Origin of the sequence: Photobacterium frigidiphilum (assembly GCF_003025615.1) — a bacterium.
GTDB lineage: Bacteria > Pseudomonadota > Gammaproteobacteria > Enterobacterales > Vibrionaceae > Photobacterium > Photobacterium frigidiphilum.
This window is the reverse complement of sequence record NZ_PYMJ01000011.1, coordinates 1-115,343: the sequence shown is the minus strand read 5'-3', so window position 1 is coordinate 115,343 and position 115,343 is coordinate 1. Positions and strand designations below refer to the sequence as shown.

The window sequence follows — 115,343 nt, the reverse complement described above, 5'->3', positions numbered from 1 at the left end:
TTAAGAACATGGGGATATTTGCAGGTTTATTGATTTTAGCTGGGCATAATTTGCCAAAGTTAGCTGAAAAGTAGTGACTTGATAGTACATGTTTGATGAGCGGTAACTCATCAAACATGTACTGAGTTATTTGTTATGTAGTTGTAAATTTATGTCGTTGCCATTTTATGTAGGAATGTAGGCACAGCCGCTTTCGTTTTTTTTGATACTTGCTGCATTAAAGTAAATGAAGGCTGAGGTATATGAAATTGATCTTGCATATCTTCAAGCATTTGTAGCCACAGCTTAGCCGTCATTTCTGAGTCGGCTAATGCTCGGTGAAATACGCCATCGTGATCAATGTTTTTATAGGCAACTAAGCTGCCCAATTTATGATTTGGTGCATTCTGATATAAACGACGCGCAATAAGCATAGAACAGGCGAATTCTCCACCATAGCTTCGATTAATGGTGTCTAGTTCAGCATCTAGAAATCGTTTGTCAAATGATGCATTGTGAGCAACAAGATTATAATCGCCGATAAAATCGGTAAATTGATCCATTACTTCATCGCAGGGGGCTGCAGTGCGAAGCATATTGTTAGTGATACCAGTATAACTTTCGATAAAGCTGCTCACTCTAAAACCCGGATTCATTAACTTTTGAAAGCGATCAACTACTTCGCCATTTTCCATTAATACGGCACCGATCTCAATTGCACGGTCACCTTGGGTTGGTGATAAACCCGTGGTTTCGAAATCGAGAACGATAACGGTGTTTGCATTATCAGAGTGTTGAATCGAACCAGTTTTCACTATTATTGCCTATTGTTGTACGTCATTTTATCGCCCATTGTAGCCTTGATAGCATGTTTATAAAATAACCTGTTTGGCTACGTATTTAAAATACAGCTAGGCGCGTCACGCATTTTGACCTTTTCGTGGTTTTAGCCAAATTCTCCTTTTAATTAAACGCATTAATGTACTGTATACTTGGCTATACAAATTTAGTGCTTAGTGAGGAACGATGAACGTTTATAAGATAAATAACGCGCATTCAAGTTTACTTCAAACTTATGTGAAAGAGTTAACCGTCGCTTCTAAGCATGGGCCGATACTCGACCTAGCATGTGGAAGTGGTCGAAATGGTTTGTATCTTGCTCGTTTAGGTCTTCCTGTTATTTTTGCTGATCAAGATAAAGAAAAGTTACAGACAATTGAACGTATCATTAAGGAAGAAAAGCTGACGTCAACAACATGGTTGGTTGATCTTGAGTCTGGTGACGATCACCTAATCGACAATCAATACGGCGCTATTATTGTGTTCCGTTATTTGCACCGTCCTCTATTTAATTCACTTAAACGTAGCGTTAAGCCTTCTGGCGTTGTGATTTATGAAACATTTAATGAAGCTCAACGACAATTTGGTCGCCCACAAAATCCAGATTTTTTATTACAAGAAAACGAATTAATTGATACTTTTAGTCATTGGCATATTTTGCATCAGTTTGAAGGTGAAATAGGGGATCCTATTTGTTCAATTTCTCAAGTTGTCGTTCAGCGTAACGATTGATTTCAACGAAGAACCACTAGGTCTATAGTAAACGCCTTGCCTAGAGCCCAACAAATTCTCGCTGAAACGAGCATCTAGAGGTGGCTTGGGTATAAAAGCCATTAACATTCGAATGTTAGTGGCTTCTACTTTTATCGCTACTTACCTGCGATTTTAGCCGTGAGTACGCCTTGCATCGCATAGATATTGGTTTTGCCGTTAAACTCAAGGGAGATGGGTTCTGATTGCCCTGAAACCCATACTTTTAATTCTGCATCTAAATCGAAGTGACCAGTAGACTCGACGGTATACATGGTGATCGCTTTGTAAGGAATCGAGCGATATTCAACTTTCTTCCCGGTTAAGCCTTGTTTGTCGATAAGCAATAAACGCTGGTCGGTTAACACAATCATATCGCGAATTAATTTGTATGCGATCTCTATGTGTTCGTTAGGTCCCAAAATGGTAGAAAGCTCTTCTGTTGCATCTGCGATGCTCATTTCACCAGCATTACCTAAAATAGCGTCAAATAGTCCCATTACGTGATCCTTTATCTTTCGTTATTGTTATTAATAGCATGATAAACACACTATAAAACGATTTATATCAGCATTCTGAAGCCATTGCCTCATTTCTGTCATGACAGTAAATCATTAAAGGAGTAGGTTAATGTCATTATTTTGTGAAAGGCATTTTTGATGCCTTAAATGTGTAGAAGATGAATAATTTGAATAAATCGGTATGGGTTGTATCACCACTTCTTATCAAGAAATGTTTGATGGCGTTGTTTTTGGCTGGATTGTCATTTGTTAGCTTTATCTTGTTGTTTAGCACACTAAGTAAGGCTGCTAATGCACCTCTTACTTTTAGCCCTATAGACGTGCTGTATGGGTTAGCATTTTCGTTAGGGTTTGGGCTTGGTTTATCGAATACAACGGCAATTGTACTCGCTTGTTTTATTTTATTGATTCCATCTGCAGCATTTTTTACTCTTGGTTGGAAAGTGGTCAAGAAAGGTTGAGGTAAACACAATAGCGGTATTAATATAGCGATAAAATCTACAGGCGAGTTTCAACAACTCGCCTAGTGAATCACTGATTTCTGGCTTCAAAAACCGCGTTTTTTCCAAAATTGACCTTCGTCTCGAGCATAAAGATTAAAGGTCTTTTCCGCGATAATTTTACCTTTCATCTCTATCGTCATACGCCAGTCACCTAACTTGTTGTCTATTGGTGCCCAGATAGTGTCGCCTAGATAAAAATCCCAATCATTGTTCCGAACATACAATTCACCATCAAAAGGTTCAAGCACATCACCAGAACCATCGGTGATGTCTGGGTGATAGATACAATAGCGAATCTTTTCACCACGGGCTTTTTTGATGTTAACGATAAAACCAAACTCAACATCGATTTCTGCCGGAATGTCTGTAGTAAATGTTTTCACTTTAGGTAAATGCTTAGATTCAGCGTCCCATGTGGTGTGAATACCGTAAGTTTCGATTTTAATTATGGGTTTAGTTTTTGCCATTTCTTTCGCATCAAAAGTGTACTAATGGCTGAATTATAACGGATAGCAGGGTGGTGTTATCAAGCATTATTGCTAAACTTTGGGTAAAACGACAAAAACAACATTCCGCGATAACCGATGTAACAGTACGTATACATAACAAACGTTATTTTATAAATAAGTTTAATTTACGTTGCTTTACGCTCGTTCAACAGCGGTTTACTTTCATTGAGTTATTATAATATCGAAATCATTAAAAAGTTAAATCATGCCCATGAAATAAATAATAGGAATGGGACTCAAGGGATTCGTGGAAATAAGACTAAACCTGTACTTGTTTCCAGCATTTATAATAAGAAGGTTTGTTATGAAATTATTAAATACAGCTGTTGCCGTCATGTGTGTTGTTTTTTCAACTGTTACATTAGCGGATATGAAAGTAGTCGATACCGCCAATGGTGCATGGGTAACCGTATCTGAGCAAGGTGCACCAGTTGCTAACGCTGAGGTGACCGTCAAAAATGTTCCTCAATCGAAAGGAACCTATATGACCAATGAGAATGGCCGTGTGTTTGTACCATTATCATTGAACAGCTCTCGTTCAGTGAAATATAACGCTGTTACTGAGAATGGCACTGAATATAATCGCTATGCATTTCATAGTGACAGTAAACGTTAATATCGTTTACGCTGTATTTTGTCATGAATAAATATAGAAGGTGGGATCGTATCTCGCCTTTTTCAGTATGAAATGAACGACAGATAGAGAAAGAAAAAGCCACGCAGAATTAAACGTGCGTGGCTTAGTGTGTACTAGTTTGTCGCGCTATATTTTATTAAAGGCGCTAGCTATGCTTTATACATCATCAATAACAGCGAGGGTTGCCGCTAACATGTCGTGACCAAACGCAAGGCTACGTTCTGGTGACCAGCCGTAAAGGGCATCTGGTTGTGCATTATGATCTTTAAATGGCATTTCGACAGTGTAAGACAAACACTTAAACTGTTCCGCAACCCAGTTAGAACAAACTGTTAGATTTGCTTTACCTGGCTTATCTTTGTCATAACCATATTCGTCTTGGAACTCTGGTGTAATAGTATGTAATGCTTGCTTAAACTTATTCTCTAAGTTGGCGTGGCGTTCATCATAAGATGGAATGCCTTCACTACCCGCAACAAAGTTATAAGGAATCGCTTCATCACCGTGAATATCGAGGAACATATCGATACCGGTTTCAAGCATACGCTCACGTACTAAGAAAACCTCAGGGCTTTTTTCCATTGATGGCGTTTGCCATTCACGGTTTAAATTCACACCTGCCGCATTGGTACGTAAATGTCCACGAATACCACCATCTGGGTTCATGTTTGGCACAACATAGAAAACGGCTTTATCGAGAAGCGCGCGGCCAACCGTATCTGTTTCATCAAGCAGACGCTGTAATAGACCTTCGATGAACCATTCAGCCATTGTTTCGCCTGGATGTTGGCGTGCAATTACCCAAACTTTTTTCTTATCATCAGCAGGCTCACCAATAGTAAGCAGGCTCATGTCATTGTTATCTAACGTGCTACCTAATGTTTCAAGTTGGCAGTTGAAGTTTACTTGTGCTTGATGCAAAAGATCTTGATGGCGATCGTAGGTGTATGGTGCAAAGTAAGCAAAGTACATAGACCCTTGCTCTGGGAAGAAGCGGAATGTCAGTGTATCACCATCGAACTCGGCAGGAATACGGAACCATTCATCACGATCGTAAGATGCAACAACATCGTAGCCTTGCCAGCCTTCAGGGTAGGCCGATTTAGCAAGGTTGAGTAATTTTACAGTGTGTTCTTCTTGCGCTTGTGTTTCTAAGCGGAAGTGAAACCATTGGTAATATTCAGATTGATTGTCATTAGGAATAGTGAGTTGAATATCTTCTGGTGAATCGGCTTTAACTACATTAATGTTGCCGCCATCGAAGTTACTGAAAATTTTCATCGTTGTTATTTCACTCGCTATGCAATACAAGAGGCTGAGATTATCACAATCTTAGATGATGAATAAATAGAGTGTTGTGAGATAACAGTTTTTTGGGAAACAATCTTGGAATAAACAGGCAGGCTTAACTTAGAAAAAATATAAAACGTAACAAAATGATAACCTATCAGGACGTATGTTCCTTTATATTATAATGGGTTAGATAAACTCGTTGGGTTCGAATAGAGTAAACCATTTTTACCCGCTGTATGGTAGCTGAATAGGCCATAAGATTTAATTTATGTTTCATTTTGTCGTGCCATAATCTGCTTCTATTTTAATGATTCACTGTTCAATAGCTTGATTCTTATAGCTCAGCTACATTCTACATTTAGCGGATAAGGACCTCCATGTATCGCTTTATTTCTATCATTTCCATTGTATTTATTTCTGCCTGTAGCTCGCTAGAGCGGCAAGATATGTCACAAGAACAGCATGTTTCTTATGAGCCGTTAAATACTGAATTATTACGCTACTGGGGAGACACTAGTGAATACCCAATCCCGAAAGATCAGCTGGTGGCCTTAAAGCAGCGTCAAATGGATGCAGGGATCCTAACTGATGAGAATGGGAATATCAAAGCTGTGGCGCATCTGGCATTGTCGGGTGGTGGTACAAACGGTGCTTATAGTGCGGGATTGTTAAATGCGTGGACCGACAATGGTGATCGACCTGAATTTGCGACAGTAACTGGCGTTAGTACTGGCGCAATCATTTCGGTATTTGCCTTTTTGGGGGCAGACTACGATCTGTTTCTTAAGCAGTTATATACTCAAACGAAATCGGATGAACTGTACGACGTAAATACAATTTTCCAAATTGCAGCAACTAAATCATTACTGAACACCGATAAGTTCGAAGCGATGGTGCGTAAAACGATTACTCCGGCCTTATTAGATGAGGTTGCAAAGCAATATGCTCGTGGTCGTATTTTACTAATAGGCACGACAAACCTTGATGCTCAGCGACCTGTAATCTGGAACATGGGCGAGATAGCAACATTGAATACACCAGAGGCTGAAGCCTTGTTTGAAGATATTATTATTGCCTCCTCATCGATTCCGGGAGTCTTTCCTGCCAAGATGATTTCTGTGCAAGTGGTGAAGGGATCAATGTTGGAATCGTTTGAAGAATTGCATGTTGATGGTGGTGTTACTAATCAAGTTTTTTTGTTTCCAGAAGGTGTAGATCTTTCATTGTTGCCACAAAACAGCAGAAACAAAGTTTATGTGATACGCAATTCAGAACTTGAACCACGTTGGAAAACCACAGAGTACACATTCAAAGGTATCGCGTCCCGCTCAATAGACACTATTTTGAAATACCAAGGGCTAGGGGATGTAAACCGTATTTATCAGCAATCACTTCGAACAGGCATGGAGTTTAATGTTAGCTATATAGAACCGCAGTTTGAATCAGAGCAACCGGGAAATGATATTAGCCCTGCATACATGAGTGAGTTATTTGACGATAGCTATCAAAAGATGCAGGACAGACAATCTTGGCACCAAGTGCCGCCAAATTTACGTTAGTTTACCTTTCTAGACAACGCTTTACGATTTTCGTCGTAGAGTAAAACACCATCAATGGATGAGTTAACCTCTTGATTTCGAGGTGATCAATAAATGTGACTAGAAAACAAGTGAATGGTTTTTAGTGACCTTGATGGATGAGTTAGTCAATGAATACAAAGTATACCGTGCCGCTGTTGTTTCTTTCTGTGTGTTTAATTTGGGGGACGACATGGTTTGCAATGGAAGTGGCAGTCAGTTCGATTCCGCCCATTTTTGCAACCAGCTTACGCTTCTTGATTGCAGCACCGATTCTTGTGACGTTGACCCGATGGTATAGGCAGCCGTTAATGTTCCCTAAAGGGCGTCGGCATTGGATGGTGATCGTGGCTGTTTTTTATTTTGCTATTCCCTTCACGCTTATGATTTTTGGCGAGCAATATATTTCTTCTGGTTTAGCGGCGATCATCTTTGCCAATATGCCGATAGCGGTGATGATGACTTCTACCTTATTTCTTAGTTTGAATTTGGGAAAGCACCAAATTGCGGGCTTGTTGGTGGCAGTTGTTAGCTTGAGTGTAATTTTGAAAAATGAAATGAATATTGGGGGGGCCAGTTATTTGATCGGTATGAGTGCGCTCAGTGCTGCTGTCATGATTCATGCGTTAATGTATGTGTTTGTGCAAAAATATTGTAAAGATATCTCTGTGCTTACATACAACACCGTACCATGTTTCATGGCGTCGATATTGTTGGTTATTGTCTCTTTATTGTTGGAAGGGGCTCAGCCAAGCACGTTCTCATCTGAATCGTTGTTAGCTGTGTTATATCTAGGCGTATTTGCAAGTGTCGGCGGCATTGTGGCGTATTTTAAATTGAATGAACTGTCGACTCCGTTCACTGCTTCGTTGTGCTTTTTATTGTTTCCTATCGTGGCATTGATGATTGCAGCATGGAACACTGCACAGCCCATCTCTCCGCTATCTATCGGCTTATTATTGCCACTTTTTGCTGGAATTTTAGTGACTAAAACAGATAAATCATTTTGGGCTCTAGATCTGATTTTTAAACCAAAAATGTGTTCTGTATGTCGTGCTGATGCAAAAGCTCTTGACCTTGAAGTTAACTCCAACCTTTAGGTTGGGGTTGATTTTAACGAGCTAATTAATCATAAATGGTGAAAAGAATGACCAAACAAAAACTGGCCCTTTTACTTGCAAGCGTTGTGACTGGCGCCACCGTGACCTCAGCGTTTGCTGCTAATACGACAAATACCGCTTCTTCCTTTTCTGCCGCACAGCAAGAAGAAATTGGCAAAATTGCGATGGAATACTTGGTAAACAATCCTGAAGTGTTGATTGATGCCAGCATGGAATTAAAAGCTCGAGAAGACGCCAAGCAGAATGCGTTACGAGTTAGTGAGGCCGTGAAGCAGAAAAATGCCTTGTTAAATGATAAAGAGACTCCGTTTGAAGGGAATGCTAATGGCGATGTGGCCATTGTGAAATTCTTAGATTATCAGTGTTCATATTGCATTAAGTCATCACCGATTGTGGATGCCATCTTGGCTAAAAACAGTGATGCTAAGTTATTAATAAAAAACTTCCCAATTCTCGCGAAACGATCCAAGTTGTCAGACACGGCGGCACGTGTGAGTTTAGAAGTGTTTAAGCAGCAAGGTGAGAAGGGCTTTGCAATTTACCACCAAGGCATTATGCAGCTGGGTCTTGATGGCGAGAAACTAACTGAAGTTAATATTCAGGCATTAGTGAAAAAATCGGGTGCAACGGTCGATTTGGCACAGCTTGAAGAATGGTCTCCTGAGTTGATGAAAACCATGAAGCTAGCACAAGATCTACGCTTCAGTGGTACACCCGCTTATGTTGTGATGCCAGTTAAAGGTGCCAATGAACAGAATACAACAGTGCTAGGGGGCTATGTTGAAGAAGCCACATTGCAAGCGGCGGTTGCTTTAGCAAAGCAGCAAGGCTAGTTACCACGATTACACTTTTAATGCTTAATGCTTAGAAGCTATTGTAAATCTCAAGTGTCTTTTTATCGTGCACAGGTTATTCTCAATAGACGTAAGGTAACAGCGGTGAGTGCATAGCTCACCGTTCTTTTTGCTAAGTAAGATAAGCGATAAAACAGTACGTGAAATAAAAGGAATAGGGATATGAGTGAAGAAAAACATTACAACGCCGTGCATGATCGAAAAAAACAGGCTTACTTTGTTGAGTTAGAGGCGGGTTATCAAGCTGAAGTCAGTTATCAAATCTCAGGTAATGTGCTCACGTTAGATCATTCTCATGTGCCAGATGCATTGCGTGGAAAAGGGTACGCCAGCATTATGATGGAGGCTGTACTAAAAGGGATAGAGCAAGAGGGGTTATACAATAATTCCAACGTGCAGTTATGTTGCCCACTACATGAACCGTCATAAAGAATGGCAACATTTACTGTCGCCTAATCAATGATAGGAAAAGGCGAGTAAGTAGGTATTGATGTTATTCTTCAGCAGCAGCTGCTTGTTTGGGTAATGGCATCAAAATATCCCCTCCCATTTCAGAACGAATGATACTCGCGTTTACAAGTTGTCCATCGATCATCACACCCATCCATTGGTCTATATTTTCACGTGTGAAGGTGCGCAATGTATTGGCACCGTTATCTGTAAGTTTAATTTCTAATACCGATGGGTCTTCTGCTTTCTTACGGATATACAAAAAGGCATCTGTATCCAGTAAGGGCGTTGAGTCAAAGCAAAGTGTTTCACTTTCATTGGTGTAATTCAGGCAGTTTTGTTTATTGCTAGAAAGCAGATGGAAAGTAACAGTGTATGATTTGATCGCACTCAGTTGCCAATCAAGAAAAGGTATCGCTTTTGATTTACCCAATAACATACCATTCGATTCACCATCGGCTTCTATCGTGATAATGGGCTGCAACTGATAAGAGTCACCACGCTTACTGGTTTCAATGACTACGGCTTCTATGTTTACGCTGCCGTCTTTTTTCTCGATAACTGAATAATTAATGGCAGTATTGTGGTCAACATTGAACGTTCTGTCACTGTTATTGAATATATTGAACGCAGGAGGCCCCATTGTTTGACCATTTTGAATGAAGGTCGATTCAACATAAAAATTGTTAGCCAATGCTGTAAATGAAATCAAGGGTAGAGTGGTTGCCAGACAGAATCTAGTCAAGCCTGTTTTCGTCAATTGCGTTTTCAATGTTGCCGTCCCAAGCTAATTTATCTGCGTGTGAGCCTAACATGAAATGCAATGCAATACAGACTGAAGTAAGTATCTGATTGTTTCCCTTCCAGAATAATAAAACTCATCTTAACGTTTCAGTCGTGAAATACGCCTAGACGATTCATTGTCTGTCTTGTTGGTTACTTGCTGACATTTGCGGCGATAGCGAACGTTGTAAATCAATTAGCGGTTGTTGGCTAACAGAAAGAATGCTTCGATTAGGTCTATCGAGCTCGATAATTAATGTTAAAACAAGGGTGAAAGCAAGCGCAAATGGAAGTGCAGCTATTAGCATTCGAGCCTCACTTTGTGATCCAACCTGAACGCCTGTAAGCACCATTGTTAGAAAAGTGAGCAGTATTAAGCTAAACCAAATACTGATTGGAATTCGGCTTTGAAGGCTTTTATTTACACGCTCGGTATGGATATCGATAACTTGGTTGAGTGACTCAATATAGAGTTTGATGATCTGGTTTTGTTCAACGTTATACGCACTAACTGCATTGCGCCATAGTTTCTCATGCAATATGACACTATTTGCTATAAGTAGATTAACGCGATCTTCACTCTGTGAGGATTTAAGTACTCGTTTTTTTTCTTCTTTTGATATTAATCTTTCATTGATATAAGAAACGAGTAATAATTTACTATCTTTTTTGTAAGGTTCAGGCAGAAAAGCTGTACGTAATACGGCAGTACCTACTGCGTTAGCTTCATCTAAAACCAGTTGCTTTCTGGCATCATTTTTTCCAGCTGCCATGCTGAATGTTATAGCAAGAATAAAGGCCAGTAACCCACCTAACCCTCCCGTCATTGGGCTAATCGCTTTGTTCAATTTATCTGCTAAAAATATGCGTGCTAATCGATAACCAAATTCAAATACCAATAAAATAGAGCCAAGAATTAACCCTGCGATAAGGTAAATTGGTAAAGAATCGATGAAATGCATTTTATACATATCGTAGCCTTATTAAGCCCATTTCACAGAGTGTAAAAAGTGAATTTAAAAAGTATAGAGGCTTATTAATGCATTGGTTGATTCAAGGGTTAGAATTTAGAAAAACAAATGAGGAGGTTAAGGGATAAAAAAACCCGCATTACTGCGGGCTTAGGTATTTTTCTAAATATGGCAGATTACTTAAAGTCGGCTTTACGCATACGGTTTAAAACAGCCATTACGTCGATTGCACGTGGCTTTGCTAAGTCACCATAATGCGGCATTGTGCGGAACCAATCATCATTCAGCATGTTTTCAAATGCTTTCGATGGTTGTTTTTCCCATCCTTTGCCTTGGGCAAGTTGGAACCATAACCAACCTACAGTATATAATTGGCTTGAATCGGCAATTTGCTCTAACGCTTGCAGGTCAATAAGCTCACGACCAAAGCGTAATGTTGTTTTGTTTTTAACCTGAATACGGAATTTACCGTCTTCAAGCATGGTTTTAAGTGCAGCGCGATTTAGCTGACGTGTACGAGGAAGTGGTAAGATTTCAGACCCTTCAGATGTACGACGAGTAGGGTGCGTAGCAATAACTTCTTTTGCTTTTGCTGTTACATCAAGTGCTTGGTAGTTATGCATTTGAATAACTGTATCAGCTACATCCAAATAATCGCCAGAACCGCCCATAACTAATAATACAGAGACATCCAGTTGATCACGAAGTAGTGCAATGCGATCTACAAGCGGTGTAATCGGTTCATCATTTTTTGAAATTAACGCCTGCATACGTTCATCACGGATCATGAAGTTCGATGCAGAGGTATCTTCATCGATAAGCAATGCTTTAGCACCTGCTTCAAGTGATTCTTGCAACCATGATGCTTGCGATGTTGAACCTGATGCATCTTGTGTACTGAACGATGCCGTATCTTTACCCATAGGTAAATTACTAATATACGGAGAAAGATCGACGTTATGCACACAGCGGCCATCTTCTGCACGAATTTTTGTCGCAGATTCATCTGTGACAATGTATTCACGACCATCGCCAGGAATATGATCGTAAACAGAGCTTTCGATAGCATTGAGTAGGGTTGATTTACCATGAAAACCACCACCAACAATCATGGTGATACCTTTAGGTACGCCCATGCCGCGAATTTTACCTTTATGCGGTGCATCTAGTTCGATAGCCAATTCTGCTGGGCATTCAAAAGGAATTGCATCAGCCATTGGTAAATCAACATTACCAGCAAGGCGAGGTAATACGCTGCCATCAGCAACGAACGCTAATAGGTTGTTTTCTTCAAGCTGCTTACGTAAAGCAACTTGATCTTCTACTGCTTCACAATGACGCTTCATTTCTTCAATCGGAAGTTCACGAGCAATCGTAGAACGACGGATAATTTTAGGCATGGTGAACGTCATTAAATTCATCGCTTTTTTAGCAATGATTTTACGGTCGTCTGCAGGCAAATTAATTCGGAAACGTAACTCAATACCTTCTTCATCAAAAACGACAGCGGTACGGTCAAGAATAACCTGACCAGGACGATCGATTTGAATGCCATTTTCTTGTTGTGAAAGATCGGCAAATTGGCGTGCGATAAAATCACGTGCGGCACGCTGGTAATCTTGAGATTGATCTTTCAACCATGCTAAATCAGTTAGCGCCCATTTACGGCGAGCACGAACACGAGAAGCCGGCGCATAAGGGTCGGCTTGAACAGTATCGATAAAAAAGTCGAAGTCAACGAAAGTGTATTCACCACGCATACTAGAATAGCTGCGGTAATTATGGCGGTCGATTTTGTGTAATTTGGCTTCGAGTAATTGCATGTCGTCTCGTATCGTGCGTTATATATTCTGGGGGCTGGATTTTACACTAAAGTCAGGCAGTAAGCATTCAAACTTTAACGCATGTTGTGCTTATTCTTTTCAATTCGTTTAGATTCACCTTTCAAGCGCCGTCGCACTTACTAATACAGCGCTAAAAATACCTTCGATTAAGCTTTCTACGAGTGTGCAAGTACTGCCATTTTTAAACGATGATGTTTCGACTTATCCTGTCGAAATGGATTTATTTCCAATGGTTTAATTGCTGTCGTATGATGTTTATCTAGATAGTACTGAGTGAAGGTAATGATATGAGTTGGCTAAACATGAATAATGTTGAGTTACAGGCTATACGAAAGATTTTGATGCTTGAAGTAACCGAAGCCGCTGACGTCATTGGTAATGGTGTATCAAGAAGTACTTGGCAGAGCTGGGAGTCGGGTAGTTTAGCAATACCTGATGAGATTCAAGCTGAAATTTACAGCCTTTGCCAAATGCGAGAAACCTTGTTGGGTGAAACCTTTAAAGAACTTTATGATAAAAACGACGGTAGTTTTAATGCTGTTGGTACGTTGCGTTATTATTCTACATTAAAGGCTTTTCTTATTGATTACCCTGAAAGTAATCATTTGTGTTGGCGTCTACATCAGTCTGTTTGTAGCTCACTGTTTGCCGAAGGTGGTGACGTTGAATTAAGTACAGACATACCATTAGATAAGCGTAAATATATCTATAAATGGTTCAGCTTTTCAACACCAGAGCAGCTAGAACATAAACGTATAGAAGCATTAATTAACAGTAAGTAGAGTGGGTTTAGCCGCCATAAACAAAGCATTTCAACTAAGGTCTAATTGATGCTTGCATTAAAATTGGTATCTTAGAATTAATCGAGAACGGTATTCTCATTATATTAAGTGTTTATTAAATGGATTTATAAAGCAAAAGGATTATTGATATGTTAGAAGCGACGATGGGCTTTGTTGAAGTAATATTACTCGTCACGGGCGTTCTATTTATCGCTAAGAGTATATTTCTCTATGTTAAACGTACGAAAGATTGGTCTGGTGTAGCGGTAATGGTTTTTAAGCGTGTAGGGATGGATGCACACGAATACCGTTGGTATCGCTTTGGGGTTAGTTGCTTTGTTGTTGGCGTTATTGTACGCATTGTGAATATGATTTTTTGGCCTCTATAAAAGCGAAGCTGATAACGTAAATGAAGCGAGATTTTTACGTATTCAACTTCTTGGTAATGGCAAGGTTATCTCTGCTTTTAGCCCACCTAATGGGCTTCGACTCAGAATTAATTCTCCGCGGTAGCTATGCGCAAGTTCATTTGCAATATTGAGCCCTAAGCCTGTTCCTGGGGTACTTTCATCTAATCGAATACCCCGCTTTAGTGCTTCATTGCATTCATCTTCAGCGATACCGGGTCCGTCATCTTCAATCACAATGCTCACTGTGTCAGTATCGACAGATTGCTGATGTACCCGAATTAAACTGTTTGCCCATTTGTAGCTATTTTCAATAAAATTTCCCACTATTTCATCGAGATCTCGCTTTTCAACCGCGATATTCAAATCACTGTCTAACTCGTTGACCAATATCACTTCACGGTGTGCATAAATTTTATCCATGGCCATAGAAATGGCATCGACACGGGATGATGGGGCAGTCTTGGCCGTTAGAATATTTACAGCGCCTGCCATACGTGCTCTGCCTAAGTGATAATCAATATGCTGTTGTAATTGCAGTAAAGCAGGGGTTAACTTTGTTTTATCTACGTCGTTTAGCAGGGCGACTTCATTGTTTAATATGGCTATAGGTGTTTTAAGTGCATGAGAAAGGTTGCCTGAATGGTTACGGGCACGTTCTAGTAGTTCCTGATAATGGAATAGCAGTGCATTTAGGTCATCGATAACAGGTTTAACTTCCGTCGGATAAATGCCCGTTAATTCAGTAAGCTCACCATTTCGTACTTTTTTTAAGTTCTGTTGGAGCTTTCTTAGGGGAGATAACGACCAGCTAACTTGCAACCACGTTAACGCTAAAATACCGATAGCCATAATGATTAATATTAACCACAAACCATGTGTTAGTTTTTGTAATGTAGCATTGAGTTTGTCTTTATTAATCGCGACCGATAAATTGACCGGATCGTCAGCTTCAGGTACGAAGAACTCTCGGCTGATCACGATTAGTGGCTGTTTGTTAGGCCCAATAAAGCCTTCTTCTTTATTGCCTCGAATACGGGTATCCCACAGGGAACGAGAACGTAATTGTTGGTCATTGATAGTCAGCGACCAATATAATCCGCTGTAGGGCGATTCAAAGAGAGGGTTTGAGAGTTTGCCTGATAATGACATTTTACCGTCGGTGGTTACATCAACAAGCGCTGTAAGTTGATCAAGATAAAGCTTGAGTTGTTGTTCTTCTTGACCGACTAGGTAAGTTTTTATGAAACTCGGAACAAGATAACCAGCAGAAAGCGTAATTACAATAAGCCAAGCAGCCGCCGCGATAAGTAGACGGCTACGAAGGCTAGGAAGTCGTTTTTCAATTGTGTTAATTGGCATTGATACGGTATCCGAGACCGCGAACTGTCTTGATAACATCATTGCCGATCTTACGGCGAATACGACCAATAAATACTTCAATCGTATTAGAGTCACGATCAAAATCTTGCTTGTAAATGTGCTCGACCAATTCCGTTCTTGAAATCACTTTATCAGTATTATGCATAAGGTAAGACAGCACCTTAAATTCTAATGCCGTAAGATCGACGACTTGACCTTGCCATAATACGTTTGATGTTCGCGTATCTAAACTTAATTCTTGGACCTGAATAACAGGGGACGCATTACCCGTTGAACGGCGTAACTGGGCACGTAAACGGGCGATTAACTCAACCATCTGAAAAGGCTTGGTGAGGTAATCATCAGCCCCTGCATTTAACCCTTCAACCCGTTGGGTAAGCTCATTACGCGCACTTAAAATAACAACCGGCGTATTCACTTTTTCATCTCGAATACTTTTTAATACCGTTAATCCGTCAAGTTTTGGTAAGCCTAAATCCAAAACGATAACATCCCAAGGTTCAGATGTTGCACGGTATAGGGCATCAATCCCATCACGCGAAAGTTCTGCAATCCAGCCGTTACTTTCTAAACCATCAATGATTTGCTCACCAAGGGTAATTTCGTCTTCAACTACTAATATTTTCATTCGTTCACCTTGATGATATTTTCTAGCCCACGACCTTTAATTTCGATAATGGTGAGTGTACGGGCTTCATATTCGACTTTTACGATATTGTTGTTTGGGTCAATCAGTTTTAGTTCATACACCCATACATCATCATCTTCGTCTAACTCTACTTTTATAATGCGACCATTAAGTTGCTTGGCAACCTTTTCTTGTAACGCAGAAAAAGGTTGAATCAACCCCTGTTGAACGGCATGCATTACTTCGTCGTGATCTTCATCAATTTCTAGTTGCGGGGCAGCATTGACATGAAAAGCCAATAAAAAGAGGAAACTGAAAATGTATAGAAATCTATTATATTTTTTCATATTTGTAGTGTAATCGAAGTGCCATGAACTGAAAATGAATAGATGATTAAACTGTAGCCCTTTGTTGGATAAACTAAAGCAGATATTAACCTTGGGTGATTTTGGGGTGAGCTATCACGGTTAACAGAAGGCGTAATACGGCGTCTGTATCTTAAATAGTACATTTGTCATATATGTCACGGTTTGGTTGTACAGATGTAATGATGTGTAAGTTAATTGATCTCAATCATGACAGGGTGTTAGTTGCATTTAATATACTTCATTTGGTGACTTAGGCAAAAGTACTATCTTGGAGTCTGTTGGTGCAAAAGATTAGCTTATTCAGAACAACTATTTTTCGTGCGCTCTTATTCCTTTTACTCTTTGTGGGAGGGATAGCACCTGCAAGTGCATTGTTTGTTAGTCCGCCAAAGGATCCTATCCCCCTTATCAAAAAAACCTTTCCCAGCGCAACAAAAATTGCTGAAAAACAGGGGAAAATCCCTGTCTGGCGGATCTACAAAGATCAAGACATTATCGGCTATGCTTTTGAAACCAATGATGTCGCTAAAATCCCGGCCTATTCCGGCGAGCCAGTTAATATGCTGGTGGCTATCGATCCGCAAGGTAACTACCTGACTGCCAAAGTGCTGGAACACCATGAACCGATTATTCTGGCGGGTATTCCAGAGAAAAAATTGTGGGCCTTTGCCGATCAATACACTGGCTTATCGGTGAAGGACAGAATCAAAGTTGGTGGTAATAAGAGCGAGGGCTATGTTGCCGTTGATGGCTTGTCAGGCGCAACTGTGACAGTCATGGTGATGAATGTTGCCGTTACTAAAGCGGCAACAAAAGTGGCCCAGTCTCTAGGGATTATTAAAAAACAACAAACCATCATCCAGCCTCCATCGACCATCTATCAAGATCAGTTTGAAAAAGCAGACTGGCTTCAGTTAACGGGGGATGGTTCGATACGCAAGCTCTATCTGACCAATGAAAAAATCGATGAAGCCTTTATTGGCACAGAGGCTGAGCATATTGGTAATATCCCTACGGATCAAAAGCAGGATATGTTCGCTGAAATCTATTTTGCGCTTGCTGATGTGCCAACGATAGGGCGTAATTTGTTCGGTGATGCCGATTATGAGTGGTTAGTGCAACCTTTGAAACCGGGCGAACATCTACTAGTCGTATTGGGTAATGGTTACTCGTTCAAGGGGTCAGGTTATGTGCGGGGGGGGATCTTTGATCGTCTCCAGATTCATCAGAATGAGAATGCGATTTCATTTCGCGATCTCGACCATAACCGTATTACGGATTTGTATATTGCAGGAGCCCCGACGTTTAAAGAAATGTCGGTGTTCCGAGTGCAGGCGCATCATGAACTTGATCCGGGAGCAAGTTGGCAGCTTGAATTGCTGGTTCGACGCCAGACTGGTCCGCTCGATAGCCTGTTCACCAGCTTTAAAGGTAGTTACGACATGTTGGGGAAATATGTCGATACGCCGCCTGCGATTGTCCCTGAGCCTGAATTATCACTGACCCAACAAGTATGGAAAGAGCGCCAGTTCGAAGTTGTGATACTTCTTGCTTTGCTGAGTGTTTTGCTACTGATCCTGTTTTTCCAGGATGTATTGGTTCGCCATCCCACCTTTATGCATAACTTACGTCATGGCTTTCTGGCGGTAACTGTCGTGTTTATTGGTTGGTCATGGGGTGGACAGCTGTCTGTGGTGAATGTCTTCACATTTTTGCAGGCATTGATGAGCGATTTTTCCTGGGATCTTTTCTTACTCGATCCGATTATTTTCATCTTATGGTGTGCTGCTGCTGTGACCATTTTACTGTGGGGACGCGCCGTTTACTGTGGCTGGCTATGCCCGTTCGGAGCCTTGCAGGAGCTGGTCAATCAACTTGCCCGCCATTTCAAAATCCCTCAATTCGAATTGCCGTATGCTGTGCATGAACGTTTGTGGACCATCAAATATCTTATTTTATTAGGTTTGTTCGGGATCTCGCTCGACTCGTTATCAATGGCTGAACAATTTGCCGAAATTGAACCGTTTAAAACCACCTTCTTATTGAAGTTTGATCGTGAATGGCCATTTGTTGCTTGGGCTGCATTCCTGATCTTGTTGAACCTGTTTAACCGAAAAACCTTCTGTCGCTACCTGTGTCCATTAGGCGCTGCACTGTCGGTCACCAATAACGTGCGCTTATTTAATTGGTTGAAACGTCGTCCTGACTGTGGTTCGCCCTGTAAGACATGCGCGAAAGAGTGTGAAATCCAGGCAATCCAGCCTGATGGTGTGATCAACATGCGTGAGTGCCATTACTGTCTAGACTGCCAAATCACTTATTACAACGAAGAAAAATGTCCGCCACTTAAGAAGCTGGCACACAAAAAACGTCGAGATAAGAATCAAGATATTCCAGTCGTCGTTACAGAGTAAGTACCGAATAGTGACGAAATAACGTGAAAAGTAAGAAGGAATACAGCGCAGCTGATGTACGTGACACTACATATATTAACAATCGTAGTCGCGTCAATAATAACGGTATGGAGAGCCAACCATGAGTGATAATAAGAACAATGATCTGATAGAGCAACCTAACCAAGATACATTGCCAAACAAAGAACGACGTAAGTTTTTTGGTAAAACTGCCGCTATCGGTATTGGCGCGGCAGTCGCCCCGATGTCAGCTGCGATGTTTGCTTCAATGGCACAAGCCAAGGCGGCAGAAGCGGCTAACAGTCCGTTTGTTCATCCTGGCGATTTAGATGAATACTATGGTTTCTGGAGTGGTGGTCATTCCGGTGAAGTACGTATTATGGGTTTGCCATCAATGCGCGAGTTAATGCGCATACCAGTATTTAACATTGATAGTGCAACCGGGTGGGGCTTAACCAACGAAAGTAAGCGTATTAAAGGCGACAGTGCTGATATTTTAGCGGGTGATTCCCATCACCCTCATATGAGTATGACGGACGGTCGATACAATGGTAAATATGTATTTATCAACGACAAAGCCAACAGTCGGGTTGCTCGTATTCGTTGTAATGTCATGAAAACCGATAAAATGATCACCATTCCGAATGTTCAGGCTATTCACGGATTACGGGTACAAAAAGTACCTGAGACTAAATACGTGATCTGTAATGGGGAATTTGAAATCCCGATGAATAATGACGGCAAGGCGACACTGGAAGATGTCAGCACCTACCGTTCTCTGTTTAACGTGATTGACGCCGAGAAAATGGAAGTGGCATTTCAGGTAATGGTTGATGGCAACCTTGATAACACTGATGCCGACTACGACGGTAAATACTTCGCGTCGACCAGCTACAACTCTGAAATGGGTATGACGCTGAGCGAAATGATCACCCCAGAGCGAGACCACGTTGTTGTTTTCAATCTAGCGCGTTGTGAAGCGGCGTTAAAAGCAGGTCAATTCAAAACTTACAATGACAATAATGTTCCTGTTCTTGATGGCCGTAAAGGTTCTGAACTCACTCGTTACATTCCTGTACCAAAATCTCCGCACGGACTGAATACATCGTCAGACGGTAAGTATTTTGTGGCTAACGGCAAGCTATCGCCAACAGTTTCGATTATTGCAATCAACAAGCTTGATGATCTGTTCAGCGACAAAATTAAGCCTCGTGACACTATCGTCGCAGAGCCTGAAGTGGGCCTTGGTCCTCTTCATACCGCTTTTGATAACCGTGGTAACGCCTACACGACGTTGTTCCTTGATAGTCAGATTGCAAAATGGAATGTAGAAGATGCAATCAAAGCTTACAATGGAGAGAAAGTAAACTATATCCGTCAAAAGCTAGATGTGCATTATCAACCTGGACACAACCATACCTCTCAGGGGGAAACTCGTGATGCTGATGGTAAATGGCTTGTTTCTCTCTGTAAGTTCTCTAAAGACCGATTCTTGCCTGTTGGTCCACTACGTCCTGAGAATGATCAGCTAATTGATATCTCAGGCGATGAGATGAAGTTGGTGCATGACGGCCCGACGTTTGCAGAACCCCATGACTGTATAATTGTTCACCGTAGCAAGGTGAAGCCACAGAAACTCTGGACCCGTGATGATCCAATCTTTGCAGAAACACTGGCAATGGCCGAGAAAGACGGTGTCGATGTGATGACTCAAAGTAAAGTGATCCGTGATGGCAACAAGGTGCGTGTTTATATGACCTCGATTGCGCCGAACTTCGGGCTCACTGAATTCAAGGTAAAACTGGGCGATGAAGTCACCATGATCGTCACTAACCTGGACATGGTGGAAGATGTTACTCACGGCTTCTGTATGACTAACCATGGCGTTCAGATGGAAGTTGCTCCACAGGCAACGTCATCTGTTACCTTTATTGCCAATAAACCAGGGGTTCAGTGGTATTACTGTAACTGGTTCTGTCACGCACTCCACATGGAGATGCGAGGCCGTATGCTGGTTGAGGCCTGATACGCTGAGTCGGTTAGCTTGAACAGCTAACCTGACCGACAAAGTGCCTGTCAACTTGGCACTTTGTTACCTTTCTTTATATAGCTTAGTCAGTATGTGGTTTATTTATTATGTACTGGTCTTTTGCATCATCACCTTTGTGCTTTCATCTTTTGAGTCGTAGTAGGGAAGTTAAAAACAGTCGATGATTAAACCAATAATTACACTAATAGTTCTGTTTTGTCTCCTGCCCGTAGCGTTTGCCAAAACCTATCAGGTAACGGCTGACGATAACTTGCAAGTGGTGCTGGATTCGGTATCGGATGGCGATGTGGTGTCGTTGGCTTCTGGTGAATATTTGGGTAACTTTGTCCTTCGTCATGCCATTACTCTGATAGGAAATAACACGGCTACTATCAATGCAGGCGGACAGGGGCACGCTTTGCAGATCAAAAACTCCGATATCCTGATTGAGAATCTAACCATCATTAATTGGGGCAGTGATTTAACAGAGCAAAACGCCGGTATCTATTCTGACAAGCAAGCCAACAACCTGATCATTCGCAATAACAAACTGCAGGGTGACGGTTTCGGTATTTGGTTACAGGACGGTAAACATATCAAGGTTGAAGGTAACGAAATTGAGGGTAACCCCAAGCTACGTTCAGCCGACAGGGGAAATGGTATTCAGCTATCAAAAGTTGAATATGTTGAGGTCATTGGCAATACGGTAAGCAAGACCCGTGATGGCCTTTATATCATCGCTAGCCAAAACAATATATTGAAAAACAATACCATGCATGACCTCCGCTATGGGATCCATTATATGTACTCTCATAGCAACCAAGTGCTAGACAACCTGACCTATAACACGCGGGCGGGCTATGCATTAATGAGTTCTCGCAAGTTAATAGTATCTGGTAATGAAAGCCGTGATAGTGAAGATTACGGTTTTTTGATGAATTTTATTACCTATTCCAATATCAGCCACAATCGAATCAAGAATGTATGGACTAAGCCTGAAAATAAGGTCATGGGGCGTGATGGAAAGGGGCTGTTTATCTATAACTCGGGCTACAACACCATCAGCTACAACAGTATCGACACCGCTGAAATTGGTATTCACCTCACGGCGGGATCGGAAAATGTCAAAATCTTTGGCAATAGTTTTATTAATAACCCTGTGCAGGTGAAATATGTTTCTAACCGAGAGCAGGAGTGGAGTCATGACGGCATCGGGAATTTCTGGAGTAACTACCTTGGCTGGGATCTGAATAACGATGGTAGAGGAGATACCCCATTTGAACCCAATGATGGGATCGATAAATTAGTGTGGCTATATCCGGAAGCGAAGGTATTACTTGATAGCCCGGCAATCCTAATGCTGCGCTGGATACAAAAACAATTTCCGGTACTTAAACCCGCAGGGGTAAAAGATAGCTTTCCACTAATGACAGTACCGTCTGCACCGGGACATCATGCTCTTGATAAAATCATGTCTAAAAACAACCAAGCTGCGGGGTAACAGCATTACCATGACCTCTTTAATAAAAGCGACCTCTCCAATTGTTTCATTACACAATACGAGCAAACACTATCAGCAGGTTGAGGCGTTAAAAAATATCAACTTGCAACTGGCTGCCGGTGAAGTACTTGGCCTGTTTGGTCACAATGGGGCAGGAAAAACGACGATGATGAAGCTGATCCTCGGCGTTATCAAAGCTAGCCACGGGGATGTAAAGATCTTTGGCGTGGATCCATTGTCAAGGCAAGCCTGGCACAGCCGTCGGAATATCGGCTATTTACCTGAAAATGTCAGTTTTTACGATCACCTTACCGGGCTGGAAGTACTGACTTATTTCTCTCGACTAAAATCGGTGAATAAAAAACAGGTCATTGCCTTACTGGAGCAAGTCGGCTTAACCGTAGCCATGAACCGCAAGGTTAAAACCTATTCTAAGGGCATGCGGCAACGACTGGGTTTGGCCCAGGCTTTTTTGGGTGAGCCTAAATTACTATTGCTTGATGAACCCACAGTGGGTCTTGATCCTATTGCGACGAAAGAGTTCTATCAAACTGTAGACAACCTTAAGAGTAACGGTGCCAGTATTATCCTCTGCTCCCATATCTTGCCAGGCGTGGAACAGCATATCGACAGAGCTATGATTTTGTCGGGTGGCGAGTCGCGAGCAATGGGGACTTTGATACAGTTACGCGAGCAGGCTTGCTTACCTGTAACTATTCATACTAAGGGACTCAACGGTATACTTCGGGATGATCCAGCTCTCAATGAATTGCGGGTTAATGACAATCAGTTATTGGTTCCGGAAAACGATAAACTGGCTGTAATCCGTAAGCTGCTCAGCTATGACCATATCAGTGATCTCCACATTGAGCCGGTCAATTTGGATCAGCTCTACCAGTATTATCTGAATGATGATTGTGCCCTTAAAGACAAAGCGTCAAATATACCAAATGTATCAAACCAATCTGAAGCACTTGATAGGTCGGAGGCCGTAAGTTCATGAATCCAGTTTTTGCTGTCGCGATAAAAGAGTTTCAAGACGGGATCAGAAATCGCTGGTTGATTTCCATCACGCTTATTTTTGCCGTGCTGTCTTTGGGCTTGAGCTATTACGGCTCGGTCGCATCTGGGCAGCTAGGTGTGGCCTCTTTGTCATCGACGATTGCCAGCTTGTCTAGCCTCGCGGTATTTCTGATTCCGTTGATTGCGCTGCTATTAAGCTATGATAGTTTTGTCGGTGAACAGGAATCCGGCACTTTACTGCTGTTGTTAACTTATCCTCTTAGCCATAGTCAGCTGTTATTAGGCAAGTTTTTAGGACAGGGGTCCATTATTACTCTAGCCACCAGCCTCGGTTTTGGCAGTGCTGCTTTCTTGCTGGCTATACAGTCCGATTTTGTTGGTGTAGTACCTGCATTCAGCTTGTTTATTCTCACTGCCACCCTATTGGGGCTCTGCTTTATCGCAATTGCCTATGTGATCAGCCTGTCTGTATCGGAAAAATCTAAAGCGGCAGGTATTGCACTGATGACCTGGTTCTTCTTTGTGCTGGTCTTTGATTTGGCATTGCTGGCTATTCTAGTCGGCGTTGAAGATGGATTATCACAGCAACAGCTAGTACAGCTGATGATGTTCAATCCAGCAGATTTGTTCCGATTAATAAACCTTTCAGCATTGAATACTGGTGATGTTAATGGCGTGCTGGCTGTTGCCATCGACCAAAGCCGCTCACAAGGAACCTTGCTTCTGATGATGAGTGGCTGGGTGGTGGCACCTTTGGCGATCGCCTCCTTGGTATTTAGTAAGAAAAAGCTTTAAGAATAAAAATCAATAAACAAGCAGCTTTAAGAGCAAATAGCTCAATTTAATAAAGCATTTAATAATTCGAATAAGTAAGGAAACCATAATGCGTCGTTTACATCCACTAAGGACTATCAGTATTGCCCTGTTGCTTATATTGGGTGTTGCCTGCACCGATCAGGAATCAGCAGAACAAGCCATGGTGCGTCAGGCCATCGCCATAGAACAGGCTGATGAATGCCACCTGTGCGGTATGATCATCAGTAATTTCCCTGGACCAAAAGGTGAGTCTTATAATAAATCATCCGACACGGTCAGTAAGTTCTGCTCAACCCGCGATTTGTTCAGCTTTATCCTGCAACCGGAAAACAAACGTCAGGTTAAAGAAATCTATGTTCATGATATGAGTAAAACGCCTTGGCAGCGTCCGGAAGACGAGTATTTCATCAATGCTCGAGAGGCCTGGTATGTTATCGGTTCTGAGAAAAAAGGCGCGATGGGGAAAACATTGGGCAGCTTTGCCAAAAAAGCCGATGCGGAAGTCTTTATTGATGAGTTCGGAGGCAAGCTATATAGCTTTGAAGACATCAGTATTGATGTGCTGTAAGACAAATTAATTTTTGAAAAAATGGCACTGTTTGATACGAAAACCGTTTAATCTCACAATTAAGCGGTTTTTTCTTGCCACTAGAAAGGGGGGAGGAGGTGTACTATTACTTGATACTTAATGTGATTTATCGCACACTTCATACCATAGTAATCCCCTTATTTACTCGTAACATTAGGTTATCAATCATGGCTTCAACAGCAGCAGCACTTCATATTTTAGTGAAGCACCAAGAAAAAGCAGAAGATATCATCGAGCAATTGAAGAAAGGCGCGAAGTTCCAGACGCTTGCCAAGAAGTATTCAAACTGTCCATCAGGTAAAAGCGGTGGTGACTTGGGTGAATTCCGTAAAGGTCAGATGGTTCCTCAGTTCGATAAAGTGTGCTTTACCGGTGAATTGTTAACCCCACATTTGGTAAAAACTAAATTTGGCTGGCATATAGTAAAAGTGCTTTACCGCACTTAATAAAAAAGAGCCCTTGGGGCTCTTTTTTTATATCTGGAATAATTGCGCTAGAGCTTATTTATAGCGCTTTCGTTAAGGCTATTTATCACGGGCAGAGTCTAACTTTTCTGCGAATGTTGGCTGTGATGTTTTCTCGGTAATAACAATGCCTGAATTATAGTTTTCAGGGGTGCCGTCATTAATAAAATGTTTAGCTTGAGTGGCATGGGCTTGTGGTTGTTCAAACGACACATTCCCCGTGAAGTCGCCATCCGCAGCAGCAACGTTGTAAGATGTTGCTAAAACAAAAGCAGTAAGAGTTGTTTTGACTGAATTTTTCATAATGTAGTTACCTCAATTTTATGCGTGGACTTGTTTGTCCTGCGATTGACGAGTTGTTCTCAGTCATCGCGTTGCTAAAGGCACTTCCTTGCAAGAGTCTTCAACGTGAGATAATCCATCCTGTTGAAGTTTATTAACAATATCGAAAACAGATTAAGAATGTTTAAGGCTTGTTAATGTTGATGGGTGTATTTTATGCCAGTGACACTTCGTAATATATAAAGTATTCTTTACTTAACACATCACGATTACTTATGTATTGGGTGGCGAATGAAGTCGAAATTAGATTTGAACTTATTGATTGTATTTTTAGAAGTGTACCGACTTCGTTCAATCACTTTAGCGTCAGAATCATTAGGTTTAACCCAGCCAGGGGTAAGCGGCGTACTTAAAAGGTTGCAAGCTCAGCTTGGCACGGCACTGTTTGTACGAGAAGGGCGAGGAATATCTCCCACATATGCAGCAATTCAATTGGCAAGCGAGATTGAACCTGCTTTTACGAAGGTAGAAAGCGCATTAGGCAATGTCTCTGGTTTTGATATTCAAGCTCATCGTGTTTTTACGGTGTATGTAAATGAAGCCATGATGCACATAGTCAGGCCGAAAATTGAAGCGGATGAAAGTATGGGTAATTGTTCTATTCAATTACACCTTACGCCAAATAATGAAGATGAATTATTTCATCAGCTTAGTTTGCACAAAGCTGAGTTAGCCATTGATTTTGGTCATTTATCAAACCCATCGTATTCATATAATGCGTTTTATGACGATATTGCAGTAATGGTATGCCGTAAGGAGCATCCCAATATACAAAATACGGCTACTAGAGAGCAGTTTTATGCAGAGAAACAAGTGTTGATTCAAAGGCGGCGTACAGATTTGCTTGAAGTGAATTATTTTACGGAAGAAAGCCTTATTCCGAGAGAGCTAAGCTGTGAATGTGCCTCGATGGTATCAATGATGGCGTTGGTGTCAGATAGTGACTCTGTAGGTATTATGAGTGGTTTACTTGCTAATAAATATGCAAAACATTTTAATTTACAGGTTATACCTTTACCTTTTACCTCAAAACCGTTGAAGCATTTTATGGTATGGCATAAGCGTAATGATCATAACCCTGCAAATAAATGGTTAAGAAATAAACTCAGCACAATGCTGTAATATTATTTAAAGTTCACAGTAATGACGTTACTGCTGCGTTGATCTGCCCATGCAATAACATGCGTGTAATACTGTTTAAGCAAGAAAAGGTACAAAGAGGTAAGACTAAATAGGACCATTACCTCTTCACTGTAACCTTGGGCAAGTGACGGTGATATAGTCATTAAAAGGCCGACACTAAACCCTAAAAGACATAAAGCTTGAAGTAATGGATAGCTTAAGTAAAAAAACAATTTAAGGCTTATAAATAAAGATAACAACCCTTGTTTGAAAATACGCATGATACTTCCCCTTTATACCGTTGTTATTTAACAATAGTGTAACAAGTGCGGTTTGAAAACTGCAATATAACACTGTGTGATGGAAGCTAAATATTATGGTTGTTTATGTGAATCATTCTATTGAGTGGGTTCTTTACTGGGGAATGTCATATTATTTAATGGGTTAGGGCAGTTGCTGTCAGCAAGAGTAATGACTTCAGCTTGTAAAGCACTATCCTTGTCAATTTCAGGGTATTTAATGTATAAATCTTCCAAACATTTTTGAGATGTATTGATTACTTTCATGAGTTCCTCTTGTGAGGATAAAATTTTGCTCAATTCACCCGATGCATTCGCATTATTGATTAGTTCAAGTGCTTTATTCGCTTCTGAGTAGGGTTCTTCAAGGCATTTACAGACATCTTTTGCTGCCTGCTCTGTATCCGATGTAGCTGATGCCAAAGTGGGAATAATCAAAAAAGACACGGTAACTATAAGCTGAAAACTGTTCATAACACGCCTAAATGCCGTAAAAAATGTCTAAATCGATTATAGCTGAATGAGATCAAATGATAATAAAAGTGTGTGATAGATTAATAGCAGACGTATAACTACTAGAGAGAATCTGTAAGCAAGCGCTGCTGAGAGCGCTTATAGTGGGTTACATGCACTATTGGGAATTAGACCAAGGTTATCAGTACACTGTTTAAATGAGCCCAACTCAGAAAAATTTGAATCTTGCATATTTTTCTTACTGAGCCAGTAAAAGCCAAGCTCTTCTGAAAACCATAGAATCATGTCTTTTTGACGAAAGACAATATAACTTTTATGTGTTTGATTACTTAAATAAACATTATCAAAATATTCTTCAATTCTTCCTGGTTTATTGACACCTAACTTGGCAAGTTCTGCCTCCGTCTGAATCCAATATAAAAACTCAGGTCTCACCGTTATCTCTGCCACGAAAGGAGAAACGGATGTTCTAGATAATGAAAAATTTCCGCCTTTAAATGCAACGGGTACAAATTCATTTGTATCGGTATTCATTCGGTAGCTTAAACCGCTAAAAGACCAATTAAGGTGATCCTTTTGCTGCAGAAAGTATTGAACAATACTGTTTGATACAACGCCATTTTCTAGATAAAGGTTGAATGATTTTGCTGCTGCTGGGGTTTTATTATCTTGATCGAAGAGGGTAATTGCTTGAGTGTTTTTACCGGTTAATGACAACATTGGCCAAAATTCATTGAGATCAAAATGATCAAAAGTAACGGCTTTTGTAGTAGTAAGTTTGCAGGTGTTTTGTTCAGTTTTATCACAAAATGCGACCGAATAGTATTTACCCGCTTTAGCGATAAAAAAGAGTTTATTTTCAATATCGATAGGTGTCACAAATGTCTTTGTATAGTCACGTAAGAATTCAAGGTCGTCCATTTCTTTCGCTAAATAAATGAATGTGTTCATATCATCATCGTAAGCTATTTCATGTAGATATTTTTTTGAATGCTGAGAGAAAAAAAACAATGAAAAAAAACAGACGATGAATAGAAGACATAGCGATACAATTATATAACGTTTATTTTTGTGTGTTTTTTTTGAGCTTTCAATTGTATTTTGCACAGAGGAGGTTGAAAAAGGATCGACCTTAATTTGGTAGCCAAGGCGGGGGATCATTTCAATGATTTGACCTATTTCATCCTCTTTAAGCTTAATTCTTAAATTGCGAATAGTCTGAAATAAAGACGTTGTTGTGATTTCTTTCCGTGTCCATCCTACTGAAAGAAGCTGTTTTTTTTTGACAACACTATTAGCATGCTGGATTAAATAGCAGAGTATTTCCCTTTCAGCACGGTTTAGCCGAATAAAGCGTTCATTTTCTTTTAGTTCTTTTGTTGAGCAATCAAAGGTAAAACCTTTGCCTAGTGTGACTTTGGTTATTTTATTATTCGTCATGGTACTTAGTATTTTCTTTTCTAATAATCATTGATTCAATAGGAGTCTCAACTGCGCCTATTAGAATGTAGATTCACGAACTATTCTTACATGCCTATAGTGTACTTGATTATGAAAAGAATGCTGCTAAAGAGTGAGTATATCATTAAGTTTTTGTTTTTTACGTTATGAAATACTAACGTTCGTTTTGTTATGGCTTAATGCTATTTTTTGTACAAAAACGCGGCTGATTATTCAGCCGTTTAAGTTTTATTTGATACATTAAAAGATAATTACTTACGAATACCAACAGGAATCATGATGTGAACATAAGGTGTGTCTTTCCACATAACATAGGGACCGCCATTGTGTGGGTCTGTTGATAAGGAATCTAAAAGCGCCTTATCAGGTGTAATGATCATTAAATGTGGACCTTCTTTAACCCAATCATTATCTGCTGTTGCTCCTTCGGCGTATGGGTCGGTATTACTTGCTCCGTCATCGCCTGCTAACATGTACGAGATACCAATGGTTTTTGCAGTAAAAGGCTTCTTATTCATCCACGCATCTGCCCATTCCATCCATGATTTATCCATACACATAGGGGCTTTACCTTGCAACTGAGCTGGAGTAGGAAAGCAGATGTAGTTACTATCACCTTTTTGCAGAACATTTTGCTCCCAGTCCATCACTGTTACTTTGTCTTTTAGTGACGATGGCGCAGCACTCAATGCATCTTCTAACATTGCCTGAGACTTTTCATTTGCGACAGATGTTGAGATATAGCCAGCAAAAAGCAATATCACGCTAAAGACATAAACGACAATTTTCATGACGCTATCCTCGGTACTATTTAGCCATAGTAAAATTGTGGCTTTAAGTATAGTTCACTCCCGAATTGCTGAACGCATTAAGCTCTGTTGAGTCAGTGTCACCAACCTATGCGTAAACTTATAAGTAGAATGTTTAATTAGGCACTCTACTGATGCTTAATTTGATGAATTCCAGCATCCATTGCGTAACTTCTGCTTGATCAATGTATTGATCGAGTGAGGCTTTAGCGGCTTCAATAACGTAAGCTGGCATATCGCCACGGCGGGCTATCATTAAATCTCGCGAGTAACTGCTGGTGAATTCAGGGTGTCCTTGTATGCCAAGAAAATGTTGTCCGAGTTGGATCATTGCATGTGGGCAAAAGTTACTGCTTGCTAATATCTCTGTATCGTCAGGTAAACCTACTACTTGATCTTGATGACTTACGGCAAGTGAAAATGTGCTTTTTTCTTCCACTTTACGATCGGATTGCATCCATTGCTTGGTTGCGACTAAAGACCATGTTTTTAAACCAACACCCCAGCCATTTTCAGATTGTACGACAGTGCCACCTAAAGCATGTGCAATCATTTGATGCCCAAAACAGACACCAACAAAAGGGATTTGGCGTTGATAAAGATCGCGAACAAATTGTGCTAAATGGTGGATCCACGGAATATCATCGTAAACACTGTATTTGCTACCTGAACCAATATACGCATCGCATTCACTGAGTGATGTTGGAAATTGATTATCCATAACACGATAAAACACTAACTCAAGCGTTGGGTCTGCATTGAGTAATATATCGGAGAACATTTCAGGATAATTATTATGCCTGATTTGAAGTTCAGATCTTACGTCGTCACACAATAAAATACCCAGTTTCATCTAATCATATCCATACGGTTGGCTGAATAAATATCTCGTTAATAAAAGTGTATACGAACATTACTTAAAGTGTCCCTTTTACTGCATTTGCAAAAATAATTGAGTATTGCTCTGCGTTGAATTTAATAGGGTTACTGCTTGCTGAGGCATCTGATGCTGACATTTTACCAACCAATTCGCGTTGTAATGTATCTATGCCAATTGCACTTAATGTATGCGGAATACCAAGGTCTTTACGTAGCTGTAAAATCCATTCTAAAACACCATCAAAGTTAGCTTGTCGGAGTGCGATATAGCTACCTACACGTGTCATCTTTAGCTCGATTTCTCGGCGGTTTGCGACCATGACATAAGGCATTAATATGGCGTTTAATAACCCGTGATGTTTGTTATAAAGTGCCCCGAGTGTATGAGCGATGGCGTGCATTCCTCCTAGGCCTTTTTGGAATGATGTTGCTCCCATACTGGATGCGACTAGCATCTGAGTTCGAGCATCAATATCGAGGCCATTATGATAAGCAATAGGTAGGTACTCTTTAATTAGACGTATACCTTCCAGCGCAATACCTTCTGCCATAGGGTGATACGACGGTGAGCACAGTGCTTCAAGGTTATGAGACAGCGCATCCATTCCTGTTGCGGCGGTAATTTCAGCGGGAAGTGTGAGAGTGACATTTGGGTCTAAAAGCACTTTTAATGGCAACATCTTTGGGTGAAATATTATCTTTTTAACCTGTTCTTCTTGATCGGTTATAACAGAGGCTCGACCCACTTCAGAACCTGTACCAGCAGTGGTTGGTATCGCTATTATTGGGGCAATTAATTCTGTAATGGCACGCTTCCAGTTATCACCGACATCTTCAAAATCCCACAAAGAATGAATTTGTTTGGCGATCAAGGCAATGGCTTTAGCGGTATCGATACTAGAACCGCCCCCAAAAGCAATAACAGCATCATGTCGCCCAGCATTAAATGCTTTAACACCATCGTCTACATTTTCACCTGTTGGGTTGCTTTGTACTTTGCTGAACAAATGAATGGTTAACCCAGCGTTATGACAATCTTTTAAGATAGCTTGAACAACAGGTAAATGGGCTAATCCTTGATCGGTTACCAATAACGGTGATTGAATACCTAACTCTTGGCATACTTGGGGGATTTCATTAACACAGCCAACACCAACAGATATTGAAGTGGGGTAATTCCAGTTACCGTGTAACATAGTTATTCCTCTACATAAACGGTGGATTCAAGAAGGCATTAGAAATGCTTATATTAGGTGCTTTACATGGTACGACTTAGGACGCGTTAATTGCTCAAACCCGATAGAAGATAGAGTACAGCCTCGACCAGATTGCTTAATACCCGCCCATGCAAGCGCTGGATCTAGGTAATCACAACGATTAATGAAAAATGTCCCTGTTTCTAATTGATCCCCAAGATGGATGCCTTTGTCTATGTCTTGAGTGAAAATGCACGCGGTAAGACCAAAGTCACTGTCATTCATCAATATGATTGCTTCTTGATCGGATTCTACTTTTTGTATGCCAAGGGCGGGGCCGAAGGTTTCTTCTGTCATTATTCGCATTGTATGATTTACGTTGGTAAGCAATTGAGGGGCAAGATAGGCGCTGCCAGCTTGGCTGTTGGTAAAATGGTGTTCATCAATATGTGGCTTTGCCCCTTGTTGAATTGCTTCTTGTGTTTGCTCTCGTACAAAATCAGCGGCTTTTCCGTTAACAAGCGGGCCTAATGTGGTATTAAGGTTATCTGAACGACCGAGTTGATATTGATTGATTAGTAACACGGCCTTTTCAATAAAAGCATCATAAATACTACTATGTACATAAGCACGTTCAATGCTGCAGCAAGATTGTCCTGAGTTAAAAAAAGCCCCATCAATAATAGTATCAACAGCGTCTTGTAGGTTAGCATCAGAGCGCACATACGCAGGGTCTTTTCCACCAAGCTCTAACCCCACACTGATTAAATGCCCAGCAGCGAATTGTTCGATGGCTTTTCCACCCTTAACAGAACCAGTGAACGCGACATGATTGATACAACCTGATGAAATAACATGCTCTGTGTCTTGATGCGTTAAATGCAGATACTGAAACACACCTTCCGGTAAGCCTGCTTCTGTGAAGGCTTGAAATAGGCGCTCTGCACATAAAGGTGTTTGCACAGAGTGTTTAAGTACAACGCTATTGCCTGATAACAATGCTGGTATGATGGAATTGATTGCGGTCAGGTACGGATAGTTCCACGGTGCAACGATAAATACAGTGCCTAACGGAACCCGTTTTATATAGCGCGTAAAGTGAGGCTTTTCTGGTAACTCAATCGTTGCCAATGCGTCATCACTGATCGCAATCATATGCCGAGCACGTTCTTCTAACCCTGCGGTTTCACCTTGGCTATATTGAATCGGGCGTCCCATCATCCACGTAATTTCCTCTGCGAGCTGATGCTTGTTAGTGACTAGCCAATCTATGGCTTTGCTACACAGAATTTTACGTTCAGCCAATGGTGTTGCTTGCCATTGTTTTTGAGCCAATTTGGCTTGCTTCAACGATGTTGTAATGTGAGTGAGCGATGCAAATGGTCGAGTGATATATACATCATTATCAATCGGTGAGATAACGGAAATTTCTGCATTAATTGAGTTTATATTTGACATGTATTCTCCTTTATCTAGGCCGATAAGTGGTTAATAGTCTGATTATCTAAAACTAGATTAGATAATTTCAAAGTAACGATTTAATTCCCAGTCAGTGACATGCTTCCTAAATTCACGCTCTTCCCATTCTCGTGATGCTGTAAAGTGATCAACAAATTCATTGCCAAACATTTCACGTGCAGCGTTTGATGCTTTAAAACGTTGGGCTGCTTCCCATAATGTATGAGGCAACTGTAATTCCTGCGGGTGTTGCTGATCGTAAGCATTGCCTATAACTTGGTCGAAAGGTTCCCATTGCTGGGCGATGCCATACAACCCAGATGCGAGTGCTGCTGCTAAAGCAAGGTAGGGGTTTGCATCTGCCGCACCTATTCGATATTCTACTCGTTGTGATTTTTCTGAACCTTTAATTAAGCGTAATGCCGTTGTTCGGTTTTCTACGCCCCAAGTTGCCTCTGTGGGTGCCCAAAACCCCGGAACCATGCGTGAATAGCTATTAATGGTTGGCGCAATCATGCACAAAATTTCTGGCATTAAGCGTTGCTGTCCAGCAAGAAAGTGACGCTGAATATCACTCATATTGAGATCGTTATTGGCCTCAAAAAAAGCAGAAGAACCGTCTTTGTTCTGCAACGAAATATGAATATGTCCGCTCTGACCGGGGTAGTCGTTACTCCATTTCGCCATGAAGGTGGCGAGTAGATCATTTTTTTGGGCTAATACCTTCATATAAGTTTTAAATAGCGCGGCTTTATCTGCGGCATTGATTGCGTGATCAACAGTGATCGCTGCTTCTATTACTCCAGGGCCTGTTTCGGAATGAATACTTTCTATGGGGAAGTCCATCTTTTCACCCATGGCAAGAATACTTTTGTAGAGCCCCGAGTAAGTCGAATTACGAATCATGGAATAACCAAACCAATCAGGTGTAATGGTTTCAAGGTTACTGAAGCCTTTTTCTCTTGCTGAATGTGGGGTTTCGTTGAAAAGAAAGAATTCATATTCAAAAGCGGCTTGCACATTGAATTCCATTTTATCGGCAAGCTGTAATACACGGCGTAGCGTCGCTCGTGGACATACTTTTTCAGCATCTTCTGTAAATTCTGCAATGAATAACAGCATGCCATCTTCATCAAGTACATCACGGCAGCTTTCTGGAATAATTCTAACGGGGGCGTCAGGGTAACCCGTGTGCCACCCCGTATATTGCGCATTATCGTACAGCTGATCTTTAACATCCCAGCCAAGAACAACATCACAAAAAGCAAAGCCATGTTCTAAAGAAGAAAAGAATTTAGACTTAGACATGTATTTACCACGCATGACGCCATCGTTATCGAATAAGCCGACTTTTACGTGGGTGATTTTACGTTCTGTTATTATTTTTTTTGCATCATCGATCGTTTTAACATCTCTGGCATTCATATTTATTCCCTAAATTAGCCATGGTGTTTTCTATTGTTTATGCATTTCCCTATATTCACCCTAGAAAGTAGAAGCTGAACCGTCAATTAAATCGGTCTAAATACTGTTCTTTCAGGATGTTGTAATGTTTGGATTTAAGGTGAACGTTATGGTTAACAAATTGGCAGTATTGTGGTCGGTGGATGTTACCAATCTTGTGTCGATGATGTATTGTGTTTTGTATGTGAAAAGTTAATTGATGGTTGGAAAGTTAAAGGCAGTGTTGAAGCGGGTTATTTTTGTAATATTTAGGTAATGCATCAAATAATTAAAGGAAGAGCGATGATTAGGGAAATCATAAGAGCGATTTCATTATCAGCTATTTGCGTGGTGTCATTAGATGCTTATGCTGAACAAGCAACGCTGATGTTTTCAGAATCGGATCAAAACGAACAAACATTTTCATTAAGTGCATTGAAAGACAAATTACCAACGCATCAAATTACAATTTATGACCCCCATTATGAGGCAGAGAAAGCCTATGATGCGTTTTTGCTTAATGATGTCATGGTATTGGCATACGGGAAAGACTGGAAAAATAAAGCCTACACCGATGTTAAATTTACAGCGCTAGATGGCTATCAAGCGGTTTCAACCTTTGACAAAATATCAATAGCTGGTGGTTATATTGTTTATAAAGCAGATGCAGGTTGGCAGCCGATAGGGCACCACAAAGCCAACCCTGGTCCTTTTTACATGGTGTGGAAAGGAGAGAAGCAAACACCAGAACAAGCTTTCCCGTGGCCTTACCAATTGGCTAGCGTCAATATGCTTCAATTTAAAGATCAATACCCATTAGTGTATCCCGAAGGTGTTGAGTTAGCCTCAACTGTGTATCAAGGTTTTGAAATCTTTAAAGACCGTTGTATTAAATGCCATTCGATGGATCAGCAAGGGGGGAAGCTAGGACCTGATTTGAATGCACCCATGAGCGTTGTGTCTTATCGTTCGAAAGATATGCTACGTAAATTTATTAAACAGCCCTCTCAATTTCGCTATACCCAAATGCCTGATCATCTTGATTTGTCTACAGAACAAATTGATTCCATTCTTGATTACTTAAGCTATCAAGGAAAGATCAGTAATGTGAGGAAAAAATAGCCAGTTTAGAATGAAAGTGTTGTTATCTAAAAGACAATAACCAGAATGAACAATAAGTTGCATCATGTATTGTTAAAGTGATGTAACTTGTGTTCAAATGCTGCCCAATATAATAAAGGCTCTTAGCTATACGCTAAATACGAGCCAATATAAGTAATAAGTCTGCTTTAGAAGGAAGTAATCGTCATGTCATTGATGATCCCCATGGTTATTTATATGCAACAACATTTGGTAGAAGTATCAAATGCTGATGATGCTATTTCCATGCAAGAATATATGAAAACGGAACAACCGTTTTATGGCGTAAAAGCACCTGAGCGTAAAGCTGTATTCAAAAAAGCACGTGAGCATACCGATGTCGTCGACTTTGTTCAGTATCGTCGATTGGTATTATGGCTATGGTCTGGTGTGTATCGAGAAGAACTGTATTTGGCTATGGATGTTGCCGAATACTACAAGGCTTTTCGTACACCAGATGCATTCAGCATTTATGAAGAGATGTTAGAAACCGCAGATAACTGGGATACCGTTGATAAGCTCGCATCAAATTTGATTGGTGACTTAATTAAAGATCATCGTGAGTTTGAAGCAAAGCTTATTGAATGGCGTCAATCTGATAATATGTGGCTACGTCGTGCATCATTGCTCGCACACTTAAAGCATAAAAATGACACGAATGTCCCATTGCTTGAAGAAACGATTTTATTGCTTGCGAATGAAAAAGAGTTCTTTATTCGCAAAGCAATAGGGTGGGTGTTGCGGAAATATTCTAAAACAAACCCTGATTATGTCATTGAGTTTGTTGCGAAGTACAATAAGCAGCTGTCAGCGTTAAGCAAAAAAGAAGCGTTAAAAGTCATTAATAAAGAAGATTAAAAGCGTTGTATAGCGTGTTTATGTTTTGCTCTTAAACTAAAAAAGCCATCTGTAGATGGCTTTTTTGTCGGGAATATCTAAAACTTTTTAGTCGTTAATATTAGAAATACAAACGAATAACAGATTCTGCTACACAGCCAGGTCGACGACAGCCTTCAATCTCTACTGATATTTCTTGAACAATTTCCAGCCCACGCTTGATAGGTGTTACAGACTGAATCTTTGTACGTGCACGTACGCGATTGCCTTCTTTAACAGGGTATGGGAAACGAACTTGGTTCAGGCCGTAATTGACGGTCATTTTAGCCGAAGGAAATTTAGTGTTTTCAGGGTTAACACTGTCTGTTAACACCGATAGCAAAGATAACGTTAAAAAACCATGCGCAATAGTTGTTTTAAATGGAGATTCATTTGCCGCACGATCTTGGTCAGTGTGAATCCATTGATGATCTTCTGTTACTGCTGCAAAGCTATTAATTCGAGATTGATCAACAATCAGCCAATCACCGACGTGAATTTCTTCCCCTAATGTAGCTGTCAGTTCTGCTTGGATTTTTTCTGCTTCTGGGTGTAATTGAACCGGTGCCGGTTGGGCAATTGATTCTCCAGTGGATGCGATTTTTTGTTCTTTAACCCAAGTAGCAAGCTGACTATTGTTAGCTTTGCTTAAAAACTCGATCCAGTAATCGCGAATAGAGGGTGATAGCCAGTCTTTAAATTCAAATGGATGCTGCGCTAGCGTAACTCGCTTTTGCTTGAGAAAATCGACTACTTTCATGGATCTGACCTTTTTAAATAATGTCTCACTAAATAGTGAGGGCGCGTATTGTAACGATATTCGCCCTTAATAAAAATATTTTTGTGCTTTATGTCTCACTTTTGTTCTCATCGGATGAGTTAAATCTCTTTGAAATCATAAAGATAAAAAATTTCAAAATAGCATGAAAAGTCTATATTTATCATTTTATCGTAATAAATTGATATGTGTTCTTAATGATACCGTTTAAAACTTTACTTAATAACAACACCGTCAAGAGTGTGTGATAACAATACCAATCATTTTTCTATAGTGTGGAACAACACGTAAATCTTACAGTATAAAATAATGACGGTTCTTAGCTGACCATACACGAAGCTACCTTGAGCTTCATTAACTGTAGAGGACGTCGGATCTCTTTGTTATTTTTGAATGTAACTTGGGTAGATAAATATCACGTACTTGCTGAACTGATCAGATAATTGATGGATTTGGTATTAACCTCAAGCCACTGAATCAATATTGAGATTGATTGAACAATTAAAGAATGGACACTCACCTTCGAAACAGACTTCGCGTTTTCCAACTAAAATAAAGGCGTTGCTTTTATTGTCGAAGGTGAGTCCAGTGCCCAGTTTTGCTACGCAATATTGCAAAGGGCTGCGATTACAATTTAGTCGTTGTATATCTTTTTACATTAGCTTTGTTTGTACGTTGACTGTAAGAAGGGCATTGGCGCTTTTTGCGCTAATAACGGTGACGAATAGCTATGCCTTGCCTGGTGATAAGCTTGTTTACACATTGCATGATTCGGTGACTAAAGCGGTTAAAAAAGAGATTCCTGGTGCTGCAATTGCGCTCATCATCGATGGACAAATTCGCTTACTTAGAGGTTATGGTGTAAAGAAGGTTGGCGGAAAAAACCGAGTCACCTCTGGTACTGTATTTCCGCTCGCGTCCATTTCGAAAACATTCGCTTCAGCTGTTACTTCGGTGCTTGTTGATAAAGGGATGATTGATTGGGATACTTACGTTGTGCCTTATCTTGAAACTGTTGAATTTAGCGATCCATCGCAGGGGAGTATCATTACCTTGCGTCATATTTTGTCTCATACTACAGGGTTGGTGCCTCAAGCTTATTCTGATCTGTTAGAGCAAAATGTCAGTTATGCTAAAATTAGGAGAAGGATTCCTCAAATTGATTTTGTATGCCCCCCCGGTGATTGTTATGGTTATCAAAATGTAGTGTATAACCTCAGTGCAGAAATGCTGGAGCTTGCATCTGGGCATGATTACGATGTATTAGTTAAAGAGCACTTACTGATTCCGTTGAAAATGCAGCATGCTTCTGTTGGTTTTGATGCATTTAAAGCCAGCAAAAATCGTGTTGAACCCCACGTTAAAGTAAAATCTGGTTGGGCTGCCGTTAAGCCAGAACCTTATTATTATCGAGTGCCTGCTGCAGCGGGATTAAATGCCAGTGCTCAAGATCTTGCAAAGTGGATGCTGGCACACTTAGGGCATAACCCATCGGTATTACGTCCTTCATCATTAACAATTATGCACAAAGCGCACATTCGGGCGAACCAATCACGGTATAGAGCAAAGCTGAGTAATGTCTATTACGGATTAGGCTGGCGAACATTCGATTACCAAGGCATTACGGGTTTTGTTCATCATGGTGGCTGGGTTAAAGGAATACGAACTGAAATGCTTTTTAACCCTTTAACGCAAACAGGTATGGTTTTCTTAACAAATTGCGAAACAAAATTTGCGCGAGAGATTGTGCTCGATTTTCTTCTATTATATAAAAAGCATATCTATAACAGTGAAAAGCTTTAAAGATGATACGTTCAGTACAGTTTAATAAAAGTCACGTATTGTTGCACAATAAGGTATATTACTCGGGTTCTTTAAGACAATCAGATGATACACAACGATGAGGAACGGCAAATGCCTAAAAAACGTAAATTGAAGCAATGTAAACAAAAAGAGAGTGTTGATTTTCAACGGTTAGAGCCAAATAGCACAGATACTGAGTTTGGTAGAGGAACCATTAGAGATAATGCACTAAAAGCAGTTGTTACCAGTAAGTTGTTTACAACACGAGTGGTAAAAGCAAAAAAAGGAAAAGGAAGCTTTCAACGAAAGGACAAATATAAAGGGCAAGAGCCCTATTCAATAGCCGCTTAATGTAGCTGATATTGAATAGGGCTTTTTATATACCACTGAAAAGGAACCTAATATTAAAGCAGGCAATGAATGACAACCCCCATTAACATTTTACAGACTATCGCGAGTGCAGTAGGGGCTGAGTGCGTTACCAGTACTCAGTTAATTCAGCATTTGTGGGGCGGTTATGGCGAACTTTTACGCGTTGAACTTGCAGGCTGCTCTCAATATGAATCGGTCATTGTTAAATACATAAAACTACCTCAACCTGAACATCACCCAAGAGGGTGGAACACAGTCACCTCTCATCAACGTAAGTTAGATTCTTATCAAGTAGAAGTCAGTTGGTATCAACATTTTGCCAATCATTGTAAGAGTGAATGTGCGGTCCCCAAGTGTTTATTCGTAAAAGAACAAGATGGCGAAATCTTACTCATCTTAGAAGATTTGAAAACATTAGGCTTTAGTGAAGTACATAAAGACATAAACCAAGAACAAGTCGAAGCTTGTTTATACTGGTTAGCACATTTTCATGCTCAGCACCTTGGTACAGACCCAATAGGGCTTTGGAAGTCCGGCACGTATTGGCATCTAGATACGCGGCCTGATGAAATTGCAGCATTGTTAGATTCCCCCTTAAAAAATGCAGCACCGCTTATCGACGAAACCTTGAAGAAAACCCCGTATCAAACGTTGGTACATGGTGATGCAAAACTCGCGAACTTTTGTTTTACACCGAAAGGGGATCACGTTGCTGGTGTTGATTTTCAATACGTGGGCAAAGGTTGTGGTATGAAAGATGTCGTACTGTTTTTTAGTAGTTGTATACCATTCGATGAATGTGATAAACGAATACCAAGCTTACTTGATTATTATTTCAAACAACTTGAACATGCTTTAGTTAATCATCAGCCTCAATTAGACCCTAATGATGTAGTGCAATCATGGAAACCACTTTACTGTATCGCTTGGGCTGATTTTCAGCGTTTTGTTAAAGGTTGGAGCCCTGATCACTGGAAGATTAATCCATATACTGAAAGTCTGACTCAAAAAGCATTGTTGCAGTTAGGTGTACCCGATAAGACATAAATTGAAACCTTGCCCATTGTTTTCAAAAAAATGAACGAGGTTACATTGTGTTGAATATAACTTAGGTGACTATGAAACTTACAGCGTTAGTTGATAACACACGGTTAGATAATCGAACAGACCTTGCGGTTGAGCGAGGCTTGTCTCTTCATTTAAGTACGATGGGTAGACAGGTATTATTTGATGCAGGAAGTAGTAAAGCTTTTTGTGATAACGCAGCGTTATTAAACGTTAAAATCCAAGATATAGATGCTGCTGTTATCTCACATCGACACCATGATCATTGTAATGGTGTTAGTCATTTCCTCGAGCGCAACTCTAAAGCTCTGGTGCACTTTCGTGAATGTGAAGAAACAGACTATTGTTTCAAAGCGTTTGGTTTTAAAACTAATGTAGGTATTGATAAGAACTTATTACCTAACGCTAAGGAACGATTTAATTTCGTTAACAAGACAACAGAAATATTCCCCAATATTTTTATTATTACAAAAATAAGTAGCAAGTATAAACAGCCGAAAGGTAATCAGTATCTTTTCACTAACTCTGGGATGGGCTGTAAACCAGATACATTTGACCATGAGTTACTTATGATTATTAAAGAAAGTGATGGCCTTATCGTATTCACGGGGTGTGCCCATAGTGGTGTGCTTAATATGGTTGAGACTGCGGTTGCGCTTTTTCCTGATACCAGAATTAAGGCTGTTGTAGGTGGCTTTCACTTAGTCGGGTTACCACTATTTAACAGTATTGGCGGTAGCAAGAAAGATATTGAAGCTATCGGGCAAACATTATTAAGTTACCCTATAGATAAGTTATACACTGGCCATTGTACTGGTATGAAGGCGTATGGGTTACTCAAAGGTGTACTTGGTGATCGTCTTGAATATTTACCAACAGGGCGTAGCGTCGTTATTTAGTGGTTAACCTTAGATAAGCTGCTTCAGCTATACGATTCAGTGCAAAAGGAAAGGATGATGTCTAACCAGTACAGTTAGACACGTTGAAAGATTACCCCTGCGACTTTAGCTGGATTGTATTCTTGTACAATCTTGGATCGTCAATTCTATCAAACATTAAACTATCTGGTAAACAATCGTCGTCAACGTAGTCAATGTAATCAGCTGATGAATCAAAAACTAAGATATCTAACGCCAGCCTATCCAATCCGTATAAACCACGGTGAATCATATCTGCCGAAAAAACTAATACGTCACCCGCGGCTAACCCAATTGATTTACCCGCTGAGAGATTCTCACTGCTCACTCTGCCATTCTCTTCTTGTCTGACATCAAACTCTTCATCATTATCCCAGCGCTTATGTGTGCCTGGAACTAACTCCATACCTAGTTCATCAAATAAAGGTACACGAAGATGTAATACTTGCGTCTCCTTTATGACTCTTTTTTGTGAGTCAAGATCATGATCATATTGACAGTCTCGATGCCAAAAATCTTTTTGTTGAAGGTTAACAGGGTTAAAAAATAATTGCGTATTCATAAATGCAGGATTAACTGGGATCACTGAATCAACAAGCGCCATTATTTTCTTTGAGCTAATAAAATTAAACAGCTTTACCCGATCGTCAAACGCTAAATATTGACTTCCGGTGATCAAAGAAGAGTTAAAAGCTTCATCTTGATAAAAATCCGCGTTGTCATCTTTCCAACGTTCATGAAATTTCAAGACAACGTTTCTAAGTGACGAGATTTCAGACGCCGTAAAATAATCCCTTATGACAAAGAAACCTTGTTCCTCATAATTGTTATTCAATTGATTTCTATTTTCTAACATTAATGACCAATAGCTCCAATTTATCATGAGAATTCGCATCAGAAGAGCTTACTAACGCGTGGTAAATTCTAGCAGGAGTGGCCTACCTACTCCTCTAAATGGCAAAGCCTTAACCTGCCATTAAAAAATAGGCATTATACCCAAGTTATCTCAAGATGCTCGCTGAGATCACTCTGAATCCTGCATATTGAAGTAGCTTGGGTATATACTTTATCGCTTGCTTCGTCGTTAGCAATAAAGTGCATCATTAAGGTATTCATCTAGGTGATGCTCGCTAGGGCTGAGTAACTATTACCGCATTCGAAATAACCTCCAAGGTTGAGTTCTGGTTGACACCACTTATTCTTATATAAAGAAGCTAATTCTGTTATTGCTCTTAGTGCTAATAGAATGCTGAACGCTATTTTAATGTTTTAATAAGTTAAATTATAAGAATCATTTTCTTATATCAGATAGTTGAATGTTGTTAGGTTAATGGGGTGTTAAATGTGAATTGCTTCACATACATGTCTTTATTTTTTGTTTATTATAAATGTACTTCATAGGGGTTTTTAATGAAAATGAATTCAAACGAATTAAATATAAAAGTGTTTTTCCAAAGCGTATTAAACGTTCTGGTCAACGCTATTTATTCGTGTGTATGTATTCATAACAATGAAGACCTAATCACAAATACTGAAGAAGAATTAGATGAATTAGCTTCAAATTACAACCAGATTTATATCAATCTTGGTGAGTTAATTGGCAAGAAAATACATCACTGGTATGGTGAGAACGTTCTGCGCTGGAGTCGTAATTTCTTATCTTATCAAGCAAATGTAAAAACGTTGCTTTCTGTACTATCACTGACTTATCTACATTTCGTAGAACAAGTTTCAGCGAGTTCTATGGTGCTATTCTATCGCTATGCGCCGGGAAACAGCGTGACGTTAGGAAATTTGTCTATTAATTCGTTTAGTCATGTTCTTAATATAAAATCATTTAGTATCAATCATTTGAACAGCAGTCATCTTAAGGTGGCTGCTGTTTTTTTTGTTTTTAATAAATCAACAGTCAGTAGATTGTTAACGAGGTAAATATGTTTATTGTTTGTGTCGCTGCTTGTCCAACTGGGATTGCCCACACTTATATGGCAGCAGAAGCGTTGGAAGTGCTTGGTAAAGAGCATAACTGGGAAGTGAAAGTCGAGACTCAAGGTAGTACCGGAATCGACAATGAGATCACATTAGAGGATGTCGAACGGGCTGATGGCGCGATAATCGCTGCTGAAATTGCCATCGATGGAATGGAGAGGTTTGAAAACTTAAAAACTTTGGAATGTTCTGTAGCAGATCCAATTAAACAATCAGCAGCAGTATATGAAACCATGATACATATAATAAATAATTAATAATAAAAACAAAAAGGATGAATACCATGGCCATACTATTAAAAACGAAAAAAACAGAAATTGATAGATTAAGAGAAGCCTTGATGACAGGAGTGTCATATATGATTCCTGTTATTGTTGCTGGTGGCATGCTATTAGCGTTTGGTTCATTATTTGAAACGCTTACTGGTGTTGATTTAAAAGAAAGCAATTCCTTTCTAGCCCAAATAATTAATGATTTGAAAATATTTGGTTTATATGGATTAACACTCTTATTTCCAGTTATTGCCGCTTTTGTTGGTTTTGGTTTAGCTGGAAAACCAGCAATTGCACCTGGGTTAATGGCAGGGATGTTAGCTCGCGATATGCAGATGGGATTTCTCGGTGCATTACTTGGTGGTTTGATGGTTGGTTATTTAGTTCGCTGGATGCTAGCGAATATCAAATTACCTAAAGATTTTCGTAGTTTGTTGCCAATGGTAATAATTCCACTATTAGGCACTGCAATTGTTCTTTTTGTTATGAAATATATCGTGGGTTATCCGCTCATTGCACTCAATACAGGCTTGGAAAACTGGTTGGTGGATATGTCTGGTGGTAACAAAATATTGATGGCGGCAGTACTTGGCGCCATGGTTGGCTTTGACTTGGGTGGGCCGATTAACAAAGCGGCGATTACTGTGAGTCTTGGCTTATTCGCCCAAGGGATTTATGAGCCTGTAACGGCTTCGCATATCGCGATTATGGTTGCTCCGTTTGGTATTGGTGTTTCGACAATTGTGGCGAAAAAATACTATACCAAAGAGCTGCAAGATAATGGGCGTGCGGCAATGATGATGTCTTGTGTCGGAATCAGTGAAGGGGCTATTCCATTTATTCTTGCCAATCCTGCATTAATTGTGATTAACACTATTGGCAGTGCAATTGCAGCTTCGATGGTTATCATGTTTGATTCGATTGTTGAGGCTCCTGCTGCGGGGATTTTGGCTCTTGTTTTATCTTCAAACTTCTTCTTATACCTGCTTTCAATTGCATCTGGTGTGGTATTTGTCGCGCTGGGGACATCGGTGCTCATGAAGCGCCAGTATATGAAAAATCAGGCAATGGAAGAGACCCAAAGAAAATTCACAGAATCACTATAGAGGACCGAGCAATGTCATTGAATAAAAAGGCATATATTGTGCCACATACTCACTGGGATCGTGAGTGGTACTTTAGTACTGAAGAGTCTCAGGTATTGTTGGTATTTACCATGCAACAGATTCTAGAACAGCTTGAACAAGATGAAGGAATGCCTTGCTTTGTGCTGGATGGGCAGTCGGTAATGCTGGAAGATTATCTAAGCGTAGTACCAGAAGACACTGCCCGTGTTACTGAATTGGTTAAGCGTGGAAAATTGCTAGTGGGCCCTTGGTATACACAAACTGATCAGTGTGTTGTTCATGGTGAATCTCAGTTACGTAACTTATTTTGGGGCTGTAGAGATGCAAAGCGCTTCGGTGCAGTGATGAAAGTGGGCTATGTACCAGACTCGTTTGGTCAGAGCGAGCAGCTTCCACAACTCCTGCAGCATTTTGATATTGATAAATGTGTATTTTGGCGAGGAATCTGGGAAGGAATCACTGAAAATACTGAATTTATCTGGCGAGCTCCGAATGGCAGCAAAGTAACAACCGCAGTATTGGAGTTTGGTTACAGCGCTTTTCAGGGCATGAAACCTATAGATTGTCATTTAGATGGAATTGACCAGAAAATGACTGAGCGTTTCTGGCCTGGAGAACGTGAAAACTTCTTGTTTATGGGGGGGCATGATCAGAAACCATGGCAGAGTGAAACGGTAGCTGCAATTCACAATGCCAATGATGAACGACAATATAGTTATCAACTGTGTAGTTTTGAAGACTATTTTTCTGTGGCAACTGATAAACCGTTGGCTGTTGTAGAAAGTGAAATGCTTTACGGTAAATATAGCCGGATCCACCGTGGAATTTATTCTACTCGTTACGATATTAAAAAGCTAAATAGCAATGTTGAAAACTTGATAGTTAATCAGTTGGAGCCATTGCTAACGGTCGCGAATAGCTTAGGGATGAAATACCCTTATGGTCTGATGGAGAAGAATTGGAAGCAGCTTATGCAAAGTCATGCCCATGATTCGATCGGTGGATGTAATACGGACTCTGTTAATCGACAAGTGCTGGCACGAATACAAGCTGTTCGAGAAAATGCTGAACGCTTAAAAGATATTACTCTTAAGCAGCTGGCTGATGCGTCTACGAAAGGTCTTGAGGGTGAATTTGTACTCGCCTTTAATCCTTTACCTTACCAACGTGATGCGATGGTCGAGCTAGATCTTGTGCTGCCAACTCGACAGTTCGTGCTGCATGATGGTGATGATCTGGTAGACGTTCACTCTATTGATTGTCAGTTGGTTGATATCAATGCGATTGTCCAAGATCCAACCACTTTGGGTGATGAACGCTTTAAATCGTGGTATCGACACCACATTATTGCTTCTTTGCATGCGTTGCCAGCATGTGGTTATCGTAGCCTGATGGTCGAACGTTTGGCTGATAAAGAGGCCGATATCGATGGGAATGCTGAATCCGCTAGAGATCAAAATCAGTTACAGATGATTCAAAACGAGTATCTGACTGTCAATGTTGATACCGAAGGCAAAGTTTCTCTTACTAATACGGTGTCGGGTGAGCACTGGGAAGATTTACTCACACTGGTTGATGGCGGGGATGATGGCGACAATTATGATTTCTCTGAACCATACAAAGACTATCAAGTTGTTTTACAGGCTAGCCCTAATGATATCAAGGTATCACAGGGGGAATTACGTTCCGCGATTCGTATCAGCTATCAAGTTAACTTGCCTAATAACTTACAGGAGAGGGCTGATAAGCTGTGCACGACAGAGCAAACTGCGGTGATGGAATTGTCTCTTGAAAAGGGCAGTGATCAAATCGAGATCCAGATTCATCTAGACAACCAGGTTGATGATCATCGATTGCAATTACACGTTAATGGTAATTTTCTTGGTCAAGAAACCATCGCTGATCAGCCTATTGGCCTTATCCGCCGCGGCAATGATGAGCAGGCTCTATCAGTGTGGCAAGAGCAGGAATGGACATCTTGCCCAGTAGCAATTTACCCGATGCAAAGTGTGGTGGCAGGTGAGACGGAACAGGGTGGTATCGCGATCTTAACCGATGGGATCCGTGAATATCAGCAGTACCATGAATCTATTGCTATCACTCTGTTCCGAGCCGTTGGTTATGTTGGTAAGCCAGAGTTGAAATACCGTCCGGGTCGTTTATCTGGCTTGCCTGATGCAAGCCCAGATTCACAGCTTAAGCAGCCATTATCATTCCGTTTGGCTTTGTACCCATTTAAGGGGAAAGCGATGGAAGCAGGTTTGTGTTATCGGGCTAAACATTGGCTAACAGCGCCGCTAACTTTACATAATGGCATCGTGCAGCGGTTCATGATTGCTCCACCTTTGTTTGAGGCTCCTGAATGCTTCAGCTTAATGGTTTTTGATCATCCTGAATTAGCGGTAAGTGCCATCAAGACCACTGAGGATGACACTAATGCAGTTATTTTTAGATTACTAAATAGCGGGATGCAGCCAACTGAACTGGGTGATCTTCCTTCCGGTTGGCAAGTGGAGATTGCCAATGGTATGGAACAGTCAATCGGTAAGGCAACCAGCTCTTCCATGGTTCCTCCTCAAGGGTTGATTGCCTTGAGAATGTGCAAAACGCGAAGTAAGTAATTCCCCCCTGTTAGCGCCAAGCCTTCACCATCAGATTGATGGTGAGCGGCTTTGTTCGTCACTATGTAAACGGAAATATTTAGGTACTGCTATGACAAGACAATTTGAATTTAAAAATGAATTAGTAAATGGTATTCATGCTAGGCCAGCAGCTGAAATAGAGAGCCGTACAAAGGCGTTCCAGTGTCAAATTTCCTTGGTTAATCGAACTAAAGGGATAACCGCTAATGCTAAAAGCGTGTTGTCGTTGATTGGTGTTGATGCAGTGTTGGATGATGTTTGTCAGTTCATTTTTGACGGTAAGGATGAGTTAGCCGCTTTTGAACATATTTATCATTTTATTACTCAGGAATTTTCGTACTGTGACGAACCTATTGAACCTATTGAACTTAATGACAGCTTGTTGTCACTCCCAGTTTCATTAAAAGCGTCAAATCCGTGTTATGTACGCGGTAGTATCGCGTCAAAAGGGATTGGGCAAGGCAAGCCCATCATTTGCAGTCAGATCAACTTGCATCAACTTGCCGATGAGGCCGAACAGCAGTTGAGCGAAACAGTTACAGATCATTTACTCGTCGGTCTGGAAAAACTACAACAACAGTTGTTTTCAGCTCTTGCTGCTGTAGATTCGAAAGCAAAAGAAGAGCTCGCTATTTTGCAGGCTCACTTGCAGATTGCTGACGATACCGTTTTTAGTGAAACCTTGTTAAAACATGCTAAGCAAACCAACACTCTTAAAGCTATTGCTGTTGCAGCTGATGAGCTTAAAGCTCCTTTACTTAATAGCCAAAGTAGCTATATGAAAGAGCGAGCATTAGATATTGAAGACCTGTGTACTCAGCTAGCCTGTTTGGTCGTTGGTGAGTCGCTGAAAAAGCCAGTGGTGCTAACTTCCAATAGTATAGTGATTGCTGAGAACCTAACACCGAGTGAATTACTGGGTTTCGATAAGTCACTACTAAAAGGGATCATTCTAGCCCATGCGGGGCAAACTTCCCATACGGTAATCTTAGCTCGTTCATTTGGTATTCCTGTATTGACGGGGATAGAAAATTTACAATCGTTTATTTATGGCTCTGAATGGGTTGTTCTGGATGCACAATACGGCTGCCTGATCCGCGAACCAGATCATAGTGTTACAGAATTTTATAAGTTGGAAGCGCGTAAGTGTGTAGCCAAAAATGACTTATTGGCTCCTTTTATGACGACGAAAGGAATAACTAAAGACGGTCAGTCAATGGCCTTGTACGCCAATATCGCCGTTGGATTGGAAGCAGAAATAGCTTTTAGTCGAGGAGCCGAGGGGATCGGCCTATTCCGTACTGAAATGTTGTTTATGGATCACCCTCAAGCACCCACAGAGCAGGAACAATTTGAGATTTACAGTGAAGTGGTAAAGGCCGCTAATGGGAAGCAAGTCATTATAAGAACACTCGATATTGGCGGGGATAAACCATTAGCATACCTCGAATTACCACAAGAAGAGAATCCGTTCTTAGGCTACCGTGCAGTGCGTATGTATCCGCAGTATCAGGCTATGATTGAAAGTCAGTTGCGTGCATTACTACGGGCTACCGCATTGGGGGATATCGATATCATGATTCCGATGGTCTCTTGTGTTGAAGAGGTAAAGTGGATTTATCAGCTATGCCACCAATGTGCCGAACAGTTAACGATGGAAGGGCAGTCAATTGGTAAGTGGCGGCTTGGGATCATGGTTGAAGTGCCATCAGCTCTGTATTTTCTGGAAAAAATCTCTAGTTGGATCGACTTTGTTTCCATCGGTAGTAATGACCTGACTCAATACTTTATGGCATGTGATCGGGGGAATACGAAAATCAAATCGCTTTATGACAGTTTGAACCCTGGATTTATTGCTTTTCTGCGGGATATTGCTGTAACGGCTAAACGTTCCGGACTTGAATTAGGCATTTGCGGTGAAATGGCCAGTGACAGACGTGCTCTGCCATTACTGCTGGCAATGGGGTTTGATGAAATCAGCTTATCATCTCCGAATATTGCAATGTTACGGTCGCAACTCCATATTCTTGACAGTGAAGCCTGCCAATGCTTATTAGTCGAGATGGTTAGTAAAGAAACCGCTGATGAGGTAAGAGAGTGTATTGACGCTTTCTGGCAACAACAAAGTCAGCCGGAAATCTTGGATGAACGCCTAGTCATACATTGTGAAGCTAAAGATAAAACGAGTGTGATTAAAATGTTGACTGATAATTTGGAAATTCAAGGGCGGGTGATTCGCGGTGATGCGGCAGAGCAAGCCATTTGGGATCGTGAAGAAATTTTTGCTACATCACTAGGATTTGGTGTCGCCATACCACATTGTAAGTCCGAATATGTAACGCACAATAGCATCTCTATTGCTCATTTATCAGAACCCATCGTATGGAACGACGTTGAGAATGAGTGTGTATCGACGGTGATCATGTTAACAATGTCCAGTCATGATAAAGGTGGCACTCATATGAGTATTTTTTCGAAATTGGCACGAAAGTTAATGCATCGCGATTTTAGACAACAGCTGATGCAAACCGACATGGAGGAAACAGAAAAAACTGAACAAACGATGGAACTGTTAAGAGTTTGTTTGTTTAAAGAAATAGCATGAAAAATTGAATAGTCGTGATTCAGAAGAATCTTTTGCCGCAAGTGATCCATACAATAAAGACAAAAGACAGCAAGGGCATTTCACTGGCAATGTATATGATGTTTGTATTTGGGGTGTTTTGTTGGTTGGTATACGGAGTTATGTCGAAAGATATTCCGTTGATTATAGGAAATGGAGTAACTTTGTTTTTGGCAACTATTGTATTGTTTTTGAAAATGAAAGGTTCAAATCGAGAAATAATTAAGTCATCGGTGTAATTAAAATAAATTAATACAGTAATGGGCTAAAACTAATTTCGATTAAATTAATAAGGTAATTATTGAAGCTGTGATTAATGCATGATATTTATAATGCGGCTAGCTAATGAATAAAGATTTATCTGTTTGTTGGCTTTATTAAATCAAAAGTGTGACTGTTGTTGGGTAATATGTGAAAAATGTTTGTTACTATTGTTTTAATAAGTTGAACAGCGGTGGTGGGTATATTAATGAGTATGTCATTTTATGTATTGAAAACACTCAAAAAGCATTTAGCTAGTTTTCTAGCTGTGTGCCAATATCTGCTTTCAGAAGTTATGGCATTTTTATTTATACCTCCTCAACTTGATTGTAATATTGACAGTAAAGAGAATGACTTAGATGAGGTAAGCGCCCTGTGGGAGTCGTTGTGGAGTCGTGTTGGTCATCAATTATCTTCTCGATATCATTATCCGCTTGAAAAAAAGAAAGTTGATCTGGTTACTTCTTCAAAGGTAATGGTCGTTAAGCTTTGTGCTGTAAGGCGTTCCTTGTTGGCTCACGCCTGTATTAATGCGGCTTCAAGTCAGATGTTGACTTGTTATCGCAATGCTGGTGAACCTGCTTCTAATAGTGTTATACCTTGTTCTGTTAACTGTTATCCTGTCACTTTTTTTAATCAAATCATTATTAGTAAATGCAAAAGCACAGCCAGTAATATTATGGCTGTGTTTTTTCTATGTCTTGTTGTAAAAATAAAAATAATATAAGGAAAGAACTATGTTTTTTGTTTGCGTTGCTGCGTGCCCGACGGGCGTAGCTCATACTTATATGGCTGCCGAGTCACTATCAATAATTGGTGAGTCATTAGGTCATGAAGTTAAGGTGGAAACTCAGGGTAGTATGGGGGCCGAAAATGTAATAACTGAAGAGGATATGAAACGTGCGGATGGTATTATTATTGCTTCGGAAGTGGCAATTAATGATAAAGGGAGGTTTGTTGGCTTACCGATATTAGAGTGCTCAGTGTCGGATCCAATTAAACATGGTGAGGCTGTTTTTGAAGCTTTATGTGAGGCGATTAATAATGGTTAAGTTTAATGTAAATAAAAAAAGAAATTCAACGGGTATTGAAATAAAACAAGCAATAATGACAGGCGTATCTTATATGCTGCCTTTTATCATTGCCGGTGCCGTAATTATGGGGATATCCCGTATTGGCGCTTCATTTTATGGCATCGATAATATCTGGGATGGCAGTCATGCTGAAGCGGGTAATGCGCTGATCAGAATGTTCCATGCCTTTGATGGATTCGGCGGAATGGCGCTTAGCTTAATGCTGCCCGTGGTGGCGGGTTATATCGCATACTCGTTAGCCGATAAGCCGGGTATTGGTCCAGGTATGATTGCGGGTTTGTTGGCAAAAGATCTGGGTACAGGCTTCTTGGGTGCATTAGCCGCAGGTTTTGTGGCTGGCTATATTGTCCGCTACCTTGCAAAAAACATTAAGTTACCGCAATCGCTGGCGTCTGCAGGGCCCATTTTTATTATCCCAGTCGGCGGTACATTATTGGCATGTATCATCATGATGTATGTGATTGGTGACCCTCTTGCCGCAATGAACCGTGGTCTAGAAGCTTGGTTGCTCAGCATGTCAGGTACCAACAAAGTCATTTTGGCAGCCATTATCGGCGGCATGGTGGGGTTTGACCTGGGTGGTCCAATTAACAAGGCGGCGGTGACTACGGCAATGGCGATGCTGGCCTCCGGAATTTATGACCCGAATACAGCTGCACAGGTTGCCATTATTATCCCACCTATCGGCATTGGTGTTGCTACTTTGATCTGGAAGTCCCGTTTTCCTGAATCATTACAAGAAGCTGGCAAGGCGTCCACTCTTATGGGGCTTATAGGTGTCTCTGAAGGTGCGATTCCTTTTGCCTTAGCAAACCCCAAAATAATTATTATAAATGTGATTGGCTCAGCTGTAGGCTCGGCGATGGCTGTTGGTTTTGGTGCGGTTAACCGTGCTCCAATCTCTGGGTTTTATGGTTGGCTGGCGGTGGAAAACTGGTTGACCTATGTTGTGGCAATTGCTGTGGGTTCGGCCATTGTCACCTTAGGTTCATTGTTAGTTTTCAAAGGTGAAATGCCGACAAAAATAACAAAAAAGTCGGACAAGCCAAGTTTTAATATCACCAAAGCTTAACTCTTACTCATTCAATAATGTGGACTAAAAATGAAAAATATAACGAAACTGAGCATGGCTGTCATGATCGCCTGCGGGGTCTGTACCTCTGCTGTCGCGAAAGAAATGAAAGTAGCATTTATGCCAGATATCCACTTCCATGATGTGTACGGCTCGTTTGAAGACGGTTCATATCAAGGGCCTAAAAACAGCAAAAGCGGTAAGAATGCAACCATTCGAAGTATGTATGCGCAATTGACATCGACTCGGTTGTTTAATGAAAATTACTTTGCGTTAATCGCGGCTCTTGATGATGCTGTTGCGCGTGGTGTTAAGTACGTTGCTTTGCCAGGTGATTTCAGTGATGACGGTCAGCCTGTCAATGTACGCGGACTTCAGAAAATACTGGATCGCTACAATAAAGAACACGGTATTGAGTTCTTTGCCGCTCCGGGTAACCATGATCCGGTTAGACCTTTTGGGCGGCCTGGTGGTAAATCTGACTTCTTAGGCGAGGATGGAAAAACTCAGCGGATCTTTAGCAAAGGGGCAAAAGAGTGTCTGGGGTATGACGGTGTTTCTGCCGTGATTGATGCTGGATATGAACTACCGACGGTATGTAGTGAAGAGATCCGAGAATTGGGTTATGAAGGCCTGATGTCATCATTAGCTGATTATGGTTTTTCCCCACAAAAGTCCAATGTATATTGGGAAACGCCGTACTCAGACTACAACCAGAAAAGTTACAGTTTTGCGAAAGCAAGTAAAGCGGCTGGTTACCAGAAGCGCCAGTATGAAATTTGCAATCAGGGTACGGGGGGAGAATATAAAAAAGAGGGCTACACCTCATGCATGAACGTGCCAGACACCAGTTATCTGGTAGAGCCAACCCCCGGCCTATGGTTGCTTGCTATTGATGCCAACGTGTATGTACCAAAAGCCAATGCTGATACTAGCAACCCCGAAGCGGGCGATAATTATTCAGGTTCTGGCAATGCAGGCTATAACAAAATGCTGACCCATAAACAGCAAGTTATTGACTGGATGCGTGATGTCGTCAAGCGAGCTGAAGATCAAGATAAGATCCTTGTTACGTTCAGTCACTTCCCGATGACCGAGTTTTATAACGGCGCCGCAGAAACCATTGCAGACATCTTCGGACAAGGTAACTTCCAGCTGAAACGCTCGCCGAGAGAAGATGTCAGTAAAGCTTTGGCACAAACCGGCATCAAGCTTCATGTCGGTGGCCACATGCACTTTAACGATACCGGGGTTAAGTACTACGATGATAACACCTTCTTGTTTAATGTTCAGGCACCGTCAATGGCGGCTTATGTGCCTGCTTATAAACTCCTAACTTTTAAAGATCAGCAGCAGGTTGAAGTGGAAACCGTGATTCTGGATGAAGTTCCGCGCTTTAACGAATTGTTTGAACACTATGCAAAGGAGTGGGATCACCTTAAGCAGATTGACGCCGATGAAATATGGAATAAAGAAGTGCTCAGTGCAAAAAATTATTATGAGTTTACTAACTGGCACATTACCGAGCTTACTCGGATGCGTTTCCTTCCCGAAGAGTGGCCTTGTGACTTAAAACAGATGCTGTTTGCCTTGGATGGTAAAAGCATGCTGATCTTAAGCCAGCTGGACAGTTCCATTAGCAATGAGCAAATTGCAACACTGACCAAAGGCCAACAGGCCATTGAAATCTGCCAGCAAGGTGAGGGCGAAACCTACTTCACACCAGCAGACATCAATGATCCCGAGTTTGCACAAGCTTGGCAGCAAGCCAGCATTAAGGCATCTGAGTTGGCAAAACAGTCGAACCTGACTCTGGACGACTTTGCGCGCTGGAACGGCTTTGATTTTGCGGTTGATTTCTACCGCTTGAGAAATGCCGATGAGCTTGCTTTTAAAGATATCGAGAAGCAGCGCATTCCTCAGTACAGCCTGTTGGCACAAACACTGGCCAAAGATTTACGTTCAAAGCCAATTGATGCTTCCAGCGCTTTTGGCGAGGTCTTTAAGCAGCGTTTTGGTAGCCTGTTTGGTATTTTGACCAAGTTTGCCAACGGTAATGCCAGCCGTCACTTTATGATCGATCTTGAAAAAGGCGAGCTGACCGATCTGGCTCCTGAGCTGAAGCGTTTAGATTCTATCAACTAAGCCGCCAGAACTTACTGATTGACCTATAAGCCCGCTAAGTTACTTATGAGCCGTATTTTCGGCTCACCAGCTCAGGCGGGCACAGCCTAAAAGTCTTACCCGTCTTAGACAAAGAGCTGTGGAGTAGAAAAAGAAAAATGTCAGAGACGGATGTTCTGGTTGAATATATTACGTTTGATGACGTGATATGTTTCGAGTATTTATATTTATATTTAAAATTCAATTGAAATAAGGAAATTAACTAATGAAAAAGATAGCTATATTACTGCTAGCTGCGCTGGCACTACCTGCAATTGCCGATGACTTTAATGTAATGTCATTTAATATAAGAAATAGTAAGGATAGTGTTGATGGCAGTGTATATGATGGAAATAACACTTGGGAAAATCGTAAGGAAATAGTGTCATCAATATTCAGCGAACAAAATATTGATATTGCTGGTTTACAGGAAGCTTTTAATGATCAAATTATTTATTTAGCTAGAAATTTATCTAACTATGGTTGGGTTGGGGTTGGGCGAGATGATGGAAAAACAAAAGGCGAGGCTGTCCCAATTTTTTATAGGGCTGATAAGTATGTAAAACTTGGTGGTGGTACATTTTGGCTTTCTGAAACCCCAGAGGTTGTCGCTAGTGTTGGTTGGGATGCAGATCTAACTCGTATTACAAGTTGGGTAAGACTTGAAGACAAAGAGTCAAGTAAACGTGTACTCGTATTTAATGCTCATTTTGATCATATTGGTAAAGTCGCACGGCAGCAGAGTGCTAAATTATTAAGTAAGAAAGCCAAAGAAATTATTGGTGATGATAATGATGCAGTTATTGTTTTAGGTGACTTAAACTTTGAAAGAAGTGACGTCGCTTCATATGAAGCATTGACCAGTTTATTTAATGATGCGAGATCTACAACTATAAAGCCATTTGAAGGTATTGACGGTAAGGAATATACATATCATGGTTATTTTAAAGAGCCTACTGAAGACATTGATTATATTTTCGTGAATGATAAGTTGCGCGTTAATACATTTAAATATGTCAATGTCATTAAAGATGGGATTTATTCCTCCGATCATCTATCTGTCATTTCAAATGTCGAGCCTAAATAGTATTGATGGTATTTAAGCGTTCAACATTAACCCCGTAACTAAACATGTTAGTAATACAATGATGTTACCTGCCTACAAGTTGCTGAAGATATTAAGCCTAATGCTGGAGAGCCGTGCTTTTGATTGGTTCCAGTTATGGCAGGTACAGTGCATCTTGCCCTGCTGGGCTCAAACCGAGCTCGGCATTGCAGAAAAAGATCGTAACGACGTGTGTGCCTTGGCTGCAAATGTGACAGCAGGAAGTTCATGCACCTTGCGTGGTGCCACATCGACATTGTGTCTCTAAGATCAGATTCAGCACCCAGGGTGCGTGTTTTCTCATATCTACCTTGCGGCGATGCGCTGAAGCAATGGGTATGTTGTCGTTACTCTGTTCATTAACTACAAGAGCAGGATCTCTGATGAAAAAAACTATATTGATAGCATCTGTGTTGCTATCTGGCACCGCCTGGGCGGAGGATGCCAAAGTGTGCTTCTACGAAGATAAAAACTTTCTGGGGCAGAAATGGTGTACTCAGCAGCTAGGCCAGCAAAATATACCGAGTCATATGAATGATAAGGTCACATCGATTCGACTTTACGGAAACGCCTATGTCAAGGTCTATGAACATGCCTACCAGTCGGGAAAGTCCACCACGGTAATGCAGGATACTTACCGGTTTGCAAGGCTGAGTGACAGCATTTCTTCATTTGAATTATTAGAAAGAACCAGCAACGATTTTGCTTGCCTCTATCAAAATGCGGGTTATGACGGTACTCCGATGTGCGCGATGGCAGGGGAGGGAATCGCTGATATGGGGATGGCTGAGCTGACAAACGAGATGAGCTCAGTGTTTCTTAGCGGCAATGCCAGCGCGAGCCTGTATAGCGACACCAATTTCAATAGCCGTAGCGTCCCCCTGATACGCTCATCTGGTAGCCTTAAAGACCATAGCTTCAATGATGAGGCCGACAGTTTTAGGGTTCATATCCGTCAGCCTTCAACGCTACAGGCGCTGGTGGCGGTGCAGAACGAGCTAGTAACCTATTCACCCATCTACAAAGCCACCTGGATGGGAACTCATAACTCCTATAACTCGGGCGATTACTACTGGGCTAGTGCTAAACCCAATCAGTCCACCTCTATTGTCGAGCAGTTGGAGTCTGGGGTGCGGACGATTGAGATTGATGTTGTCGGTCGTACACTCAAACACAAGGTCGATACCAGCGGCACCAGTTTTGTGCGGGTCATGTCTGAGATCAAAAATTGGCTGAGGGTCAATTCCGGGCAGTTTATCTATGTCAAGTTTGAGCACTCTAGCAAGAATGAAGGCTATGAGCAGGATGTAGCCCGAGAGATCATTGAAACCTTCGGCAATATGGTCTTTCGAGATGCAGGCAATGCCTGTAACTATGCGCCGGAATCTTTGACGACCAAAGAGTTACTCGATGACGGCAAGCAGATCATGTTCTTCGCCTTTAACGGTGATTGCGGTAACAATACCGACTACCGTAGCGTGATCTGGAACCGAATGGGCCCCGAGACCAGTGATGACCATGACTATGCTGCTGGTTGTCCATCAAGCCTGCCTGCTTGGGAGTTGGGTCGTTTCAGTACCATTGTTGAAGACAAACGCGGTTGGGCCTGGGATCACTATCTGACGGTATCGCAAGTGCGACCGGCGTTGGAGTGCGGTATCAACTTTATCGGTCGCGATCAGTTCCTGCCCGATGATGCCGATGGCTATATTGCCAATCACATCTTTAGTTGGCGAAACGGTCTGGATACACCGAGCGTTGGTCGACAGCATGTTAAGTTGTCGGTGGGCTCTGATGGCTATGCCCATTTTGCCACTGCAAGTCAAAGCGAGCAGTATCCTGCGCTCTGCATGGACCGCGAAGGTCAAATTCAGGCTACCAGCCAAGCAATGAGCTATGATCAAGCACAAGCGACCTGCAGTAATGAGTTTGCCGACTCACGCTTTACCGTGCCGACCAACGCGAGGGAGTTGAGCCTGTTTGCGAAGTCGGTCAATGAGGGTGATCAATTCTGGATGAACTACCGTGCCATTGGCGATCGTTGGGTGCCATTTGCTGAGTAGGTAGTCGGTTTTATTAGATTTTAAGTTGCCTATTTTATATAAACGAAAAGCTTAAACAGGCCTTCTAGTCATAGAGGGCTTTTTTATTAGGTTACCAGCACGATAACGACGAAGAGGTAAATCGCTTTTAATTCACAAAGAATGCTAACACAATGGCTCTGCTTGAGTTTTTCTATTAATGGAATTGGTATTAGTAAAAAAGGTCATATCGTGATTCAGTTTGTGGTTAGCGTTAGGCATATTGAGGTGAAAATTGTTTATGAAAATAATAAAAGTAGATAGTAGTAATAAGCATATTTATATGAACTTGGCACAAGCTTATGAAGCTGAGTTTTCAAAAATCATGCAGAAAAGACCTGATGAAAATGGTCTATTTCCGCTCGATACACAGATCGAAGGTAATGTTTCAGGCTACTTGTTATACATGGATGGGGTTCCGGCTGGGCATACAGCTATAGCCAATGAAATGCCAACAAGCTATGAAGTCTGTGATTTCTATGTAGTGCCTTATTTCCGAAAAAACAAAGTTGGTAAACGCTTCATTACTGATGTTTTCAAAAGTCTAGGTGGAAGTTGGGAAATCAAACAGGTCGCAGGTGCTGAACATGCAGTCAAATTTTGGCGCGATGTTCTTGATGATTACACGTCAGGCAATTACGTTGAAGATAGCTATGAAGATGAAAAATGGGGTGTAGTAACTAGGCAGCGATTTGCTCATACCATAAAAGTTTAGCAAGGCATTTAAAAGGGCTTATCGTTAAGGAGATATATGAGTCAGCAATCCATTGAAACAAAAAGACTAATACTTAGGCGGTTTAATCTAAGTGATGCGACACGAGTGCAAGAGTTAGCTGGTGATAAACGCATTGCAGAAATGACGGCTAACATTCCTCATCCATATAAGAATGGAATGGCTGAAGGCTGGATTCGGACTCATTGTGATTTGTGGGAGCTGAAACAATCGGTAGTTTATGCTATCACTTTAAAAGATAGTGGCCAACTTATTGGGACTATAAGCTTAACTGAAATAACCGCAAACGATGGTAATCTTGGGTATTGGTTAGGCGTCCCATATTGGGGCAAAGGCTACTGTACTGAAGCAAGTCTGGCTTTGATTGAATTTGCATTCAAACATTTGCAGCTCCCGATGCTATATGCTCGGCACTTACCTGAAAATTCCCCTTCTGGCTCAGTAATATTGAAATCAGGTTTTTCGTATAGATATGATGTTGAGGTTACAGCGTCAGGAAAAGTGCGCAAAGTAAGACATTATGAGTTACAACGTAAACATATTTAGCTGATGAGATTTTACTTAGGTAGGTAAGTGGCAATGTTAGTTGTTAGAATTGCTTTATGTGTTCAAATAGGCAGCAAAAGTTGAAAATTTTAATTACAGGTACAGCAGGTAGAGTCGGACGTGCAATTTATATCAACCTAATGAAAAAACATGAAGTTGTTGGGATAGATAGAACACCATGTTCAACAGCTGATTATGTTGGGGATATCCGTGATACTGCTTTATTGACTACAGCTTTAGAAGGCGTAGAGGTCATTATTCATACTGCGGCGTTGCATGCTCCTCATGTTGGGCTAGTATCCGATAATGAATTTGAAGACATTAATATAAAGGCAACAGAGCAACTCGCTTTATTGGGTGTACAAAAGGGGGTTAAACATTTTGTATTCACAAGCACCACTGCCCTTTATGGTTTTGCATCAACACCAGAGGGCACCGCGGGTTGGGTTGATGAAACCGTTACCCCGAGCCCTAAAACGATTTACCATAAATCAAAGATTCAGGCTGAACAGATTCTTAAAAACATCTCAAATTTGTTTAATTTACCTGTCACTGTTCTTCAAATGTCTCGCTGCTTCCCAGAGCCAGCACACTTAATGGCGGTTTATCGTTTAACTCGTGGTATTGACGCTAGAGATGTTGCTAGTGCTCATGCTTGTGCTGTAGATAAACGTCTATCAGGTTTTAGACGTTATATCATTTCGGGACAAACGCCATTTAACAAAATATCTTGTGAACAGCTATATCAAAGTGCTGATGATGCTATACGTGAATATGCACCTCGCTTGGCAAGTGACTTCGCAAACCGAGGATGGCGTTTGCCTCAAACTCTTGATCGTGTTTATGACTCTACACTGGCGCAACAAGAGCTTGGTTGGTTGCCCAAATATGGTTATGAAAGCGTATTAAGCATGCTGGATAATGAAATTGCAGAAGTTCTTCCAGCAACGAGGCATCGCTAATTTTATTTTATGGTCAATCGTTAGATCAGAAGTATATACCCAAGCTACCTCAAGATGCAGGATTCAGAGTGATCTCTGCGTGTTTAATTCAAGGAAAATGTGTGTAGGAATGGCATTCCGCTGGAGTAATACAATAAGTGCAACACATTTGACACAGAAGTAGATACGCTGAATCACTCCCGAAGGGCGAGTTTTGTTGGGCTCTATGCGGTGTTACTTATTTTCAACGTAGAACGACTAGGTTTATAAATAAGTGCCTTGCCTAGAGCCCAACAAATTCTCGCTGAAACGAGCATCTTGAGGTAACTTGGGTATAGGTGCGTGTTTACTCATTGAATTTTAGAGATATTTGTAGAAGTGCATAAGTTGCAGGCGTTGTATGCTCTTACTGTGATATTAGCCCGATTGGGTCGCTACCTTTTTTAACAAACTCAGTTATCATCACTTCAATTATCTACATGAAAGGGAAATATCATGACAAGTCGTGTGTATGTTTTAGCTCAATTTAAGCCAAAAGCAGGTAAAGAAGCAGAATTGTTTGAAATTCTAAAAGCGCTTGAACCAGATTCTTACCGAGAAGAAGGTTGCATCCAATATATGCTTACTCGTCAGATTGATCACCCAAGTGCATCTCGAAATGAATACCCCATTGTATTTAATGAAATTTGGGAAGATGCCGACTGTTGGGCGGCACATGGACGCAGGAAGCAAATCCAACATTTTTTTGAAACACAGGTGAAAGCTGAAGCTGGCTTGGTTGAAGATGCGATTGTAACGGCTTATTCAGATGAAGGTTATAATTACGACGAACCTATTTTTGAATAATAGAATGACTGGCACAGCCATTGTGCCAGTATTTATTATTTAGGTTAGATGCGTTTTCTTTGTGCATTCGTTGCTTAAGTTAGTTAGTCATTTAGCTAATTAATCCACGAAAATATAAGGTTATATTGTAATGTCAGATTCTCATGAAAAGGTAGCAAAATGCTTGTGCGGTGCAGTAAAAATGACCGTTGCCGCCGTCGATCCTAAATTTACTGTATGTCATTGTGATACCTGTCGTACTTGGGGTGGCGGCCCTTTCTTCGCTGTACAGTGTGGGACAGAAGTAACTATTGAAAGCGATGAAAGTGTGAAGGAATATGATTCTTCACCATGGGCCTCTCGTGGCTTTTGCTCTGAATGCGGAACGCATTTATTTTATCGTTTAAAGAAAACGGGAAGTTATAATATGCCCGTAGGTTTGTTTCCGCAGCTAGAGGGGGTGGTCATGAATATGCAATATTTCAGCGATCAACGGCCTGAATACTATTGTTTTTCTAATCAAACTGCAGAGATGACCGAGGCTGAGATAAAGGCTTATTTTGCCTCTCAGGTGTAGGTATATAGAACAATATTTTTCTACTCAATAGCTTTTTTATGGGCGTGTATGCATGGTCGATTTATCGTGGCACGCCGAATAATGGGAGCATGATCTCCTATAGAAGTTGCTAAAGTTCTATGTTGTAAGCATAAGTGTTTTTTTATGACAGATTGCACAAAAATAATAAATCTATATTATTGAAAATACTGTTTTTTTAATATCGCGACTTGATGCTGGTTGCATATGGTGGAGGAAGTTTTGTGCTTAATTTAGATCAAATTGACCACATCCAATTGGATGTAAACAATCGAGCTTTAGTTCAGAAAAGATACTTAGAAAGTTTAGACTTCACACAAGTCACGAGTCTAGTGCCGTGGATTGAAAGTATCCCATTCGCTGTTGATAATGGTAGTGAACATCTCGGTTTATTTGAATCAAAATCTATATACAGTACAACTGTCGCTTTTAGCGTAACAAGCAGCCAATTCAGCAATTGGCAAAAGCATTTATTTGAACACTCCATCGAGTATGTGCTTATGGAACATGACTTATTTTGGTCTATGCACTTTAGTGATCCAGGTGGAACGCCATTTGAAATAAAAAGCTATGACTGTATAGCTTAGATTTGAGTTAAAAACTAAGCTTAATAACGTATTTAATAGCGACCAGTCCATGAATTAAATTCGGCAATATTGTTTATTCAGTACAAAGAAGTCACGCATTGTATTAATTTAGTAATGTTATTAATAGAGGCGATTATCGAACCTGTGGTGATATTCAATTAAACAGGAGGCGAACAGTTGAAGTTTATATTTCTTGCCGATAAGAAAGATATGAAGGCAAAGGTAGCACGTTGGTACTTTGATGAGTGGGGACCACTTGTTAAAGGAGCTACCGTTGAATCCTTTGATAGAAAGCTAGATGACTATCTTAATTCAAACCAAATTCCTCTTATCGTCATGGCTGTTGATGGCGAAAAAGTACTAGGTGTTGCTCAACTTAGATGCCACGAAATGTCGATTTATCCTGATAAAGAACATTGGATTGGTGGTGTTTATGTTGATAGTGAATTTCGGGGCAATAATGTGGCGTCCTTACTTATTCTTAAAGTACAAGAAGTGGCATTGTCATTAGATGTAAAAAAAATTCATCTGCAGACCGAAAAATTGAATGGAGGTTTATATGCGCATTTAGGCTGGAAAGCATTAGAGCAAGTCAATTATCGAGGGGTTGATGTTCTTGTTATGTCTAAAAGTATAAAGCGTTAATTTAACGTTTACGTGCGGTACTATACCAAAGGAATGAGTATGCATCATTTACTATTTCAAATAGACCCTAGATGACTGTAAGACTGTTTTTTTGCTTTTTCACTGCCTTAAATCATCACTTCCAATTATGTGATTTCTTTTATAAGATCACGTCTCTAATTTACTGAAATAAAAAGTATTCATGCCTACTCACTTTATAAATCATGTTCCTGTCGGTGTTAGGTATATGCTGATGTCAGCTTTTGCTTTTGCACTTATGTCTAGCTGCGTTAAATTGGTCAGCACTTATGGCATACCTGTGTTTGAAATTGTAGCGGCTAGGGCTGTTGTTTCACTAATCATTAGCTATGCAGATATTAAAAGGAAACGAATTTCAGTTTGGGGCAATAATAAAAAATTACTGATAGCAAGAGGCGTCGCAGGCTCGCTTGCTTTGATATGCGTTTATTTTGCAGTCGCTACTTTACCTTTAGCAGAAGCGACTATTCTTCAATACCTACATCCCGTATTTACCGCTTTGCTGGCGTTAGTGTTTCTTAGAGAGCGAATTCAGCTCTCAACTATTATTTGTATTGTCTTTTGTATCGTAGGGCTACTTGTAATGGTTAGTCCGGGGTTAACATTTGATAGTACCGCTGCATTACCTTGGCTAAGTGTAACCGCTGCTTTACTGGGCGCTCTGGGAAGTGCTATTGCTTATGTCATTGTAAAGCGACTCAGTAGCAGTGAAGATAGCTCTGTTATTATCTTTTATTTTCCGTTAATTGCGTTGCCTCTATCTGTATTATTTCTGGGTAATGACTTTGTAATGCCAGATACAGAAGCGCTGCTGCTATTGCTCTTTGTTGGCATTTCCACTCAAGTAGGGCAAATCGGGCTGACAAAAGCGATGCAAACTGAAGTTGCGAGTAAAGCCACGGCATATTCTTATGTGCAGGTGGTTTTTTCAATCATTCTGGGATGGTTATTCTTTAGTGAAATCCCATCAATATGGACTTGGGCTGGTGGAACTCTGATTATTATTGGTGCTTTCATCAATGTATTTGGAAGCATAAAGTTTAAAAAATTGAAAACGAGTCAAGCAAGCTAACCCGTTATTAATAAAGCAAAGTCAACCCGAGTTAATTTTATCAGCGGTTGAGTCGCCAGTGCCGTTCTAGCCCCACCTCTGAGTGGCTAGAACGGCAAAAAGTAATATGAGTAATTATTCAACTAACCTTAAGTTAACTAATAACAAACTTAAGTGAAAGTCTCTATGCAGGTAGTGGCAGCGTGAATAATGATCCCCCCAAAGAACCGCTAGGTATTTTCCCTCACTCATGGAGTGAATTAAGGGCGGGAAGAGTTCCAGGTAATATTCCCATTTGGGTGGGGATTTTGTCTGAGCTGACCGAATTCGGGATTTTTTTTGTGGCTTATTTTATTGCCAAATACAATTACCCCGAAGCTTTCTCCCTTGGCCCTCAGAGCGTAAGTACAGCCTCAGGCGTTTGTAATACTCTTATATTGCTGTCGAGTAGCTACTTTATGGCAAAAGCCATGATCAATATTCGTTTGGATAATCGACGGAAGTCGGAGCGTTACCTTTGGCTGACTTTTAGTTGTGGCTGTTTGTATTTGATGGTGAAAACGGGCGAATTTTATTGGAATGACTTACAGGGTTTTAGCACCAATACCAGTGAGTTTTTTACTATCTACTACTACATGACGTTTAATCACTTTCTTCATGTTGGTTGGGCAGCTTGCGCGATATTGTGGGTGATTTTCCGCTTGCGTAAAGGTGCCTACTCAGCAAAGCAGCACTCAGGCTTAGAGGCCTTGGCTATGTATTGGCATATGATTGATCTTATGTGGATCCTTATTTTCCCATTGCTGTATGTATTGAGGTGATTGCTGATGAAGTCATTTGGGAAAATTGAATATTACTGGTGGGCACTGATTGGAATTACCCTGTTTAATACATTTTTGGGTGAACATTTTGAATCCTCGGCACTCGTGAGTGTTTTGGTGGCACTGACTGTGATGTCCAAAGGGTTGATAGTTATCGACCATTTTATGGAACTGCGCCAAGCCCATAAATACTTGCGCTTAATGATGCGGATCTACATTATTTTATTCCCCTCACTCATTATACTGACTGCCTTTTTTTGACGATGAATGGGCCAAGCCGACTAATTCTATGGCCAAATCTTTGATAAGAACTATATTTATATAGCTTTCTTTTACGACTAGCGCCGAGTCTTAGGGAACAATATGACCTTTTCAACTACCTCAACCATTCCCATCAATGGTGAGATTTTTTATCAACCACAAGATAATGAAGTACAACTGTTTGAGTATGCGTATGCTCATCAGTTGCCATTGTTAATTAAAGGGCCAACAGGGTGCGGTAAAACTCGCTTTGTCGCTCATATGGCCGAAAAGCTAGGAAGACCATTGTACACAGTGGCATGTCATGATGACTTAACCGCGGCGGATCTCGTTGGGCGTCACTTGATTGGCCCTAATGGCACGTATTGGCAGGATGGGCCATTAACCAGAGCGGTGAGAGAAGGCGGCATCTGTTATCTCGATGAAATTGTTGAGGCGCGTAAAGATACCACGGTGGTTCTTCACCCTCTTGCTGATGATCGACGCCTACTACCGATAGAGCGGACAGGAGAGGAGCTTGCCGCTGCGGAAGGTTTCATGTTGGTGGTGTCTTATAACCCAGGTTATCAAAATATTCTCAAAGGCATGAAGGCAAGCACTCGACAGCGCTTCGTCGCATTGCGACTTAACTATCCCGACCCTCTGCTTGAGAGTCAAATTCTGATGGCTGAAAGCCAAATAGAACAAGATTTGGCGGTCAAGTTAATTGAATTGGCAGGTTCACTGCGTAGGCTGGACAGTGACTTGGATGAAGTGGTGTCCACCCGCCTGTTAATTTATGCGGCTCGAATGATGTCTAGTGGCATGTCGCCGCTTGCTGTGTGTCGGTGTTGTCTTGCTGAGCCCCTATCAGATGATATTAGTACTGTTGAAGCCTTGATGGATGTTGCACGCTTATATTTTGATTGTTGAGGGGGCCGCCTTTTAATTTTGCTTGTAGCCCATCTTGTTGCCCGCCCACGCGCGCACTAACATCCATACGGCAATCAGAATAAATACTGTATGAATAAAGATGAAATAAGTGATCACAAATACCCACGTCATCCCAGAGTTGAAGCCGCCAAACACTATCATTAATGCACTCACCAATATTAATGCTGTCGCAGCTGCTAGATTCAGTTTGATGGCAAAATTCAGGTGGTAAGCGGCAAACGACTCAGTGGTACATTTATTGATTTTGGTTAGTAACACGATAAATGAGAACACAGGCAAAAAGGTGAGGTTTAGTAAGGACCACAATGCAATTGCAGATGCTTGCTCTATTTGTTCTTTATCGTATTTTTTAAAATTCATCGTTATATACCTGTCTGCTGTAGTCCGTTACCTAGGCAAATAAATGACCATAATAAAACAAAATAATGCGATAAAGACAAAGGCCCACAAAAACACCTTAGTTTTATAGCGGCGACTGCTCGGATGGGCCTTGGGTAAAGCCATACCACAATGATGACAGACCTGAGTTGGAGCAGACCTGCCACCACCAACATCTTGCTCAATGGTATTTTCAGTCTGACAGTACAAACAGGGCACTTTCTCGATCATTTAGCTCTCCTTATGTGGGTAACATCTAGCAAGAAGACTGGGTGAGTTGATGATACAACTGTGGCAGCTTAGTGGGTAACTGGCTTGGGTCGAAAATAACAGTAAAGCCATTGCTACCAAATATATAAGGCAGATACTGGTCGGCTTTTTGATCTATGGTGATGCAAAATGGCACAAGTCCGAGGCGGCGGGCGGCAATGATGGCTTGCCGGGTATCTTCAATGCCATGTCTTCCGTCGTAATTATCGATATCATTTGGTTTACCATCGGTCAAAATAAGCAATAGTTTTCGATGTTGATTTTGCTCGGCCAAAATGTTGCTGGCTTGGCGAATCGCTGCTCCCATACGGGTATAAAACCCTGGACGTAGGCTGAGTATGCGACCGCGTATATGGTCATTATAAGATTCGGCAAAATTCTTCAATAACGTGAACCTGACATGATGGCGCTTTACCGATGAGAAGCCATAAACAGCAAAAGGATCTCCCACTGCCGCTAAGGCCTCACTAAATAGCAACATACTGTCTTTGATGACATCAATGACCCTGCATTTATTGTTGATATAGGCATCTGTAGACATGGAAAGATCTGATAATAACAGGGTGCTGATATCGCGTTGGCAGTTCTGAAATCGGAGGTAGAGACCAGTATCGCGCGCCATCGATGTTTTACTATCAATATGGAAATCCAGCCAAGCAGTTAAATCAATTTCATCGCCAGTCGACTGAGCTTTTTGCCAATTTTTGATACTTTGTAACTTCTGGAATTGTTGGCGGATTTTCTTGGCTGCAGGGGTTAATGATGCTGGCAAGGCGAGTGGTTTACTGTCTTTAGGTAACATAGGCTGCAACAAGCAGCGCTCGGGTATTAATTGATTGGACTTATAGTCCCACTCTGGCAACGTGATGCCTTTTCCCAGCGGTAAGTCGTCTTCAATTGCAGAGGGTAAATCTAGGTCTAGCTTAAGTTTTGCGTTCTTTTGCCGCGAACCCTTTACCACCGTAATGATATCAAGATCCTCAGCGACTCTTTGAGCGTCATCACCATCAGTGTCATCTTCCGCGCGATTCACTCGAGAAAATTCGCTCCAGGAAAATAAGTTTTCTAAGCGAAATACCATCAAACTATCTTTAGTGTCATCTTCATCAATTCGCTCTGATTTTTTTCTAGCTTGCTGGCTTTCTTGATGAGTCATTAATGATGACACTTGCTCCTCATTACAATCAACCTCTGCCGCTTTGAATGGATTGGCCTTGATATTTTCATTTGGATATAGCCAGAGATAAATAGCTTGAGGGGCATAGTTGGCCACCGGAAAATCAATGATGCTTTCAGGATGAATTATCGCCTGAATGACTGCGTGTTCGAGCGGTTGTAAGGCCTTGGGTAATGTTTCTACTGGTTGGCGTAGCTTGAGTACCGCCGTTGCGAGTCGTCGATAGCGCGGTCTTAACGCTGGGAATTTAGCTAATATTTTAGTCACTACGGCTTGATTGTCTCTGGCCCAGTGAGTGAAATGGCTAGGGCTATGAGCAGCGAGTGCCACTAGCCAGAGGTAAAGTTCTTTATTGAGTTGTGGTGTATCAAAAATGGCAATAGACTGCGGCAACCGTAAACTGGTTTCATCTTGCCAGGCAAGGCTGATCTGTTGCTTGGTACCTGAAATCTTGTCGAGTAATTTTCTGCGAGCGTAATAGTCACGAGGTACTGCTGCTTCGACGCGTTTAGTCGGTGCGCCTCCTAGCGCCCGAAAGACCATCCCTGCGGATTTTTTGATCTCATCAAACTCAACTCGGGCATGATCAAATTCTGTGTGGTTCTTTTGCACAATGAACTTATGCCAAATACTACCAACCCATTCTTCCATATGTGGTTAAATTACCTCCATTATACAGTGGATTGAGTCAAAGCTGACGGCAATTGAAGCGCCAGCTCCATTTCCAGTGAAGCGAATGGATGTTGTTAACTCAACGTTGACTCATCACTTAGCTGCCTTCTTGTCGACAAGGAAGTTGGATAGATAGGTGATCAGGCCGATTAAGAATACGACGCCTGCGGCTTCTCGTGCCCAATAGAAAATAGAGAGTTTATCTTGGACTGCCATAAAGTTAAGTGCCTCACCACTTTCGGGGAGACGTTGTAACCAGACCTGCAAAATTCCGGCCCCAGTTAAAAACAGGGTGATAAAGACCATGGCAACAGTCATTAACCAGAATCCCCACATTTCAATCACTTGAGCCTTATTGCTCGACGCCTCGCCAACACCTCGTAACTTGGGCATAGCGTATGAAATGATAGTGAGAACAATCATTACATAAGCCCCATAAAAGGCCATGTGACCATGCGCTGCCGTGATTTGTGTACCGTGAGTGTAGAAGTTGACGGGTGCCAAGGTATGTAAGAACCCCCAAACACCAGCCCCTAAGAATGCCATCACCGCAGTGCCCAACGCCCAAAGTGTGGCTGCCTTATTGGGATGCTCGCGGCGGCGATTATTGACCATATTGAATGCGTACAGCACCATCGCAAAAAAGGGCAAGGGCTCAAGGGCTGAGAATACCGAGCCTATCCACTGCCAGTATCCCGGAGTCGCTAACCAAAAAAAGTGGTGCCCCGTCCCTAACAAGCCAGAGATCAGTGCCATCGCAATAATGACGTAGAGCCACTTTTCAATGATCTCTCTATCGACGCCGGTAATCTTGATCAGAATAAAGGCCAAGATGGCACCCATAATCAATTCCCACACACCTTCAACCCAAAGATGGACAACAAACCACCAAAAAAGCTTATCCATAGCAATATTGTCTGGATTATAGAATGAGAATAGGAAGAATACCGCGAGACCAATGAGGCCAGTGATCAGCACCATATTGATGACGGTCTTTCGGCCTCGCAGTATCGTCATACCAATATTAAACAGAAACCCAAGACAGACAATAACAATGCCGATTTTAGTAATGGTCGGTTGCTCTAAAAACTCCCGCCCCATAGTGGGGAAATATTCATTACCGGTTATTTGGGCAAGGGTTGAGTAGGGTACTAACAGGTAACCTAATATGGTTAATGTGCCGGCTACGGCAAATACCCAAAACAGCAGAATTGCTAACTTAGGGCTGTATAACTCAGTTTCAGACTCTTCAGGCACAAGGAAGTAGGCAGCGCCCATAAAGCCAAATAATAACCAAACAATAAGCAAATTAGTGTGGACCATGCGGGCCACATTGAAAGGGATCGCTCCAGCGAGGAAGTCTCCGACAACGTATTGAAGCCCCATTACGAGACCAAAGATAATTTGCCCAGTAAACAAGATCAAAGCAAAAATAAAGTAGGGTGTTGCCACTGATTGTGATTGGAATTTTAAAGTACTCATTGCTTACCCCTCAATATTCGGTGGCCAACTGTTAACATCCATTTCAGCTGTGAACTTTAAGAACTCCGCTAAATCATCAACTTGTTGCGCCGTCAAATTAAATTGAGGCATTTGGCGACGCCCCGGCACACCAAGTGGTTGAATTCTCATCCAACCTTGCATAAAGCCTTTAAATGCAGCGAGATTGCCACCCCCACGACGAAAGTAAACATTACCCAGCTCAGGGGCATAATAGGCGCCTTCTCCTACGAGCGTATGGCAACCGATACAATTATTGTCTTCCCATACCGTTTTACCTCTTGCGACTGATTCAGTGAGGTTTTCGCGATGGTCAGATTTGGGCATTTCTATCGTGGTATGCATGGTGAGTGCGGCAAACAACAGTAAGAAAAAAACACTACCGCCGTAATAGATATTTCGAGCCATGCCTTTCGTAAAAGTGTCTGACATATTGCTACCCTTTATTTTGCTTTACTTTAATTTTTTGATTAAAGATCTGCTTAGTATAGGTTAGGTGAATATATTTGCCTGATTTCATAGGCCGGTTCTTTAAGCGTTGTTGATATCATAATGGTTGAATTTATATGATTTTCTGAAAGAAAATCGGGGGAATAACCATGACAAACATTAATCTTCCCCACCTTTGTGCACGGTAGGAATCGCGTTGTCGCTGGGGAGCAAAGCCGGGCTGGAACTACATAAGCCGAGGCTGGAAATTCAGAATGGAAGCTGGACATTTCTTGCGGCTAAGCTTGGGTATAATATAATGAATAGAGCTGGCCTAGCAGACCAGCGTCTCTTATTACTGTTGTAATGGTCTAGTGAATTTGGTCATATTTATATGCACTGGAGTTACTGAATCTCCTTCATGGCAGAAATGACTGAAGGCTCATTGATCAGATTAAATAACAGGCTCTTTGCTGATGTTCTCTGGGCATCGGATAATACCTTCTTTGGGTTCTCTCTGGATTGTGTAAGTATATTTGTGACGAACTTGCTGTTAGTACCAGATAGCTCATACACAAACCTGAGGGTGTCTAGCAACTCACCCTGAGGAAAACTATAAACAGCCATCTCACAACTAAGTTTATCCATGGAATGTAAGTTGTTCACTACCACCTTACGCTCAGCATTGAACTTCTCTTTGGCTTCATAGGCATTAATCAAAGCCTGCACTCTATCGGCGATAGCGACAGGTACTTCCATTGTTTTAGTTTCATGGGTCATTACTGATTCTCCTGCTCTAGCTGGGATTTAATCACTGGGTCATTGAATAATGCCGATACAAATCGGTTTTGCTTGGCCAGCACAAAAACTATAAATGTAACGATTTTCTTCGGCATGAGAATGCTCTCCATGTCCAGTACGGCTAATTTTTCATCATTCCGATATTTAAGTAAAAGTTTACAATTTACTTAAATATCAATGGTTATTTTTTGTTGTGCAGTCGTCAATGACTAGATTTTACAATATTAAAGCATTGGCGATTGACTAAGTCTTTTGGTTCTCTAAAACGCTCCAGATAATGTGGTGATGCATATAAGCATCCGTTGATGCTCGCTAGTTTACGAGCTACGAGGTTAGAACTTTTTTGTTCTTCGACCTTAATTGCCACATCGTCTGACTCAGATATTATATCCGAATTTCATGGCGTAAGGTCAAAATCAAACGAAATACATGGATAACGTCTAGTAAATTTAGATAATAAAGGGGCTAGATAAATTGTCGCAAAGTCGACAGGTAATGATACTCGTAAAATCCCACTAGGTTGTTCTAGTATTAGTGTGTAATCAATTGTTTAGATGAAAGCGTAGCGTTAGCATGTGTTATGCCATACAAGGAAGGTAAGACGTGGTGATAAAAATTGAAAAGTTTTCTGAGGAATATGTTGAACAAGTCTTAGCACTCAAGGTGTCAGATGAACAGTTGAAGTTTGTTGGAACTGTTCAAGAAATATTCGAGAATATGCCAGAAACAGGGCATAAGCATGTCGTGCTGGTTGGTGATGAGGTTGTAGGGCTTTTTGTGATAGATACAGTCTATTCGGAAAATTATGACTTTTGTTCTAATGGGGCTTTGGGTTTGAGGGCGTTTTTTATCGATAGTCGACATCAAGGTAAAGGTTATGGCAAATACTCTGTTGCAGCTCTTAAGCTATATCTTCAAGAAGCTTATTCTCAATACAGCAAAATATATCTTACCGTTAACTGTAAAAACCCTTCGGCTTATCGATGTTACTTAAAATATGGGTTTACTGATACTGACGAGTTGTACCGTGGTGGGGCTGCTGGGCCGCAGTATATAATGCTGATGGAAACGGCATAAAAGCCCTGCGAACAGGGCTCTAAAATCAATCGTTCAGGCTGGTATTAGTAATGCCAAGGAAAACGGCTGAAGTCTTGATCTCGTTTTTCTAAAAAGGCATCACGGCCTTCTTGTGCTTCTTCGGTGCCGTAGGCTAGACGAGTTGCTTCACCTGCAAATAGTTGCTGTCCGACTAAGCCATCGTCAGACATGTTGAAACCGTATTTAAGCATGCGCATCGCGGTTGGTGATTTGCTATTGATCTCTTTAGCCCAAACAAGTGCTTCATTTTCAAGTTCAACGTGTTCAACAACCTTATTGACCATCCCCATGTCATAAGCTTCTTGTGCACTGTAGTTGAAACCACAGAAGAAGATTTCACGGGCACGCTTCTGGCCAATCATCTTGGCAAGGTAGGCCGAGCCGTAGCCTGAATCAAATGATGCGACATCAGGATCTGTCTGTTTGAATACAGCGTGTTCTTTTGATGCTAGAGTCAAGTCACACACAACGTGTAAGCTATGGCCGCCACCTACAGCCCACCCTGGTACGACAGCGATAACGACTTTTGGCATAAAGCGAATCATGCGTTGAACTTCAAGGATATGTAGGCGACCCATGCGAGCAACATCCGCTTTGCCTGCTTCTTCACCTTCGTATTTGTATCCGTCTTTACCTCGGATACGTTGGTCACCACCGGAAGAGAATGACCATTGGCCTTTTTTCGATGGACCATTACCAGTAAGCAGTACACAACCAACATCAGACGATTGGCGAGCATGGTCAAGGGCAGTAAAAAGCTCATCTACGGTTTTTGGACGAAATGCATTCAAGCAATCAGGGCGGCTGATTGCAATACGAACTGTACCGTGTGCTTTGGCGCGATGATAGGTGACGTCTTCAAAATCAAAGCCAGGGACTTCATCCCATAGTTCAGGATTAAAAATTTCTTTGCTGGTCATGATTACGATTGCCTCATTGGTTAGATGAGACAAGGCTATGGCGTTTGCGCTAAATGTCAATGATTTCTGAGGAATTATGACAATCATTATAGGGATTGTTTTGGGCTGGTTTATTATTCAAGCAGATCTTGCCGGAACATGCCGAATTAAAATAAGAAGGTGTTTCGAAATCAGATTATGGTCTGATTTTTGTGAGGCACAATTTGTTACATCAGCCTGAAAAAAAGACATGTTTTTCCTTACAGTCTATACATACTCACTTAATCACATATCATATGTCTGGTTGGGTATGGTTATATACAAAAGGAATGTGTGTGTTTTATCTAAATAGAATAATTGCGATCGATTCGTTTGCTTCTGGAAAAGAGAACGTTGTTTATTTGAATGGTCATGTAAACCTAAATGGCGATAATGGCGCAGGTAAAACGACCTTTTTACAACTCATTCCCCCTTTTTTTGGGGCCTATCCCAGCCAGCTTGTGCGACGAAAGAAAACCAAACTTCCCTTTGTTGAATATTTTCTTCCTAATAAAACCAGTTACATCATTTATGAGTATATTCGTGGCGATCAAACCTGCATGGCTGTCATGCGTAGCTCCACTGGAAACCACAGTACTCAAGCTCAATTCTTATTGATTGAGCATGGATATGAACGAAGTCTGTTTATGCTGCAAACCCAGCAAGGTTTTGAAGCTTTACCCTCATCTGATTTGGCTCGACGAGTAACCGAAAAAGGGTGGGTACGAACAAGTCAGTGGCTCAGTTTGAATGAATACCGCAATGTGATTCAATCCAACATTAATGAACGTAATCTGGCAGATAAAAAGCAGCAACATAGAAGAAATGAAAATCGGCGCCGGTTTGCGTTTTGCCGTCATGGCACCTCTATTCACCATATCGAGAAAGTGGTGATGGGTATTTTTGGTCGCGAACCCTCTTTTGAAACCTTCAAAGCAATCATTGTTTCAATCATTCAAAGTGACGTATTTGAAAGTGAAAGTGAAACGACGGAGTTGCATAGTACTTTTATAAACAAAGCCTCGTTAGAGCACTGGACGAAAGAATATTGCCAGCTTAAGCAGGTTCTTTATAAACAACCGCAAGCGGATAGTTTAAGTCAGATGGCTAGTGAGTGTCTGTTACTGCGCCAGGAGCGATCGCGGGTTGCCAGTCTGGTTGTACAGCTGATAAATGAAGTCGAAAGCTTGCTGACTGAAAAAGTACAGTATGGTGAGGAATTATATCAACAGTCGCAAGATCATAATGCCCATGTTGTTCAGTGCCAACGGGAATGGACATCAAAGGTGATTAAACTTGAGGCAGAAATATCAGCCATTGAGAAAACAATCTCAGCACTTGAATCAGATCACAAGAGCTATCAAAACATCAATATTGAGTATTTGAAGCAACTGGTTTCACGAATTCCCCAGCGAAGCACCCGTATTGAAGAACTCAATCAGCAGATTAGCCATTTAAAATCGGGAGCCGAGGCTATAGAGCTTCAATATAGCGAGTTAAGACATGATATTGGTCGAACATTTGAAAGCCGAATTCGTGATCGGGAAGAGACCTTCAATCACAATTCTAAGCAGCTTACCCAGCGTAAAGGTACATTAACTCAGCAGTATAGAGAACAACAAAGCCAGATTCGTTCAGAGGCTAATCAGAAACGAGAAACACAAGAAGCGTTAAAAATCCCGTTGGTTGAAAACATTGCAGCGTTAAAAGTAATGGCGGAAAACCCACCACTTACCGATGAACAGAAAAGCGAATTAGCAGCCAAGCAGCGAGCGGTTAAAGAACTCATTGAGCAGAAGCAACGCTATGATCAACAACATGTTAGCGAGTCGGAAAAGATCCGACATTTAGATGCGCAAGTATTAGAGCTAGAAAGCCAGCTGAAAGGTGAAAAAGCATCTCTGCAAGGAGTAGAAGCGCGTTATCAAGAGTTACTACATTATCAAACGCCGAGCGAGCATAGCTTACTCTACTTTTTGCGCACCTCTCAGCCGAATTGGTTAACGAGTATTGGCAAGGTAATTCAGCCTGAATTATTGTTGCGTACCGATCTGCAACCACAACAGTTTTCTTCGACCGATGCGTTATACGGCGTTGAAATAAACCTAGATGCGATCAGCACGGTAGAGTTGGTCGATGAAGAAAAGTTACAGAATTTACTGTCAGAAAATCGAGCACAAGAAAAAGCCTCTCAATTGGCAATATCAGGTTATAAAGCCAAACAGGAGAAACTTGCCAGGCAATATATAAAACAACGAAAACTTGTGCAGCAAGTACAATATGAGCTCAAAACTTGTGACAGTAAACTTACACAAGCTAATCAAGCGGCGCAAGAGTTAGAGCACAAACACCAAGAATATCAATCATCATTAAGTGAACGTTATTGCCATCAAGCAGCCGAGAAGCAGCAACAACTGCAAAGTTTAGTACAAGACATTCAAGCAATTATCGTGCAGTGCGACCAAGACTATCGAGCTTCACAGCAGCAAGAACAAGACACGTTAAGTAAATTAGCGACCCAAGAAGGAAACCTATTTTCACGTAAAACGCAGGAAATTAGTGACCTCAGATCTAAGCAAGAAAAAAGGCTAGCAGAAAATGATCAAGAGCGGATGCGGGCTCTCAAGCAAGGAGGCGTTGATACGCAAACGCTTCAGAAGCAAGAGCAAGAACGTGAGCGTTTAAAGGCAGAAAATAAACAAGCATTTGAAGCGCGAGAGGTGGTTGAAAAATACCAACGTTGGTCAACCGATGAATGGCTGCGACATCCAGAATATCAACAAAAGCATGGTCGCCTAGACAGCCAGATGACTGAGTATAAACGCAATGTAGAGTTGCAGACGGCCAAGTTAGAAGATCAAACGAAACAATTTAAACAACAGCTAACTAAGGTGGAAAATCAGCTTAGGCAAATCAAGGAAGATCAGCTAGCTTGTCAAAGCTTGCAGCAACAGATTTCTCCGTACTTCCAGTCGCATATCATTGAAGAAAAAACCGAAGCAGATACCTTAGCGCTTATTCATCATCAATGGCAAACCGTACAGAAACGTTTAGATGATCTGAATAAACACGGAGGGAAATTATTCTATGCCCTGAAGAAAGTGTTTTTACAGGAGGTGGATACCAATACCTATCGGTTATGGCAGCAATGGGAGCAAGAGCACGGTTGTGATGATGACTGGCTAACAATGGCTGAACCCATAAACTTATCTTTTCAGGCTGAATTAAAACAGGTACAAGCCACCCTGTTTACTGAATTGTCAAATACCGCACAGAGTATTCGATATTTCTATCAATACCTGAGTCAGTTTGAGCAGAGTATTCAACACAAATCTCAGCAACTGAGTAAGCAGTTAGCGAATGTGCGCGCATTTGAAGCCATTGAAAATATCCAGATTCGTCTTGCATCTAAAGTGAAAGAGGAGGCCTACTGGCCTTTACTACGAAGTTTTCTTACTGATTATGATAATTGGCAAATTCAAAATCAGTCACTGCCTCCGCAGGCTCTGGTCGATAACCTATTAGAGCTCGCGCAACTCTTTTCTCAACGTAGTAAAAACCATGTTGATCTCACCCTGCTGTTTAATTTAGAGGTGGATGTGGTGGAAAATGGCCATGCCAAAAAAGCAGTGACAGGCGCAGAGCTGGTTGATATTTCAAGTACTGGGCTCTCATACCTGATATTGATTCAAATATTCATCGCCTTAACCAATTTACTGCGTGGTAAATCTAACACAATGATTAACTGGCCAGTTGATGAACTCGGTAATTTTTCGCGGTATAACAGCGCCAAACTACTGGCGACTTTAACTGAAAATGATATAGCTATTACCAGTGCCTTTCCCGATCCAGACCCTGAATTGTTAGGGGAATACAAGCACACCTATTACATAGAAAAACCAGGTCGTGACATTGTCACTTTTGTGGCTGGTCATCAAGGACTATCAGCAAGCATTGAAGCCATACTCAATGAGGAGGAAGCCCATGTTTGAGCAACTTGCGTGGCAATTGTTAGCGGGGGAGTTTATTTGCCAGTACCGGACTCCGGAATGCTATCGCTATTTAGCGAGTGATGATAATCAGCAGCGGATGCGTGCGTGGCTGAAGCCGATTAATTTGGAATTGGTGTCTACACCGCAGGGCAGTGCTTGGTATGCGGCTTGGATTGATTTGAATGATAAACCCAATGAAATTGATAAAGTATTTCGTGAGGTGGTACAAGATATAAAGCCACTTATTCACTTTTTGAACTTGCTGATGAGTGCGAATCATCACGACGTGGCATTGTCATCCGGTGATGTTATCCGTTTTCATGAGTTGTTGGCATCCATTAATGAACAGCCAGCATTACGAGAAGAGCTGAAAGGGATCGCGATATTCTGGAAAAGTAATAAAGACAACGTAGATGGTCAGCTTGGGGTGATTTTGTCACGCATGGTAGAGACGGGATTAATTTTTGAATCGAATCGTGATCAGAAAATCTATAAAGCGAGCGGAAAGTTGGAATGGTTTTATGAATTACTCGATTTCTATGCTGAACAGCATCAAATTGTGGAATTAGAACCGGAATTTGAGCCAGAGAATGGGGATCTGTTCTGATGTCACAGTCTGTAATTTCTGAAGTCATTAAAGCACTGCATGCTCAGCAGGGTAATCTTGAGGATGCATATCATCAACGAGAGGTGCAAGTTGGGCGTTCTCGCAGTTGGCAAACACTCGCAAATCAAGGGTTAGTAAGTGGCACTTATGAACAAGGATTTCGACTATCCAGTGCCTTGCGTGACATGTTTGATGTGGCGGTACAAAAAGAGCAACGTCGAATTCGGGCCGTTGATATAGTGGCGTGGCAAGAGCAGATGTTGCATGCGGTAGAACAATACACTCATGCTAAGAACGAGCAACGTAACGACGATGCCGACCATCACCTCGAAGCCATTCGCAACGATGTATACAGTTTAACGGATAGCGTAAAAGATAATACCGCGTTACTGGATCTCAAACTCGATAACCACTTTGGGTATGTCAGCACCCTTGAAGAGAAAAAACGGGAAAATCAGCAAGTGATCCAACAAGTCACACGGCTTTCTGATTCGTTGGCTTTGCTGGACCGAGATGAGTTAGATCGGCTGGCCAGCCAGCATATTCCCCTGCGGCGAGTTTTTTACAACGATTTGCTCACTCAGGCACAAAGAACACGAGAAAAGCTCCAGCACTTGTTACCTAAGCTAAGACATAAACTATTTGGTTATCATCGTCCCGAACACCATGCACAACGGCTTAAACAGTGGCGTACTTATCTCTATCGCCATTCGGCGTTTGAATTTAGCTGCGAGACCGAGCCTGAAAAAGCGCTCTATAATCGGTTGCCTAGAAAAACAGGTGCGATCCAGCCTCGAATTCACTTGGGTATTGCCAAAGTCAATCAACAAGTTGCAGAGCGTTTGGCAAATAAAGTCTTCACTGAACGCTCCCAAACTACTGATCCGAAGGTGAAATCTGAAAAATGCCAGTTAACCCTTTCGCAGCAGTCGGAACGTGAGTTGAATCCCTCTCAGTTTCAAACTCTGGTTGTCAGCTTTATACGGTCTTTGCCACCTAATAAACCGGTTTCTGCATTACTATTTTTGCAACAGGCAGATCAGGCATTACCGAGCAATTTATGGTTGTTTGCACTGCATGTCTGGGTAAGACAAGATCTGGATAAGTCACCATTAAAACAACGTATTTCGGCAGAGCCAGTTGTAAGTGGCCAGCCTTCTGGAGTTGGAAATATGATCATTCACGACTATAAATTTACACGCTATGCTTAAAATTAAACAGCTTCAGACACTGGCTAATATCATCCTACAAAAGAAAGTCAAAGTTACTTTAAGTAAATGGCTTGCTGAATTAAGGGATACTTATGGCTTTGGTATACTTGATATCAAAGGCAAGCACTTGTTGCTGTCTGAGCAAGACTACCAAACATTAGAATGGATCATTCGGCAATATATCGCCCCCTCCATTGAACTAGACCAACTGCTTAAACCTAATGCGAAAGAACGTATCCAAACCTCAGCGATATTTAACGATGATAAAGCAGGGGCTGCAAAGGCGGGAGAAGAATGGCTACTTGTACGTTCAATTCTCGGGCCGTTGAAGCTTAAGCAAGCAATAGTAAATAATCCCGTTAGTGCTATTTGTGTAATGGATAAAGAGACACTCGTAAATCATCAACATCAAGCGTTGCTGGTGGTGGAAAATAAAGCATTAATGAAAAGCATTCATCAGGCTAAATTACCAGAAGAGGTGATTCGTATGGATCCCTTGGTGGTTTACCGCGGCGATGAGTATTTTTCAACTCGCACCAGTCTGGATTTTATTAAGAACCAATTAAAAGAACATCCTGAGAAACCGCTTTATTTGTTTACAGACTTCGATCCAAAAGGTTTAGTAATAGCGATGGCCTATCCAAGTATTAAAGGATTTATTGTGCCAACTCAGGAGATAGTCTGGCAAAAACATACTAACCTTGATAACTTTATTAAACAAACAGAAAGCATGCGTACACTAGAGTTGAATGCAATGTTATGGAATACCAATATTCAACATATGATTCGCTTGATGGATAAAAAGCAAACGGCTATCACGCAAGAAACAATGGTTGCCAGATCGTTACCATTAACAACCATCAGCATAAATTAAAACTGATAAGGCTGTAATTTGGCTAAATTCTCAATCACTAATTGCTGCTGATAGCGTGCAGATACTCGTCTGCAGTGCCTTGGTTTTGCCGTGAATTGGTCAGAGCCTAATGAAGATGCCTTTGGCGATAACGAGTACATTAATATCACTCCAGATGTTCAATATATTAAAAATACTGCGTTGTCGTCTGATTTAAATACTTGGTTAGTTGGCATTAGAGCAAGCATTGCGATCTAATGTTAGTTAGACATATATAAGCCGTCGGTAGTATGATGATTTGGTCCTTAAGGTTTCAACGGAACAGAAATGAACTCAACGCTTCTTCTTGATATAACGACCCATGCTTTATTGCACATTGAATTTTGTAACCTTGATAAAAAACTAACCATTGCCGATCGAAACATCAAACTAAATCAGTTTCTTAAGCGAGCGATTAAATCCAATCGTTACAAACGCATTAAAAAGAATATTAAACAGTGGTTAATCACAGCTAAACTAAACGACGGATTGGAATCGTTACTTTTGTCTGAGCAGATGAAACTGATTGAAAATTGCTCAACTGATATGCACCGCTTTGTTGAACTGATCAGCATGGTCGAATCTCAGCTAACCACAAAGGTTCAGTTCGCTAATGCACGTGAACTTGATTTACAGGCTCGGTTTGGTCAAGTACTCGTTTGTGTGATTGAATCTGACCTACAAGCTATTTTCGATGAAGAAGGGTTGATGATCAAAACAACTCAAATCCTATTCATCGGTTCACCAGAGTATAAAGATATATTTTCAGCACAGATCGATAAAAGTGCTCACTTCCAATCAGTTCTTGCTTACGAAGACGAAACGCATTTACGAATTGAACTTTGTCGATTTTAATCCCTTTTTATTTTCAGAACAGATACTTATTATTGCTTCCTGCATATTCAGAAGTACTTCAAGGCGAGCATTTTAGTCTTTATAGACAATGGCGGTGTTTTCAAGCGTTTCTCTGATGTATAAAACCCACTAATTCTTACTACTCGTAAAAATTAGTGGGCTTAGCTTTTTATTCTTATAGAATTACATTATTTTTCATTATTAATTAGTGGGTTACCTTAGGTAAGGTTGGTTGCTAATTCACCTTGTGTTTTTTCACGTCTGTTTGCTTTAGCGATGAACAGTAAGCCAATTATTGGAACAATGACTGCCGCGAAAGGGATCATGCCAGCGCCGAGTTGGCTATCAAGTACCATGCCGCCGAGGAATCCACCAAACGCATTTGCTAAGTTAAAGGCTGAAATGTTCGCGGTTGCTGCCAGTTCTTGACCTTCACCACCATGATTCATCACTCGAAGCTGCATAGCGGGTACGTTTGCAAACGATGCAATACCAAATACAAACGCGGCGACGACAAACAAAATCTTGTTATCAACGACCAGACCGACAGCAACCAACGAGATAATCATTGCAACAGCCCAGAACATAGAGGCTTTACCAAGGTTTTTGTCGGAAGAACGACCACCCAGTATATTACCAATGATTAAGCCAACTCCAACAATAACGAGAATCCAAGTAACGGCCTCTTCACCGTAACCCGTCGTGTGCATAGCGATAGGAGCAAGGTAGCCATATAGCGTCATGAAACCAGACCATGATAAAGCAGTAATCGCTAAGCTAATTAATAGCATGGGATTTCTGAAAGCCATAAGCTGGGTTTTAATGTTCTTCGCTTCACCATGACCCGTTGATTTGATAGACGTTAGAATTGAAACCATTGCGACGGCACCGAATGCGGCAACAGTAAAGAATGTGTTGTGCCATCCGAACTGCAAGCTAATCCACGTGCCTGCAGGAACCCCCAGTACATTAGCAAGAGTCAGACCTGCGAACATCTGCCCAACAGCACGACCTGCCATTTTCTCTGATACTAAGTTGGTTGCGACAACAGCGCCAATGCCATAAAACGGACCTTGTACAAGACCTGCAATAACGCGGCTAACCAATAGTAAGTTATAGGTGGGTGCTAACGCTGACAGTATATTACCGATAATAAACAGTGCCATTAATCCTGTCAGTACAATCTTCTTATTAAAACGGGCTAAATAAATGGTTAAGATTGGACCGCCGATAACAATGGCTAATGCGTAAGCACTGATTAAGTAACCAGCCTGACCTTCAGTAATAGAGAGTGACGTTGCTATCTGAGGAAGAATCCCCGCAATAACAAACTCTGCGGTGCCGATGGCGAATGCCGCGAGTGTTAAAATCCAGACCTGAAATGGCATTTTTTCTTTTTTCATGATTGATTATCTCTACTTATTTTTCGATATTGATGGGCGTAAGTTTGTACGCCCATACGTTATTTTTTATGTGTTAGTTGACTAAAGCGCCGCCATCGACATCGATGATTGAGCCTGTCATGTATTGATTTGTGATAGCCATGACGTAAGCCATCGCAATATCTGAAGCCTCACCAACTTTGCCTGCGGGTAAATTACGTTTAGCGTTTTCATACATCGCTTCACGCGTTGTTTCATCCATGTTGTTATAGGCCGTGGTCATTGTGAGACCCGGGCTGACAGCGTTAACGCGAATAGGTGACAATTCTTTAGCTAGCACTTTTGTCACGGCTTCTAGAGCGGCATTAATGGCTGTTTTTGTGTAAGTGTTGGCAACCACTTTGCGTGAAAGCATTCCCGTTGTAAGCGTGATAGAACCATTAGGTGTCATGTAACGAACCGCATGCTTCGCGACATTAATTGTTCCCCAGAATTTGGTATCAAATGCTTTTTTTGCATCATCAATGGCGACATCTGTCACCTTTCCGGCAGGAGCGTATGAGCCAGCGGTAACAACAAGGTGCTCGAAAGGGCCAATGGATTCGAAGTAACAATGCACCGCTTTTTCGTCACTGATATCTAGCCCAGTTTGTCGGCTTGCAACGTGGACAATATTCTTGCCATTATCGAAGTGTTTCGCGACGGCTTCCCCGATACCTGATGTGCCGCCAATGATGACGTACGTTGTTTTTTCCTGTTTCATAATCCGTTCCTTTTCGTTGTTCTTGTTGATGGTTGCCATTATATTCATTCGTATTAATTTGATAATTGAGTAAAATACGAAATCATTATTCGGTTAATCTGAACAATAGAGGTGAGACGTGGACAAGTTTTCTGATATGGCAATGTTCGTGAGCATTGTGAAGCATCAAGGGCTAGCGGCTGCAGGGCGTGATCTTGGCCTTTCTCCTGCAACTATGACGGCAAGGCTTCAGGCACTTGAAGAAAGATATGGTGTGAAGCTTCTTAATCGAAGCACAAGGCATGTATCACTGACAGACTCTGGTGAGCTCTACCATAAAGCCTGTATTGAGATATTGGATAACGTCAGTGAAGCTGAAAACCTTATCCAGAATGGCGTCAAGGAAGTGAAAGGCTCATTAAAAATCGTTGCACCAAAAGATATCGGTAAACAATACATTCTTCCTATATTGTCTGAGTTCTGTAAACGGTATCCAGATGTTGTGCCTTATCTATACTTGGACGATCATATCTCTAATATTGCTGAATCAGGTATGGATATTGTGATTCGATATGGAGAGCTTGCAGATAGCAGTTTAATATCACGACGATTGTCACCAAGCCGACGAGTGCTATGCGCATCACCTGAATATTTAGCAAAGCATGGAACACCATTAAAGCCACAAGACCTAGTTAATCATGATTGTTTGGCAATGCTTCGTAGTAATGAGGAGCTAAAGACATGGCATTTTCAGGAGAAAGACAAGAAGAACGCAATCACCGTTGTACCGAAGCGGTTTTCAGATGATGGTGAGGTAATTCGATATTGGGCATTAGAAGGAGTAGGGATCGCGCTTAAATCTGTTCTAGACGTGCAAGCTGATATTAATAACCTGCGTCTTGTTACGATCCTTAATGGATACATGAAGAATTTCAACACATCGATGTCTGTATCAAGCGCAGATTTGAATGTCGTTTACATTAGTAAGAAGTATCAGCCTAAACGCATTAGATTATTCTTGGATTTTCTTTTTGAAAGATTTAGCAGCATGACCAAAATATGAGGGTAAAGCTTTTTCCTTTGAGTTATTTAAGGTAGATATTTTCAAAAAGGTTGCCTCGCGAAGAGGCAACTTGTAAGAAGGTTTCTAGGGTAGATTTCACCGATTTGGTGTTGTTGTGGTATTGGTTTAAAGTTTGCCTTCACTACCACACATACGAATTTTATCGATAACGACTTGCTTCATCGCCGCTTTACCTGGCGTGATGTATTTACGAGGGTCATTCGCTTCTGGGTTCTCGGCAAAGTGCTGTTTTACTGCATTGGAGAATGCGATTTTTAATTCAGTAGCAACATTTACTTTGCACACCCCAAGATCGATGCAGCGTCTTACCATGTTATCTGGTACACCTGACGCACCGTGTAATACTAATGGAATATCAACGACTGCTCGAATTTTTTCTAAGCGAGAAAAGTCGAGCCTTGGTTCTGCTTTATAAAGGCCGTGAGCGGTACCAATAGCAACGGCGAGGGCATCAATACCTGTTCGACGAACAAATTCAGCCGCAGAAGCCGGGTCTGTCATGAGTGCATTGGCGCTATCAACGATCAAGTCATCTTCTTGACCACCTAAGCGCCCTAGCTCTGCTTCAACGCTTGCATCGTAGCGATTACAGTGTTCAACCACAGAACGAACGATATCGATATTTTGATCAAATGCGTAATGGGAACCATCGATCATAACGGAACGGATGCCGTGCTCAACTTTGTGGATAATGTCTTGACGATCTTCATGGTGATCTAGGTGCAGCACGAGTGGCATTGAGTGTTTATGTGCAGCTTCTTTACAGATGCTGATCAAGTAATCGGTACCTGCATAATCGTATGTACCCGGAGTGCCTGCAAGAATTACAGGCGATCCCATTTCAGAAGCAGTTTCAACAATTACTTGCACTGTTTCAAGGTTATGGATATTGAAAGCAGGAACTGCGTAACCGCCAAGTTGAGCGCGTTTTAACATTTCACGTGAAGAAATTAGATACATAAAGCCTCCTGATTGGGAATTGAAACCGCATCAAATACTAGACGCCCTTTCACCCATGTTTTTAAAATGATGAAATCTGAACTCAGTGCGACCATAGAGGCGTGCTTGCCTACTGCGAGTGTGCCGAGTTGATCTTGAATACCTAAAGATTTTGCTGGCGTAAGTGAGGCCAACAGCCACGCTTGCTCAAGGGATAGGTTGAGCCAGCGTTGAATATTTTGAACAGCCATTGGCATGGTTAACGTACTGCCTGCTAAGCTACCTGAATCGGTCATTGCAATGCCGCCTTGCACCGTGACAATGAACTCACCGAGTCGATATTGCCCATCTGGCATGTGCGTTGCGCACATGGCGTCAGTGATCAGTGTTAATCGAGATTGGCAGCAACGATGCGCCACATCGACGGCGGTTGGATGCACATGGTGACCGTCTGCAATGATTTCGACGAAGCTATTTGGATGACAAAGTCCTGCGCCCACTACACCAGGATCACGATGATGTAATCCGCGCATTCCGTTATAACAATGCACAATGCCATCAGCTCCAGCATCGAATGCGGCTTGAACTTGATCAAAACTCGCATCAGTATGGCCAAGCATCACTTTGATACCCTGTTGTTTAAGGTGCTGAATCGCCTTTAGTGCGCCTGCTTTTTCTGGCGCAAGCGCGACGGTAATCAGCTCGCCATCACTGTAAGAGATCCAATTGTCGATCTCTTCAATAGATAGAGCGCGAAACCATTCGGTTGGATGAGCTCCTTTGTGCTTTTCAGTAAAGTAAGGTCCTTCGAGGTACGATCCCAAAATTGAGGCACCATCGACGCCTGTGTGTTTACTTTTTGCGATTTGTTGAAGCGCTGCGCGAATTTTTGCTACGGGTGCGGTCACTGTTGTTGCGACAAACCCTGTGACCCCTTGGCTCGCGAAAAAACGTGACATGTGATTAAGGCTGTCATGGCTTGCGTCCATCACATCGCAGCCTTTTGCACCGTGAACGTGGCTATCAATCATGCCGGGTAGTAAGCTCACATTGCCTAAATTGGTGATGTCACTGTGCTTACTCACGCAATAGCTTTCAATGGCTGCGATAGTGCCATCGGCTGCGACAGAGACGACACCATCGTTTAGCCACTGCTCGTCTTTTAATACTCGCGCTGCACGATAATGTTGGTGGTTAGATCCCATCTTCTGCTACCGCCACAGATTTTTCTGATTTTAGTGCCATTTCAATAGTCAGTGAGGTGATACCTCTACGACCGCATTCCAACGCTTGCTTAGGGAATTCAGCAATGGTGAGTTCGTCACGCTCAAGTAGCATTTCAGCTGCCATTTGCATGTTGGTGCCTGTAATCACTTCGATGTCTTGGCGCTCTTGGCTCAATAGCGAAGCGGTACGAAAAGGGGTTCCACCCAGTAGGTCGGTAAGGAAGACAATGCCGTCATTCGAATCTAATTCGTTAATGGCTGTGCGCATTGCCGTTTCAAGTTGCGGTGTCGTCATATCGACAGGAAAATCAATGGCTCTAAATTGATCTTGTTCACCGATGATTTGATGAATGGCTTGCTCGATTCCGGAAGCGAAAGCACCGTGTCCAGATAGAATTACAGCAATCATGTAGCATTCCTTTTTTGGAGCCAAACACGCTGGCCCCATAATGGTTTATTGATAATATGTGAGTGACTTAATCTACTTATAAGAAGCCCATGAAACGCCCAGCAACACCCAGTGTCACAGTGATACCAATAAGTTTTATTGGGCTCCAACCACGTTTCACTAACGCATACATTGCGAGGGTGTAAAGCAATGGTAGAAATGCTGGCATCAGTTTATCGATAACATCTGCCTGCAATTTAACTACTGCATCACCAGCTGTGATTTCTGCGGTTGTTGACAGGCGAACGTAGGTAGCAACCAGTGCGCCGATCACCGTCATACCGACAACAGAAGCTGCGTGGCCAACTTTCTTGGTGTTTGCCTTAATCATCGGGATGGCTGCAACACCCATACGGTAGGCATAGTGAGCAAGGCCGAAACGGAGGCCAAAATGCACAACGTTAAAAAGTACGATGAAGAACACAGCACCCATTATGGATCCTTGCAACGCAAGGTCAGCGCCAATACCTCCGCAGATAGGTAGTAGGGTGAGCCAGAACATTGCATCACCGATACCGCCCATTGGTGCACCAACGGCAATTTTGGTACTTTGGATACTGCTGACGTTCTGCTTAGAGCGTTCCATTGCCAGCACAATGCCCATCACAAAGGTCACCAAAAATGGGTGCGTATTGAAGAAGCCCATGTGGCCTTGCATCGCTTTAGAAAGATCCGCTTTATTGGTGTGGATTTTCTTCAGTGCGGGTAATAAACCGTAAAGCCAACCTGATGCCTGCATACGCTCAAAGTTAAATGATGCTTGCAATAACAAAGAACGCCAAACCATGCGGTTGATGTCTGATTTGTTTAACTCTGCTCCAATTTCTTTGTTTTCATACTCATCTTGAGCGGCACTAGGAGCTGGTTGTACATCGGCAAGTTGGGTTGTACGAAGGTCAAGTTCGTTACTTACATTAGATTCCATCTTCAAGATCCTCAGCAGGTGCAGTGACAGGTGTAGGTTCAGATTTACGCATGAAGTCAATTACCGCCATGGCTGTTGCTGCAGCAGCAATTGCGAGGATGGGTAGTTGAAGCCACGCAGCAGCAACAAAACCTAGAATAAAGTAAGGGATGTAGACGTTTTTCATCATGATTTTCATTAGTACCGCGAAACCAATCGCTGGCATGATGCCGCCTGCTACGCCTAAACCGTCGACAAGCTCTTTCGGTAGGGTTTCAACAATGGCTCCTGCGTGTTCTGCGCCAAGGTAAACGGGTAAAAATGCACATAGGAAATAGAAGGTACCGAGTACTGCTAGCGCAAAGTAGTTGACGCGCTCGATGCCGTCAGTATCAGCGTTTTGTGCATACTCATCACATTTAGACATTACTGCTGACATTGCTGAGAACAGGAGTGTGATACCCATTTGTACCGCGACCGCGAAAGGTACAGCTACACCTACCGCCACGTTTGGCTCAACGCTGGTGCTGATTGCAAAAGTGGTACCTACGATCGTACCGATAATCACGTTAGGTGGCTGAGCACCAGCTAGAGGGGCTAGACCCATCCAAATTAGCTCTAACGTCCCTCCAACTAAGATACCGGTTTGCAAGTCGCCTAGAATGAAGCCGACCAGAGGCCCTAATACGACAGGGCGGTGAAAGTGGGTTAAGCCATTGAACAAGTCAAGGCCAGCAAAGAAGGCTAAGATGCCGAGCATCAATGCCTGTAAGAATCCTATTTCCATTAGTATTGTCCTTTTTATCAAATAAGAGTAAAGAGGTCGGTAGCACCTTCAGTGGGTACACCTTGTATTGTGCAATTCACCCCTAGTGCTTTTAGCTTTTCAAATTCCGTTATATCTTCAGCATCAACTGAAACAGTTTTATAAATTTGTTTTTTCCCTTCGGCGTAGTGCATATTGCCGATGTTGATCTTGGTGATAGGCACACCTCCTTCGACCAATTGACGGAAATCGCGAGGCGTACGACAAACTAATAAAATACGCTGGCGGTCGGCGGCTTTGTGAATGGTGTTGATGGTTTTTTGCACTGTCCAAAAACGGATGGCAATGCCATCAGCCAGTACCATTTCCATTAGGTTTTGTTGAATTTCATCGTTCGCGACTTCGTCGTTAACCACGACAACAATATTTGCGTCAGCAAAACCTACCCATTGCACGCCTACTTGGCCGTGGACTAAGCGTTCATCTATTCGACTTAAAACGATATTTGGCATTGTATTGTCCTTTTTAAATGCGGTTACTTGTTAAATGGGTAGGTTATTTTTTGTGTGTATAGATAGTGACGCCTTGTACCACACGGTTTACTTCGCCTGTTGGGCATGGGTTATCAGGGCCAAAACCTAACTGGAGTGATTTCTCAAAGGCCAACATTTGGCAGAACAAGATGTATGGGAAACAGAGCCATGCATCGCCTAGCCCAAGATGACCAAGTTCAAATGCCCCTTCGCCATTGATTGCACTCTCACTTAACGCAATATGGCGCAGTGCGAGTTGGTCTTTGCTGATCTCGTTGTAGAGGTCGGTGTCGTACAAGCGGGTGTATTCATCACTTGAGAAAAACTGAATCACCAATGCTTTGTCGTTGATGGTAAATTTAGGTCCGTGACGGAACCCGAGTGATGAGTCAAAAGTCGTCATCACTTTGCCTGCACTTAGCTCAAGCGATTTCAGAGAGGCTTCACGTGCTAAGCCAGAGAAACCACCACTGCCGAGAACAATTAAGCGCTCATAAGGTTCGGTTGCGAGTTGTTTAATCGCTTCTGACCATTGAGATAATTTGTCTTCACAGAGCTGAGCGGTTACATCGATTTGGCTGCGCCACAGTTTTGGCATATCACCACTCAGTAAGGTGAGTGTAGCCATTAACATGCAGCTAAAGCTGGATGTCATTGCAAAGCTTTTATCGTTGGTGCCTTCAGGCATTAACATGCAATATGCATGACTTGCATCTTGAGCAAAATGAGAAAGCGCGCCTTCACTATTGCAGGTTAAAAACAGGTGGTAGCTTTCGTCGATAAACTGATCAACAAGTTCAACTGCCGCCACACTTTCAGGGCTGTTACCTGAGCGCGCGTATGACACTAAAAGTGTTGGTCGGCTTGAGTCTAAATATTGCTCAGGGTTGGACACTAAGTCTGTTGTTGGAATCGATTCAACTTGGAAGTTAAGCCCAGCCTGAATGAAAGGTACTGCAGCATCACCAACGAAGGCAGATGTGCCAGCGCCCGTTAAGATAATGCGTAAATCAGAGCGTGATGTGAGAGGAGATAAGAATGCGTTCACATCGTCAAATTGCTGTTCCAATATCATGCCAAGCTCACGCCATAACCTTGGTTGTTGGTTAATTTCACGTGCGGTATGAATACCATTGCGTTGTTCTAGCCATTTATCTTGGTAGTTTAAAAATGTTGTCATCAGATGGTCTCCTTGCTCGCCACGTTGTTGACATAACAAGCGTTGGAATAGACGCTTGTCACTTCCATGATCTTGTGAATGACGATGTCAGCTGGCGTATTGTCAATAAGTTGTTGGGTAATCGCTTTAGCTTGATTAGGTAAGTACTGGCTAAGCAACGTGACAGGTAGTGGGTTTGCTGTTAAGTGTTCAAACAACGCGTGTTGTGCGGCTTGCACATCTGGATGTGTCCAGTAGTAACGAATGCGATCGCTTAAGCTGTAGTTGCAATCAAGGAATTGTTGGTGGCCTTTGCTTAGGTAATATGAACGCCAGTAATCTGGTTGTTCGTGCATTACTTGTTCGATGGTTTCGCGTAAGTGGGAAGCGTGGTGAGTGCCTAGCCATTCTTTCTCAGCCCGGTCTAAACCGAATAGGGCTTCACGAAGAGCAAATGTGAGGGCAGGGCCGACTTTTAAGATGGCAAAATGGTCTTCAACTAATTGTTGGTAAGCCGCTGGATTTTGATAATCCGTCGAGTGTGCCTCAAACACAAGGTAAGGCTGTTTTTCAATCATCTTACTGAGCGGTTTGGCTGCTTGGTGCTGGTAGTGATGGATCGAGTGGTGATCAAACTCAACCCCTGGTTGAACAACAAGGCCAATAACGCGAGGCCAAACATAACCAAGTCCAAAGTCACTAAAGGCTTGATGGTGAGCATTCAAAGTGGTGATGGCTTCTTCTGGCTTAGTAACTTCAACACCTTCGTCTAACGACTCCAGCGCTCCGCCTGGTGTTGGAACCTCTGTACCAATAACATAAACAGGTGCTTCCCCATCTATTGCTTGAAATGCTTGTTCGGCTGCTAAACAGAGTTTTGCAGCACGCTCTGCCATAATATCTTCGCTTAACGGCGTAGTGTCGTCAGCGCATGGCATTGAGCAATCAAGATGAATTTTCTTAAAGCCCGCGGTGACATAGTCGTGGACCATTTGTTCCGATAATTTCATTGCATCTTCTGCTGAAAGGTTTTGCCAGCAGTTAGGGCCCAAGTGGTCGCCTCCTAGCACAATATTTTTAACCGGAAAGCTCAGTTGATCTGCAAGTTTGAATACACGCTCAGTAAAGTCTTTTGGTGTCATTCCTGTGTAGCCACCAAATTGATTTACCTGATTTGATGTCGCTTCGATCAGTACCAGTTGCTTGTCTTTCGCGGCTTGTTTTAGTGCTGCTTCAATAACCAAAGGGTGAGCAGAACATACCGAATAAATTCCAGTTGCCTGTCCTTGCTTATGTTTTTGTATTAATGAAAGTAACGATTTCATGATCTTTCCTAGTTAACAATTTGGTCTGCAATAATGACGTCAACACCCAGCTCAAGCAGTGCTTGATGGGTAGCGTGAGGAATTTGGCTATCGGTGACTAAGACATCGATTTGGCTAGCCGCTCGAATCATGCAGAAGCTCTTGCGGCCAAATTTACTTGAGTCAGTAACAGCAATAACTTGGTGAGCAACTTCGCACATTGCACGGTTAATTTGTGCTTCGTTGCTATCGGGAGTGGTGATGCCAGCACTTAGATCAAAGCCATCAACCCCTAAGAAAAGTTTGTCGAAGAGGTAGGAGCGAATTTGTTGTTCACCATGTGAGCCGACAAGTGAGCACGATGCACGGCGCAAGCTTCCACCAATGACATGTAGATCTATATTTTCAACGCCACTGAGCTGATAAGCCGTATTTAGAGCATTGGTCATAACAACTAATTGTTGCTTGTGCGTGAGATATTGCGGCATTAATCCGATAGTTGAACCAGAATCTAAAATAACCGCTTCACCATCGTTAATGAGATCTGCTGCAGCTTTAGCGATACTTTGTTTAACACTGCGATTAAGTTGATCTTTACGGTACAAAGGTTGATCAAAGGCGAAGTTAGGGTTAAGACTAGCCCCTCCGTAACAACGGAATACGCATCCCTCTTTTTCCAATAAGTTGAGGTCATGTCGGATCGTGACTGCAGAGACATTAAACAAGTCGACAAAATGGTCGACTTTGCTTGAACCATGTTGGCGAATGTGAATCATGATTTTTTGTCTGCGTTCTACGCTAGTCATGCCTTAACCTCATCTTTTGTTTTATTTCGTTATTGAGTTCGAAATGTTTCGCTTTCTTTTGATTTGTATTAAAGCAGGGCAATGTAAATAAAAATTAAAGCTAGATCACAGTGGTTGTTCTTTCGTTTTTAAGTGTAAATCCCTTTCGGTTTACTTAAACCGAAAGTGTTGCCTTTCGTTTTTGTAGAAGAGTAATAGACCGAAAGCCTGATAGAGCTTGGATTGAATGAAATGAGAATCGAAAGTGATGGTGTGAAAAGGATGAAATTGGGGATTTCGGAGTGTTATCTGCGTGAGATCACAATTTTGTGTTTTACCGAAAAAACGAGGAGTAAAATATAAAGCTACAAACCTCGTTTTATTGTTTTCTCTTTGATTTATTATTAATCGATGATACGAACATCAACACCCATTTGGATAAGCTCAGTGTGATAATGTGGTGGAATACCACTATCGGTGATCAGTATGTTGAGCTGATCTGGACGAGCGATTAAGCAAAAGCTTTGACGACCAAATTTAGAGGAGTCAGTTAAGGCAATAATTGTTTGAGCGGCTTCAACCATTTTTCGGTTTATGTCGGCTTCGCCTTGATGAGGCGTTGTTATACCAGTATTGATATCGAATCCATCAACACCAATAAACAGTTTATTAAAACGAAAACCAGTAAGTAGTTCTTCGCCATTACTACCGTGAAGTGAGTAGGACTTTTTACGTATAGTGCCACCCGTGACCATAACGTCAATATCGGGCTGGCTAGCCAACTGATAAGCGATATTAATACCGTTTGTCATTATTGTAAGTTGACGTTTGTCTTGTAGATGGTAAGCAATTTGTTCTGTTGTAGATCCTGAATCGAGGATCACAGTATCACCATGATTAATTAATGATGCCGCGTAGGCACCAAGACGTGCTTTTATATTGCTATTAATTTTTTTCTTGTCATTTAGTGCCTGGTCAAAGGTAAATAGATCATTCAGTAAAGCTCCACCATAACAGCGTGTCACACAACCTTTCTTTTTTAAGTAATTAAGATCATTACGAATAGTTACCGTTGATACTTTATATTTTTGAGCAAGTTTGTTCCACGTCTCCTTTGTTGTGCGTTCTAATGTGAGCAAGTATTTCCTCACGTCTTTGCTTTGCGGTTATCTTTTTAATATTAGATTCAGTAATGCACATAGAAAAAACAGAATATTACAGATTAAACTATCCTGTACGAAAAACACGTAGAATCATCTTCAGTTCTCGTATGTAAGATAAGTTTTATCAATGGTAGTGTAATAACTAATTTACTTAAATGTGTAGGTAGATGCAAAGGGACTAACGCTGTATTGTCGTATCAGAACAGGTTTATTTTTCCCATGATCACCAGCTCAAAAGGTACGTTAATCTATAACAACAGACGCTTAATTATCCTTCACTCTTACTCATAAGTGTTTTGGCAGCTTTGTTATGAAGCCGCCTTTTCTTTTTAAATCCCCCTATATAATTTACACGTGCGAAATAACCCGCATTGCTTATTAATTCAACTCTTCCTGCCATTAATTCTACGGTAATCACATAATCTGTACTTATTTTCTACAGCCTCTTTGGTTGTGAATTCAATCACAGAAAATGACACTGGTATAACAGCATACTAGGCACACCAAAACTTAGTCCTCTGTAATTGGAAGTATGATGAATTTTTCAGGTTTATACGCAGCAACACTGACTCCTTTTAATCTCGATGAAACGATTAACCATGATGACTTGGCATCGTTAGTGAAATTCAACTGTGAGAGTGGCTTAGACGGTTTATACGTGGGCGGCTCTACAGCAGAAGCTTTTCTTTGTTCTACCGAAGAGCGGATTCAGACCCTTGAGCTAACAGCAGAAGCTGCGACTGCAGATATGACGTTAATCGCGCATGTAGGTGATATCTCGACGAAGAAAAGTGAAATTTTGGCGCGCGCAGCAGGGGCGATGCCTTATCAAGCGATTTCAGCGGTCACGCCGTTTTACTACCCGGTGGCATTCAATGAGCTGAAGAAGCATTACAGTGATGTGATTCAAGCTGCGGGTAAACCCATGATTGTTTATAACTTCCCAGCTTTCGCGGGTATGAATCTATCGGGTGAGCAAATTAATGAATTGTTGAATATTGATGGTGTTGTCGCTCTTAAGCAAACGTCTGCCAACTTATACCAAATGGAACAAGTTACTCGTCAAAACCCTGAGAAAACAATATTTAACGGGTTTGATGAAATATTGGCTTCTGGCCTTGTTGCAGGTGCAAATGGTGGTATTGGTTCTACTTATAATATTCAAGCACAGCGAATGATTGATATCCAAGCCGCAATTTTCACGAATAATGCGCAGCAAGCAACAGCCTTGCAACGTGAAGCGAATGTGCTGATTGATGCCTTAGTCGGTACAGGTGTGATTCCTGGCTTGAAATATGTTTTGAAGCAAAAAGGAATTATTCAAAACGAGCATTGCCGTCGTCCATTGAATGTTGTGACTGATGAGCACAAAGCCACCTTGAATGCACTGATTGAGGCGGGTGTATGCTAATTGGCCTAGACATAGGCGGAACAAAGATTGAAGGGGTCAGCCTTGACCCTTCAACGTACACCCTGATCAATAAGGTCAGGGTAGCGACGCCAAAAGATAACTATGCTGCTTTTCTTGATGCGGTTGTATCAACCATTGAAGCGTTATCAAGCGATCAAGCACCTATATCGGTGGGTATTGGTTGTTGCGGTTCGTTGAGTAAAGATACACAGCGTATGCAGGGCTCCAACTTGTTATATCTCAATGGTGAAGACTTCATTGGAGACTTGAAAAAATACATCGCCTTACCGATTACGATTGCTAATGATGCAGATTGTTTAGCTATTTCTGAGTTTAAATCCGGTGCGGCAAAACATGCTGAAAATTCTTGTATTGCCGTCATTATCGGTACGGGTTGTGGTTCTGGCATTATCATTAATGGTGACGTTGTAACTGGCCTAAATAACTTGGGTGGCGAGATGGGGCACAACCCATTGCCCGGCTATAAGCAAGAGCAAGATGGTGAAGCGGTTACTTGCTATTGCGGGTCAACAAATTGTATCGAGTCGTTTTGTTCTGGTACGGGCTTTGAGCGTACCTATGCTGCCAAGCATGTGCTGTTAAAAGCTAAAACTATTTTTGAACAAGCCGAACAAGGTGATGCAGACGCCTTGCAGCATATTGATACCTATACCGATCAACTAGCGCGTTCACTGGGTAGCATTGTGAATGTCATTGACCCAGAGGTTATTGTGCTGGGAGGTGGTATGTCTAACCAAGGCTGTATTTATCCTTTGGTACAAGACAAATTGAGCCGTTACACCTTCAGTAAAGCGGTGACCACCCAAGTGGTGAAAGCGGAACACGGTGATTCTAGTGGTGTGCGCGGTGCAGCAATACTCCCTCAGCTAAAAGGATTGGTCTAATGGCGAAGATCGTCAATGTTCGTCCAGTATTATTGAGTGCGCCTTACGGGTTTGAAGGCTGTGCAGAGAATGCCTTGCATTTACCGAATGGTATTCGTGGATGTTCCATGGTCGAGATCACCCTGGATAATGGTGTAAAAGGGCTGGGAGAAGGGTATCTGGGTGTTTTTGCACCGGATGTATTTACCAGTATTGCACGCTTGGTTGGCACTGCTATTACGGGTGATGACATCAGTAATGGTTACGGTGCTGTGTTGGCAAAAGCCAAAACTGTTACAGCATATTGGTCGTTACAAGGTGCGGCGCAGCATGTTATTTCGGCAATCGAAATTGCATTGGTGGATGCCTTATCCCGTGTACGTGAGATCCCAGCAGTAGAGCTGTTCGGTGGTAAAAAAGTAGAGTCAATTGCTATGTATGGGTCTGGAGGGGATTCATTACATCCGCAATATATGGCGCAAGAGCTTGAACAGCTTGCACAGCGTGGTATTCAAACGATCAAAATTCGCGCGCGTCATCATCAAGCGGCTAAAACTATTTGGACCATTGAAGCTGGTCGTCAATATGGTATTCGTGTTGCTGTTGATATGACACAGAATCTCTCGATTGAGGGGCAAACTGCCGAGCAAGTACAAGCTTTTTGCGACCTTATTCAGCGTGAAACCGGTGAAGAGTTGGTGTTTGTTGAAGAGGGCTTAGGTCTAGACAAACTGACCCAACTGCCTTTGTTAGCTTTGCAAGAGGGCATAGCGGTTGCTGGTGGCGAAATTGTGACCACTAAAGAAGAGTTGTTCGACCGTATTGATGCCAATTATTACAACGTGGTGCAACCCGACGCTTCTGTTTTAGGAGGGATTGGCGACACGATTGCCGTTTGTGAATACGCCCAGCAACGTAGCGTGAATCCTGTTGTGCACTCTTGGGGGGGACCAGTTGCGATGATGGCGAATTATGTAGCGGCGTTTGCCACAGGGTGTTCATTGATTGAATATCCGATGCCTCATTTTGAACTACGTAATGCCATGTGTAATCTCGAGCCTCGCATTAGCGATGGCCACTTTCATTTAGGTGATGATATTGGCTTAGGTGTCACGTTAACCGATGATATTGAAGCCAAATTCCTTTATACCAACGATGCGCTGTACCACTGTTTTCCAATGGAAGATGGCTTACAACAATTAGAAGACAGTCATCGTCATTGGGTGAAAGCGTAATTTAGCCACTCAATGTGAACCTCCGTTATTGAATGCGCCGATTAATCGAAGGGCCTTATGAACATTTATATTCATCCTGTATTGAACGAACGTGAAGCGAACTATTTAACACAGCAACTCTCAACTAACGTGATTTGTCATTTTAATGATGGCAGCAATGAGTTTAAAAGAGCCAAAGATGCCGATATTGCTATCGGTAATATTCCAACAGATTGGATCAATGATATGCCGTGCCTGACAACCATTTTATTGGACTCTGTCGGGACTGATAATTTTAATGGTTATGACTGGCCACAAAATCGCCATATTACAGTATGCAATCTACAGGGCTTCTTTTCTGCTCCTGTTGCAGAAGAAATTGTTGCGAATGTCTTGAGTGTTTATCGTCAACTACCTGCATTGCAGACAGCTAAAACGTCAAGCGTCTGGGAAAAAGATGCTATCCGTTTTACTAAACGTCTTGTCGGTGAAGCTGACATCTTGATCTTGGGGTATGGCAGTATTGGTCAGCAAGCGGCTGCCTTGTTCGACGCTTTTGGGGCGACTATACATTGCTTTGACACTACAGCTATGAAAGCAAAAGGAAAGAATGGTTTGATTGAAGCAGTGGCGCACAGCGACATTTTGATATCAACCATTCCAGCCACGGATACCACATATAATCTGCTGGACCGTGAAGTGTTCAACAAGATGCGTGCTGGAGCTATGGTGGTTAACGTAGGTCGAGGTCAAGTCGTGAATGAAGATGACTTGGTAGCAAAAGCGCTGGCAGACAGTACATTTACTGCCTGTTTAGATGTCACGAAGCAAGAACCGCTACCTGCTCATTCACCGTTATGGACAACACCGAATATACACCTAACCCAACATACAGGTGGTGGGTGTGGTAATGAAAATATAAAAAAAATCGATGTGTACGTAAGACAAATTCACCGGATTTTCGACGGTGAACAGTTAGAACATGGCGTATTTTTTGTGAAGAATTAATACGCAGTAAGAATAGTTCTACCTCTACAACAATAACGAGAAACACTCTACATACTAATAAGGACATAATATGAAAAAGCTCTTTACTCTAAGCATGGTTGCCACTGCATTATTTGCTGCAAACGTGTCTGCTGAAACTCAATTGAACGTGGGTTTTAATGAAGCTTACAATAGTCCGATTTACCACGGCATGGTAAAGGCGGCTGATGAACTGAAGGCGATTTCAGGCGGAGAGATGACATTACGCCTTTATGCGGGCGGGCAACTTGGCAACGTACATGAAATGCTAGAGCAGGTGTCTTTAGGTGAGTTGGATATGTCGATGCAAGTTTTTGGTGGCTATGCGCAATATCTGCCTCGTCTTGGTGCTTTAGAAACCGCTTACCTTGTACGTGACTACAAACACCTTTCTGCCATTTTCAACAGCCCTTGGGGCATGGACGCGCGTCAAGAACTCGAAACTGAATTTAATCTTAAGCCTATCGACAGTTGGTTCTTTGGTATACGCGAAACTAGCTCTAACCGTCCAATTAATTCCATTGAAGACATGAAAGGTATGAAACTGCGGACTCCAAACGCTAAAGCTTTGATTGACTACGCTAAAGGAGTAGGGGCGATTCCATCTCCTATCGCTTATGCAGAAGTGTATCTTGCACTACAAACCAATGCCGTTGATGGACAAGAAAACCCAATTTCATCTATCGAAGCAATGAAGTTCTACGAAGTACAACCTTATCTCGCAATGACTAACCACGTGGTGCAAGACCAAACAATTTCTATTTCGGGTGAACGTTGGAATGGTCTTTCTAAGCAAGAGCAAGATTGGCTGATAAAAGCCTTAGCTGTTGGAGGGGAAGAAGCAGAAAAATTGATTATAGCGAGCACAGATAAAGACTTAGCAACGTTTAAAGAAGCAGGTGTGACAGTTACTTATCCTGACTTAGCCCCATTCCGTGTAGCGATGAAACCGTACTACGCCCAATTAAATAAGCAGTTTGGTGAAAACTTCACACAAACATTGATCGATACACAATAACGATACCTGGTACAGCAGCTCAATCATACAGAGTAGGGTGGTAAGCATATGATGTTGCTGCCCGTTTAATGGTGATGGAAAAATGAAAAACCTCATAAGAAAAATGGAACTGATGGAAAAATACATTTCAGTTTCACTGTTTATTGCAATGTTATTGGTACTGACGGTTCAGATTGTGAGTCGCTATTTCTTTTCAATTGCAATTCCTTGGACTGAAGAGCTTTCCCGATGGTTATATATCTACATCATTTTTGTGGGTGCAAGTGAAGCAGTGTCGCGTAGAGATCATATTGCTATCGATATAGTGCCAAACCGTTTGAGTGAATCTGCGAAACACGTATTAGATATTATGATTCACCTAATATTTGCAGCTACCTCTGTTGTCATTGTTTATCGTGGCTATATATTCGCTCAACGTATGGACCGTCTAGGTTCTATTACCATGGATGTACAAATGTCTGTCTTGTATATGGCAGTACCGTTGGGTTTCACTCTGATTCTGATTAAATCGTTATTGAATATCGGCACCTCTGTCGCGGCATTACAGGATATGCGCGTGAACAAAAAGCAACTTTCCCCATTAATGAAAATTACGGATAAATAGGGATTTATTATGTTAGGTATTTTTTCGGGCTGGGGAGCATTGTTGGCTGTCGGTATGCCTGTCGCTTTTACGCTGTATGTCGTCTCCATTGCTTATTTACTGTTGAACTCGGGAATTGCACTGTCCCCACAAAAAATCATTTCTGGTTTGAATTCATTCCCACTGCTGGCTGTGCCTTTTTTCATCTTCAGCGGGTTATTAATGAATTCGGCAGGTATCACCGACAAGATGTTCAACTTTGCCCGTAACTTAACGGGTCACTTTACGGGGTCATTAGGCCATGTAAATATCTTAGCGAGTTTGTTGTTCTCGGGTATGTCAGGATCTGCCCACGCTGATGCTGGTGGGTTAGGGCAGCTTGAAATTAAAGCTATGCGTGATGAAGGCTATGATGATGGCTTCTCAGGTGCAATTACTGCAGCATCAAGTGTTATTGGCCCGTTGATGCCACCGAGCATTCCAATGGTAATTTATGGTGTGATGTCTGGTGCATCTGTTGGTGCTTTATTCTTGGCGGGGATTGTACCTGCATTGTTATGTACCGTAGCCTTAATGGTGATGGTTTATATCATTGCGAAAAAGAAAAACTACAAGGTTTACCCGCGTGCGTCGATGAAGATGATTTTCTCTTCATTTAAAGAGGCATTCTTGGCTTTATTGACACCAGTGATTATCATTGGCGGTATTTTCTCGGGTATTGTTACGCCAACAGAAGCCGCTGTTGTCGCTTCATTGTATGCCATGTTTTTGGGTTTCTTTGTTTACAAAGAATTGACGTTTAGCACCTTGGTACGCTTGATTCATGAAACTGTAAATACTTCAGCTGTTATCGGGTTTTTGATTGGTGGTGTGAGTTTATTTGGCTATCTGATTATCAAAGAAGATATTCCAATGAAAGCTGCCGAATTATTTTTGCAGGTAACAGATTCACCAATAGTATTTTTGCTAATGGTTTCTGTGATGTTATTCATTTTGGGCGCATTCATTGAAACCTTGGCATTGCTGCTGATTCTGGTTCCTATTTTGTTACCAATTACTGTTCAGCTGGGTATAGATCCTGTGCATTTCGGTGTGGTTGTAGTCTTGAACATGATGCTCGGGATTTTGACACCGCCGATGGGAGTATCACTATTTGTGGTATCTAAGGTCGGTAACATCCCTTATGAAGTCTTAGCGCGTTCAGTGATTGTGTTCTTAATTCCTCTGATTGCCGTTCTGTTGCTGATTATCTTCTTCCCGCAACTCGTGTTGTTCTTACCTAACATGTTGCTATAAGAGATAAATAGCTTTAACTAGCCAGAAAATTTACCCCTTAAGCTCACCGTGTGCTTGTGACTGACAATGCACGGTGAACATTAGATAGTAATAAAAAAATAACCTTCCAATATGACAGTGAGGATGGCAGTTAATCTGCTAATACATCATGATTTTAACAACGATTCCTACCATTACAGCCAAAAGCACGCCTTCAGCCCTTGAACGTATTATTCTCGATGTGATGTCACTAGATCCTATGCAGTTTGCAACAGGCATCAATGTGATCGATGGTGAGAATGTTTTCGTTAATCGAATCAGTAGTACGACAAAGCTATTGGATGACGCATTGTCAGAAATTCATGGCCGCTATATCGATGTCCATATTGTGCTAGCAGGGCAAGAGATGTACGCCGCGCCTCTTGCGACCGTAGATGTGGGCAATGTGCTTAATTTTGATGCTGATAATGATGCCGCATTACAATCGGTTATTGCTAATGAACAAGTCTTTACTTTGTATGAGTATCAATGCGTCACCTTTTTTCCTGGTGAATGGCATCGACCGATGCTTTGTGTTGAAACATCTAGCGCCATTGAAAAAATCGTGATCAAAGTGAAGGCAGATTGGTTATGAAGGTGAAAGAAAGCGCAGCAAGCATTAAAGGTAATTGGGCAACGTTATTGTTGCCAATAGAAAATGAAGCCATCAATTATATATTGCTGGCCGAGCAGATTGATTATTTCATCGCAGCGGGTGTGGATGGTATTTATTCCAATGGGACGGCTGGGGAGTTTTATACCCAAACTGAAGAAGAGTTCGAGCGTATCAGTGGGTTGCTCGCGACGAAATGCCGTGTCGTTGGTATGCCGTTTCAAATTGGTGCATCTCATTGCCACCCACAAGATGCGGTTCGGCGTGCGCAATTTGCAGCGACTCTGCAGCCGACTGCTGTCCAAGTGATTTTACCAAATTGGTTTCCGTGTAATACTCAAACTGCATTGATCTTCCTTCGAAAAGTGGAAAGCGTGTGCCAAGACGTGCCAATTATTTTATACAATCCGCCTCATGCTAAAGTGTGTTTAACCGCGGAACAACTTCGCACTATATTTGATGAGATTGATACTGTAGTAGGTTTTAAGCTGCCAAGAATCACTGATGAAATAGTAGCTACAGGATTACCGCAAGTGGCGTCTATTTTTGTTGCTGGTCATTTTCTTGCGACCGATGCGTATGTTGGAGCAAAAGGCGCATACTCAAATGTCTGTTGCTTAGGTCCGAAAGCAACACAAACCTGGACTCAGCAGTGTTTGATGTTAGATCCACAAGCGCTTGAAACCGAACAACGTATACAGCAATTTATGAGTGAAGAAATTGCACCGTTTATACTTGAAGAAGGGTATTGTAATGCGGCTGTCGATAAATTTATGGCTACCATGGGAATATGGAGCGGCATTACACCAACTATGCGATTCCCATTTGAGAGTGTACCTGCGGAACGTTTGGAAAAAGCGCGGCAAGCACAGAAAGCATTGATTCCTGGTTTTTACCAGTAATGTTTTAAGATATTATGCACTTATCACAGCAATGTGCGAATAAGGATTGGTTATGTCAACGCTTGACAATTTAACGCTGAAACCCCTAAAGAAGGTTAAGCTTTCGGATTTTGTGACCGATGAAATTGAAAGATTAATTTTAGATAACACGTTTAAAGAAGGTGATGTTCTACCTTCAGAAAGAGAGCTTATGACTGCGTTTGGCGTGGGGCGTCCGTCTGTTCGTGAAGCCTTGCAAAAACTGTCCCAAAAAGGCTTAGTTGAAATCAATAGTGGCGAAAAGACGCGTGTTACTCGTCCTTGTACTCAAACGATCGTCAGTGGTCTATCAGGTATCGCTATTGGTTTATTGTCTCAAGATAAAGAGAAGATGCAGTTCGAGCATCTTCGACAATTGTTTGAAATATCGGTGGTACGTGAAGCTGCTCGAGTTAGAACAGAAGAAGACGTTGAAAAGCTTTCTGTTGCGTTAGAAAACAACTTAGCGCAAGTAGATAACTATGATCGCTTTATAGAAACAGACATCGCATTCCATCGTACTATTACCGAAATTTTGGGCAATCCTATGGTAACGACTATTTATGAATCCTTAGTACAGTGGCTGATTCGCTCGCGTAATCCAGAAACATTTGCCAAGTTGCATCAAATTAGCTGCGAGCACCATGTCGAAATATTCAAAGCTATTCAGCAAGGAGACCCTGACCTCGCCGAACGTGAAATGCGCCATCACCTCGATAATGTGATGAATAACGCGTAATAGTACTCAAAAAACACCAATATTGTTGTGAAGCATATTGGTGTTTTTCCTATATATATCTACAGGCTTTGTTGCAACGTGAAAGCCATATCACCTTTAAATACCTTACCAAACTCCGCTTAAACACCTACTTACATTTATTTCGATACCAGTTTCATCGAATGTTTCGATTTTTTGTCTTATTTGATTGTTTTTCACTCAAGCCCATGAGTTATATCAATACTTTTTCACTTATGCATGCATGTTCTTAATAATTTGATCTGGATCAAGAATGCAAATAATAATTATTTTCATTACTGGATTTACATTCTGAAACATATAGAATGCGACTTATTCTCGTTTGATGGATATAAAAAACGATTTAGGCATCAAGCTTGCTCAATGAGATGAAAAAATAAAAAGGATAAAACGTGAAGAAATCAATTCTTAGTATCGCTATTACTGCAGCAGTGTTTTCGACAGCAGTGAGTGCTACAGCTCAAGTGAAAGTATTAGATAAAACCCATGAACCAGCAGGTAACTTTTTAGCCTATACCGAGTTTGAGCTTTCGGGTGAACCGTTAGCTGAATCTCTTGGTTTAGATTTGGATGTACTTGATCCAAATATCGCTGATGATCCAACACCTTTTGATTTTGCTGCTGGTATCGAAAGTTATGAATACTCAGAAGAGGCGATGTACGCACTGAATTATCAGTCAACAATGGGCCCGCACTTAGTGAATGGACCTGTTAACCGTGCACGTGGCGGCAAGATGTCAGATCTGGGTAAGCGTGTTATTGAGATGGCAGCTGCTGTAGGTTTCCCTGCAAGTGAAATTCCTCAGAACATGTACCCGATTTCTATTCCATATGTATCTGGTAGCCCTGAATTTGCTCAAAAGCCTGATATAACCACGGTAAATGGTGATGAAGTTGAGATAACCACAGCGAAAGGTAACAGCAAAACAGTACAGACTGTGGTACCGGCTTATTTCCGTGATTATAAATCGTTAGCTTGGAACGAAGCGTCATTTGATAAGTCATTCAGCCCTGCAGCAACTGGCGGCATTCTTTTAAAAGAAGTGATGTGGGCACAAGATTTCTTAGGTGGCATGCACGTAACAACAACTGATGAAGAAGTTGAAGCTGAATCTGCAAAAATGGATTTAGACGGCAAGCATAGCTTGGGTGTTTCTGCTGCCGATGGCTTTAACGGCATGATGCTGACAGAAATCTCTATTGATAAGCTATTGATTATGCAACAGCAGCTTGGGTTTGATGGTGAAAAATTAGGTGTGGCATTCGGTCCTGATTATGATCCTGCGAAGGGACCAATTTGGTTTGCGCACAAAGTTGCGGTTACAGAGGGATCAGATAATGGTGTGAACTCTATTGCAAACTTGAGTGTTACTGATGGCTCATCAACACTGCGTGATACGTGGTCGGCATTGTGGCCTGTTTCTGAGTTCTTCGCATTCAGTGATCAACGTACAGCGAATAGTGCACAAAATCCTGCATTCTTAGCTGTGTTTGATGGTGCCCCTTTTGCTGCATCACCAGCGGTAAACACTGATTCGAATGATAAGAATGATGTAGTTGCGGATGATGCATTCTCATTGGCAAACAACATTTCCAACTTACTCTTCAAGAACATTGCAGCTCTGCATTACAACAAAGAGAAAGGCACCTTAGTTACAGAATACAAAGACGGTAAGCAAGGTAATAAGGTAGATACTTATGACGCTGCATACTCGCTTGTTGCTCTGTCTATTTACCAACGCGCGAAAGATGCTTTACCAGTTGGTTACGCTTCAGCTGATTCTGGCAATGTCGATCTGAAAACAGATGCAGGCAAGCAAGCACTTGCGATGATTAAAGGTCAGGCTGATTTCATTATTAATCAATTAGTTGATAAAGATGGTCTTGTGTTCGATGGCTTGACGTTAGGTAAAGCCAATACACACAGCAAAGATAAATCACTTGATGCACAATTTGCCGCAATCCGTGGTCTTGTAGCCGCTTACCTTGCAACCGATGATGTGAAGTATAAGCAAGCTGCTCGTTCAATTTACCTTGCCGTTGATAAGAACATGTTTGATAAGGGTATCAATACATGGGCAACTGTACCTGGTAAAGCGACAATTCATACGCCTTATACCGAAGCTGCAATTTCAGGTGGTTTACGTGAAGCGATTCTTCACCTAAAAAATGAAGAAGGTGAAAATGAGCCTGCGCTAGAACTAACAGCACTAACGGATCGCTATGTTAGCTGGTTCCGAATTGTTATTAATGGTGGCATGCAAATGGCTGAGTGGATGGGCGATTCTGGTGAAAACCAAGTGAAAGGTAGCCAATCAACTGATACCGATGAAGATGGTGTACCACAAATTATTGCCGCTGGCGGTAAGTTTGGTACAGCAATGACAATGGCTAATAAGGCTAGCGTTGAGTAATCAATAAAGCGTGTTAGTTACCTATTTAGGCAGCGATCATAAATCGCTGCCTTTGTCGTTTTTGTTCATTATCGCGCAATGCTCTGTATTGCAGTGAATGGGTTGTTGTTATGTCGATATCTGTAATGTCAGATCATAAACCTACTATGAGCCGCCTTAGCCAGTGGTGGCAACATTTGGCTTATCACCATAAATGGGCTGAATCGTTACTTTATTTGATGTTTTTTAGTGGATTACTGCTGTGGGATACCATTACCACCAGTTGGCAAGTCGAACGTTGGACATTGTTATTTCACATGCTTGTTGGCGTTACTCTATTTTCGATTGTGGTAGGGGCTTTTTGGGCTGCCCACCGTCGATTAATACAATCCAGCAAAAAGCCATTCCTGCGTCAAACAGGTACTGCGATTGAGTGGTTGCTTATTGCTTGCAGCCTTAGTGGTTTTTACTTGTTTTTCTATGGTACCCCGGGGAATACCTTGGGCGTGATTATTCAAAATGTACACTTTTACTCGTCTTGGTTGTTAGTACCTTTGGTGTTTCGACATGCGATGCGTTGGAGTGTCATGAACGTAAAAAAATACTTAATACGATGAGAGCCGAAAAGGCCGAATTAAAGCACATGTATTTATAGTGAGGAATTCATGTTACCCAGTTTTTTAATTACCCTTCGTGAAGGGTTAGAGGCATTTTTATTAGTAGGTATCGCTTTGTCGTACCTAGCCAAATTAAATGCACGACATTATAACAAGTACATTTATTTAGGGGCATTTATTGGGCTACTGCTTTCTTTAGCTGTTGCTGTTGTGTTCCAGGTTGTTGTTGATCAGTTTAGTAACGAGCTATACCGTAACTATTTGATGGCTGGCATATTGATTTTTGCCACCATCGTATTGACGTATATGGCTATTTGGATGCAACGCCAAGCAAAAAACCAAGTTGCTCAAATGCAAAAAGAACTAACAGATATGGTCAGTACCGGTAATTTATGGGGATTGATTTTATTATCAACGTTAGCAGTATTGCGAGAAGGCTTTGAAACCATTCTATTTTTCTCTGCATTAATGTATTCAAGCATGGGAGAATTCAGTACTCAAGATGCACTTATCGGGGCTATTGCTGGGTTAGTGTGCGCATTGTTATTGGTATGGGTAATGCTAAAAGGTACCCGTAATGTACCGTTACGTTCGTTTTTCCGCTGGACAAGCTTATTCATTATAATTATTGCTGCAGGTCTGTTGTCATCGGCTATCAATATGCTGCAAGCCGCTCATATACTTCCTATTCTTCACGCCCAGCTTTTTGATATTTCGCACATTTTAGATGACCGTGGTGTATTTGGTACTTTCTTACGGGCATTATTCGGTTATAACTCTTCACCTGGTTTACTACAGCTAGCTGTGTGGGGCGGTTACATGTCCACTTTCACCTTTTTCTGGCACCGAGGTTACAAACAAGCATGAGTCATTTAGAAAAAAAGCATATTGCCGTACTCGGTGCAGGGCCAGCTGGTTTAATGGCTGCATGGGAATTAGTGGAAGCTGGGTATCAAGTTACCATTCTTGATCGTGATGATCATGTTGGTGGAATGTGTGCAACCCAGACATTTAAGGGTGAACACGGTGAATATCGTTTTGATTTCGGCGGACACCGTTTCATAACAAAGAATCCTAAATTGCTATCGTTTGTCGATGAGCTTATGGGTGACGATTTACTTTTTGCCCAGCGTAAAAGTGTCATTCGTTACCGTGGACGCATTTACCAGTACCCACTTGCCTTAGTTGATTTAATTAAAAATGCACCGTTACCTTTGTTGGTTGGCGGTGCTATTGATCTGGGCAAACAATTATTCAAACCGAAGCCACAAGACCAATCAAGCGTTAGCTTTGCCCAATGGATAGAAAGTCGCTTTGGTACCACGTTGTATAAAAACTTTTTTGAAGGCTACACCGCGAAACTGTGGGGGATCGATCCGGCGACGTTATCGGGTGATTGGGCATCTCAACGAATCAGTCTAATGGATTTAAAAGACGTTGCTCGCCGTTTATTACCGGGGCGTCGTTCGTCGGTGCGCACATATGCTCGCCAGTATCGTTACCCGAAGCTGGGTTTTGGGCAACTATATACACGCTTAGCGGAAGAGCTAGAAAAAAAAGGGGTTGAGATTGTTCTAAATAGTGATGTTTGTGGCGTAAAGGTGAATTCAGATAATCATATAGAAGCCATTGAATATCAACATGACGGTGAGGTGAAAACGCTGGCGTGTGATCAGGTTATATCGACATTGCCATTGTCGCTTATGTGTAAGTTAACAGGCTTCGACAGTGAGCTCACGTTCAGGTCGTTACGTTTTCTTAATATGCCGATGGAGGTTGAAAATGTCTCTGATAATACATGGCAGTATTTGTCTGATCCGGAAATTTTGGGCACGCGACTACAAGAACCTAAACGTCGTTCATCTTTCATGTCTCCTGAAGGGCGCACTTCCGTCATGATCGAGATCCCATGTGATAAAGGTGATGACGTGTGGAATATGCAGGGTGACCAGCTGCAGCAACGAGTATTGAAGGATCTTGAAACGTTGGGTGTCGACCCTAAGCATGCAACGAAGGAATATTTCACCTCTTATACCGAGCATGCCTACCCATTGATGGACATGACTTATCAAGCTAAACGTGAAAAGGCTATTACTCATTTGTCGCAGTTTGACAATCTGATCATGACTGGTCGTCAGGGCACGTTCCGTTATATCTTCACCGATACAGCAATGGAAATGGGCATGATGGCAGCAGAATCGATTATTGATGGTGTTGACCGACGACGAGAAATTTTCGATTTTCGTAATGAAAAGACCGTGATTGAAGTGCAAAGCGTGGCTTAAAGCCATGCCTTGGTACAAGGAGAAATAGATGAAACTAATCATATCTGCACGTGTATTACGCTTATGCTTCGTTGTTTGTTTAGGGCTGATGACCAGCACCGTAAGTCAGGCGTATTCCTACGCGGCTGCAGGGAAAGAACCTGTTATTGATGGGCGAGAAACCATCATGCAGGCACTGGCTAATAATGATTTCGCGACGGTTAAATCGACTGTTGATGGTTTGAACGACGAATTTACTTATTTACTGAATGAACACAAAGTAGATTTAATGACCCCGATGACACAAGCTTTGGCTGATAAAAATGCAGCTAAGGTGGAGTCGGTGATGGATCGTGCCGTATTTGAAGAGATTGTTCGTCGATTAGATGGAGCAGAAAATAACTTGGCTGATTATCAGGTAGCGAAAGTTCTAGTGGTGAAAAGTAAGTTGTTTCTTGATTTGCTGTTACCCAAGCTTGATGACACCCAACGACAGCAAGCTATGTCGGCAATACAAGGGGTATTGAGCGCGATTGGTAACCCTGGAGTGTTCGGGGTTGGTCAAGCACCCGCTGATCCGGCGGTATTTAAACAGCAACGTGATTTGTTGATAAATGCAATTAACCCATTGAATGAGTGATTGATGTACCACTCCCTATTGGTAAACAGCCGTTTTAATACAACAAGATATAAGCTTTGTTGTTTGCTCGTCATCACGTCGGTATATGTGCTGTGGTGGGGGTGGATACGCAGTTTCCCGATGGCGTTAACCAGTGATGATGCGCTGAATTTTTCTCGGGGTGTTGTACGTTTTTCAGTACTAGAATTTCGACCTCATTTCCCTGGGTATCCAGCGTTTATTGGTTTTGCACGACTCGCCGCTGTTTGGGTTGATACAACCATTGCTCCTATCTGGGTTTCATTATTGTCAGCGATGATGATTCCCGTACTGGTTGCTCGTTTAGTTTTATTGCTTTCCGGTTCATGGACGGCAGCAACGTTTGGTTGTTTGTTGGCGTTGGGGCAACCTTTACTCGCGTCAATTGCGCTCAGTGGGCTGTCGGATTCAGCAGCAATCATGTTGTTTCTAATGGCTTTGATTGCAGCAATGCAGCAGAAAAATGGGTGGGTTGGCTTGTGGTTAGGTTTGATGCTGGCGACGCGTCCTTCTTATATGCCGTTAGCCTTCGCGATGTTACTCGTACCCTATTTGGGTGATCGTACGGGTTCTACAATACGTGCATATTTACAAGCCAGCGTTGTTATTGCTGTGATTGGCGTAAGTTGTTTACTTTTTATTTGGGCGCACGATGGCGCTGCTTATTTCGAAGAGGGTCGGCGTTTTACGTTAGGGCATTTTTCGATTTGGGGTAATACAGCAGAAGGTAACACGAATAGCCTTCATCAATGGTATGTCTCTTTAAACAAGGGTTTTGGTTGGGCTGGTATTGGGTGTGCTGCTTTATCATTGTTTTGTGCAATGTATAGCGGATTGTCATCAAAGTTTGGTTTGCGTGTTAACCATTCAGCATCACACGGAATAAAGCAAAAACTAGCGTTGATTGCAGCTATTGCTGGAATGTATTGGCTTTGGGTAACTGTGGGGCAAAACCCTGATAATTTAAGACACTGGGCACCTGTTCTATTTTTATTTTTAGTTGTCTTTTCGGTTCAATTAGCCTTATTAGCGCACGGTGATACTGCCAATGAATGGTTGATAAACCCAGCGTACATCTGTGCTGTTGGTGCCGTTTTGTATTGTTTTACGCTAGGTTATCAAACGTATTCATCGGTACAGCGGCAAGCACCGATTCAACAAGCGATAGTTTGGATCAAAGCGCACCCACAAGTGAATATTGTGGGTACCAACTACAGTGTAAACCTACTGCGCGATCAGTTGGCAAGCTATTCAATCTACGACATGTATTACCCCAGCAGTAAATGGGCATTACGTGCAGCGGCGAAACAGGCACCTAAAAGTGCTTGGCGATTATCAGGAACGCGCTTAGATCAGCAGACGTTGGTTACGCAGTTCCTCCCAAGATTTATTGGTGAAAGACGTCTTTTTTTATATCAAATTAGTCAGTGACTCAGCTTACTGGCTTGAAGAAATGTGAGTGGATAGGCGAATGATGTTAAGTAGTAAATATAAGCCTGCAAAGCAACTTTTTCTGTTGATGTTAGTACTGTTGAGTCAATCGGTATTTGGCTCTGAGAAAAGCAGTTCAATGTTGTTTAGTCAGAAAAAAACACAAATTATCAGTGCTAATTTTGATGCCGGCAGTGTCAGCATTCTTGACCGAAAAACGGGTGCGCTGGTAAAAGAATCAACCATAGGCCGAGACATTCGGCGCATTGCTTTAACTAATGATGGCAAACTGTTATTAGCGACTGATTATTTAAATGATCAGGTTGTTCTTCTTGATGCTAAAACATTACAAACTAAACAAGTAACAGCTGTACCTTCCCGTCCTTTTGGGGTGGTATTTGATGCATTGAACCAGCAATTTTATGTAACCAGTTTTGAACACGATAAGCTGCTAGTCATTAATCGACAGGGAGAGATCACGCAAACGCTCGAGACGGCATCAACACCTCGTGGCCTTGCTTTGACAGATGATGGGCGCCTTTTGGTAACACATTCACTTTCTGGTCAGGTTTCTATTTATGATGTAACCAAGAAACAGCCTAAACTGAGTAAAACGATTCAATTGGTGGATAGTGAAGCTGATTCGGTTAAAACAAACCCTCAGGGCAAACCTCGTTTACTCGATAACATTGTAATTTCTCCTGACGGCACTCAGGCTTGGCTACCCCATGTCTTGTGGTCGTTCGGGCATGATTTTCAGTTTCAGTCGACAGTCTTCCCAACTATTTCTCTTTTAGACCTGACGGTTGGCGATGAACATGAAATCATTGATGAGCGTAAGCAGTTATTTAAGCAAATTAATATAATAGAAAGTGGCAATCGGGTACGAATTGTCTCTAACCCGCATGATGGTGCCTTTACCGATGATGGTAAAAAGGTCATTTTCACCCTTGCTGGCTCAGAAGACCTGATGGTGTTTGATTTATCGCGCCAAGGTAAGAAGAACAAAAAACGCCACCGTCGTAAGAAGTTTCAAGGTGGGGTTAAAGCGACTCAAATATACCGTAATGTTCCCGGCAATAACCCAAGAGGTCTATTGATTAATGGACGAGAGCTTTATGTACAAAATGCGATGTCATTAGACATTGCTAAGTTTGATACTGGGGCTGTGGGTCCATTTGCCAAGGTTAAATTAACGCAAGCCAATTTTGCTGAATTGGTGAAAGCAGATCCACTACCAAAGCAGCTTCGTGAAGGTAAAACTTTATTTAACAGTGCCAATATGGCAGATTCTCCGAACTTCCCAATGGCGGGAGACTTTTGGATGAGCTGTAATTCCTGTCACTTGGATGGTTTTAATTTTACCAACCGCCAGTTAATGGAAGATGGTAAAAAAGATCGATTTAGCAATGCGTTGACGGGTCACGTCGATGTCAGAAAGATGATTGCTGGCGATGTAATTGGCGCGTATATCGACATAATTCAGAAGACACAAGGCGGAATGGGCGGTGATCCAAGAGAGGATGCTCTACCTCTTATCAGTGTAGAAAGCCCGCCACTTGAAGCGGCAAAAATGATGTCTGCATTAAATGAATATGTTCGAGCCCCTGAAAATTTACCTTATCTTTCAACATGGCTTCGACTTGATGATAAAAAGCGTTATACACACCCTGACGAATGGGTTAATTCGGCAGAGTGTGCTGATTGCCATACTACCATTTATGATCAGTGGGCAGATTCAAACCATGGTATGAACATGGATCATCCGTACTATCGATTCCAAGAAGATGTTGCTGCACAAAGTGAAGGGGAAGAGTTTCGGGTACTTTGCCGAGGTTGCCATGCGCCACAAATGGTGATCAATAACGATACGAAAGCGTTGTCAGGTTTTGGCGATATGTACAGTAAAGGTGGGCAAGATTTAAAAGAAGCATTTGCACATGGAAAATCTGTGAGTGAACGTGGAACAGGGTGTGTTTTCTGTCATCGGGTAACCAAAGCTGAAAATGCAGGCGGTAACACAGATATGACCGTTAATATTAAAGACCGCGAGAGTTATGTCTTTGAAGATGCAAAAAATAGCATGCTGAAATGGTTGTCTGAAAAACAGATTAACGCACTCCCTGCTAAGCATAAAGCATCGTATTCAAATCCAGAGTTGTACCAGAGTTCGTTATATTGCGCGACATGCCATAATGAATTTACAACAGGTCAGGGGGCAAATGTTAACGATAACTTCGGTGAGTGGCTAGCTTCACCTTTTAATGCACCCGATGACCCGAAGAAAAATAAGACCTGTGTCGATTGTCATATGACTCAAGATGTGACTGATTTTGATAATCGTGTTGGTGGTCAATCGACAAATGATGGACCCGTCAAATCGAACTTACGTTCACATCACCTAGTAGGAGGGAACTATTACTTCACTGGGATGCGCAATCCAGAACACAAGAAAATGAGTATCGACATACTTAAAACGGCATTGACCCTTTCAGTAGACAAAGATGGCAATCAATTTGTCGCTAACGTAACAAATGTTAATTCTGGGCATGACATGCCGGGTGGGGCAAGGCGACAGGTTTGGCTGGAAGTTATCGCGACTGATGTAAATGGCAAAATTGTATATACCAGTGGTGTGATGAAAGATGGCTATATACCGAAAGATGCGCGTAAATTCATTAAAGTCGGTGTCGATAAAGACGGCAAGCCTGTCGGTTTACGTTTTTGGCGCTATGTGAAAATTGGTAAAGATACGAGAATTAAATCGGGTGAAACGCGTAGCGAACGCTTTGAATTACCTCAAGATCTGCAATATCCCATTACAGTGTCAACGCGTGTTCTTTATCAAGTCTTTGCAAAGGGGCTTACAGAGAAGGTGCGTAACGCATATCCAGATGAAAATATTCCTGATCCAGAAGTGATCGAGTTGGAAAAAGTTGTGCAAACGTATAATCAAAACTGATCCACTAGGGTTGATATGAGCGGTTGAGCAAATGTTTCAACGTGAAAAAGCCGAGTACATTCAATGTACTCGGCTTTTTTATTAACGTCGAAAAAGTTATAGTCGATTTTAAAATTTTGAATGACTCGACCAAATCGAACAGCGTACGGCCATGAGTGGACTTTCATTTCCAGCAAGTTTTTGCCCCATTATGTTTCAATGTAAGCGGGGGAAGGAAGCCAGTTTGGTATACTATTCCTTATAGATAAGTATCTATCAATTTTAGGCATCCCCCGAAATAATTAGCAGATAGAACCAGAATTGGTTATTCAAAGTTAAAAAGGAAGTTTAATAAATGTCAGTGTTCCAACGTATTAATATAACGATGTTTTTAGTCGCTATTCTCACTGGCTGCGCATCACTACCCGAAGAGGTTAATCATTCTAATGAGCCTGTAGTCACGCCATTAACGAGTACATTGTCCGAATTGAGTGACATTTATCAACTTCAACAGCCAACACAAGAAACGAGTGCGGTTCTGCTGCAAGATACAGGCTGGGACGCATTGGCTCAGCGGTTGGCGTTAATCGAAACCGCCGAACACAGCATTGATATTCAATATTACATATGGAATTCAGATGCTTCGGGTCACTACCTAGCAAACCGTTTAATAGCGGCTGCTGATCGTGGGGTTAAAGTCCGTGTAATGCTGGATGATATCAACCTTAATGAACGAGAATATCTGCTAGTAGCCCTTGATTCTCATCCTCAAATCGAGATCCGTATATTCAATCCGATCCCAACTCGCCGTGGGGTCGTAAAGTGGTTAAATTTCTTGGGTGACTTTTCTCGTCTAAACCGCCGCATGCACAATAAATCATTTACCGTTGATGGTGCTTTTTCCATTGTTGGTGGGCGTAATATCGGTGATGAATATTTTGACCTTTCTGATGAAATCAATTTTCGTGACCGTGATGTACTAGTAATGGGATCGGTGATTACCGATATCCAAGCTAGCTTTGGAGAATACTGGGACAGCCGTTGGTCTTACCCTGTCGATTTACTGGGAGGTGAAGTCGCACCATATAAGCCAGTGTTAGATGCGATTGCCGCGCCTAGTTACAAGAATTATCCCGCCTTGCCAGAAGGAAATAAAACAGCAAATCGATTCTTAAAAGAGTTGATGGGTGAGATGACTTGGGTTCAAGCTCGCTTTGTTTCTGACCGACCAGTACCTGTCGATGAAGATAACACCAGTGAACCGAAGGCGACTGCCAGAGTATTGGCTGAATTGGCTAGTGAATCTGACCAAGAAATATTATTGGAATCTGCATATCTCATATTTGATGATCGTCAATTAGAAGAGTTGCAGGAATTGACCAACAACGGAGTTCAGATAAAAGCATTGACCAATTCAATGGCTTCTAATGACTTAACGACTAACCACTCTGGCTACGCCGGTCGACGTCAGGACATGCTTGAGCACGGCATAAAGTTGTTTGAGTTGAAACCAGAGGCGAATCTGTGTGAAGAATCTACTCGAGACTTATCCAAATGCGCACCGACAATCGCATATGGTCTTCATGCTAAGTCTGCTGTTTTTGATAGACGTGTGGCTAGCATCGGCTCTTTTAATTTCAACTTACGTTCAACCTATCTCAATACTGAGTCTATTCTAGTCATTGAAAATCAAAGTGTTGCTGAAAGTCTTGCTGATGATATAGAGCAGGCGATGAACGAAGACAATAGCTGGCGTCTGAAGTTACAAGAAGGCGAAGTCCGTTGGTATTCCGGTCAAAAAAGCTGGGAAAGCGAGCCAGAGACTGGCCGATGGGAGCGATTTCAATCACGTTTCTTACAGTTATTGCCAATAGAGAAGTACTTGTGAAGTAAGCTATACAGCTAACTCGCTAAGCTTAATTACATGCAGAGCAATGATGAAAACTATTTAAGCATCTTAGGTAATAATGAGCCGTTTGAAGATTTATCGAATTTTTGGTAGCTATGACCAAATTATATAATTTACTTCTTCCCCATGGTGATGTCGTAACTTATATTTGCCCGTGCGACCTGAAGTCGTATGAAGCGTTGTTCACCACGACAAGAGTGAACCATCTGTATCACCAGATGACCCTAGGATCCTGAATAAAGTAGCGGATCTGACAATGTAACGAAACTCGGCCATTAGG

General features: G+C 41.8%; 111 protein-coding genes and 3 pseudogenes (1 of these 114 running past the window's edge). 74 read left to right on the top strand and 40 right to left on the bottom strand.

Annotation, left to right across the window (positions count from 1 at the left end):
- Nucleotides 1-74: the final stretch of a DoxX family membrane protein gene (locus C9J12_RS13085; protein ID WP_036803089.1), read on the top strand. The gene continues 310 nt to the left of window position 1, outside the view; only the last 74 of its 384 coding nucleotides appear in the window; its start codon lies beyond the left edge, outside the window; its stop codon occupies nt 72-74.
- 75 nt (nt 75-149) lie between these two features.
- On the opposite strand, the gene C9J12_RS13080 is transcribed toward C9J12_RS13085, so the two are convergent.
- Entirely contained in the window at nt 150-794 is a 645-nt protein-coding gene (locus C9J12_RS13080) for a 3'-5' exonuclease (RefSeq protein ID WP_193944662.1), read from the bottom strand.
- Nucleotides 795-1,005: 211 nt separating this feature from the next.
- On the opposite strand from C9J12_RS13080, the gene C9J12_RS13075 reads away from it, so the two are divergent.
- Nucleotides 1,006-1,551: a methyltransferase domain-containing protein gene (locus C9J12_RS13075; RefSeq protein WP_107243118.1), complete on the top strand. Its 546-nt coding sequence runs from the start codon at nt 1,006-1,008 to the stop codon at nt 1,549-1,551.
- Between the two features lie 137 nt (nt 1,552-1,688).
- Here the strand turns inward: C9J12_RS13075 and C9J12_RS13070 are convergent, their stop codons facing one another.
- Nucleotides 1,689-2,069, bottom strand: a complete 381-nt coding sequence (locus C9J12_RS13070; RefSeq protein ID WP_107243117.1) for a PH domain-containing protein — start codon at nt 2,067-2,069, stop codon at nt 1,689-1,691.
- Nucleotides 2,070-2,248: 179 nt separating this feature from the next.
- Here C9J12_RS13070 and C9J12_RS13065 point away from each other — a divergent pair, with 179 nt between their 5' ends.
- The gene (locus C9J12_RS13065; protein WP_107243116.1) at nt 2,249-2,551 is read left to right on the top strand and encodes a hypothetical protein; all 303 of its coding nucleotides are present in this window, start codon (nt 2,249-2,251) and stop codon (nt 2,549-2,551) included.
- Between the two features lie 86 nt (nt 2,552-2,637).
- On the opposite strand, the gene C9J12_RS13060 is transcribed toward C9J12_RS13065, so the two are convergent.
- A complete protein-coding gene (locus tag C9J12_RS13060; RefSeq protein WP_006230038.1) occupies nt 2,638-3,060 on the bottom strand; it encodes a DUF3859 domain-containing protein in 423 nt (140 codons plus the stop codon).
- Nucleotides 3,061-3,406: 346 nt separating this feature from the next.
- Between C9J12_RS13060 and C9J12_RS13055 the strand changes: the two genes are divergently transcribed.
- Nucleotides 3,407-3,718 (top strand): hypothetical protein, encoded by a 312-nt coding sequence (locus C9J12_RS13055; RefSeq protein ID WP_006230037.1) that lies wholly within the window; start codon nt 3,407-3,409, stop codon nt 3,716-3,718.
- A 177-nt stretch (nt 3,719-3,895) separates the two neighbouring features.
- On the opposite strand, the gene C9J12_RS13050 is transcribed toward C9J12_RS13055, so the two are convergent.
- Nucleotides 3,896-5,020, bottom strand: a complete 1,125-nt coding sequence (locus C9J12_RS13050; protein WP_107243115.1) for a M14 family metallopeptidase — start codon at nt 5,018-5,020, stop codon at nt 3,896-3,898.
- Nucleotides 5,021-5,409: 389 nt separating this feature from the next.
- Here C9J12_RS13050 and C9J12_RS13045 point away from each other — a divergent pair, with 389 nt between their 5' ends.
- The 4 genes and pseudogenes from C9J12_RS13045 to C9J12_RS13030 all read left to right on the top strand — a co-directional run bounded on the left by C9J12_RS13045 (nt 5,410) and on the right by C9J12_RS13030 (nt 9,047).
- A complete protein-coding gene (locus tag C9J12_RS13045) occupies nt 5,410-6,591 on the top strand; it encodes a patatin-like phospholipase family protein (RefSeq protein ID WP_107243114.1) in 1,182 nt (393 codons plus the stop codon).
- A 149-nt stretch (nt 6,592-6,740) separates the two neighbouring features.
- A complete protein-coding gene (locus tag C9J12_RS13040) occupies nt 6,741-7,709 on the top strand; it encodes a DMT family transporter (RefSeq protein WP_107243113.1) in 969 nt (322 codons plus the stop codon).
- 47 nt (nt 7,710-7,756) lie between these two features.
- Nucleotides 7,757-8,563, top strand: coding sequence for a DsbA family protein (locus tag C9J12_RS13035; protein ID WP_170111774.1), 807 nt, complete (start codon nt 7,757-7,759; stop codon nt 8,561-8,563).
- A gap of 183 nt (nt 8,564-8,746) precedes the next feature.
- Nucleotides 8,747-9,047 (top strand): annotated as a pseudogene (locus C9J12_RS13030) (GNAT family N-acetyltransferase).
- 30 nt (nt 9,048-9,077) lie between these two features.
- On the opposite strand, the gene C9J12_RS13025 reads toward C9J12_RS13030, so the two are convergent.
- The 3 genes from C9J12_RS13025 to C9J12_RS13015 form a co-directional block, all read right to left on the bottom strand.
- Complete coding sequence (locus tag C9J12_RS13025; protein ID WP_107243111.1) at nt 9,078-9,806, bottom strand: SecDF P1 head subdomain-containing protein; 729 nt, start codon at nt 9,804-9,806, stop codon at nt 9,078-9,080.
- A 145-nt stretch (nt 9,807-9,951) separates the two neighbouring features.
- Nucleotides 9,952-10,788 (bottom strand): bestrophin-like domain, encoded by an 837-nt coding sequence (locus C9J12_RS13020; protein ID WP_107243110.1) that lies wholly within the window; start codon nt 10,786-10,788, stop codon nt 9,952-9,954.
- Nucleotides 10,789-10,964: 176 nt separating this feature from the next.
- Nucleotides 10,965-12,611: an ABC-ATPase domain-containing protein gene (locus C9J12_RS13015; protein ID WP_107243109.1), complete on the bottom strand. Its 1,647-nt coding sequence runs from the start codon at nt 12,609-12,611 to the stop codon at nt 10,965-10,967.
- A gap of 308 nt (nt 12,612-12,919) precedes the next feature.
- On the opposite strand from C9J12_RS13015, the gene C9J12_RS13010 reads away from it, so the two are divergent.
- A complete protein-coding gene (locus C9J12_RS13010) occupies nt 12,920-13,414 on the top strand; it encodes a YdiL family protein (RefSeq protein ID WP_107243108.1) in 495 nt (164 codons plus the stop codon).
- A 149-nt stretch (nt 13,415-13,563) separates the two neighbouring features.
- Nucleotides 13,564-13,803, top strand: coding sequence for a hypothetical protein (locus C9J12_RS13005; RefSeq protein WP_107243107.1), 240 nt, complete (start codon nt 13,564-13,566; stop codon nt 13,801-13,803).
- Nucleotides 13,804-13,845: 42 nt separating this feature from the next.
- On the opposite strand, the gene C9J12_RS13000 is transcribed toward C9J12_RS13005, so the two are convergent.
- Genes C9J12_RS13000 through C9J12_RS12990 form a run of 3 tightly spaced genes read right to left on the bottom strand, consistent with a single transcriptional unit; the run spans nt 13,846 to nt 16,179 of the window.
- Nucleotides 13,846-15,183 (bottom strand): ATP-binding protein, encoded by a 1,338-nt coding sequence (locus C9J12_RS13000; protein ID WP_107243106.1) that lies wholly within the window; start codon nt 15,181-15,183, stop codon nt 13,846-13,848.
- Entirely contained in the window at nt 15,173-15,832 is a 660-nt protein-coding gene (locus C9J12_RS12995) for a response regulator transcription factor (protein WP_107243105.1), read from the bottom strand. Before C9J12_RS12995 ends, C9J12_RS13000 begins: the two co-directional genes overlap by 11 nt.
- Nucleotides 15,829-16,179: a PepSY domain-containing protein gene (locus C9J12_RS12990; protein ID WP_107243104.1), complete on the bottom strand. Its 351-nt coding sequence runs from the start codon at nt 16,177-16,179 to the stop codon at nt 15,829-15,831. The genes C9J12_RS12995 and C9J12_RS12990 overlap by 4 nt, the downstream gene beginning before the upstream one ends.
- A 302-nt stretch (nt 16,180-16,481) precedes the next feature.
- Here C9J12_RS12990 and nosR point away from each other — a divergent pair, with 302 nt between their 5' ends.
- The 7 genes from nosR (at nt 16,482) to ppiC (ending at nt 25,018) form a co-directional block, all read left to right on the top strand.
- Nucleotides 16,482-18,614 carry a transcriptional regulator NosR gene (nosR, locus tag C9J12_RS12985; protein ID WP_227876357.1) on the top strand — a complete coding sequence of 711 codons (2,133 nt, stop codon included), beginning with the start codon at nt 16,482-16,484 and terminating at the stop codon, nt 18,612-18,614.
- A 121-nt stretch (nt 18,615-18,735) separates the two neighbouring features.
- Nucleotides 18,736-20,640, top strand: coding sequence for a TAT-dependent nitrous-oxide reductase (nosZ, locus tag C9J12_RS12980; protein WP_107243102.1), 1,905 nt, complete (start codon nt 18,736-18,738; stop codon nt 20,638-20,640).
- A gap of 184 nt (nt 20,641-20,824) precedes the next feature.
- Entirely contained in the window at nt 20,825-22,144 is a 1,320-nt protein-coding gene (locus C9J12_RS12975) for a nitrous oxide reductase family maturation protein NosD (protein ID WP_107243101.1), read from the top strand.
- A gap of 10 nt (nt 22,145-22,154) precedes the next feature.
- Nucleotides 22,155-23,147, top strand: coding sequence for an ABC transporter ATP-binding protein (locus C9J12_RS12970; RefSeq protein ID WP_107243100.1), 993 nt, complete (start codon nt 22,155-22,157; stop codon nt 23,145-23,147).
- Nucleotides 23,144-23,962 (top strand): ABC transporter permease, encoded by an 819-nt coding sequence (locus C9J12_RS12965; RefSeq protein ID WP_107243099.1) that lies wholly within the window; start codon nt 23,144-23,146, stop codon nt 23,960-23,962. Before C9J12_RS12970 ends, C9J12_RS12965 begins: the two co-directional genes overlap by 4 nt.
- Nucleotides 23,963-24,050: 88 nt before the next feature.
- Entirely contained in the window at nt 24,051-24,551 is a 501-nt protein-coding gene (locus tag C9J12_RS12960) for a nitrous oxide reductase accessory protein NosL (RefSeq protein ID WP_107243098.1), read from the top strand.
- A gap of 188 nt (nt 24,552-24,739) precedes the next feature.
- A complete protein-coding gene (gene ppiC / locus C9J12_RS12955; protein WP_006230017.1) occupies nt 24,740-25,018 on the top strand; it encodes a peptidylprolyl isomerase PpiC in 279 nt (92 codons plus the stop codon).
- 78 nt (nt 25,019-25,096) lie between these two features.
- Here ppiC and C9J12_RS12950 read toward each other — a convergent pair whose 3' ends face one another.
- Nucleotides 25,097-25,339 carry a hypothetical protein gene (locus C9J12_RS12950; protein ID WP_107243097.1) on the bottom strand — a complete coding sequence of 81 codons (243 nt, stop codon included), beginning with the start codon at nt 25,337-25,339 and terminating at the stop codon, nt 25,097-25,099.
- A gap of 270 nt (nt 25,340-25,609) precedes the next feature.
- On the opposite strand from C9J12_RS12950, the gene C9J12_RS12945 reads away from it, so the two are divergent.
- The gene (locus C9J12_RS12945; RefSeq protein ID WP_107243096.1) at nt 25,610-26,500 is read left to right on the top strand and encodes a LysR family transcriptional regulator; all 891 of its coding nucleotides are present in this window, start codon (nt 25,610-25,612) and stop codon (nt 26,498-26,500) included.
- Between the two features lie 2 nt (nt 26,501-26,502).
- On the opposite strand, the gene C9J12_RS12940 is transcribed toward C9J12_RS12945, so the two are convergent.
- From C9J12_RS12940 to C9J12_RS12905, 8 genes are all read right to left on the bottom strand, one after another.
- A complete protein-coding gene (locus C9J12_RS12940; RefSeq protein ID WP_107243095.1) occupies nt 26,503-26,781 on the bottom strand; it encodes a hypothetical protein in 279 nt (92 codons plus the stop codon).
- 117 nt (nt 26,782-26,898) lie between these two features.
- Nucleotides 26,899-27,273, bottom strand: a complete 375-nt coding sequence (locus C9J12_RS12935) for a hypothetical protein (RefSeq protein ID WP_107243094.1) — start codon at nt 27,271-27,273, stop codon at nt 26,899-26,901.
- A gap of 138 nt (nt 27,274-27,411) precedes the next feature.
- Nucleotides 27,412-28,713, bottom strand: a complete 1,302-nt coding sequence (locus tag C9J12_RS12930) for a winged helix-turn-helix domain-containing protein (RefSeq protein ID WP_107243093.1) — start codon at nt 28,711-28,713, stop codon at nt 27,412-27,414.
- Between the two features lie 272 nt (nt 28,714-28,985).
- Entirely contained in the window at nt 28,986-29,525 is a 540-nt protein-coding gene (locus C9J12_RS12925) for a hypothetical protein (protein WP_011220936.1), read from the bottom strand.
- 133 nt (nt 29,526-29,658) lie between these two features.
- Nucleotides 29,659-30,396 carry a glutamine amidotransferase-related protein gene (locus C9J12_RS12920; RefSeq protein WP_107243092.1) on the bottom strand — a complete coding sequence of 246 codons (738 nt, stop codon included), beginning with the start codon at nt 30,394-30,396 and terminating at the stop codon, nt 29,659-29,661.
- Between the two features lie 64 nt (nt 30,397-30,460).
- Entirely contained in the window at nt 30,461-31,618 is a 1,158-nt protein-coding gene (locus C9J12_RS12915) for an iron-containing alcohol dehydrogenase (protein ID WP_107243091.1), read from the bottom strand.
- A 48-nt stretch (nt 31,619-31,666) separates the two neighbouring features.
- On the bottom strand, nt 31,667-33,076 hold the full coding sequence (locus tag C9J12_RS12910) for an aldehyde dehydrogenase family protein (RefSeq protein ID WP_107243090.1): 1,410 nt from the start codon (nt 33,074-33,076) through the stop codon (nt 31,667-31,669).
- A 57-nt stretch (nt 33,077-33,133) separates the two neighbouring features.
- Entirely contained in the window at nt 33,134-34,501 is a 1,368-nt protein-coding gene (locus C9J12_RS12905; RefSeq protein WP_107243089.1) for a glutamine synthetase family protein, read from the bottom strand.
- Nucleotides 34,502-34,822: 321 nt separating this feature from the next.
- On the opposite strand from C9J12_RS12905, the gene C9J12_RS12900 reads away from it, so the two are divergent.
- Both C9J12_RS12900 and C9J12_RS12895 read left to right on the top strand, forming a co-directional pair.
- Entirely contained in the window at nt 34,823-35,641 is an 819-nt protein-coding gene (locus tag C9J12_RS12900; RefSeq protein WP_107243088.1) for a c-type cytochrome, read from the top strand.
- 186 nt (nt 35,642-35,827) lie between these two features.
- Nucleotides 35,828-36,517: a DNA alkylation repair protein gene (locus C9J12_RS12895; protein ID WP_107243087.1), complete on the top strand. Its 690-nt coding sequence runs from the start codon at nt 35,828-35,830 to the stop codon at nt 36,515-36,517.
- 100 nt (nt 36,518-36,617) lie between these two features.
- On the opposite strand, the gene C9J12_RS12890 is transcribed toward C9J12_RS12895, so the two are convergent.
- Nucleotides 36,618-37,295: a MaoC family dehydratase gene (locus C9J12_RS12890; RefSeq protein ID WP_107243086.1), complete on the bottom strand. Its 678-nt coding sequence runs from the start codon at nt 37,293-37,295 to the stop codon at nt 36,618-36,620.
- A gap of 606 nt (nt 37,296-37,901) precedes the next feature.
- On the opposite strand from C9J12_RS12890, the gene C9J12_RS12885 reads away from it, so the two are divergent.
- The 4 genes and pseudogenes from C9J12_RS12885 to C9J12_RS12870 all read left to right on the top strand — a co-directional run bounded on the left by C9J12_RS12885 (nt 37,902) and on the right by C9J12_RS12870 (nt 41,452).
- On the top strand, nt 37,902-39,116 hold the full coding sequence (locus C9J12_RS12885; RefSeq protein ID WP_227876356.1) for a serine hydrolase domain-containing protein: 1,215 nt from the start codon (nt 37,902-37,904) through the stop codon (nt 39,114-39,116).
- Between the two features lie 129 nt (nt 39,117-39,245).
- A pseudogene (locus C9J12_RS12880) lies at nt 39,246-39,455 on the top strand (alternative ribosome-rescue factor A); the annotation flags it as partial.
- An 81-nt stretch (nt 39,456-39,536) separates the two neighbouring features.
- Nucleotides 39,537-40,535 (top strand): phosphotransferase, encoded by a 999-nt coding sequence (locus tag C9J12_RS12875; protein ID WP_107243084.1) that lies wholly within the window; start codon nt 39,537-39,539, stop codon nt 40,533-40,535.
- Nucleotides 40,536-40,606: 71 nt separating this feature from the next.
- A complete protein-coding gene (locus C9J12_RS12870; protein ID WP_107243083.1) occupies nt 40,607-41,452 on the top strand; it encodes an MBL fold metallo-hydrolase in 846 nt (281 codons plus the stop codon).
- A gap of 91 nt (nt 41,453-41,543) precedes the next feature.
- Here the strand turns inward: C9J12_RS12870 and C9J12_RS12865 are convergent, their stop codons facing one another.
- Nucleotides 41,544-42,326, bottom strand: coding sequence for a phytanoyl-CoA dioxygenase family protein (locus C9J12_RS12865; protein ID WP_107243082.1), 783 nt, complete (start codon nt 42,324-42,326; stop codon nt 41,544-41,546).
- 554 nt (nt 42,327-42,880) lie between these two features.
- Here C9J12_RS12865 and C9J12_RS12860 point away from each other — a divergent pair.
- From C9J12_RS12860 to C9J12_RS12745, 24 genes are all read left to right on the top strand, one after another.
- Nucleotides 42,881-43,402 carry a hypothetical protein gene (locus tag C9J12_RS12860; RefSeq protein ID WP_107243081.1) on the top strand — a complete coding sequence of 174 codons (522 nt, stop codon included), beginning with the start codon at nt 42,881-42,883 and terminating at the stop codon, nt 43,400-43,402.
- Nucleotides 43,403-43,404: 2 nt separating this feature from the next.
- Nucleotides 43,405-43,716: a PTS fructose transporter subunit IIB gene (locus C9J12_RS12855; RefSeq protein ID WP_107243080.1), complete on the top strand. Its 312-nt coding sequence runs from the start codon at nt 43,405-43,407 to the stop codon at nt 43,714-43,716.
- 26 nt (nt 43,717-43,742) lie between these two features.
- Nucleotides 43,743-44,837: a PTS fructose transporter subunit IIC gene (locus C9J12_RS12850; RefSeq protein ID WP_107243079.1), complete on the top strand. Its 1,095-nt coding sequence runs from the start codon at nt 43,743-43,745 to the stop codon at nt 44,835-44,837.
- 11 nt (nt 44,838-44,848) lie between these two features.
- A complete protein-coding gene (locus C9J12_RS12845) occupies nt 44,849-47,479 on the top strand; it encodes a glycoside hydrolase family 38 N-terminal domain-containing protein (RefSeq protein WP_107243078.1) in 2,631 nt (876 codons plus the stop codon).
- Between the two features lie 91 nt (nt 47,480-47,570).
- A complete protein-coding gene (gene ptsP, locus C9J12_RS12840) occupies nt 47,571-50,105 on the top strand; it encodes a phosphoenolpyruvate--protein phosphotransferase (protein ID WP_107243077.1) in 2,535 nt (844 codons plus the stop codon).
- Nucleotides 50,106-50,119: 14 nt separating this feature from the next.
- The gene (locus C9J12_RS12835) at nt 50,120-50,362 is read left to right on the top strand and encodes a SemiSWEET transporter (RefSeq protein WP_227876355.1); all 243 of its coding nucleotides are present in this window, start codon (nt 50,120-50,122) and stop codon (nt 50,360-50,362) included.
- 230 nt (nt 50,363-50,592) lie between these two features.
- Nucleotides 50,593-51,111 (top strand): hypothetical protein, encoded by a 519-nt coding sequence (locus C9J12_RS12830; RefSeq protein ID WP_107243075.1) that lies wholly within the window; start codon nt 50,593-50,595, stop codon nt 51,109-51,111.
- A gap of 10 nt (nt 51,112-51,121) precedes the next feature.
- The gene (locus C9J12_RS12825) at nt 51,122-51,436 is read left to right on the top strand and encodes a PTS fructose transporter subunit IIB (protein WP_107243074.1); all 315 of its coding nucleotides are present in this window, start codon (nt 51,122-51,124) and stop codon (nt 51,434-51,436) included.
- A complete protein-coding gene (locus C9J12_RS12820) occupies nt 51,429-52,550 on the top strand; it encodes a PTS fructose transporter subunit IIC (protein ID WP_107243073.1) in 1,122 nt (373 codons plus the stop codon). The genes C9J12_RS12825 and C9J12_RS12820 overlap by 8 nt, the downstream gene beginning before the upstream one ends.
- A gap of 30 nt (nt 52,551-52,580) precedes the next feature.
- On the top strand, nt 52,581-54,695 hold the full coding sequence (locus tag C9J12_RS12815; RefSeq protein ID WP_227876354.1) for a metallophosphoesterase family protein: 2,115 nt from the start codon (nt 52,581-52,583) through the stop codon (nt 54,693-54,695).
- Nucleotides 54,696-54,939: 244 nt separating this feature from the next.
- Complete coding sequence (locus tag C9J12_RS12810; RefSeq protein ID WP_107243072.1) at nt 54,940-55,800, top strand: endonuclease/exonuclease/phosphatase family protein; 861 nt, start codon at nt 54,940-54,942, stop codon at nt 55,798-55,800.
- A 58-nt stretch (nt 55,801-55,858) separates the two neighbouring features.
- Nucleotides 55,859-56,086 (top strand): hypothetical protein, encoded by a 228-nt coding sequence (locus tag C9J12_RS31100; RefSeq protein WP_107243071.1) that lies wholly within the window; start codon nt 55,859-55,861, stop codon nt 56,084-56,086.
- Nucleotides 56,087-56,201: 115 nt separating this feature from the next.
- Nucleotides 56,202-57,881 (top strand): phosphatidylinositol-specific phospholipase C domain-containing protein, encoded by a 1,680-nt coding sequence (locus C9J12_RS12800; RefSeq protein WP_107243070.1) that lies wholly within the window; start codon nt 56,202-56,204, stop codon nt 57,879-57,881.
- A gap of 259 nt (nt 57,882-58,140) precedes the next feature.
- Nucleotides 58,141-58,614 carry a GNAT family N-acetyltransferase gene (locus tag C9J12_RS12795; protein ID WP_107243069.1) on the top strand — a complete coding sequence of 158 codons (474 nt, stop codon included), beginning with the start codon at nt 58,141-58,143 and terminating at the stop codon, nt 58,612-58,614.
- A gap of 36 nt (nt 58,615-58,650) precedes the next feature.
- Nucleotides 58,651-59,178, top strand: coding sequence for a GNAT family N-acetyltransferase (locus tag C9J12_RS12790; RefSeq protein WP_107243068.1), 528 nt, complete (start codon nt 58,651-58,653; stop codon nt 59,176-59,178).
- An 80-nt stretch (nt 59,179-59,258) separates the two neighbouring features.
- Entirely contained in the window at nt 59,259-60,140 is an 882-nt protein-coding gene (locus tag C9J12_RS12785) for an NAD-dependent epimerase/dehydratase family protein (RefSeq protein ID WP_107243161.1), read from the top strand.
- 474 nt (nt 60,141-60,614) lie between these two features.
- On the top strand, nt 60,615-60,965 hold the full coding sequence (locus C9J12_RS12780; RefSeq protein ID WP_006229977.1) for a putative quinol monooxygenase: 351 nt from the start codon (nt 60,615-60,617) through the stop codon (nt 60,963-60,965).
- A 130-nt stretch (nt 60,966-61,095) separates the two neighbouring features.
- Entirely contained in the window at nt 61,096-61,521 is a 426-nt protein-coding gene (locus tag C9J12_RS12775) for a GFA family protein (protein ID WP_107243067.1), read from the top strand.
- 242 nt (nt 61,522-61,763) lie between these two features.
- Complete coding sequence (locus C9J12_RS12770) at nt 61,764-62,126, top strand: hypothetical protein (protein ID WP_227876353.1); 363 nt, start codon at nt 61,764-61,766, stop codon at nt 62,124-62,126.
- Nucleotides 62,127-62,303: 177 nt separating this feature from the next.
- Entirely contained in the window at nt 62,304-62,771 is a 468-nt protein-coding gene (locus C9J12_RS12765) for a GNAT family N-acetyltransferase (protein WP_107243065.1), read from the top strand.
- Between the two features lie 181 nt (nt 62,772-62,952).
- On the top strand, nt 62,953-63,861 hold the full coding sequence (locus C9J12_RS12760) for a DMT family transporter (RefSeq protein ID WP_107243064.1): 909 nt from the start codon (nt 62,953-62,955) through the stop codon (nt 63,859-63,861).
- A gap of 182 nt (nt 63,862-64,043) precedes the next feature.
- On the top strand, nt 64,044-64,661 hold the full coding sequence (locus tag C9J12_RS12755; RefSeq protein WP_107243063.1) for a cytochrome c oxidase subunit 3 family protein: 618 nt from the start codon (nt 64,044-64,046) through the stop codon (nt 64,659-64,661).
- Nucleotides 64,662-64,667: 6 nt separating this feature from the next.
- Complete coding sequence (locus C9J12_RS12750; RefSeq protein WP_107243062.1) at nt 64,668-64,922, top strand: cytochrome C oxidase subunit IV family protein; 255 nt, start codon at nt 64,668-64,670, stop codon at nt 64,920-64,922.
- A gap of 102 nt (nt 64,923-65,024) precedes the next feature.
- The gene (locus C9J12_RS12745) at nt 65,025-65,834 is read left to right on the top strand and encodes a CbbQ/NirQ/NorQ/GpvN family protein (protein ID WP_107243061.1); all 810 of its coding nucleotides are present in this window, start codon (nt 65,025-65,027) and stop codon (nt 65,832-65,834) included.
- 12 nt (nt 65,835-65,846) lie between these two features.
- Here the strand turns inward: C9J12_RS12745 and C9J12_RS12740 are convergent, their stop codons facing one another.
- The 6 genes from C9J12_RS12740 to C9J12_RS12715 form a co-directional block, all read right to left on the bottom strand.
- On the bottom strand, nt 65,847-66,215 hold the full coding sequence (locus tag C9J12_RS12740; RefSeq protein ID WP_107243060.1) for a hypothetical protein: 369 nt from the start codon (nt 66,213-66,215) through the stop codon (nt 65,847-65,849).
- A gap of 27 nt (nt 66,216-66,242) precedes the next feature.
- Nucleotides 66,243-66,464 carry a DnrP protein gene (locus tag C9J12_RS12735; protein ID WP_227876352.1) on the bottom strand — a complete coding sequence of 74 codons (222 nt, stop codon included), beginning with the start codon at nt 66,462-66,464 and terminating at the stop codon, nt 66,243-66,245.
- A 25-nt stretch (nt 66,465-66,489) separates the two neighbouring features.
- Nucleotides 66,490-68,331, bottom strand: coding sequence for a nitric oxide reductase activation protein NorD (locus tag C9J12_RS12730; RefSeq protein ID WP_107243059.1), 1,842 nt, complete (start codon nt 68,329-68,331; stop codon nt 66,490-66,492).
- 114 nt (nt 68,332-68,445) lie between these two features.
- Nucleotides 68,446-69,834 carry a cbb3-type cytochrome c oxidase subunit I gene (locus C9J12_RS12725; RefSeq protein ID WP_107243058.1) on the bottom strand — a complete coding sequence of 463 codons (1,389 nt, stop codon included), beginning with the start codon at nt 69,832-69,834 and terminating at the stop codon, nt 68,446-68,448.
- A 3-nt stretch (nt 69,835-69,837) separates the two neighbouring features.
- Nucleotides 69,838-70,284 (bottom strand): c-type cytochrome, encoded by a 447-nt coding sequence (locus C9J12_RS12720; protein WP_107243057.1) that lies wholly within the window; start codon nt 70,282-70,284, stop codon nt 69,838-69,840.
- 402 nt (nt 70,285-70,686) lie between these two features.
- Nucleotides 70,687-71,061 carry a hypothetical protein gene (locus tag C9J12_RS12715; RefSeq protein WP_107243056.1) on the bottom strand — a complete coding sequence of 125 codons (375 nt, stop codon included), beginning with the start codon at nt 71,059-71,061 and terminating at the stop codon, nt 70,687-70,689.
- Between the two features lie 627 nt (nt 71,062-71,688).
- Here C9J12_RS12715 and C9J12_RS12705 point away from each other — a divergent pair.
- The gene (locus C9J12_RS12705; RefSeq protein WP_107243159.1) at nt 71,689-72,159 is read left to right on the top strand and encodes a GNAT family N-acetyltransferase; all 471 of its coding nucleotides are present in this window, start codon (nt 71,689-71,691) and stop codon (nt 72,157-72,159) included.
- A 44-nt stretch (nt 72,160-72,203) separates the two neighbouring features.
- Here the strand turns inward: C9J12_RS12705 and C9J12_RS12700 are convergent, their stop codons facing one another.
- Nucleotides 72,204-73,100, bottom strand: a complete 897-nt coding sequence (locus tag C9J12_RS12700) for a 1,4-dihydroxy-2-naphthoyl-CoA synthase (protein ID WP_107243055.1) — start codon at nt 73,098-73,100, stop codon at nt 72,204-72,206.
- A 314-nt stretch (nt 73,101-73,414) separates the two neighbouring features.
- Here C9J12_RS12700 and C9J12_RS12695 point away from each other — a divergent pair, with 314 nt between their 5' ends.
- From C9J12_RS12695 to C9J12_RS12675, 6 genes are all read left to right on the top strand, one after another.
- Nucleotides 73,415-77,110, top strand: coding sequence for an ATP-binding protein (locus C9J12_RS12695; RefSeq protein ID WP_170111772.1), 3,696 nt, complete (start codon nt 73,415-73,417; stop codon nt 77,108-77,110).
- Nucleotides 77,103-77,717, top strand: a complete 615-nt coding sequence (locus C9J12_RS12690) for a condensin complex protein MksE (protein WP_107243053.1) — start codon at nt 77,103-77,105, stop codon at nt 77,715-77,717. Before C9J12_RS12695 ends, C9J12_RS12690 begins: the two co-directional genes overlap by 8 nt.
- Entirely contained in the window at nt 77,717-78,928 is a 1,212-nt protein-coding gene (locus C9J12_RS12685) for a hypothetical protein (RefSeq protein ID WP_107243052.1), read from the top strand. Before C9J12_RS12690 ends, C9J12_RS12685 begins: the two co-directional genes overlap by 1 nt.
- Nucleotides 78,921-79,802: a DUF7281 domain-containing protein gene (locus C9J12_RS12680; RefSeq protein ID WP_107243051.1), complete on the top strand. Its 882-nt coding sequence runs from the start codon at nt 78,921-78,923 to the stop codon at nt 79,800-79,802. Before C9J12_RS12685 ends, C9J12_RS12680 begins: the two co-directional genes overlap by 8 nt.
- A 90-nt stretch (nt 79,803-79,892) precedes the next feature.
- On the top strand, nt 79,893-80,039 hold the full coding sequence (locus tag C9J12_RS30455) for a carbohydrate porin (protein ID WP_146150085.1): 147 nt from the start codon (nt 79,893-79,895) through the stop codon (nt 80,037-80,039).
- A 69-nt stretch (nt 80,040-80,108) separates the two neighbouring features.
- The gene (locus C9J12_RS12675; RefSeq protein WP_107243050.1) at nt 80,109-80,675 is read left to right on the top strand and encodes a DUF2913 family protein; all 567 of its coding nucleotides are present in this window, start codon (nt 80,109-80,111) and stop codon (nt 80,673-80,675) included.
- Between the two features lie 218 nt (nt 80,676-80,893).
- Here the strand turns inward: C9J12_RS12675 and C9J12_RS12670 are convergent, their stop codons facing one another.
- Together C9J12_RS12670 and C9J12_RS12665 are read right to left on the bottom strand one after the other, a co-directional pair.
- A complete protein-coding gene (locus C9J12_RS12670) occupies nt 80,894-82,078 on the bottom strand; it encodes an MFS transporter (protein WP_107243049.1) in 1,185 nt (394 codons plus the stop codon).
- 73 nt (nt 82,079-82,151) lie between these two features.
- Nucleotides 82,152-82,820 (bottom strand): SDR family oxidoreductase, encoded by a 669-nt coding sequence (locus C9J12_RS12665; RefSeq protein ID WP_107243048.1) that lies wholly within the window; start codon nt 82,818-82,820, stop codon nt 82,152-82,154.
- Nucleotides 82,821-82,938: 118 nt separating this feature from the next.
- Here C9J12_RS12665 and C9J12_RS12660 point away from each other — a divergent pair, with 118 nt between their 5' ends.
- Nucleotides 82,939-83,862: a LysR family transcriptional regulator gene (locus tag C9J12_RS12660; protein WP_107243047.1), complete on the top strand. Its 924-nt coding sequence runs from the start codon at nt 82,939-82,941 to the stop codon at nt 83,860-83,862.
- Nucleotides 83,863-83,988: 126 nt separating this feature from the next.
- Here C9J12_RS12660 and C9J12_RS12655 read toward each other — a convergent pair whose 3' ends face one another.
- The 10 genes and pseudogenes from C9J12_RS12655 to agaR (C9J12_RS12610) all read right to left on the bottom strand — a co-directional run bounded on the left by C9J12_RS12655 (nt 83,989) and on the right by agaR (C9J12_RS12610) (nt 93,147).
- Nucleotides 83,989-84,843, bottom strand: a complete 855-nt coding sequence (locus C9J12_RS12655) for a tagatose bisphosphate family class II aldolase (RefSeq protein ID WP_006229926.1) — start codon at nt 84,841-84,843, stop codon at nt 83,989-83,991.
- Nucleotides 84,834-86,027 (bottom strand): N-acetylglucosamine-6-phosphate deacetylase, encoded by a 1,194-nt coding sequence (nagA, locus tag C9J12_RS12650; protein WP_107243046.1) that lies wholly within the window; start codon nt 86,025-86,027, stop codon nt 84,834-84,836. The genes C9J12_RS12655 and nagA overlap by 10 nt, the downstream gene beginning before the upstream one ends.
- Nucleotides 86,017-86,457 (bottom strand): PTS galactosamine/N-acetylgalactosamine transporter subunit IIA, encoded by a 441-nt coding sequence (gene agaF, locus C9J12_RS12645; protein WP_107243045.1) that lies wholly within the window; start codon nt 86,455-86,457, stop codon nt 86,017-86,019. Before agaF ends, nagA begins: the two co-directional genes overlap by 11 nt.
- A 76-nt stretch (nt 86,458-86,533) precedes the next feature.
- The gene (gene agaE, locus C9J12_RS12640) at nt 86,534-87,421 is read right to left on the bottom strand and encodes a PTS N-acetylgalactosamine transporter subunit IID (RefSeq protein WP_107243044.1); all 888 of its coding nucleotides are present in this window, start codon (nt 87,419-87,421) and stop codon (nt 86,534-86,536) included.
- Nucleotides 87,411-88,187: a PTS N-acetylgalactosamine transporter subunit IIC gene (agaW, locus tag C9J12_RS12635; protein WP_006229922.1), complete on the bottom strand. Its 777-nt coding sequence runs from the start codon at nt 88,185-88,187 to the stop codon at nt 87,411-87,413. Before agaW ends, agaE begins: the two co-directional genes overlap by 11 nt.
- 17 nt (nt 88,188-88,204) lie before the next feature.
- The gene (agaV, locus tag C9J12_RS12630; RefSeq protein ID WP_006229921.1) at nt 88,205-88,678 is read right to left on the bottom strand and encodes a PTS N-acetylgalactosamine transporter subunit IIB; all 474 of its coding nucleotides are present in this window, start codon (nt 88,676-88,678) and stop codon (nt 88,205-88,207) included.
- Nucleotides 88,679-88,721: 43 nt separating this feature from the next.
- On the bottom strand, nt 88,722-89,879 hold the full coding sequence (locus tag C9J12_RS12625) for an SIS domain-containing protein (protein WP_107243043.1): 1,158 nt from the start codon (nt 89,877-89,879) through the stop codon (nt 88,722-88,724).
- Nucleotides 89,879-91,183 carry a D-tagatose-bisphosphate aldolase, class II, non-catalytic subunit gene (locus tag C9J12_RS12620; RefSeq protein ID WP_107243042.1) on the bottom strand — a complete coding sequence of 435 codons (1,305 nt, stop codon included), beginning with the start codon at nt 91,181-91,183 and terminating at the stop codon, nt 89,879-89,881. The genes C9J12_RS12625 and C9J12_RS12620 overlap by 1 nt, the downstream gene beginning before the upstream one ends.
- 8 nt (nt 91,184-91,191) lie before the next feature.
- Nucleotides 91,192-91,968 carry a transcriptional repressor AgaR gene (gene agaR, locus C9J12_RS12615; protein WP_006229918.1) on the bottom strand — a complete coding sequence of 259 codons (777 nt, stop codon included), beginning with the start codon at nt 91,966-91,968 and terminating at the stop codon, nt 91,192-91,194.
- Nucleotides 91,969-92,351: 383 nt separating this feature from the next.
- Nucleotides 92,352-93,147, bottom strand: a pseudogene (gene agaR / locus C9J12_RS12610) (transcriptional repressor AgaR).
- 495 nt (nt 93,148-93,642) lie between these two features.
- Here agaR (C9J12_RS12610) and C9J12_RS12605 point away from each other — a divergent pair.
- The 18 genes from C9J12_RS12605 to C9J12_RS12515 all read left to right on the top strand — a co-directional run bounded on the left by C9J12_RS12605 (nt 93,643) and on the right by C9J12_RS12515 (nt 115,042).
- Complete coding sequence (locus C9J12_RS12605; RefSeq protein ID WP_227876351.1) at nt 93,643-94,521, top strand: N-acetylneuraminate lyase; 879 nt, start codon at nt 93,643-93,645, stop codon at nt 94,519-94,521.
- Nucleotides 94,515-95,426 (top strand): ROK family protein, encoded by a 912-nt coding sequence (locus tag C9J12_RS12600; protein WP_107243039.1) that lies wholly within the window; start codon nt 94,515-94,517, stop codon nt 95,424-95,426. Before C9J12_RS12605 ends, C9J12_RS12600 begins: the two co-directional genes overlap by 7 nt.
- Nucleotides 95,426-96,640: an enolase C-terminal domain-like protein gene (locus C9J12_RS12595; protein ID WP_107243038.1), complete on the top strand. Its 1,215-nt coding sequence runs from the start codon at nt 95,426-95,428 to the stop codon at nt 96,638-96,640. The genes C9J12_RS12600 and C9J12_RS12595 overlap by 1 nt, the downstream gene beginning before the upstream one ends.
- A gap of 57 nt (nt 96,641-96,697) precedes the next feature.
- Entirely contained in the window at nt 96,698-97,627 is a 930-nt protein-coding gene (locus tag C9J12_RS12590) for an NAD(P)-dependent oxidoreductase (protein WP_107243037.1), read from the top strand.
- 70 nt (nt 97,628-97,697) lie between these two features.
- Nucleotides 97,698-98,663 (top strand): sialic acid TRAP transporter substrate-binding protein SiaP, encoded by a 966-nt coding sequence (locus C9J12_RS12585; RefSeq protein WP_107243036.1) that lies wholly within the window; start codon nt 97,698-97,700, stop codon nt 98,661-98,663.
- Nucleotides 98,664-98,745: 82 nt separating this feature from the next.
- The gene (locus C9J12_RS12580; RefSeq protein ID WP_107243035.1) at nt 98,746-99,267 is read left to right on the top strand and encodes a TRAP transporter small permease; all 522 of its coding nucleotides are present in this window, start codon (nt 98,746-98,748) and stop codon (nt 99,265-99,267) included.
- A gap of 9 nt (nt 99,268-99,276) precedes the next feature.
- The gene (locus C9J12_RS12575) at nt 99,277-100,542 is read left to right on the top strand and encodes a TRAP transporter large permease (RefSeq protein ID WP_107243034.1); all 1,266 of its coding nucleotides are present in this window, start codon (nt 99,277-99,279) and stop codon (nt 100,540-100,542) included.
- Between the two features lie 148 nt (nt 100,543-100,690).
- On the top strand, nt 100,691-101,155 hold the full coding sequence (locus C9J12_RS12570; RefSeq protein ID WP_107243033.1) for a YhcH/YjgK/YiaL family protein: 465 nt from the start codon (nt 100,691-100,693) through the stop codon (nt 101,153-101,155).
- Nucleotides 101,152-102,075: a dihydrodipicolinate synthase family protein gene (locus C9J12_RS12565; protein WP_107243032.1), complete on the top strand. Its 924-nt coding sequence runs from the start codon at nt 101,152-101,154 to the stop codon at nt 102,073-102,075. Before C9J12_RS12570 ends, C9J12_RS12565 begins: the two co-directional genes overlap by 4 nt.
- 52 nt (nt 102,076-102,127) lie before the next feature.
- A complete protein-coding gene (locus tag C9J12_RS12560; protein ID WP_107243031.1) occupies nt 102,128-102,832 on the top strand; it encodes an FCD domain-containing protein in 705 nt (234 codons plus the stop codon).
- A gap of 410 nt (nt 102,833-103,242) precedes the next feature.
- On the top strand, nt 103,243-105,264 hold the full coding sequence (locus C9J12_RS12555) for a hypothetical protein (protein WP_107243030.1): 2,022 nt from the start codon (nt 103,243-103,245) through the stop codon (nt 105,262-105,264).
- 110 nt (nt 105,265-105,374) lie between these two features.
- Complete coding sequence (locus C9J12_RS12550; protein ID WP_107243029.1) at nt 105,375-105,860, top strand: hypothetical protein; 486 nt, start codon at nt 105,375-105,377, stop codon at nt 105,858-105,860.
- Between the two features lie 48 nt (nt 105,861-105,908).
- Nucleotides 105,909-106,727, top strand: a complete 819-nt coding sequence (locus C9J12_RS12545) for an FTR1 family iron permease (RefSeq protein ID WP_107243028.1) — start codon at nt 105,909-105,911, stop codon at nt 106,725-106,727.
- The gene (locus C9J12_RS12540) at nt 106,724-108,145 is read left to right on the top strand and encodes an NAD(P)/FAD-dependent oxidoreductase (protein WP_107243027.1); all 1,422 of its coding nucleotides are present in this window, start codon (nt 106,724-106,726) and stop codon (nt 108,143-108,145) included. Before C9J12_RS12545 ends, C9J12_RS12540 begins: the two co-directional genes overlap by 4 nt.
- A gap of 28 nt (nt 108,146-108,173) precedes the next feature.
- Nucleotides 108,174-108,764, top strand: coding sequence for a hypothetical protein (locus C9J12_RS12535; RefSeq protein WP_107243026.1), 591 nt, complete (start codon nt 108,174-108,176; stop codon nt 108,762-108,764).
- A 3-nt stretch (nt 108,765-108,767) separates the two neighbouring features.
- The gene (locus tag C9J12_RS12530; RefSeq protein ID WP_107243025.1) at nt 108,768-110,213 is read left to right on the top strand and encodes a hypothetical protein; all 1,446 of its coding nucleotides are present in this window, start codon (nt 108,768-108,770) and stop codon (nt 110,211-110,213) included.
- A gap of 40 nt (nt 110,214-110,253) precedes the next feature.
- Nucleotides 110,254-113,175 carry a cytochrome D1 domain-containing protein gene (locus C9J12_RS12525; RefSeq protein ID WP_107243024.1) on the top strand — a complete coding sequence of 974 codons (2,922 nt, stop codon included), beginning with the start codon at nt 110,254-110,256 and terminating at the stop codon, nt 113,173-113,175.
- 334 nt (nt 113,176-113,509) lie between these two features.
- The gene (locus tag C9J12_RS12515) at nt 113,510-115,042 is read left to right on the top strand and encodes a phospholipase D family protein (RefSeq protein WP_107243022.1); all 1,533 of its coding nucleotides are present in this window, start codon (nt 113,510-113,512) and stop codon (nt 115,040-115,042) included.
- Nucleotides 115,043-115,343: the final 301 nt, after the last annotated feature.

What these genes read in the sequence shown, in the direction of transcription:
- C9J12_RS13075 (WP_107243118.1), top strand. Translation starts at nt 1,006, where the DNA reads ATGAACGTTTATAAGATAAATAACGCGCATTCAAGTTTACTTCAAACT.
- C9J12_RS13070 (WP_107243117.1), bottom strand. Translation starts at nt 2,069, where the DNA reads ATGGGACTATTTGACGCTATTTTAGGTAATGCTGGTGAAATGAGCATC.
- C9J12_RS13065 (WP_107243116.1), top strand. Translation starts at nt 2,249, where the DNA reads ATGAATAATTTGAATAAATCGGTATGGGTTGTATCACCACTTCTTATC.
- C9J12_RS13060 (WP_006230038.1), bottom strand. Translation starts at nt 3,060, where the DNA reads ATGGCAAAAACTAAACCCATAATTAAAATCGAAACTTACGGTATTCAC.
- C9J12_RS13055 (WP_006230037.1), top strand. Translation starts at nt 3,407, where the DNA reads ATGAAATTATTAAATACAGCTGTTGCCGTCATGTGTGTTGTTTTTTCA.
- C9J12_RS13050 (WP_107243115.1), bottom strand. Translation starts at nt 5,020, where the DNA reads ATGAAAATTTTCAGTAACTTCGATGGCGGCAACATTAATGTAGTTAAA.
- C9J12_RS13045 (WP_107243114.1), top strand. Translation starts at nt 5,410, where the DNA reads ATGTATCGCTTTATTTCTATCATTTCCATTGTATTTATTTCTGCCTGT.
- C9J12_RS13040 (WP_107243113.1), top strand. Translation starts at nt 6,741, where the DNA reads ATGAATACAAAGTATACCGTGCCGCTGTTGTTTCTTTCTGTGTGTTTA.
- C9J12_RS13035 (WP_170111774.1), top strand. Translation starts at nt 7,757, where the DNA reads ATGACCAAACAAAAACTGGCCCTTTTACTTGCAAGCGTTGTGACTGGC.
- C9J12_RS13020 (WP_107243110.1), bottom strand. Translation starts at nt 10,788, where the DNA reads ATGTATAAAATGCATTTCATCGATTCTTTACCAATTTACCTTATCGCA.
- C9J12_RS13015 (WP_107243109.1), bottom strand. Translation starts at nt 12,611, where the DNA reads ATGCAATTACTCGAAGCCAAATTACACAAAATCGACCGCCATAATTAC.
- C9J12_RS13010 (WP_107243108.1), top strand. Translation starts at nt 12,920, where the DNA reads ATGAGTTGGCTAAACATGAATAATGTTGAGTTACAGGCTATACGAAAG.
- C9J12_RS13005 (WP_107243107.1), top strand. Translation starts at nt 13,564, where the DNA reads ATGTTAGAAGCGACGATGGGCTTTGTTGAAGTAATATTACTCGTCACG.
- C9J12_RS13000 (WP_107243106.1), bottom strand. Translation starts at nt 15,183, where the DNA reads ATGCCAATTAACACAATTGAAAAACGACTTCCTAGCCTTCGTAGCCGT.
- C9J12_RS12995 (WP_107243105.1), bottom strand. Translation starts at nt 15,832, where the DNA reads ATGAAAATATTAGTAGTTGAAGACGAAATTACCCTTGGTGAGCAAATC.
- C9J12_RS12990 (WP_107243104.1), bottom strand. Translation starts at nt 16,179, where the DNA reads ATGAAAAAATATAATAGATTTCTATACATTTTCAGTTTCCTCTTTTTA.
- nosZ (WP_107243102.1), top strand. Translation starts at nt 18,736, where the DNA reads ATGAGTGATAATAAGAACAATGATCTGATAGAGCAACCTAACCAAGAT.
- C9J12_RS12975 (WP_107243101.1), top strand. Translation starts at nt 20,825, where the DNA reads ATGATTAAACCAATAATTACACTAATAGTTCTGTTTTGTCTCCTGCCC.
- C9J12_RS12970 (WP_107243100.1), top strand. Translation starts at nt 22,155, where the DNA reads ATGACCTCTTTAATAAAAGCGACCTCTCCAATTGTTTCATTACACAAT.
- C9J12_RS12965 (WP_107243099.1), top strand. Translation starts at nt 23,144, where the DNA reads ATGAATCCAGTTTTTGCTGTCGCGATAAAAGAGTTTCAAGACGGGATC.
- C9J12_RS12960 (WP_107243098.1), top strand. Translation starts at nt 24,051, where the DNA reads ATGCGTCGTTTACATCCACTAAGGACTATCAGTATTGCCCTGTTGCTT.
- ppiC (WP_006230017.1), top strand. Translation starts at nt 24,740, where the DNA reads ATGGCTTCAACAGCAGCAGCACTTCATATTTTAGTGAAGCACCAAGAA.
- C9J12_RS12950 (WP_107243097.1), bottom strand. Translation starts at nt 25,339, where the DNA reads ATGAAAAATTCAGTCAAAACAACTCTTACTGCTTTTGTTTTAGCAACA.
- C9J12_RS12945 (WP_107243096.1), top strand. Translation starts at nt 25,610, where the DNA reads ATGAAGTCGAAATTAGATTTGAACTTATTGATTGTATTTTTAGAAGTG.
- C9J12_RS12940 (WP_107243095.1), bottom strand. Translation starts at nt 26,781, where the DNA reads ATGCGTATTTTCAAACAAGGGTTGTTATCTTTATTTATAAGCCTTAAA.
- C9J12_RS12935 (WP_107243094.1), bottom strand. Translation starts at nt 27,273, where the DNA reads ATGAACAGTTTTCAGCTTATAGTTACCGTGTCTTTTTTGATTATTCCC.
- C9J12_RS12930 (WP_107243093.1), bottom strand. Translation starts at nt 28,713, where the DNA reads ATGACGAATAATAAAATAACCAAAGTCACACTAGGCAAAGGTTTTACC.
- C9J12_RS12925 (WP_011220936.1), bottom strand. Translation starts at nt 29,525, where the DNA reads ATGAAAATTGTCGTTTATGTCTTTAGCGTGATATTGCTTTTTGCTGGC.
- C9J12_RS12920 (WP_107243092.1), bottom strand. Translation starts at nt 30,396, where the DNA reads ATGAAACTGGGTATTTTATTGTGTGACGACGTAAGATCTGAACTTCAA.
- C9J12_RS12915 (WP_107243091.1), bottom strand. Translation starts at nt 31,618, where the DNA reads ATGTTACACGGTAACTGGAATTACCCCACTTCAATATCTGTTGGTGTT.
- C9J12_RS12910 (WP_107243090.1), bottom strand. Translation starts at nt 33,076, where the DNA reads ATGTCAAATATAAACTCAATTAATGCAGAAATTTCCGTTATCTCACCG.
- C9J12_RS12905 (WP_107243089.1), bottom strand. Translation starts at nt 34,501, where the DNA reads ATGAATGCCAGAGATGTTAAAACGATCGATGATGCAAAAAAAATAATA.
- C9J12_RS12900 (WP_107243088.1), top strand. Translation starts at nt 34,823, where the DNA reads ATGATTAGGGAAATCATAAGAGCGATTTCATTATCAGCTATTTGCGTG.
- C9J12_RS12895 (WP_107243087.1), top strand. Translation starts at nt 35,828, where the DNA reads ATGTCATTGATGATCCCCATGGTTATTTATATGCAACAACATTTGGTA.
- C9J12_RS12890 (WP_107243086.1), bottom strand. Translation starts at nt 37,295, where the DNA reads ATGAAAGTAGTCGATTTTCTCAAGCAAAAGCGAGTTACGCTAGCGCAG.
- C9J12_RS12875 (WP_107243084.1), top strand. Translation starts at nt 39,537, where the DNA reads ATGACAACCCCCATTAACATTTTACAGACTATCGCGAGTGCAGTAGGG.
- C9J12_RS12870 (WP_107243083.1), top strand. Translation starts at nt 40,607, where the DNA reads ATGAAACTTACAGCGTTAGTTGATAACACACGGTTAGATAATCGAACA.
- C9J12_RS12865 (WP_107243082.1), bottom strand. Translation starts at nt 42,326, where the DNA reads ATGTTAGAAAATAGAAATCAATTGAATAACAATTATGAGGAACAAGGT.
- C9J12_RS12860 (WP_107243081.1), top strand. Translation starts at nt 42,881, where the DNA reads ATGAAAATGAATTCAAACGAATTAAATATAAAAGTGTTTTTCCAAAGC.
- C9J12_RS12855 (WP_107243080.1), top strand. Translation starts at nt 43,405, where the DNA reads ATGTTTATTGTTTGTGTCGCTGCTTGTCCAACTGGGATTGCCCACACT.
- C9J12_RS12850 (WP_107243079.1), top strand. Translation starts at nt 43,743, where the DNA reads ATGGCCATACTATTAAAAACGAAAAAAACAGAAATTGATAGATTAAGA.
- C9J12_RS12845 (WP_107243078.1), top strand. Translation starts at nt 44,849, where the DNA reads ATGTCATTGAATAAAAAGGCATATATTGTGCCACATACTCACTGGGAT.
- ptsP (WP_107243077.1), top strand. Translation starts at nt 47,571, where the DNA reads ATGACAAGACAATTTGAATTTAAAAATGAATTAGTAAATGGTATTCAT.
- C9J12_RS12830 (WP_107243075.1), top strand. Translation starts at nt 50,593, where the DNA reads ATGAGTATGTCATTTTATGTATTGAAAACACTCAAAAAGCATTTAGCT.
- C9J12_RS12825 (WP_107243074.1), top strand. Translation starts at nt 51,122, where the DNA reads ATGTTTTTTGTTTGCGTTGCTGCGTGCCCGACGGGCGTAGCTCATACT.
- C9J12_RS12820 (WP_107243073.1), top strand. Translation starts at nt 51,429, where the DNA reads ATGGTTAAGTTTAATGTAAATAAAAAAAGAAATTCAACGGGTATTGAA.
- C9J12_RS12815 (WP_227876354.1), top strand. Translation starts at nt 52,581, where the DNA reads ATGAAAAATATAACGAAACTGAGCATGGCTGTCATGATCGCCTGCGGG.
- C9J12_RS12810 (WP_107243072.1), top strand. Translation starts at nt 54,940, where the DNA reads ATGAAAAAGATAGCTATATTACTGCTAGCTGCGCTGGCACTACCTGCA.
- C9J12_RS31100 (WP_107243071.1), top strand. Translation starts at nt 55,859, where the DNA reads ATGATGTTACCTGCCTACAAGTTGCTGAAGATATTAAGCCTAATGCTG.
- C9J12_RS12800 (WP_107243070.1), top strand. Translation starts at nt 56,202, where the DNA reads ATGAAAAAAACTATATTGATAGCATCTGTGTTGCTATCTGGCACCGCC.
- C9J12_RS12795 (WP_107243069.1), top strand. Translation starts at nt 58,141, where the DNA reads ATGAAAATAATAAAAGTAGATAGTAGTAATAAGCATATTTATATGAAC.
- C9J12_RS12790 (WP_107243068.1), top strand. Translation starts at nt 58,651, where the DNA reads ATGAGTCAGCAATCCATTGAAACAAAAAGACTAATACTTAGGCGGTTT.
- C9J12_RS12780 (WP_006229977.1), top strand. Translation starts at nt 60,615, where the DNA reads ATGACAAGTCGTGTGTATGTTTTAGCTCAATTTAAGCCAAAAGCAGGT.
- C9J12_RS12775 (WP_107243067.1), top strand. Translation starts at nt 61,096, where the DNA reads ATGTCAGATTCTCATGAAAAGGTAGCAAAATGCTTGTGCGGTGCAGTA.
- C9J12_RS12760 (WP_107243064.1), top strand. Translation starts at nt 62,953, where the DNA reads ATGCCTACTCACTTTATAAATCATGTTCCTGTCGGTGTTAGGTATATG.
- C9J12_RS12750 (WP_107243062.1), top strand. Translation starts at nt 64,668, where the DNA reads ATGAAGTCATTTGGGAAAATTGAATATTACTGGTGGGCACTGATTGGA.
- C9J12_RS12745 (WP_107243061.1), top strand. Translation starts at nt 65,025, where the DNA reads ATGACCTTTTCAACTACCTCAACCATTCCCATCAATGGTGAGATTTTT.
- C9J12_RS12740 (WP_107243060.1), bottom strand. Translation starts at nt 66,215, where the DNA reads ATGAATTTTAAAAAATACGATAAAGAACAAATAGAGCAAGCATCTGCA.
- C9J12_RS12735 (WP_227876352.1), bottom strand. Translation starts at nt 66,464, where the DNA reads ATGATCGAGAAAGTGCCCTGTTTGTACTGTCAGACTGAAAATACCATT.
- C9J12_RS12730 (WP_107243059.1), bottom strand. Translation starts at nt 68,331, where the DNA reads ATGGAAGAATGGGTTGGTAGTATTTGGCATAAGTTCATTGTGCAAAAG.
- C9J12_RS12725 (WP_107243058.1), bottom strand. Translation starts at nt 69,834, where the DNA reads ATGAGTACTTTAAAATTCCAATCACAATCAGTGGCAACACCCTACTTT.
- C9J12_RS12720 (WP_107243057.1), bottom strand. Translation starts at nt 70,284, where the DNA reads ATGTCAGACACTTTTACGAAAGGCATGGCTCGAAATATCTATTACGGC.
- C9J12_RS12715 (WP_107243056.1), bottom strand. Translation starts at nt 71,061, where the DNA reads ATGACCCATGAAACTAAAACAATGGAAGTACCTGTCGCTATCGCCGAT.
- C9J12_RS12700 (WP_107243055.1), bottom strand. Translation starts at nt 73,100, where the DNA reads ATGACCAGCAAAGAAATTTTTAATCCTGAACTATGGGATGAAGTCCCT.
- C9J12_RS12690 (WP_107243053.1), top strand. Translation starts at nt 77,103, where the DNA reads ATGTTTGAGCAACTTGCGTGGCAATTGTTAGCGGGGGAGTTTATTTGC.
- C9J12_RS12685 (WP_107243052.1), top strand. Translation starts at nt 77,717, where the DNA reads ATGTCACAGTCTGTAATTTCTGAAGTCATTAAAGCACTGCATGCTCAG.
- C9J12_RS12680 (WP_107243051.1), top strand. Translation starts at nt 78,921, where the DNA reads ATGCTTAAAATTAAACAGCTTCAGACACTGGCTAATATCATCCTACAA.
- C9J12_RS12675 (WP_107243050.1), top strand. Translation starts at nt 80,109, where the DNA reads ATGAACTCAACGCTTCTTCTTGATATAACGACCCATGCTTTATTGCAC.
- C9J12_RS12670 (WP_107243049.1), bottom strand. Translation starts at nt 82,078, where the DNA reads ATGAAAAAAGAAAAAATGCCATTTCAGGTCTGGATTTTAACACTCGCG.
- C9J12_RS12665 (WP_107243048.1), bottom strand. Translation starts at nt 82,820, where the DNA reads ATGAAACAGGAAAAAACAACGTACGTCATCATTGGCGGCACATCAGGT.
- C9J12_RS12655 (WP_006229926.1), bottom strand. Translation starts at nt 84,843, where the DNA reads ATGTATCTAATTTCTTCACGTGAAATGTTAAAACGCGCTCAACTTGGC.
- nagA (WP_107243046.1), bottom strand. Translation starts at nt 86,027, where the DNA reads ATGGGATCTAACCACCAACATTATCGTGCAGCGCGAGTATTAAAAGAC.
- agaF (WP_107243045.1), bottom strand. Translation starts at nt 86,457, where the DNA reads ATGATTGCTGTAATTCTATCTGGACACGGTGCTTTCGCTTCCGGAATC.
- agaE (WP_107243044.1), bottom strand. Translation starts at nt 87,421, where the DNA reads ATGGAATCTAATGTAAGTAACGAACTTGACCTTCGTACAACCCAACTT.
- agaW (WP_006229922.1), bottom strand. Translation starts at nt 88,187, where the DNA reads ATGGAAATAGGATTCTTACAGGCATTGATGCTCGGCATCTTAGCCTTC.
- agaV (WP_006229921.1), bottom strand. Translation starts at nt 88,678, where the DNA reads ATGCCAAATATCGTTTTAAGTCGAATAGATGAACGCTTAGTCCACGGC.
- C9J12_RS12625 (WP_107243043.1), bottom strand. Translation starts at nt 89,879, where the DNA reads ATGACAACATTTTTAAACTACCAAGATAAATGGCTAGAACAACGCAAT.
- C9J12_RS12620 (WP_107243042.1), bottom strand. Translation starts at nt 91,183, where the DNA reads ATGAAATCGTTACTTTCATTAATACAAAAACATAAGCAAGGACAGGCA.
- agaR (WP_006229918.1), bottom strand. Translation starts at nt 91,968, where the DNA reads ATGACTAGCGTAGAACGCAGACAAAAAATCATGATTCACATTCGCCAA.
- C9J12_RS12605 (WP_227876351.1), top strand. Translation starts at nt 93,643, where the DNA reads ATGATGAATTTTTCAGGTTTATACGCAGCAACACTGACTCCTTTTAAT.
- C9J12_RS12600 (WP_107243039.1), top strand. Translation starts at nt 94,515, where the DNA reads ATGCTAATTGGCCTAGACATAGGCGGAACAAAGATTGAAGGGGTCAGC.
- C9J12_RS12595 (WP_107243038.1), top strand. Translation starts at nt 95,426, where the DNA reads ATGGCGAAGATCGTCAATGTTCGTCCAGTATTATTGAGTGCGCCTTAC.
- C9J12_RS12590 (WP_107243037.1), top strand. Translation starts at nt 96,698, where the DNA reads ATGAACATTTATATTCATCCTGTATTGAACGAACGTGAAGCGAACTAT.
- C9J12_RS12585 (WP_107243036.1), top strand. Translation starts at nt 97,698, where the DNA reads ATGAAAAAGCTCTTTACTCTAAGCATGGTTGCCACTGCATTATTTGCT.
- C9J12_RS12580 (WP_107243035.1), top strand. Translation starts at nt 98,746, where the DNA reads ATGAAAAACCTCATAAGAAAAATGGAACTGATGGAAAAATACATTTCA.
- C9J12_RS12575 (WP_107243034.1), top strand. Translation starts at nt 99,277, where the DNA reads ATGTTAGGTATTTTTTCGGGCTGGGGAGCATTGTTGGCTGTCGGTATG.
- C9J12_RS12570 (WP_107243033.1), top strand. Translation starts at nt 100,691, where the DNA reads ATGATTTTAACAACGATTCCTACCATTACAGCCAAAAGCACGCCTTCA.
- C9J12_RS12565 (WP_107243032.1), top strand. Translation starts at nt 101,152, where the DNA reads ATGAAGGTGAAAGAAAGCGCAGCAAGCATTAAAGGTAATTGGGCAACG.
- C9J12_RS12560 (WP_107243031.1), top strand. Translation starts at nt 102,128, where the DNA reads ATGTCAACGCTTGACAATTTAACGCTGAAACCCCTAAAGAAGGTTAAG.
- C9J12_RS12550 (WP_107243029.1), top strand. Translation starts at nt 105,375, where the DNA reads ATGTCGATATCTGTAATGTCAGATCATAAACCTACTATGAGCCGCCTT.
- C9J12_RS12545 (WP_107243028.1), top strand. Translation starts at nt 105,909, where the DNA reads ATGTTACCCAGTTTTTTAATTACCCTTCGTGAAGGGTTAGAGGCATTT.
- C9J12_RS12540 (WP_107243027.1), top strand. Translation starts at nt 106,724, where the DNA reads ATGAGTCATTTAGAAAAAAAGCATATTGCCGTACTCGGTGCAGGGCCA.
- C9J12_RS12535 (WP_107243026.1), top strand. Translation starts at nt 108,174, where the DNA reads ATGAAACTAATCATATCTGCACGTGTATTACGCTTATGCTTCGTTGTT.
- C9J12_RS12530 (WP_107243025.1), top strand. Translation starts at nt 108,768, where the DNA reads ATGTACCACTCCCTATTGGTAAACAGCCGTTTTAATACAACAAGATAT.
- C9J12_RS12525 (WP_107243024.1), top strand. Translation starts at nt 110,254, where the DNA reads ATGATGTTAAGTAGTAAATATAAGCCTGCAAAGCAACTTTTTCTGTTG.
- C9J12_RS12515 (WP_107243022.1), top strand. Translation starts at nt 113,510, where the DNA reads ATGTCAGTGTTCCAACGTATTAATATAACGATGTTTTTAGTCGCTATT.